Here is a 112,616-nt window from a genome sequence, read left to right on the forward strand (position 1 = left end):
TCGGGTGGCGTGCGCAAGCGCGTGGCGCTGGCGCGGGCACTGGTGGGTCGGCCCGACGTGTTGTTGCTCGACGAGCCGACGAACCACCTGGACATCGATGCAATCGATTGGCTGGCGGAGCAGCTGCTGGCGTTTCGGGGGAGCGTGGTGGTGATCAGCCACGACCGTTATTTTCTGGACCGGGTAGTGACCCGCATCGTGGAGCTGGATCGCGCGCGCTTGCAGTCTTACCCCGGCAACTTCAGCCGTTATGAGGCCCTGAAAACCGAACAGCTGGCCCAAGAAGCCGTGGTGCAGGCCAAGGCCGACCGGCTGCTGGCCCAAGAAGAAGCGTGGATCCGCAAGGGTGTGGAGGCACGCCGCACGCGGGCACAGGCACGCATCGAGCGGTTGCAGCGGCTGCGACGGGCACGCGCCGAGCGGCGCGAGGCGGTCGGCCAGGTGCGGCTGGAGCTGGCGCGCGGACAGGCGAGTGGGCGCCTGGTGGCGGAATTGGAGCGGGTGAGCCTGGCGCTGGGTGAGGGGGCACAGCGCACGACCATCGTGCGTGATTTGTCCTTGACGGTGCTCCGAGGTGACAAGATTGGACTCATCGGCCCCAACGGCGCTGGCAAGACGACACTGTTGCGTCTGTTGCTGGGTGAGTTGGCGCCCGATGCGGGCCAGGTGCGTCTGGGCAGCCAGTTGGCGGTGGCGTATTTCGACCAAATGCGCGACGCGCTGGACCTCGACGCCACGCTGGAAACAGCCATCAGCCCGGGCAGCGACTGGATCGAGTGCGAGGGACGACGCATGCACGTGCGCAGCTACTTGGCCGATTTTTTGTTCTCCCCGGCCCGCGCCCAGAGCCTGGTGCGCTCGTTGTCGGGAGGCGAGCGCAACCGGCTACTGCTGGCGCGGCTGTTCGCGCGACCGGCGAACGTGCTGATGTTGGACGAACCGACCAACGACCTCGACATCGACACGCTGGAGCTGCTCGAGCAGCGATTGGCGGACTATCCCGGCACGGTGTTGCTGGTAAGCCACGACCGGCGCTTTCTGGACGCGGTGGTGACGAGCACGCTGGTGTTCGAGGGCGACGGCTGCTGGCGCGAATACGAAGGCGGAGTGCAAGACTGGATGACGCAGTCGATGCGGCTGCATGGGCGGGTGCCGGTGTGGCCATCGGCCTGGCGGGACGAGGACGCGCCGGGCCGGGCCGAAACGAAGGCGACCGAGACAGCGACCGCACCCCGCGCCGCCTCCACGACGGCGGCTCCCGCCCCGCGCCGCTTGGGTTACAAAGAGCGGCGAGAACTGGAGGCGTTACCGAGACGCATCGATGCACTGGAGGCCGAGCAGCGTGCGATCGAGGCCGAGCTGGCCGACGGCACGCTGTACGGACGTGACCCCCAGCGGGCGCAGACGCTGGCCGAACGGCACGGGGCGATCGAAGCAGCGCTGATGGAGGCGCTGGAGCGCTGGGAAGCCCTGAGTGCGTGCGAGCGCGGTGAGCCCCATCCATGACCTGGAGTGAATTCCTGGCCCTGCTGACGCTGGCCACGGCCACCAGCTTCACACCTGGTCCCAACACCACACTCTCGACCACCCTGGCGGCCAACGGGGGGCTGCGTCGCGCCTTGCCTTTCGTGTGTGCCGTGCCAGTGGGTTGGTCGTTGCTGCTCGCGTTGTGCGCCGCCGGCGTGGGGGCGGTGGTGCTGGCCGTGCCGGCGCTGCGGCTGGGAATCCTCTGGGGCGGGGTCGCTTACCTGCTGTGGCTGGCGTGGCGGCTGGCCGGCGCTTCGACACTGGCACGCGGCGAGTCGGATGCCCTGGCCATCACGTTTTGGCGCGGGGTGAGCCTGCAGTTCTTGAACATCAAGGCCTGGATGCTCGCGCTGTCCATCGTGGCGGGCTGGATCGCGGGACACGCACACGCGTGGCCGCGGTTCTGGCTGGTGCTGCCGGTGATGGTGTTCTATGCTTTTTCAAGCAACCTGACCTATGCGCTGGTGGGCTCGGTACTGCGCGGCTGGCTGGCGGGGCCCGTGGTCGAGGGCCGACCGAGCGGGCGGCGCCTACGGGTTTTCAATCGCGTGATGGCTGCGGCGTTGGTGGTCACGGCGGTGTGGATGGCATCGAGCGGCATGGGTGGCGTCGCTCACGCGACCGGATGACCGGGTGTGGCGACCGACAATGGGCGCATGGGAACGATCCACCTCGTGCGCCACGGGCAGGCTTCTTTCGGCAGCGACGACTACGACCGCCTGAGCGCGTTGGGCTGGCAACAGGGGCGGCGCCTGGGCGAGTATTTTCGCGCGCACGGGATGCGGTTCGACGCGGTGCTGACGGGCACCCTGCGCCGCCACCACGAGACCTGGCAGGCCATTCGAGACGGTGGGCAGATCGAGGGTGAGGCCCAGGTCTGGCCAGGGCTGGACGAGTACGACATCGCCGCGCTGATCGAAGCCCTGAATGCGCCCCCGCCGGGCGACCCGCACACGCCGCAGGGCTACCGAGCGCACTTTCGTCTGCTGCGCGATGCGTTACAGCAATGGATGGCGGGGGTGATCTCGCCGCGCGGCATGCCGACCTACGACACCTTCGTGCGAGAAGCGGTGGCGGTGCTGGCGCATGTGCGCGCCCAGTATGCGGGTGACGTGCTGGTGGTGACCAGCGGCGGCCCCATTGCTACCATCGTCGGGCATTTGGTGGCGGCCTCGCCAGAGGCGACGATCGAGCTCAATCTGCGCATGCGCAACACGAGCGTGACGGAAGTCGCGCACACCCCGAAGCGATGCGCGCTGGTGAGTTTCAACGCACTGCCGCACTTGAGCGAGCCCCAGCATCGCGAGTGGATCACGCACGCGTGAGCGCCGCGCCACTCAGGCGCCGCCTTCCTCCATCGACGGCCCAGCCACCGCCGTGGTGAGAGGCACGGCCATCACTTCCAGCAACAACTGGGCGAGCGACCGACCCGCCGCGGCCACCACCCGCCGACCCCATTCGGCGTCGGCGGCCGTCGCGTTGCCGGCCGCGCCCGCCGGGTGCAGGTCTTGCATTTGCCAAGCGAATTTGGCGCTGCGGCCATTGCCCAGCAGCGGATAGCGCTGGGCACGCTGCTCAGAGGACGAGGCAAAGTCACGCGCCGCCGCCAGCGCCACCCGCTGCGGGGCCATCGCCAGCATGAGTGCCGTCTCCACTTGGCCCGCGTGCACGCCGAAGCGGCGCTCGCGCGCCGACAGATCGGACTGCAGGTCGTGGCCGTCGGCCTCGGTCCATGGCAGGTCGTACCAGTTGACGCCCCACACGAGCACGTCGTGCCGCGCCCGCAGCTCGCGACCGGCCATGTCCATCAACCCCACGTGCCCCCCATGGCCGTTGAAGAAGACGAGCTTGCGCACGCCGGCGCGCGCCACGGACGCGCCGATGTCGCCCAGCAGGGCGAGTGCGGTCGGCGCCGACAGGGTGAGGGTGCCGGGGTAGCGCGCGTGCTCGGGACTCAAGCCCACGGCTTGCGTCGGCAGGGCATAGATCGGCGCGTCGGGTGGCAGGTGGGGGGCAGCGGCCGCCAGCACGGCCTCGGCAATGGCGGTGTCGACCCCGAGCGGTAAATGGGGACCGTGCTGCTCGGTCGCGCCCAGTGGCAACACGGCCACGGTGCGCGCGGGGTCGAGCGCCTGTACCTCCGGCCAGCGCAGGTCGGCCCAGCGCTTCAGGGTCGGGGACGGTGCAGCAGCGGGCGAGACGGACATGGGCCCATCTTAGCCAATCGCGCCGATCAACCGCCCGGCCCGCGCGTTTGGCCCTCGTAGATCCAGCGCCGTGACCACGGCAGCTCCTGCGCGCTGCGGCCCGCGCGCCGGCACAGCACCTGAAAGATCGAGACCTGATCGTGCTCGAACGCCCAGGCGCAGCCCGCCAGATAGACACGCCAGATGCGCCAGGTTTTCTCGGGCACCATCGCGCGCAGGGCATCGCGCTGCGCCTCGAAGGCGCGGCTCCAATGCGTCAGCGTCAGCGCGTAGTGGCGGCGCAGGCTCTCGACGTCGAACGGCTCCAATCCGCCCTCTTGCAGGGTGCGCAGCACCGTGCCGATGTGCGGCAGCTCCCCATGCGGAAAGACGTAGCGATCGATGAAACGGCCACCGCCGTGCGGCGTCTCGCCATCGTGGGGATCGGTGGTAGTGATGCCGTGGTTGAGGCACCAGCCACTGGGCGCCAGTCGGTCGTGGATGATGCGAAAGTACTCCGGCAGATGGCGCAGCCCGACGTGCTCGAACATGCCGACGCTGGTGATGCAGTCGTAGGTACCGTCGACGTCACGATAGTCCTGCAGGCGAATCTCGACCCGGTCGGCAAGCCCGGCAGCGGCCACACGCTCGCGCGCCAGGTCGTACTGCGCCTGCGACAGCGTGATGCCGACACAGCGCGCGCCGAACGCCTGCGCGGCACGCATGACGAGCGCGCCCCAACCGCAACCGATGTCGAGTAAGGTCTGGCCAGGCTGCAACCGCACCTTGGTCAAAATGTGGTCGATCTTTTTGCGCTGCGCGGTGGCCAGGTCCTCGTCGCCCTGCTCGAAATAGGCGCACGAGTAAACCATGGCCGGGTCGAGCCAGCGCGCGTAGAAATCGTTGGAGACGTCGTAGTGGTACTGGATGGCCTCGCGGTCGGAGCGGCGGGTGTGCGTCGTCAACGCCCGCACCCAACGCGAAAGGGCGCCCGGCGTGCGGGACTCTGACTCGGCGCTGGCCGCCACCAGCGTTTGCGCCATGGCGATGACATCCTCGATCGCGCCTTCGACGTCGATACGACCCTCGACATACGCCTCGCCCAGCGTATCCAGGCTGGGGGCCAGCAGCGCGGGCAGTGCCGCGGCATCGCGCACGGTGATGGTCACCCGTGGCTGTTCGAAGTTCCCCAGGTCCCAAAATGGCGCCTCGCCCGCCGCGCCCGCGTCGGTGTGCCAGCGCACACGCAGCGGCAGATCGACGCGCTCGCGCCAGCGGCGCACCCAGCTCTCGATGGTGTGGTCGATGGACAGCATGTCCTCTCCTCGTTCCAACAACACACGTATGGATACGATTTCGCCTGATCATTGTTGAACGAGCGGCCCGAAATGGGAAGCCCCCGGCCGGTATGGGTGGGCGGCGCCTGCAAGCCTGCCGCGACTGCCCGACAATCGGGAACGCTGCACCGACTTTCCGATCATGAGAGGTGACATGACGTCCGCGACCGCCCGCCCCATCGACCCCCTGCGCCCCGTACGCGCGTGGCTGCTGTTTTGGTTGCTGCTGTTTTCGCCTTGGGTGGCCGCACAAGGTGGCTGGTCACTGCCCGGGCGCTCGACCACGCCGACCGCGGTGGCGCAAAGTGAGTATTCGCGCGTCGAGCTGCTGGCGCACGCCCCCGAAGGCGTCGCGCCGGGTCGGCCCTTGTGGTTGGGCCTGCGCATCGAACACGCACCCGAGTGGCACACCTATTGGAAAAACCCGGGTGACTCGGGCCTGCCGATCGAACTCGAGTGGACGTTGCCAGACGGGCTACAGCCGGGTGAGGTGCAGTGGCCCACCCCGCGCAAGTTCCCCATTGGTGAGTTGGCCAATTACGGCTATGACGGCACGCTGCTGCTGCCGGTACCGGTCACCGTGTCGCGCCTCGCGGACGGGCCCACCCTGACCGTGCAAGTGCGCGCCACCTGGCTGATCTGTCGCCGCGAATGCGTGCCGGAGGAGGCGCGGCTGCAGCTGCAAATACCGACGGACCGCCCCCTTACGGAGCACGCGGCCGCCTTCGAGGCGGCGCTCGCGGCCGTGCCGCGCACGATCGAGGGACGCGGCGAGCTGCGCGTGGAGGGCGAGCGGCTGCGGCTGCAGGTGGCGGGATTGCCCCCCGCATGGCGCGGGCAGCGGCTCGAATTTTTTCCGGAGACGGGCAATCTCATCGCACCGGGTGCGCCGTGGGAGCAGCGTTGGGACGGCGATACCTGGCACGCCAGCGTCCCGCTGACGCCCTACCGCAGCGAGGCTCCCGACCGTCTGGCATTCGTGCTGGCGCCACCGGCGCCCCAGCCCCATGGCCTGGCTACAGCGGGTGTGCGGCTCGACTGGCCCGTGGCGGGTCGCTGGCCGCCCGTGGCGCCAGCGCCCGCTGCCACGCCAGCCCTGCCGACGCCCGTGCCCGCCAATCCGCCACCGTCGTCGCTGGGCTTCGCCCTGGCTTTGTTGGGGGCGTTGGTGGGCGGGATGGTGCTCAACCTGATGCCGTGCGTCTTTCCCGTGTTGGCGATCAAGGTCATGGCGTTTCAATCGCACGGCAGCGACGCGCGCGCCCACCGGCTGCGTGGGCTGGCCTACACCGCGGGCGTGGTGTTGTCGTTTCTCGCCCTGGGTGCCGTTTTGCTCGGGCTGCGCACGGCGGGTGAGGCCGTGGGCTGGGGGTTTCAGCTGCAAAACCCCTGGGTCGTCGCTGGCTTGGCCACGCTGTTCACGCTGATCGGCCTCAATCTCGCGGGGGTGTTCCACCTGGGTCAGCTCGCGCCCCCGGGGCTGGCTGGCCTGCAGTTGCGCCATCCGCTGGCCGATGCCTTTTTGACCGGGGTGCTGGCCACCGCGATCGCCTCGCCCTGTACCGCGCCGTTCATGGGGGCGTCGCTGGGGCTGGCGGTGACGCTGCCGGCGGCGCAGGCGCTCAGCGTCTTTGCCGCCCTGGGCCTGGGGATGGCGCTGCCGTATCTGGCGGCCAGCTTCTGGCCTGCGCTGGCACGGCGCCTGCCAAGGCCCGGGCCGTGGATGGAGACGTTCCGGCACGCGATGGCGTTTCCGATGTTCGCCACCGTCGTCTGGCTGCTGTGGGTGCTGGGACAGCAAAGCGGCATCGACGGCGCGGCAGCGCTGCTGGCTCTACTGGTGGCGTTGGCCTTTGCCCTGTGGGCCTGGTCGTTGCGCGGACGCGCGCGCTGGGTACTGGGCAGTGTGGCCGTGGCGCTGCTGGGATGGCTAGGCACCGTCTGGGGCCCGCGCGTCGGGCAGTTGATACCGGCAAATGTGGCCAGCGATGGCACCACCGCGGCCGCCGACGAGGCGCTGGCGGGCGATTTGGTGTGGCAGCCCTGGTCGCCCGAGGCGGTCGAGCGGCTGCTGGCGCGCGGCCAGCCCGTGTTCGTTGACTTTACTGCCGCGTGGTGCGTGACCTGCCAGGTCAACAAAAAAACGACACTGAGCCACCCCGACGTGCTGGCCGACATGCGCGCCAAAGGGGTGCAACTGCTGCGTGCCGACTGGACGCGCTACGACCCCGTCATCACCGCCGAGCTGGCCCGCCTGGGGCGCACCGGGGTGCCGGTCTATGTGCTGCTCGCCCCCGGGCGTGCGCCACGGGTGCTGTCGGAACTGCTGTCGGTACGCGAGGTGCGCGAGGCACTGGCGACGCTGTGACGGCGCCCGCGCCCGGACGCGGAGCCGCGACACGGGATAATGCGGCATCCACCGGCTCCCCATCGCTGCGACCACCCATGCCCTTCGCCCCTTTGCAAAACGACACTTTCCTGCGCGCCTGCCTGGGGCAGGCCACCGAATACACGCCGATTTGGCTGATGCGCCAGGCGGGGCGCTATTTGCCCGAGTACCGGGCCACGCGCGCACGCGCGGGCAGCTTCATGGGGCTAGCGACGAACGTGGACTACGCAACCGAGGTGACGCTGCAGCCCCTGGATCGCTACGCGCTGGATGCGGCGATTTTGTTTTCGGACATTCTGACCGTGCCCGACGCCATGGGCCTGGGGCTGCACTTCGTCAACGGCGAGGGGCCGCGGTTCGAACGTGCCGTGCGCACCGAAGCCGACGTGGCCGCACTGGCCGTGCCCGATATGGAACGCCTGCGGTACGTGTTCGACGCCGTCACCAGCATCCGGCGCGCGCTGGGCGGGCGGGTACCGCTGATCGGATTTTCGGGCAGCCCTTGGACGCTGGCGTGTTATATGGTCGAAGGGGGCGGGTCGGACGATTACCACCACGTCAAGCGCATGCTCTACAGCCGGCCGGATCTGATGCACCGGCTGCTGGCAGTCAACGCCGACGCGGTGGCGCACTATTTGCGCCAGCAGATCGAGGCTGGGGCGCAGGCGGTGATGGTGTTCGACAGCTGGGGTGGGGTGTTGGCCGATGGGGCGTTCCACACCTTCAGCCTCGCCTATACCCGCCGCGTTCTCGAACAACTGCCACGCACGCACGCGGGTCAGGTGATTCCGCGCATCGTCTTCACCAAGGGGGGCGGGCAGTGGCTGGAAGCGATGGCCGAGCTGGACTGTGACGTGCTGGGGCTGGACTGGACGGTCAACCTGGGGGCTGCGCGCCAGCGCGTTGGCGGGGTGCCGGACGGGCCGGGCAAAGCGTTGCAAGGCAATCTGGACCCCGCGGTGCTGCTGGCCACGCCCGAGGCCATCGAGCGCGAGGCCGTGGGCGTGCTGGAATCCTTCGGGCCGCCGCACACCGACCCGAGCCGACGCGGGCCCACCCACATCTTCAACCTGGGACACGGCATCAGCCTGCACACGCCCCCGGAGCACGTGCACGTGCTGGTCGAGACGGTGCATCGCCATTCGCGCCAGATGCGGCAGCGTACTTGACGGCGCGGGTCGCGATTCGTCGGTTGTTATGCACAGATGGCCGCAAGCGGGCCAGCCTGTCCATCGGCAACGGAAACACTTGACAATCCCCCCGAGACCCGACGTAAGTCATTGATATGAAAGCCATTACTGGCCGCCTCTCCGGGGAGTCGAAAAACCGTGGAGTACCGCCACATCAAGGACTTACGCGCAAGATCCGCAGCTTGTCGACAAATTTATCCACACCCTTGACCGCCGATCTGCCCAGTCGCCACAGAGGCACGAGGGGCGCCCCAGAGCCACCATGATCGACCGGGCCGACACTCCCCTGACACCGGTGCGCGTCGATGTGGTCGTCGCAGCGCCCGCCCACAGCGGGTTGGGGCAACGCCTGACCTACGGCTACGAGCGTCCGCTGACGCCGGGCACACTGGTGCGCGTGCCGTTGGGGCGGCGCACCGTGTTGGGCATCGTCTGGGACTGTGCGGACGGCACCGAGGCGGCGCCAGCGGTCACGCCCGATCAGATCCGCCCCATCGGCGAAGTCTGGGACGCCCTGCCCGCGTTGAGCGCCGAGTGGCGCGCCCTGGTGGCGTTTGCGGCCCGCTACTACCAGCGTGCGCTGGGCGAAGTCGCCTTGGCGGCCCTGCCGCCCGCGCTGCGCGACGCGAACAAGGCACAAATCGCGCGGCGCTTGCAGCGGCTGGCGCCCCCCGCAACAGCGCCCGCGCCCGCCGCCGACGGGCCCGCGCTGACCTCGGCGCAGGCCCAGGCGCTGGCGGCCATCGAAAGCAGTGATCGGCCCGTGCTGCTGTTTGGTGCCACCGGCAGCGGCAAAACCGAGGTTTACCTGCAAGCGACGGCGCGTCTGCTGGCGCGCGAGCCGCACGCCCAAGCGCTGGTCTTGGTGCCGGAGATCAACCTGACGCCACAGCTGGAGCAGCGCTTTCGCGCCCGCTTTGGCGACGCGGTGACGACGCTGCACTCACGCTTGACCCCTGCGCAACGCCTGCGGCACTGGTTGGCAGCGCATCTGGGGCACGCACGCATCGTGCTGGGCACGCGCATGGCCATCTTCGCCAGCCTGCCGCGGCTGCGCCTCATCGTGGTGGACGAGGAGCACGACCCCAGCTACAAAAGCCAGGAGGGAGCGCGCTACTCCGCGCGCGATCTGGCCGTGTACCGGGGCCGGCTCGGCGCCGACGCGGGTTGCCGCGTCGTGCTAGGCTCGGCCACCCCCTCGCTAGAGAGCTGGCATGCCGCCGAGCGCGGCCGCTACCGGCGCGTGGACATCAGCGACCGCATGGGCGGGGCCCTGTGGCCCCGGTTGCGGCTGCTCGATCTGCGCCAACAACCGCGCGGCGTGGCGCTGGCGCCGCCCCTGCTGGCCGCCATCGAGGCGCGCCTGGAGCGCGGCGAACAGGCGCTCGTGTTGCTCAACCGGCGGGGCTACGCCCCCGTGATCGCCTGCGCCGACTGCGGCTGGAAGAGCGGCTGCCCGCACTGCAGCGCGCACCTGGTCTACCACAAAGGCGACCGCCACCTGCGCTGCCACCACTGCGGCCACACCGCCCCCGTGCCCCGTGCCTGCCCGGACTGTGGCAACGTGGATTTGGCCCCGCTGGGGCGCGGCACCGAGCAGCTCGAAGAGCAGTTGATCGCCGCGCTGAGCCACCTGCGGCGGCCCGACGGCACACCGGTGCGTGTCGGTCGGCTCGATGCCGACACGGCGCGCGCCGCAGGTGCGCTCGAGCGCACGCTGGCGGCGGTGCACGCGGGTGACGTCGATGTGTTGGTCGGCACGCAAATGATCGCCAAAGGGCATGACTTCCGGCGCATCACCCTGGTGGCCAGCGTCAACACCGACGGCGCCCTGTTTGCCAGCGACTGGCGCGCGCCGGAGCGGCTGTTTTCGCTGCTCATGCAGGCCGCGGGGCGCGCGGGGCGCGACGCCGCGTTCGTGGCGGCCCACAACAGCGCGGTGGAGCTGTGGGTGCAGACCGCCTACCCCGAACACCCCCTGTTTGCGGCACTGGCCCGGCACGACTATGCCGCCTTCGCCGCGCAACAGCTCGAAGAGCGGCGCATCGCCGGCATGCCCCCCTTCAGCCACCAGGCGCTGCTGCGCGCCGAGGCACGGCAGCTCGACGCGGCCCTGGCCTGGCTGCGCCGCGCCGCCGAGGCAGCGCACGACCTGCCTGGACGCGCCCACGTGACCCTCTATGCACCGGTGCCGATGACGCTGACGCGCGTGGCCGGCATCGAACGCGCACAACTGCTGCTCGAGAGCCCCCGGCGCAGCGCCCTGCAGGCCCTGCTGACCGCCTGGATGCCGCGCCTGCAAGGCCTGCGCGGCCATGCCGACACGCGCGGCCTGGTGCGCTGGGCCATCGACGTCGATCCGCTCAGCTTCTGACGGCGCGCCTGCCGCTCAGCGCAAGGCGGCCACCGCCGCCGAAAAGGTCAGAAATGCCAGCGCGGTGGACACGAGGATGATGCGCGCGATGCGGCCATTGTCGGCCCCCATGCGCTCGGCCAGCAGCGAGACATTGCTGGCGCTGGGCAGCGCCGCCACCAGCACCATGACCGTCAGCGCCGTCGGCTGCAGCGGCGCCCCCAGCTGGATGGCCGCCGCGCCCACCAACAACACCAGCAGCGGGTGCAACAGCAGTTTGACCAGCGCCAGCGGCACGTAGTCGCGCCACGGCATCGGGTGATCGGCCTGCATCTGCGAGCGCGCCAGCACCGCCCCGATGGTAAACAGCGCCACCGGGCTGGCCGCGTCCGCCAGCAGCCCCACGGTCTGGTCGAGCGGCCGCGGCAGTGCCACCTGCCACGCCGACGCCAGCGCCCCCAGGCCAATGGCCCACGGCATGGGGTTGCGCGCCACCCCCAGCAGCGCCTGCCGCAACGCCGCGCGCGCACCGCCCTCGCCCGCATCCAGCCGGGACAGCGCAATGCACAGCGAGCTGGTGATGACCATGTCCACCACGATGACCACGATCACCGTGCCCACGGCCGCGGGCCCCAGCAGCGCGGCGATCAGCGGCACCCCCATGAAGCCCGAGTTGGGAAACGCCGCCACCAACGCGCCGAAGGCGGCGTCGTTCCAGCCGATGCGCCCCCCCCACGTCACCGCCACCGCAAAACCCACCACGGCCAGCGCACACAGCAACCACACCCCGGCCACCGCGCCGTCGAGCAGCTGCGCGATCGGCGTCGACGCGCCAAAGCGGTACAACATGGCCGGCAGCGCAAAATACAGCACGAAACCGTTGAGCCCGGGAATCGCCTCCAGCGGCAGCCAGCGCCGCCGCGCGGCCAAGTAGCCAGCGGCGACCAGCGCAAAAAAGGGAAAGGTGACCAGCAAGATGGCGCCCATGAACGGCGATGGTAACGGGCGGCGCGGCCTGGCGCTGTCACCCCGCTATCATTCGCCCCTTCCCATCCCCGCGGCGCCTCTGTCCTGGCGGCCGCGTTTTCGCGTCCAGTGCCGTCGATGCACGACACCCTCAACCCCGCCCAACTCCAAGCCGTGCACCATCTGCACGGCCCCTCGCTCGTGCTGGCGGGCGCTGGCTCGGGCAAAACGCGCGTCATCACGCACAAAATCGCGCGTCTGATCCAAGCCGGACTGGCACCCGAGCGCATCGCCGCCATCACCTTCACCAACAAGGCCGCGGCCGAAATGCGCGAGCGCGCCCGCGCCCTCGTCGGCAAGGCGGCCCAGGGCGTGCTGCTGTGCACCTTCCACGCGCTGGGCGTGCGCATCTTGCGCGAAGACGGTGCCGCCATCGGGCTCAAACCCCAGTTTTCCATTCTGGACACCGACGACATCGTCGGCATCCTGAAAGACTGCGGCGGCACCACCGACAGCACCACCGCGCGCCACTGGCAGTGGCGCATCAGCCAGTGGAAAGGCGCCGGGGTGGACGCCAACGCGGCCCTGGCGCAAGCGCGTGACGAGAGCGAGCGGCATATCGCCCGAGTGATGGCACGCTACCAGGAACGGCTCGCCGCCTATCAGGCGGTCGACTTCGACGACCTGATCGGACTGCCGCTGAAGCTGCTGCAACAGTGCCCCGAGGCGCGGATGCGCTGGCAGCAGCGGCTGGGCCACGTGCTGGTCGATGAGTACCAGGACACCAGCGCGATGCAGTACGAGCTGCTCAAAGTGCTGGTGGGCCACGGCGAGCGGCCCGACCCGCGCCTGACCTGCGTCGGCGACGACGACCAATCCATCTACGGCTGGCGCGGCGCCACGCTGGACAATCTGCGGCGCCTGCCGCAAGACTTTCCCAACCTGGCGATCATCAAGCTGGAGCAAAACTACCGCTCCACCAACGCCATCCTGCGCGCGGCCAATGCGGTCATCGGCCCCAACCCCAAGCTGTTTCCCAAAACGCTGTGGAGCGCGCTGGGTGAGGGTGAACCCGTGCGCGTGCTCGCCTGCGACCACGAAGAGCACGAAGCCGAGCGCGCCGTGGCGCGCATCCAGGGCCTGCGCGCACAAGGCGCGGCGTGGCGCGACTGTGCCATCCTGTACCGCGCCAACCACCAATCGCGCGCGTTCGAAGTCGCACTGCGGCGCGCGGGCGTGCCGTACAAGGTCTCGGGCGGGACGAGCTTTTTCGACCGCGCCGAAATCAAGGATTTGTGCGCCTGGCTGCGCCTGCTGGCCAACGAGGACGACGACCCGGCCTTCCTGCGCGCCATCACCACGCCCCGGCGCGGCATCGGCCACCAAACCCTGGCCCAGCTCGGGCAAGTGGCCAGCGGGCTGCGCCTGAGCCTGTTCGAGACCCTGTCGTCCCCCCTGCTGCAGGCCAGCGTCGGCGCCAAGGCGCTGGCGGCGCTGCACGAATTCGGGCGCTGCGTCAACGAACTGCAATTCCGTGCCCGGCACGCCGTCGGGCACGAGGCGGCGCGCGCGGTGCTGATGCAGTGGCTCACCGACATCGGCTACGAGCGCCACCTGCACGACCACGCCGACAGCCCGCAACAGGCGCAGACGCGCTGGGGCCATGTGCTGGACTTCATCGACTGGATGGTGCAACGCTGCGGCGGGCAGATCGACGACACGGGCAGCGCCAGCGGCGAGGCGCGCGCGCCGCGCCCGCTGCTGGAAGTGGCGCAGACGGTGGCACTCATCAGCACGCTGTCCGAACGCGAGCAAGACCAAGACGTGGTGACGCTGTCGACCCTGCACGCCGCCAAAGGGCTGGAATGGCCCCATGTCATGCTGGCCGGCGTCAACGAAGGGCTGCTGCCTTTCAAGCCCGACGCCGATGACGATGCGCAGCAGCTCGCCGCACGCATCGAGGAAGAGCGCCGCCTGATGTATGTCGGCATCACGCGCGCCCAGCGCACGCTGGTGGTCAGTTGGCTCAAGCAGCGCAAACAAGGGCGCGAGCGCGTCACCGCGCAGCCCAGCCGCTTCATTGCCGAAATGCAGCTCGACCCCGCCACCACGCAAGAGGACCCGCGCGCCAAGCTGCGTGCCCTGCGCGAGGAGTTTGCCGCGCGCGCGGCAGCCCAGGGCTCGGGTGGTACCAGCGCCCCGCCACAAAGCCGCCCCATTGGCGCGCCGCGTGCCTTGTCGTAAGATCCTGACAAATCTGAAAATACCGGGGGCTGCAGTTCGTATGGTTTTTTCTATTTCACGCAGATCTGTGGCGCTCGCGCTGACGGCCGTCGTGTGCGGCATGGCCACCGTCGCGCACGCCCAAGCGTCGTTGCCAGCGCCCAAAGACCGCGTCGTGTTGACCCTGGGGGGGCAGATCGGCGTGCGCAACCACGGCTCGCACGCCGCGTTCGACATGGCCATGTTGGAGGCATTGCCCCAACACACCTTCACCACCCGCACGCCGTGGGACGATCAACCGGTCACCTTCCGCGGCCCGCGCCTGCGCGATGTACTGGCCGCCGTCCGTGCCGAAGGACGGCAGCTGCGCGCCACGGCGCTCAATGACTACCGTGTCGTGATCCCGTTCGAGGACGCCCAGCGCCACGACGTCATCATCGCCACCCGCAAAAACGGGGTGCCGATGGCGGTGCGCGACAAGGGCCCCCTGTTCATCGTCTATCCCTTCGACCGCGACCCTGCGCTCAAGGACCTGCGCTACTACGAGCGCTCGATCTGGCAGCTCAAGGCGATCGACGTGGAATGAATCCGACCCCTGCGGCCCCGACCGCCGCCACTACCGCCAGCGCCGAAGGGCGCCGGTTTTTGTGGTGGGTCGCGCTCACCACCACCGTGTTGGCGGCAGGTTTGGCGGTGCTGCTCGGGGTCTTTTTGCAGCAGTCCCGCTCGGCCGAGGAATCGGCGCAGCTGCAGGCCGATTCGCTCACGGCGCTGGCCTTTCAGCACGAACGGGAGTTTTTGCGCCTGCGCAGCGCCCTCACGCAAGCCCTACGGGGCCGCTCGCCCCCCGACTGGGATGCGGTCGTGTTGCGGCACGAAATCTACGCCAGCCGTGTCGCCCTGCTGGCCGAAAACCCCTCCATCGAGCCCCTGCGCCAGCTGCCTGCGTACCAGCAGCTGATGCCGCGTCTGCACCAACTGGTGCAAACCCTGGACGCCGCGCTGCCGGCAACCGATGGGCCACGCTTGGACGAGGCGCTGCAGCAAATGGACGCGCTGGGCCCGGAGGTGCAAGCCCTGACACTGACCGCCGATCGGCTGGTCAGCGAGCGGGTCGCTGCCAAGCTGCACGAGGTGCGACGCCTGCGCGGCTATGTCATTTGGCTAATGGCGGCCCAGGTACTGGTGCTGCTATTGGCGGCCCTCGCGCTGTGGCAGCGGCAGCGCCGGCAAACCCAAGAGCGCAGAGCGCTCGAAGCCCTCAACACCGCCTTGGCCCGCGCGCGCGACGAGGCGCAAGCCGCCAGCCGTATCAAGAGCCAGTTTCTGGCCAACATGAGCCATGAGCTGCGCACCCCGTTCAACGGCATGCTCGGCATGCTGGACCTGCTGGCCGACAGCCCGCTGACGCCCGCCCAGCGCGATCTTCTGCAGACCGCGCGCGCATCGGCCGGGCATCTGCTGGCGCTGCTCAACGACATCCTGGATCTGTCGGCGCTCGATGCCGGCCAGCTGCGCATCCAGCCCGAACCCGTGGATCTACCAGAGCTGGTTCGCCACGTGCACCGCTGGTTGCAACCCCAAGCCGAGCGCAAGGGGATCGAGCTGGGCCTGTCGATCGACGACGGTGGCACCCCGTGGGTGCTCGCCGATGCGACACGCGTGCGGCAAATCTTGCTCAACCTGCTGGGCAACGCCATCAAATTCACCGACCGTGGCCGGGTCGATCTCACGGTGCGCGCGGAATCGGTACCCGGTCGCGAACCACGGGTGCGCTGGAGGGCCGTGGTGCGCGACACGGGCATCGGCATGGACGCGTCGACCCTGTCGCGGCTGTTTCAACGGTTTCAGCAGGCGGACCCCTCGATCACGCGCCGCTACGGCGGCAGTGGGCTCGGGCTGGACATCTCGCGCACGCTGGCACGCCTGATGGGCGGCGACGTGCAGGTCGAAAGCCAGCCGGGGGCAGGCTCCACCTTCACGGCCACCTGGGTGACGCCGATCGCTGCACCTGAAACCACGCCATCCGACTTTGCCGTCACACAAACGCCCGGCTGGATGGACGGACCGCCGCCTGCCGAGGCGGTGCCCGGGCAGGCCGGCGCCGAACTCCCCGCCCCGCCCCCGACCGCGCCGCACGGCAGCGGCTGGCGCGTGCTGGTGGCCGAAGACCACCCGGTCAATCGCAAGGTCATCGGCCTATTGCTGGACAAAATGGGGCATCGCGTCGACTTCGCCGAGGATGGACAGCAAGCACTGCAGCAGGCGGCCGAACACGACTACGACGTCATCCTGATGGACATTCACATGCCCGGCATGGACGGGCTGCAGGCCTCGCGACAGATCCGTGCCCTGCCGGGGCCGCGCGGTCAGGTCCCCATCATCGCGCTGACGGCCGACGTCATGGACGACGCGCAGCAGCGGGCACAGGCCGCCGGCATGAACGGATTTTTGGCCAAGCCGGTGCAGCGCCCCGCCCTTGAGGCTGCGATGGCGCGCTGCATCGCCGCCCCCCGTGCCGCGCCTACCACCCCAGCCCCAAGTGCAGCGGCAGATACACCGCCATGCCCGTGACGATCGTCCCCAGCACTCCCCGGTGCCAGAAGAACCAACCCGCGCCGGCCACCGCCGCGTACAGGCGAGCATCCTGCCAGGTGTGGATGAGCTGGCCGTTTTGCATCACCACCTCGGGCACGACGACCGCCGCCAACGCCGCGATGGGCGCGTACTGCAGTCCCCGCTCGGCCCAGTGGGGCAGGCGCCACGGACGATCCGACAGGAAGAAAAACCCGCGCGTCACCACCGTGATCGCGCCCAGCGCGACAAACGTCAACAGCCGATAGGGATCGACGTCACCCATGACCGCCCTGCGCAGGAATGGCCGATCCGCGCAGCCAGCGCGGGCCGTGCGCCTCGGCGACCAGACACACGGCGACCGCTGCCGCGATCGCCACCACGATGTGCAGCTTGAGCGGCAACGCCCACGCCGCCACCGCCGCCGAACCCGCTACCACCGCCGACAACACGCGCAGCCGGGTGCTCGCCAGTGAACACGCCACCCCCAACAGCGCCAGAATCCCTGCAAACCCCAACCCCCATTCCAGCGGGATGGCGTGCGCCAGACCGATGCCGATAACGCTGGCCGTCATCCAAAACGCATAGTTGACCGCGCAGCTGCCCGCCAGGTAGGCTTCCTGATCGAGTCGCTCGTCGTCCGTGCGCCCCGGGTGGGGATAGCGGTGGGCAAAGAACACGTAGCTCAAATCCCCCGTGAGGTAGCCGGTCAGCAGCCGCTGCCCGCGCGGCAGATGGGCCAGATACGGGCGCAGATGAGCAGAAAACACCACGAAGCGCAGGTTGACGCAAAACGCCGCCGCCAGAATCACCCACAACGGCGCGTCGGCCACGATCAATGGCACGGCGGTGAGCTGCGCACTGCCGGCATAGACGAGCGCGGTCATCCACAGGGCCTCTGGTGCGCTCAGGCCCGACTGCACCATGGCCACCCCCGTCATCAACCCCCACGCCCCGATACCCGTGGCGGCGCTGAGCAATTCGCGCGCGCCGGTCGCGAAAGCGGCACGCCGCCACAACGCGGGATTGAGAAACCCCGCCCGCCAAAACGCGCTCGCGCCCGACGCGCTCACGCACCCTCCCCCAGCCGCACCCCAGCACGCAGCGGCGCGCCGCGCAAAAAGTCGCGCACCGGCAAGCGCCGGCCACCGGCGCGTTGCACCTCGGTCAGCACCAGCACCCCGTCGCCGGTCTGCACACGGATGCCGTGGTCATCAGCCGCCACCACCGTGCCCGGTGCGGTCGGCGACACGGCGAACGCAATCTCTGCCTGTGCACGCCACACCTTCAGTGGCGTACCGTCGAGCACGGTCACCGCGCCTGGGGTGGGATCGAATGCCCGCACGCGCCGCGCCAGCACCGCTGCCGGCTGCCGCCAGTCGAGCACTGCCTCGGCCTTGTCGATCTTGTGCGCATAGGTCACGCCCTGCGCGGGTTGCGGGCGCCGTGGCAATGGCCCCGCCTCGGCGGCCTGCAGCGCCTGCACCACCAGCTGCGCCCCCAAAGCGGCCAGCCGGTCATGCAGCTGTCCGGCGCTCTCGTGCGCCCCGATGGGCAGCGCCTGCATCGCCACGATGTCGCCGGTATCCAAGCCCTCGTCCATCTGCATCAGCGTGATGCCGGTTTCGGCGTCACCCGCTTCGATGGCGCGCTGGATCGGCGCCGCGCCGCGCCAGCGCGGCAACAGCGAGGCGTGGATATTCAAGCAGCCCAACCGCGGCAAATCCAATACCCAGCGCGGCAGGATCAATCCGTAGGCGGCCACCACCAACACGTCGGGACGCGCGGTCAGCAGCGCGTCGCGCGCCGCGGCGGCGTCTTCGGCCCAACGGCCATCGAGCCGCAACCCGCGCGGCTGCGCGAGCGGCCAACCGTGCTTTAGCGCCAAGGTCTTGACGGGAGAGGGTTGCAGCTTCAGGCCGCGCCCGGCGGGACGGTCCGGCTGCGTCAACACCAGCGCCATGGGGTAGCCCGCTTGGGCGATCGCCGCCAGCGCCACCGCGGCAAAGTCGGGGGTGCCGGCAAAGGCCACGCGCAATGGCCTCGCCCCGGTTCCCCGGTCACCCCCCTGGCCACTGGCGGGATCGGTTACCACGGGCGCGGTCAAAGCCGCGCCTCCGCCGCCTCGCGCCGAGCCCGCGCCGGGGACCGGACGGGTCCGTCGGACCGCGCGGCCTCACGAGCGGCCTTGATCAGCTTGGTTTTGATGCGCTCGCGTTTCAGCGGCGACAAGTATTCGACGAACACCTTGCCCTGCAGGTGATCCATCTCGTGCTGGATGCACACGGCCAGCAGTCCCTCGGCGTCGATGACGCGGCTCACCCCATGCTCGTCGAGCGCGCGCACCCGCACCGCGACCGAGCGCTCGACCCCGTCATAGATACCCGGCACCGACAGACAGCCCTCCTCGCCGCGGCGCTTCTCTTCGCTGGCCCACTCGATTTCGGGGTTGATCAGCACCAGCGGCTGGTTGCGCTCCTCGCTGACATCGATGACGACGATGCGCTCGTGGATGTCCACCTGCGTGGCCGCCAGTCCGATGCCATTGGCCGCATACATGGTGGCAAGCATGCGAGGGATGATGGCGCGCACCCGATCGTCCACGGCCGCCACGGGCCGTGCAACCGTGTGCAAGCGCGGGTCGGGGTACCGCAAAATGGGCAGGAGTTCGACGGTGGTATTCATGTTCATGGGCGAATGTCGGTATTTTCGCCACTTTTGCCGCGAAAGACCAGTCGGTCGGCAGCGATGCCATTGCCAGAAGTGGGGGCAGCCCGCACAATCGCAAGGGAGGAAATGCGATCCATGAAACCCCAGCGCCCCCTAATTTGGTTCCGCGCGCCCGCGACCCATGCCCGTCTGCACCGCAAGGCCCAGTGGCGACCCATGCTCGCCGCGGTCGCGATCGGCCTGGCTGGTAGCGCGGCCGTGGCCGCGCCCCCCTACCCCATCACCCCCCAGCAGCGCAGCACCGCGCAGCAGGTCGCCCAAGCGGGGGTGCCGTTGGCCGAACTGGCGCCCAACGCGCCCGAGCGCTACACCGTCAAGCGCGGTGACACGCTGTGGGACATCTCCGCACTCTATCTCAAACGCCCGTGGCGCTGGCCCGAGCTGTGGGGCATGAACCTGCAGCAGATCCGCAACCCGCACCTGATCTACCCGGGCCAAGTGCTGGTGCTCACGCGCGTGGGCGATCGCGCCGTGCTGCAGCTCGCCTCGGACGAGCCCCCCACGCTCAAACTCTCCCCGCGCGTTCGGGCGGAGCGCATCGACGACGGCAGCATTCCGGCGCTGCCGCCGGGCGCCATCGAACCGTTCCTCACCGACGTCGAAGTGGTGGACGAACAAGCGCACCAGCGCGCCCCGCGCATCGTCGCCGGCCCGGAAGCGCGCGTGCTGCTCGGCCCCGGAGACCGCGCCTATGCGCGCGGCCAGGTCGGGCCCAGCGCGGCGCTGTCGGGCGACGCCCTGGAGGCGTCACGCGAACGCCCACGGTTGCTCGCGATCTACCGCAATGCCACTGCGCTCAAAGACCCGGAGACCGGCGAGGTACTGGGCTACGAGGCGATGGCCGTGGGTCGTGCCCAATTGGTGCGCAGCGAGCGCAACGGCGAAGGCCCGGACGGCCAGCCCGCGCTCGTGCCCGCCACCGTCGACATCCTGACCGCGCGCGAGGAAGTGCGCATCGGTGACCGGCTGCTGCCCCCGACGGCTCGGGAAAGCCGCGCCTACGTGCCCCATGCCCCTGGGCAACCGGTGCAGGGCCAGATCGTCAAAGTGCACGGCGATGCAGTACGGTTCGCAGGCCAGAATCAGGTCGTCGTGCTCAACCGCGGCCGGGAACATGGGCTGGAAGTGGGGCACGTGTTGGCGCTGCTGAAGGCGCGCACGCAGGTCACGGACAAAACCGACGACGCCCGCCCGAGCCTGCTGTTGCCGGGTGAGCGCAACGGCTTGATGATGGTGTTTCGCACCTTCGACCGCGTGGCCTACGCACTCGTGCTGCAGATCACCGACGGCGTCCAGATTGGCGATCGGTTCGTCAACCCCTGATCGACGGCGGAACACGGCATGGCACCCGACGATTGGGAGGACTGGCTGCGCCTGATGGCCACCGACGGCGTCGGCCCAACGACGGCGCGGCGCTTGTTGGCCGCGTTCGGCCCGCCGGCAGCAATCTTCGCCCAACGCGCCAACACGTTGGCGGAGGTCGTGGGCGCGGTGACGGCAGCCCGTTTACTGGGCATGCCGGACGGCTGGCAGGAGCTGCGCACGCGCACCCGCGAGTGGCTGCTGGCCAACCCCAACCACCACCTGCTCGCGCTCGGCGACGAGGCCTATCCCCCCGCGCTGCTGACCACGCCAGATCCCCCGCCCCTGCTGCATGTGGTGGGGGACCCCGTAGCGTTGGCCGCGCCACGCGCGCTCGCCATCGTCGGCAGCCGCAACCCGACGCCGCAGGGCGCGGACAATGCGCGCGCTTTCGCGCGTGCGCTGGCAGGCGAGGGGGTTTGCATCGTCTCGGGCTTGGCCGCTGGCATCGACGCCGCGGCGCACGAGGGGGCGCTGGATGCGGGCGGCCAGACGGTGGCGGTCGTCGGCACCGGGGTCGATCGCGTCTATCCCGCCCGTCACCGGGCGCTGGCGCATCGCATCGCGCACGCCGGCAGCGTGGTCAGCGAATACCTGCTTGGCACGCCCCCGCTGCCCGCGCACTTTCCGCGCCGCAACCGTATCATCGCTGGCCTGTCGCAGGGCTCGCTGGTGGTCGAGGCGGCGCTGGGGTCGGGCTCGCTCATCACCGCTGAACTCGCCACGCAGATGGGGCGCGAGGTGTTTGCCATTCCCGGCTCCATCCACTCGCCGCAGTCGCGCGGCTGCCACGCACTCATCCGCCAAGGTGCCAAGCTGGTCGAGACCGCCGCGCACATCCACGAGGAGCTCGCCGGCGTGTGGGCGCACGCCTCAACGCCCGCCGCCACGCCCCCCACGGCGGCGCCGACGGCGGCTGCGAACACTGGAGACGATCCTGTGCTCGTCGCGCTGGGATACGACCCCACCCCGTTCGACGTGTTGCAGGCGCGCTGCGGGTGGGACACCGCGCGTCTGCAGGCACACCTCCTCACGCTGGAGCTCGACGGCCGGGTGCAGCGCCTGCCCGGCGGGCGCCTACAGCGGCTGGCGAGTGCCTGAGGCCGCGGGGCGGCGCGCCACGGAAAAAACGTCAAACGACGGCGCCCGCGTTCGGGTCGTCGCCTTCGCCCGGCTTCTTGGTCGCCTTGACCAAATCCTCACGTCGGATGCCCAGCCACATCGCCACCCCGGAGGCGACGAACACCGACGAGTAGATGCCGAACAAAATGCCGATGGTCAGCGCGAGCGCAAAGTAATACAACGTCGGCCCGCCGAAGATCAGCATCGACAGCACCATTGCTTCGGTCGAGCCGTGGGTAATGATGGTGCGGCTCATGGTCGACGTGATGGCGACGTCGATCACCTCGCGCGTGCTCATCTTGCGCTGGCGGCGGAAGGTCTCGCGGATGCGGTCGAAGATCACGACCGACTCGTTGACCGAATAGCCCAGCACCGCCAACACCGCCGCCAGCACCGCGAGCGAAAACTCCCACTGGAAGAACGCAAAGAAGCCCAGGATAATGAGGACGTCGTGCAGGTTGGCCACGATCGCGGCGACCGCGTACTTCCACTCGAAGCGCAGCGCCAAGTAGATCATGATGCCGCCGATGACGAACGCGAGCGCCAGCAAACCGCCTTCGACCAGCTCGCGGCCGACCTGCGGTCCGACGAACTCGGTGCGGCGCAGCGTCACCGTCGGATCCTGGGCGCGCAGCGCCGCGAGCAACTCCTCGGTCTGCTGGCTGGAGGACGCCCCCTCGCGCAGCGGCAGGCGCAGCATCACGTCGCGCGCGCTGCCAAAGTGCTGTACCGCCACGTCGCTGTAGCCCAAGCCGGCCACCGCACTGCGCACCTGCGCCAGATCGACCGGCTGCGTGTAGGCCACTTCCACCACGGTGCCGCCGGTGAACTCGATCGACAGGTGCAGGCCGCGCGTGACCAGAAAAAATACCGCCGCCAAAAACGTGACGAACGAGATCAGGTTCAGCACCAACATGTGGCGCGTGAACGGAATGGTGCGGCGCAGGCGAAACAGTTCCATCGTCGCTCTCCCGGCGGATCAGCCCGCCTTGCCCGTCGACGCGGGCTCGACGGTGATGCCAATCGAGACGGCGCGCAGCTTCTTGCGCCGCCCATACCACAGGTTGACCAAGGCGCGCGAGAAAAAGACCGCCGAGAACATGCTGGTCAATATCCCGATGCAGTGCACCACGGCAAACCCGCGCACCGGGCCCGAGCCGAACGTCAACAGCGCCAGCCCCGCCATCAGCGACGTGATGTTGGAATCCAGAATCGTGTCCCAGGCGTGCTCGTAGCCTTTGTGGATGGCCGTCTGCGGTGCGGAGCCGTTGCGCAGCTCCTCGCGCACCCGCTCGTTGATGAGCACGTTGGCATCGATCGCCATGCCCAGCGTGAGCGCGATGGCGGCGATGCCGGGCAGCGTCAGCGTCGCCTGCAGCATGGACAGCACCGCCACCAGCAGCATCAGGTTGACCGCCAGCGCAACGCTGGAAAACACCCCGAACAGCCGGTAGTAGATGCACATGAAGGCGACCACCACCGCAAAGCCCCACACCACGCTGTTGAAGCCCATGCGGATGTTGTCGGCCCCCAGGCTCGGGCCGATGGTACGCTCCTCGACGATCTCCATCGGCGCGGCCAGCGATCCGGCGCGCAACAGCAGCGCGGTGTCGTTGGCCTCTTGCGTCGTCATGCGCCCGGAGATTTGTACGCGCCCACCGCCGATCTCGGTGCGGATGACGGGCGCGGTCACCACTTCGCCACGGCCCTTCTCGAACAGCAAAATGGCCATGCGCTTGCCGACATTCTCACGCGTGACGTCGCGAAACACGCGCGCGCCCTTGGCGTCGAGCGTGAGGTTGACCACCGGCTCTTGCGTCTGGCTGTCGAAGCCCGCTTGCGCGTCGGTCAGGTTCTCGCCGGTCAGGATCACCTCGCGCTTGACGATGACGGGGCGGCCGTTGCGATCCAAATACCGCTCGGAGCCGAACGGCACGGGCGCCGTAGCATCTCGCTCGGCGGCCAGTCCCTCGGGGCTTTCGTCCACCATGCGGATCTCGAGCGTAGCGGTACGGCCCAGGATGTCCTTGGCCTTGGCGGTGTCCTGCACCCCGGGCAGTTGTACCACGATGCGGTCCAGCCCCTGCTGCTGGATCACGGGCTCGGCCACCCCGAGCTCGTTGATGCGATTGCGCAGCGTCAAGATGTTTTGCTTGAGCGCCTGCTCTTGTATACGCCGCGCCGCCTCCGGGCGCAGGGTCAGCGCGATTACCGTCTCTGCCCCCTCCTCGCGCACCGAGGGCTGCAAGTCGGGAAAATCGCGCGCGATCAGATCCTCGGCGCCCCGCACCGCGCCCGCCTCGCGCAAACGCACCGTCACCGCGTTTCCTTCGCGCCGCACCCCGCCGTGGCGAATACCCTTGTCACGCAGCGCTGTGCGCAGATCCGCCACCAGCCCTTCCAGTCGCTTGTCCAGGGCTGCGGCCATGTCCACTTGCAGCAGGAAGTGAACCCCACCGCGCAGGTCCAGCCCCAGATACATGGGCTGCGCCCCCAGCCGCTGCAGCCACTCGGGCGTGCGCGGCAGCAGGTTGAGCGCGACCACGTGCGCGGGGTTGGCCGCATCCGGGTTGAGCGCGCGCTCGATGGCGTCGCGGGCGCGGATTTGCTCATCGGTGCTGGCAAAGCGCGCGCGCACGGTCTGGCCGTCGTACTGGATGGCTTGTGCCCCCAGCCCGGCGGCAGCCAGCGCCTGCTCGATGCGCTGCACCGTCCCCTCGTCGAGCCGATGCCCGGCGCGCGCCGACGACACCTGCACCGCTGGCGCCTCGCCAAAGAAGTTGGGCAGGGTATACAGCGCGGCAATGACGAGCACGACCACCAGGGTCGCGTACTTCCACCAGGCGTAACGGTTCATACAGGCCACCCTTGCGGCGCACGGCGCGCTGCGGTTGGGCAGGACGTCGCCCCGCGCGGCGCCGCCCCGATCACTTCAATGTGCCTTTGGGCAAGACTTGCACCACGGCGGTGCGCTGCAGCTGCACCTCGACGCCGTCGGCCAGCTCCAGCCCGATGGTGCTGTCAGCGACCTTGGTCACCTTCCCCAGCAGGCCACCGGCGGTCACGACCTCGTCGCCCTTGGCCAGCGCGTCGATCATGGCCTTGTGCTCTTTTTGGCGCTTCATCTGCGGCCGAATCATGACGAAGTACAGCACCACGAACATGAGCAGCAGCGGCAGCAGGCTCATGAGCGTGGAGGGCGCGTCGCCGCCAGCGGCGGCTTGGGCATAAGCGGGAGAGATGAACACGTCGATATCCTCAGGCGTGCAAAAGGGTGAAAAACGGGCCTGCGATGACGGCACAACGCGTCACGCCGCCCCGAAGGCAAGCGGGCATTGTAGCGGGCGCGCCGCTCAGTCGGGGTGGGCGTGGGCGACGACCGGCTGCGGCCGGACATTCACGCCCCACAGCACCCCCGCCACCAGCGCGCCAATCCCCAACAGCGACAGCGGCGCTGGCCATTGACCACGCCACAGGTAAGCGTACAGCAGCGCCGCCAGCGTCTCGAAGACGATCAGCTGCCCTGCCAGCGCCGTGGGCAGGCGCTGGCTGGCCGCATTCCAACACAGCGTGCCCAACCACGAAGCCAACAGCCCGACCGAGACCATCAACCCCAGAAACACCTCGGGCCGCGGCCCGAAGGGCATGGGAAACGGCTCGCCACGCACCGCATCCAGCCCCCACACCAGCGCGTAACCCAGCGCGGCCAGCGGCAAGGTCGCCAACCCCTGCGCAGTGGACCAGGCGCGCGCGCTGCGCCCGGGGTGGGCGCGCAGCCAGTCGGCATTGTGCAGCGGATACCAGGTCCAGCACGCCACCGCGCCCACCGCCAGCAGTGCACCCAGCCCATACACGGCGACGTCGCGCGCCGGATCCGCCACGACGGCTTGCAGCTCGGTGTGGTTGACGAGCGCGATGCCAACGGCGATCAGCGCCAACGCTGGCCACAAACGCCGCCAGGGCAGGCGGCCGTCGCGTGCCGCGTCGCGCCGGTTGGCCACGATGGTAATCACCACGGGCAGCGTGCCGATGATGACGGTCGACAGCGGCCCACCGGTGCGCTGGATCGAACCGGCCAGCAGCAGGTAATACAGCAGATTGCCGACGAACGCGAGCTGCAGCGCCTGCCACCAGTCGGCGCGCGAGAGTGCGCGCAGCTCGGCACGGTCGAACCAGGCCAGCGGCACGCACAGCAGCCCGAATGCCAGATAGCGCCCCACGGACAGCAGCGCCGCCGGGTACTCGGGCAGCATCAGCGGCGCGACGAACACCAACCCCCACAGCGCCCCGGCGGCCAGCGCCCACAACACCCCGCTGCCCAAGCCTCCCGTCATTGGGGGCACCACCGCCCCATCGCCACTTGCGGCCATCGCCATCCTCTGTGTGACCCGAAAAGGGGCACAGTGTACGCGCGGCGGCCAGCAGCCCGCAGCAGTGGTGCGCTCGGCGTCAGGCCACCGCGCGGGCCGCGGGCACAGCGCCCGATTCACCCGCTCGCCAGCGCCGCCGCAGCTCATCCCACAGCGGACGGGCCGCTTGCAGGTGGCGCGCCTTGACGTGACCAAAGCCCTTGACGCGCGCCGGCCAGCGCGCGATCTCCAGCGCCAGCGGCAGGCGTTCCGGCCGCAAATCGCGCAACACCTCGTCGATCGCTGCCTCGTACTCGCGGATCAGCGCGCGTTCGGTGCGCCGCTCTTCGGTGTAGCCAAAGGGGTCGAGGGCCGTGCCACGCAACCCTTTGAGCCGCGCCAACACGCGAAATGCGCCCATCATCCACGGGCCGAATTCACGCTTGACCAGCTCGCCGCGCTCGTTGCGCTTGGCCAGCAACGGGGGCGCTAGGTGGAAGCGCAGCGTGAAGTCACCCTCGAACTGCGCGCGCAAGCGCTGCAAGAAGGCGCCGTCCGCGTAGAGCCGCGCGACTTCGTACTCGTCCTTGTAGGCCATGAGCTGCGCCAGATGCACCGCTACCGCTTCGGCCAGCGCGGTCGAACCCGTTCCCAGCGCCGCTTCGGCCTGCTGCACGCGGCGCACCAGCGCTTCATAACGCTGGGCGTAGGCGGCGTTTTGGTAGCCCGTCAGGTGCTCGACGCGCGTGCGAATCAGGTGATCGAGCGTGCGGCGCGGGCGCAGCTCGATCACTTGCGCCGGACTCACCCAACGCTGCACCGCAGCCGGGTCGTGTGCGGCCCGCCGGCCCCACTCGAAAGCCGCCAGGTTGGCCGCCACCGCCACACCATTGAGTTCGATGGCGCGCTGCAGCGACGCCAGCCCCAGCGGAATCCACCCCTTTTGCCACGCGTAGCCCAACACCATGGGGTTGACGTACAGCGTGTCACCCAGCAGTCGCTGCGCGAGCGCCTCGGCGTCGAACGCCGACACGCTCGCGGCGCCAGCGGCCTCGGTGATCGCCGCGATGCACCGCGCCGAGGGGTTTTGCCAAGCGCCGTCTTTGACGAACGCGGCGGTGGGCGTCGCCTGCGCATTGAGCGCCACGTGGGTGCGCCCCTCGCGCATGCGCGCCAGCGTCTCGGCGCTGGCGGTGACGATGGGGTCGCAGCCCAAGATCAGGTCCGCGGCCGCCGTGCCCACGCGCGTGGTCAGGATATCCTCCTGGCGCGCGCCGATGAGCACATGGCTCCAGGTGGCGCCGCCCTTTTGCGCCAGGCCCGCCGCATCCTGCGTCACCACGCCTTTGCCTTCGATGTGCGCAGCCACCCCCAGCAACTGGCCGATGGTGATGACCCCGGTACCGCCGACGCCCGCCACCACGATGCCCCAGGCCGACGCGCCCGGGCGCAGCTCCGGCAGCGATGGCTCGGGCAGCGGCGGCAGGGCCGTCGGATCCGGCACGCCCGCATCGCGCCCGGGCTTGCGCAGCTTGCCGCCTCGTACGGTGACGAAGCTGGGGCAAAAGCCCTTGACGCAGGAAAAGTCCTTGTTGCACGTGCTCTGGTTGATGGTGCGCTTGCGGCCGAACTCGGTCTCCAGCGGCTCCACGCTCAAGCAGTTGCTTTGCACGCCGCAATCGCCACAGCCCTCGCAGACGCGCTCGTTGATCACGGCACGCTGGTCGGGGTCGGCCATCAGGCCGCGCTTGCGGCGGCGGCGTTTCTCGGTGGCGCAGGTCTGGTCATAGATGATCGCGGTCACGCCCTCGGTGTCGCGGCATTCGCGTTGCACGCGATCAAGCTCGTCGCGGTGCAGCACCGGCACGTCGGGCGGCAGCGTCAGCGTCACGCCGCCGAGCGTGGTGTGGTGCGCGCCCGCGTACTTGGCGGGCTCATCCGTCACGATGAAGAGCTTGCGCACCCCCTCGCTGCGCAGGCTGTGCACGATCTGCAGCACCGAGTGCCCCTCGGGCCGCTCGCCCACGGGCTGGCCGCCGGTCATGGCCACCGCGTCGTTGTACAGGATCTTGTACGTGATGTTGACCCCGGCGGCAATCGCCTGCCGGATAGCCAACAGCCCGCTGTGGAAGTATGTGCCATCGCCCAGGTTCGCGAAGATGTGCTTTTCGTTCGAGAACGGCTGCTGCCCCACCCACGGCACGCCCTCGCCCCCCATCTGCGTGAACGCAACCGTGTGGCGGTCCATCCAGATCGCCATGTAATGGCAGCCAATGCCCGCCATCGCGCGCGAGCCCTCGGGCACCCGCGTCGAGGTGTTGTGCGGGCAGCCCGAGCAAAACCAGGGCACGCGCTGCACGTCGCGCAGCTGCGCCTGCAACGTCTGCAGCGAGCGCTCACGCGCCTCGATGATGGCCAACTGCGCCTGCACCCGGGCAGCGATATCGCTGCCTTCCGGCAGCAGACCGCGCCGACGCAGCCGCTTGACCAGCGCGCGCGCGATGATGGCAGGCGTCAAGTCGGCGTTGGCGCGCAGCAACTGGTTGGCACTGGGGTTGGGCATGGACCATTCGCCCCCCGAGTGGTCGCCCTCGATCTCGTCGAACTTACCCAGCACGTCAGGGCGCACGTCGGGACGCCAGTTGTAGAGCTCTTCCTTGAGCTGGTATTCGATGACCTGGCGTTTTTCTTCTACCACCAGGATCTCGCGCAAGCCTTGGGCGAACGCGCGCGTGATCTGCGCCTCCAGCGGCCACACCACCGCCACCTTGTGCACGCGAATGCCGAGCTGGCGGCAGGTATCGTCGTCCAGCCCCAAGTCATGCAGGGCTTGACGCAAGTCGTTGTAGGCCTTGCCGCTGGCGATGATGCCGTAGCGGTCGTTCGGGCCTTCGATGACGTTGTGGTTGAGCCGGTTGGCACGCACATAGGCCAGCGCGGCGTACCACTTGTAGTCCATCAGCCGCTCTTCCTGCTCCAGCGGCATGTCCGGCCAGCGGATGTGCACCCCCCCGGCGGGCAGCTCGAAGTCGTCGGGCAGGGCGATGCGCACGCGCTCGGGGTCGATCTCGACCGTGGCACTGGACTCGACGATCTCCTGGATCGTCTTCATCCCTACCCACACGCCGGCATAGCGGCTCATGGCCCAGGCGTGCAGGCCCAGGTCTAGGATCTCCTGCACGCTGGCCGGAAAGAACACCGGCAGCCCACAGGCCTTGAAAATATGGTCGCTCTGGTGCGCGGCCGTCGAGCTCTTGGCCACGTGGTCGTCGCCCGCCACGGCGATCACGCCCCCCCAGGGCGTCGTGCCCGCCATGTTGGCGTGCTTGAAGACATCGGCGCACCGGTCCACACCCGGCCCCTTACCGTACCACAGGCCAAACACGCCGTCGTACTTGGCGCTGCCCGGCGGCGCAAAGCCCAACTGCTGCGTGCCCCAGACGGCGGTGGCCGCCAGCTCCTCATTGACCCCGGGCTGAAACACCACGTGGTGCGTTTGCAGGTGCTGGCGCGCTTTCCACAGCGCTTGGTCGTAGCCCCCCAACGGAGAGCCGCGGTAGCCGCTGATAAAGCCGGCGGTGTGCTTGCCTTGCAGCCGGTCGCGCTGGTGTTGCAACATAGGCAGGCGCACCAGCGCATGGATGCCGCTCATGAAGGCGCGGCCCCGCTCCAGGGTGTATTTATCGTCCAACGAAACGCTTTCGAGCGCGCGCCGGACGTGCTCGGGCAACGGTGCGGTCATGGCAGGATCTCCTCTCATCGCAGTGGCCGGTAAGCCACGAAAACCGGGCGGCGGGCCTGCCAGCGCCCGCGAGAGCGCGAGCAGGATCTCTGCCGCGCGCACCGCTGCGCCCGGGACGACAGGCTGCAGTGTAGAACCAAGGCGGCGTGCGTGCACCCAAGGGGTTTCCCGATGGCGTCAAGCGCCAGTGCTACAGTGCGGCCGCGTATGTCACACACTCCGGTTTTCGTCCCCCCCCAGCGGCGCCGCGCGTGGCAAAGCCTGCAAGCCTTGGCCGACCAACCGCGGCCCCACCTGCGTACCCTGTTGGCAGCCGCCGACCCCGAACGCACGGCCGCGCTGCAATTCCACGCCGCCGGCCTGACATTGGACGCCACCCGCCAGGCCATCACACTGCCCATCTGGCACACGCTGCTGGCGCTGGCGCAGGAAAGTGACGTACAGGCACATATCGAGGCGATGTGGCGAGGCGAGCCCGTCAACCCCACCGAAGGGCGCGCCGCCCTGCACGTGGCATTGCGCGGCGGCCCCTTGGCCGATCCCCCGTGGGGTCAGACCATCCAGTTCGAGGTGCGCGCAGAGCTCGCCCGCTTTCTCGACACCGCCGAACGCATCCGCGACGGCCAGTGGCGGGGCAGCGACGGTCAGCCCGTGCGACACGTCGTCAACCTCGGCATCGGTGGCTCTGATCTGGGCCCACGCATGGCCGTGCGGGCGCTCGCCCCTGAACGCCCGGGGCCCGTGCGCGTGCATTTCGTCTCCAACGTCGACGCCCACGCGCTGCACGACGTGCTGCAGCCGCTCGATCCACGGCAAACGCTCTTCATCGTTCAGAGCAAGACCTTCACCACCCAAGAGACCCTGACGCTGGCGGCGAGCGCGCGCCGCTGGCTGGCCAACGCCGGCATTGCCGAGGCGGCGCAGCAGCCCCACTGGATCGCCGTCACCGCGCACCCCGAGCGCGCGCAGGCCTGGGGCGTGCCAGCTGCGCAAATCCACCGCTTTTGGGATTGGGTTGGAGGGCGCTACTCGCTGTGGAGCGCCATCGGGCTGCCGCTAGCCATCGCAATTGGCCGCACCGGGTTCGAGCAGCTGCTCGCCGGCGGCCATGCCGTGGATGAACACGTCCGTCATGCGCCGCCCGCGCGCAACCTGCCCCTTGCGCTGGCGCTGTTGGGCGTGTGGAACCGCAATTTTCTGCGCTGCCCGACCTTGGCGGTCGCCGTCTACAGCGCGCGGCTGGACGGATGGGTGCCCTTTCAGCAGCAGCTGGAGATGGAGTCGAACGGCAAGTCGGTCCACGTCGACGGCAGTGCCGTCGCGGTGGACACCTGCCCCATCGTCTGGGGTGGACTGGGCAACGACGGCCAACACGCCTATTTTCAGCTGCTGCATCAAGGCACCCACCGCATCGCGGTGGACTTCATCGGCGTGCAGGATCTCGGTGAACCGCTGCCGCTGGGATCGGCCCATGCGCGCGTGGTGCGCAACAACCTGCTGGCGCAAGCGCAGGCGCTGGCCGAAGGCCGGGACGAAGCCGCCACGGCCGCCGCCCTGCGCGCCGAGGGTCTGGACGAGGTCAGCGTCGCCCGGATGACCCCGCACCGCACCTACCGCGGCAACGTGCCGAGCAACCTGATCTGGTTGCCTCGGCTCGATCCGTACCACCTGGGCGCCCTGATCGCTGCCCACGAACACAAAGTGTTTTATCAGGCGGTTCTGTGGGGTATTCACCCGTTCGACCAATGGGGGGTCGAACTGGGCAAGACGCTGGCTCAACAGCAACCCGGCGGCAACGCACATAGGCACTGAGGACGCCACTCGGGGTGCTACAGTGCGTCTGACGCGCGCATTGCCCATGGACCTCAAGCCCCTCATCACCCTGCTGGCCATCGTCAACCCCTTGGCCATCGTGCCCTTCTTCATCCACTACACGCTGGGCTTCTCGCCTCGCCAGCGGCGGCGCACGGTGGCCATCTCGGCGCTGACGGCCTTCGCGGTCATCGCCGTGTGCGCCCTCGCGGGCTTGCAGATCCTGGAGTTCTTTGGCATCTCGCTGGCCAGCTTCCAGGTCGGCGGCGGCATGCTGCTGTTGATGTCGGCGCTGTCGATGCTCAATGCGCAGCCCGCCGAGGCCAAAGCCACGCGCGACGAGGTCGACGACGCCGCCAGCCGCGCCTCGATCGCCGTCGTACCGTTGACCATTCCGCTGCTCACCGGCCCGGCCACCATGTCTACCGTCGTCATCTACGCCGACCAGGCCAAGACCTTCTGGCAACACGCGGCTTTGGTCGGCTACGGTGTCGTCATCGCCGCGGCGACCGCGCTGTGCTTTACCCTGGCCGAGCCGATCTCACGTGTACTCGGGAAGACAGGCATCAATGTCATGACCCGCTTGATGGGCCTGATTCTTGCGGCATTGGCGGTGGAGGTGATGGCCAGTGGCCTGGTGCGGCTATTTCCGGCACTGGCGGGGGGATAGTGCGGGCGGAGGTGCCAGCGCAGCGATCGCGGCACAATGCGTCCCATGGACGATGTCTTCGAGTACCGGGTGCTGTTTTTTTGCATGGGCAACATCTGCCGCAGCCCCACCGCCCACGGCGTCTTGCGCGAGCGGCTGCTGGCCCGTGGCCTGCACCAACGCGTGGCGGTCGATTCGGCAGGCACCCACGCCTACCATGTGGGCGAGCCCCCGGATCCGCGCAGCCAGTACCACGCCCAACGGCGCGGGTACGACCTGTCGGATCTGCGTGCGCGGCAACTGGCGCCTGCCGATTTCGAGCGCGCCCACCTGCTGCTGGCCATGGACTGGGACAACCTGGCGCTGGCCGAGGCCATGTGTCCGCCCGCGCATCGGCGCAAGCTGCGACGCCTCACAGAGTTCTGCCGCCGCCATGACAGTCCGGTCGTGCCCGACCCCTACTACGGGGGCACCGACGGTTTCGAGCACGTGCTCGACCTGATCGAGGACGCCTGCGACGGACTCATCGACCACATCGAACGCGTGCTCGCCGCGCGCCAGCCGACTCGTCACTGACCCCATGCAAACCCCTGAACGCGACGCCTTGCCCGCTGCCGGCCCCCTGGCTGGCATCCGTGTGCTCGAACTCGGCCAGTTGATCGCGGGGCCGTTTGCGGCCAAAACGCTTGCCGACTTCGGTGCCGACGTCATCAAAATCGAGCCGCCCTCGGGCGACCCACTGCGCAAATGGCGCCTGTTGCGCGACGGCACATCGGTGTGGTGGGAGGTGCAATCGCGCAACAAGCGCTCTGTGTGTGCCGATCTGCGCACGCCTGAGGGACAGGCGCTGGTGCGGCGGCTGGCTGCCGAAGCCGACGTGTTGATCGAAAACTTCAAGCCCGGCACCCTCGAAGACTGGGGCCTGGGCTGGGACGAGCTGCACGCCCTCAACCCGCGGCTGGTGATGCTGCGGCTATCCGGCTATGGACAGACGGGGCCCTACGCACACAAACCCGGCTTTGGCATCCTGGGTGAGGCCATGGGCGGGCTGCGCTACCTGACCGGCGAGCCCGGACGTACCCCCGTGCGCTGCGGCGTTTCTATCGGCGACTCGATCGCCGCCCTGCACGGCGTCATTGGCGTGCTGATGGCGCTCTACCACCGCGATGCGCGCGGCGGCACGGGGCAGATGGTCGACGTCGCCCTGTACGAGAGCGTGTTCAACCTGATGGAGAGCTTGCTACCCGAATACGACGCTTTTGGTGTCGTGCGCGAGCGCGCGGGCAGCGCGTTGCCAGGCATCGCTCCGTCCAATGCCTACCGCTGTCGCTCGGGCCCCGACGGGCGGGAAACCTATGTGCTGATCGGTGGCAACGGTGATGGCATCTTTCGGCGCTTGATGACCGCGATCGGCCGCGACGACTTGGCGCAAGACCCCGAGCTGGCCCACAACGACGGCCGCGCCCGCCGCGCACACGAGCTCGACGCCGCCATCGAAGCCTGGACCCAGCAGCGCAGCGTGGATGAGGTGATCCAGACCCTTGACGCCGCCGACGTCCCCGTCGGCAAAATCTACAGCGTGGCCGACATCGCGCGCGACCCGCAATACCACGCGCGCGCCATGATCGTGCAAACCACCGACCGCGAGGGCCGCCCGCTCAAAGTGCCGGGCGTCGTGCCCAAGCTGAGCGCCACCCCGGGGTCGTTACGCCACCGGGCACCGCGGCTGGGGGAGCATGACGATGACGTGCGCCACGCCGCGGGCTGGCCCTGCCGGGGCGGCTGAACCGTTGCATTCGGCCCAGGCCAATCGAGATAGGGGCGGTCAGGATACCTGACCGGGCCCCTCCCACACCACCCGGCATGCGGGTCCGCACCGGGCGGTTCGAGAAGTTGAGGTCATGAGAGACGGGGAACGCCAAGTTTGTCGAAGTAGGCAATGGTCAGCACCCGGTTGAGCTCGCCCGCGCTATTCCGCCACCAGCAGCGGGAATTGCCTGCCACCCGCTTTGCCACGTGTTCGGACGCGCCTAGGTTGAGCAGTTCCCGGTAGATCGTGCTACCCCGCTTCCAGTGCTTGAGGTGGATCGCCCGTAGTCGGTGGCGCAGCCATTCGTCCAGCGATCGCCAGACGCCCGGTGTTTGCGCCAGCCCAAAGTAGGCTTTCCATCCCAACAGATAAGGTTTCAGTCGCTCAATGACCTCCGCCATGCTGCGTCCGCCTGAGCGCCGGGTCAGTTGCCTCACCCGCTGCTTGAACGTCGCCATCGGCTTGTCGGCCACCCTGCGCTTGACGCCCTCCTTGCCAAACCAGAAGCTGTAGCCCAAGAACTTCCTTCCCTTGACGCTGGCCACCGCACTCTTGGCTTCATTGATCTTGAGCCTCAGCTTGCCGTAACACTTGCGCAGCAGCGCCATGACCCGTTCGCCAGCTTTCCGACTACGGACATAGACGTTGCAGTCGTCGGCATAGCGCGCAAAGCAGTGGCCGTGCTTCTCCAGTACCTTATCCACTTCGTCCAGCATCACATTCGCCAGCAGCGGCGACAGCGGCCCACCTTGCGGCGTGCCTTGATACCGCTCAAACACTACGCCATCGCTCATGATGCCGCTGTTCAGGTACGCCCGTATCAGCCGAATGATTCCAGCATCGTCGATGCGTTTCCGTAGGCGGTCGATGAGGATGTCGTGGTTGACTCGATCAAAGAATTTCTCCAGATCGACATCAACCACGATCTTCCGTCCGGACTGGATGTAGCCCTGCGCCGCCAGTATCGCGTCGTGGGCTCGTCGGCCCGGCCGGAAGCCGTAGCTGCACTCGCTGAATGTCGGGTCAAGTAGCGGTTGCAGCACTTGCAGCAGTGCTTGCTGGATCAGCCGATCCGTGACCGTCGGAATGCCGAGCTCGCGCTCGCCACCGTCCGGCTTCGGGATCGTTACCCGTCGTACCGGACTGGGCCGGTACCTCCCCTGCAGCAGTTGTTCCCGAATCAATGGCCACGCCGTCACCAGATGGCGGGCGGTCTGGTCAATGTCCAGCCCATCCACGCCGGCTGCGCCTTTGTTGGCTTTGACTCTCTTCCATGCTCGCCGCAGGTTCTCTCTCGCCAGAACCGCTTGCAGCAGTCCCGGCCCTGTGCTCTCGGTGTCCCGTCGCGGGCCGGCCGCTTCGTCGCTGACAGGTTCCCGCCCGGCTTCACCGTGCGCTACCCCCGCCCGCTCTGCTTGCGCAGACTTCTGACGCCTTGCTTCCAGCATCGACATGGTCTCAAGCACTCCTTCTCGTTCGGCCCTTCGCCCACGACTGGCAGCTACTATGGCCTCTGCTGACTTCTCGCTCCGTGTCACCACGTCGCCCTTTCAGGCATAAGGCGAGATCTCCCCGGGTAAGAACGCACTCCTTCACTGCACAACCGCCGGATTTACGCCGCTTCGCCTTGATCACGAGAGCTTCGCGGATTCATGCCCGCTCGCCCTGCTCGGCAGCGCCTTCTATCCGGTTCTTGTCCATCGGCTCGCAGTTTCGCTCCACGCTTCCTCCCCACACTCGGTCGCCCTCATGCAGTTGCGCTTCGCTTCGTTCGCTGTGATCAACTTACGGTGGGACTTTCACCCACAAGAGTGCGCCCGTGCCGGGCGCACATAAAAAACCCGCTGGAGCACGCCAGCGGGTTCGGAAAGTGGTTGCGCGGGATGGATTTGAACCACCGACCTTTGGGTTATGAGCCCAACGAGCTACCAGACTGCTCCACCGCGCGTCAGAAGCTGGAATTATAGCACGATTATTCGGCCTTGTCACCGGCGGGCTCGGCAGCCGCGGCCGGCTCGGCGCGATCGACGAGCTCCATGTACGCCATCGGCGCGTTATCGCCGACGCGGAAGCCCATCTTCAGGATGCGCGTGTAGCCACCCGGCCGGTTGGCAAAACGCGGGCCCAGCTCGTTGAACAGCTTGACCACGGTGTCGCGGTCGCGCAGCCGGTCGAACGCCAGGCGACGGTTGGCCAACGTGGGCTTCTTGGCCAGCGTGATCAGCGGCTCGACCACGCGGCGCAGTTCCTTCGCCTTGGGAAGGGTGGTTTTGATCGCTTCGTGCTTGAGCAGCGAGTTGGCCATGTTGCGCAGCATCGCCTGGCGGTGGGCGCTGGTGCGGTTGAGTTTGCGCAGTCCGTGTCCGTGACGCATGGGAGTTTCCTTTCTGTCTTGTCACCGGCGGCCGGATCAGGTACCGCCGGGGGTCACTGGGGGAGAGAAAAGACGGCGGTCAGTGCTTTTCCAGACCGGCCGGCGGCCAATTTTCGAGCTTCATGCCCAGCGTCAGGCCACGCGACGCCAAGACTTCCTTGATCTCGTTGAGCGACTTGCGCCCCAGGTTGGGCGTCTTGAGCAGCTCGTTTTCGGTGCGCTGGATCAGGTCACCGATGTAGTAGATGTTCTCGGCCTTGAGACAGTTGGCCGAACGCACGGTCAGTTCGAGCTCGTCGACGGGACGCAGCAAGATCGGGTCGAACGCCGGCGCGCCACCCTTGGCGGACGCGCCCGACTCGAACGCCGCGCCGCCTTCGAGTTGCGCAAACACCGACAGTTGCTCGACCAGAATCTTGGCCGCCGCCCGCACCGCTTCCTCGGGGCCGATGGCGCCGTTGGTCTCGATATCGAGCACCAGTTTGTCGAGATCGGTGCGCTGCTCCACGCGGGCGTTTTCGACCGCATAGCTCACGCGCTTGATGGGCGAGAACGAGGCGTCGAGCACGATGCGCCCGATGCTGTTGCGATGATCGTCACCCTTGCGTAGGTTGCCCGGCACATAGCCACGGCCTTTTTCGACCTTGATCTGCATGTCGAGCTTGGCACCCGGCGCGAGCGTGGCGATCGGGTGCTCGGGGTTGAGGATCTCCACATCGTGCGGCGTCTGGATGTCGCCCGCCTTGACGACCCCTTCGCCCTCCTTGCGCAGGCTCAGCGTCACCTCGTCACGGTTGTGCAGCTTGAACACCACGCCCTTGAGGTTGAGCAGGATGTGCACCACGTCCTCTTGCACGCCGTCGATGGTGGAAAACTCGTGCACCACCCCGGCGATCGTGACCTCCGTCGGCGCGTGCCCGACCATCGACGACAACAGGACTCGCCGCAGCGCATTGCCCAGCGTGTGGCCATAGCCCCGCTCGAAGGGCTCGAGCGTGACTTCGGCGCGGTTGTCCGCCAAGCGCTCGACTTGGATGGTCTTGGGTTTGAGCAGGTTATTCAGCATTCGGACTTCCTTCAATACCCTCGGCTCGTTACACCGATAAGGCCGATGGAGCACAAAATCCCGGACCCCACACGCAGCGGGATCCGGGCTCTAATGGGGCTCGCCCGACGATCAACGCGAGTACAGTTCGACGATGAGCGATTCGTTGATGTCGGCGCCGAACTCATCACGATCCGGCACCTTCTTGAAGACACCCTCGCACTTTTCTGCCGCCACCTCGACCCAGCCAGGGAAGCCGATCTGCTTGGCCAGCTCCAGCGCTTCTTTGACGCGGGCTTGGTTGCGCGCCTTTTCCCGCACGGCGATCACGTCACCGGGGCTGACCAGGTACGACGGGATATTGACCGTCTGCCCATTGACGCTGATCGCCTTGTGCGACACTAGCTGGCGCGCTTCGGCGCGCGTGGACGCGAAACCCATGCGGTAGACGACATTGTCCAGGCGCGATTCGAGGATCGACAGCAGGTTTTGACCGGTATTGCCGCGACGGCGGTCGGCTTCGGCAAAGTAGCGACGGAACTGACGCTCCAGCACGCCGTACATGCGCTTGACCTTTTGCTTCTCGCGCAGCTGCAAGCCAAAGTCCGATGTACGCGAACCCGAGGTACGACCGTGTTGGCCGGGCTTGGTGTCGAACTTGGCCTTGTCGCTGATCGAGCGGCGCGCGCTCTTGAGGAACAAGTCGGTGCCTTCACGGCGGGAGAGTTTGGCCTTGGGGCCCAGATAACGTGCCACTGGTTTTCCTTTCCGTACTGCCGCAACCCACCCCTTCCGGGGTCATTGCGGGAGCCCGTGCGTGGGGCGATGGGTCGGCTAACGCTGACACTCATCACCCGGCCGCACTGGCGGTGGTCTCATTTACGCTCGGCCGGGCGACGCCCGACCGCCTTCTTCGAAAAGCTTTCGATTCTAGCGCGCGCCCTGCTTTTCTGCCACGGCGCGCCAACCGCATCAGATGCGGCGCCGCTTCGGCGGCCGACAGCCGTTGTGCGGCACCGGGGTCACGTCCGAAATCGACGTGATCTTGATGCCCAACGCACCCAGGGCGCGCACCGACGACTCGCGACCCGGGCCTGGGCCCTTGATCTCGACGTCCAGGTTCTTGATGCCCTGCTCCATGGCCGCGCGGCCAGCGGCCTCGGAGGCCACCTGGGCTGCAAACGGCGTGGACTTGCGCGAGCCTTTGAAGCCCTGACCACCTGCGGACGCCCATGCCAGCGCATTGCCCTGGCGGTCGGTGATGGTGATGATGGTGTTGTTGAACGACGCGTGCACGTGCGCGATGCCATCCGAAATGTTCTTGCGGACCTTTTTACGCACGCGCGCCGCAGCATTGGCGGAGGGAGACTTGGCCATGACTGTCCTTTATGCGGCAAATTATTTCTTCAGCGGCTGGGCGGCCTTGCGTGGACCCTTGCGCGTGCGCGCATTGGTCTTGGTGCGCTGACCACGCACCGGCAGGCCACGGCGGTGACGGAACCCGCGGTAGCAGCCGATGTCCATCAGGCGCTTGATGTTCATGGTCACTTCACGGCGCAGGTCGCCCTCGATCGTGAATCGACCCACTTGCTCACGCACCTTTTCCAGCTCAGTGTCGGTGAGGTCTTTGATCTTCTTGGAATACGGAATGCCGCAAGCGTCGCAGATCTGGCGCGCGCGGGTGCGGCCGATGCCGAAGATCGCCGTCAGGCCGATCTCCGCGTGCTTGTGCGGCGGAATGTTGATACCAGCGATACGTGCCATGGTGGTCCTCTACTCGAATCAGCCTTGACGCTGCTTGTGTCGCGGGTCGGTGCAAATCACGCGCACGACGCCATGGCGACGGATGATCTTACAGTTGCGGCACATTTTCTTGACCGAAGCCGAAACTCGCATGTTGCTCTCCTAAAAACGAAAACCGGTCGCTCACTTGGCGCGGAACACGATGCGCGCGCGGGTCAGGTCATAGGGCGTGAGCTCCACTTTGACCTTGTCTCCGGGCAGGATGCGGATGTAGTGCATGCGCATCTTGCCGGAGATGTGCCCCAGCACGACGTGACCGTTCTCCAGCTTGACCCGGAAGGTGGCATTGGGGAGGTTTTCGATCACCTCGCCCTGCATCTCGATGACATCGTCCTTCGCCATGTTCTCACGCACCCGAGGCCTTGAACGAGGCCTTCTTCAGCAGTGACTCGTACTGCTGCGACATCAGGTAGTTTTGCACCTGCGCCATGAAGTCCATGGTCACCACCACGATGATCAGCAGCGAAGTGCCGCCGAAGTAGAACGGCACGTTGTACTTCAGGATCAGGAACTCCGGCAGCAGGCACACCAGTGTGATGTAGACCGCACCAACCAGCGTCAGACGCAGCAAGATCTTGTCGATATAGCGCGCGGTTTGCTCGCCGGGACGGATCCCGGGGATGAACGCCCCGCTCTTCTTCAGGTTGTCGGCGGTCTCGCGGCTGTTGAAGACGAGCGCCGTGTAGAAGAAGCAGAAGAAAACGATCGCCGTCGCATACAACGCCACGTAGATCGGCTGCCCCGGCGACAGGGCGGAGGCCAAGTCGCGCAACCAACGCGTGCCGTCACCCGTGCTCATCCAGCTCACCAGCGTGGTCGGCAGAAGAATGATCGACGAGGCGAAGATCGGCGGAATGACGCCGGCCATGTTGAGCTTGAGCGGCAGGTGCGACGACTGGCCGCCATAGACCTTGTTGCCGACCTGACGCCGGGCGTAGTTCACCAGAATGCGGCGCTGACCGCGTTCGACAAACACCACCGCATAGGTCACCAGCACCACCAACGTGACGATGAAGATCGCCGCCAGGATGCTCATTGCACCGGTGCGCACCAGCTCCAGCAGCCCGCCGATGGCGTTGGGCAGACCCGCGGCGATCCCGGCGAAGATCAGGATCGAGATGCCGTTGCCCAGCCCCCGCTCGGTGATCTGCTCGCCCAGCCACATCAGGAACATCGTGCCGGCCACCAGGCTGACCACCGCCGTGAAGCGGAACGTCAGGCCCGGATCGATCACCAGACCCGGCGAGCCCTCCAGCGCCAGCGCAATACCGAGCGCCTGGAAGACCGCCAGCAGCAACGTGCCGTAGCGCGTGTACTGGGTGATCTTGCGACGGCCGGCCTCGCCTTCCTTCTTGAGCTGCTCGAACGTCGGCACGACGTAGGTCATCAATTGCATGATGATCGACGCCGAGATGTACGGCATGATTCCGAGCGCGAACACGGTGAAGCGCGACAGCGCCCCGCCCGAGAACATGTTGAACAAGCTCAGGATGCCGCCCTGCTGACCCTTGAACAGCTGTTCGAGCTGAACGGGGTCGATGCCCGGCACGGGGATGTGTGCCCCGATGCGGTACACGACGAGTGCGAGCAGCAAGAACACCAGCCGCCGGCGCAGGTCGCCGAACTTGCCGGTCTTGGCGAGAGTCGTTGCGTTGGTGGCCACGAGCGATCCCGGGTGCGTGGTACGACCGATCAGACCACCGAGCCGCCCGCCGCCTCGATGGCAGCCTTGGCGCCGGCCGTGGCCGCGACGTTGGTCAGCTTGACGGCGATGCTGAGCTCACCGGTCTTGATGACCTTGACCTTCTTGGCCAGCTGGGGCACGAGCCCGGCCTGCTTGAGCGTGAGCAGGTCGACTTCGGCCTGGCCCAGCGCCTGCAGATCGGCCAGGGTCACCTCGGCGTTGAACTTCAGCGCTTGCGACTTGAAACCGCGCTTGGGCAGGCGGCGCTGCAGCGGCATCTGGCCGCCTTCGAAACCGACCTTGTGGAAGCCGCCCGAGCGGGACTTCTGGCCCTTGTGGCCGCGGCCGGCCGTCTTGCCCAGACCGGAACCGATGCCACGGCCGACGCGGCGGCGGGGCTTCTTCGAGCCCGCTGCGGGCTTGAGGGTGTTGAGTTCCATCACGAGACTCCGATCAGAGCACCTGAACCAGGTAGCTCACCTTGTTGATCATGCCGCGCACGGCAGGGGTGTCCTGCAGTTCGCGCACGCTGCCCAGCTTGCGCAGACCCAGGCCGCGCACCGTGGCGCGGTGGGATTCCTTGCAGCCGATGGGGCTGCGCACCAGCTTGACTTTGACGGTGTTGGGGGTCGTCATCGTGTTCTCCCGATCAGGCCACGAGCTCTTCGACCGACATGCCGCGCTTGGCGGCGATCTCGGCGGGCGTGGTCGACTTGCGCAGGGCGTCCAGCGTCGCGCGCACCAGGTTGTACGGGTTGGTCGAGCCGTGGCTCTTGGCCACGACGTCGGTGATGCCCATGACCTCGAAGACGGCGCGCATCGGGCCGCCGGCGATGATGCCGGTCCCCTTGGGCGCAGGCATCATGATGACGCTCGACGCGCCGTGGCGGCCGACGACCTCGTGGTGCAGCGTGCCGCCCCGCAAGGAGACCTTGAACATGCTGCGACGGGCCTCGTCCATGGCCTTCTGGACGGCCACCGGCACTTCGCGGGCCTTGCCCTTGCCCATGCCGATGCGACCGTCGCCGTCACCCACCACGGTCAGCGCCGCGAAACCCATGATGCGGCCACCCTTGACCACCTTGGTCACGCGGTTGACCGAGATCATCTTCTCGCGCAGGCCGTCGTCGTTGGCCTCGGTCTTCACGTTAGCTTGCATTTTTGCCATTTGCGTCACCTGCTCCGTCAGAATTGCAGGCCGGCTTCACGCGCGGCCTCGGCCAGGGCCTTGACACGGCCGTGGTAGGCAAAGCCCGAGCGGTCGAACGCCACCTTTTCGATTCCAGCCGCCTTGGCCTTCTCGGCGATGCGCTTGCCGATCAGGGCTGCCGCCGCCGTGTTGCCGCCCTTGCCGGCGCCGCCGAGCTGCGCACGCACCTCGGGTTCCAGCGTGGAGGCCGACGCCAACACCCGCCCGCCGTCGGGGGAGATGATGTTGGCGTAGATGTGCAGGTTGGTGCGGTGCACCGCGAGGCGCACGGCACCCTGCTGCGCGATGCGGATGCGGGTCTGACGGGCGCGACGCAAACGCTGTTCTTTTTTGGTCAACATGTTCGCAGTCCTTACTTCTTCTTGGTCTCTTTGATGACGACCTTCTCATCCGTGTAACGGATGCCCTTGCCCTTGTAGGGCTCGGGGGGACGCACCGCACGGACTTCGGCAGCCACCTGACCCACGCGCTGGCGATCGGCACCCTTGATGAGGATTTCGGTCGGCGTCGGCGTCTCGGCCTTGATGCCGGCCGGCATCTCGATTTCGACCGGGTGCGAGTAGCCCACGTTGATGTTGAGTTTGTTGCCCTGGGCCGCGGCCTTGTAACCCACCCCCACCAGCGTCAACTTGCGCTCGAAGCCTTTGCTGACCCCGATGACCATGTTGTTGACGAGCTGGCGCACCGTGCCGCTGAGGGCATCGGATTCGCGCGTCGCATCCGCCGGCGCAAACGTCAGTTTGCCGGCGTCTTGCTTGACGGTGACGCGCGGGTTCAACGGCAGGGTCAGCGTGCCGAGCGCACCCTTGACAGAAATGCTGTCCTGACCAATGGCCACCTCGACGCCCTGCGGAATGGCAATGGCGGCTTTCGCTACACGAGACATGTTCGTTGCTCCTTCCTGCCTCGCATCAGGCGACGACGCACAAGACTTCGCCGCCGACACCGGCCGCGCGCGCCTTGCGATCGGTCATGACGCCCTTGGGTGTGGTGACGATGGCCACACCCAACCCGTTCATGACCTGGGGGATCGACTTGGCACCGCGATACACGCGCAGCCCGGGGCGGCTGACGCGCTCGATGCGCTCGATGACGGGACGGCCCGCGTAATACTTGAGGGCAATCTCGAGTTCTTTCTTGCCGCCCTCTTCCTTGACCTGGAAGCCGTCGATGTAACCCTCGTCCTTCAACACTTGCGCGATAGCGGTCTTCAGTTTCGAAGCCGGCATCGTCACGACGGCCTTGTCCACCATCTGCGCGTTGCGGATGCGGGTCAGCATGTCGGCGATCGGATCACTCATGCTCATTTGGGGTTCTCCTTCGCGCCTTACCAGCTGGCCTTGGTCACACCGGGGATCTCACCGGCGAAGGCCAGCTCGCGAATCTTGGTGCGGGCCAGACCGAATTGCTTGAACGTGCCACGCGGGCGACCGGTGATTTCGCAGCGGTTGCGCTGGCGGGTCGGGTTCGCGTTGCGGGGCAGCTTCTGCAGCGCGGCACGGGCCGCGTCACGCTCCTCGTCCGAACGCTTGGCGTCCTTGGCGATAGCCTTCAACTCATTGTATTTGTTGGCGAACTTGGCGACCAGCCGGTCGCGCTTGAGTTCACGCTGGAGCAAAGCTTGCTTAGCCACGGGCCACCTCAGTTCTTGAACGGGAAACGGAAACCGGCGAGCAGCGCCTTGCACTCTTCGTCGGTCTTGGCCGTCGTCGTGATGCTGATGTTCAGCCCACGCACCGCATCGACCTTGTCGTACTCGATCTCGGGGAAGATGATCTGCTCTTTGACGCCGATGTTGTAGTTGCCACGGCCATCGAACGCCCGGCCCGAGATGCCGCGGAAGTCACGCACGCGCGGCAGCGCGATGGTAACGAAGCGATCGAGAAACTCGTACATGCGCGCACCGCGCAGCGTGACCATGCAACCGATGGGCTGACCCTCGCGGATCTTGAAGCCCGCGATGGCTTTGCGCGCCCGGGTGACGACAGGCTTTTGGCCCGCGATCTTGGTCAGGTCGGCGACGGCGTTTTCCAGCACTTTCTTGTCGGCCACGGCCTCGCCCACACCCATGTTGAGCGTGATCTTGGTGATGCGCGGCACCTCCATGACGGACTGGTAGCCAAACTGCGCCTTGAGCGCCGGCGCGATCTTGTCGCGATAGAGTTGTTGGAAACGTGCCATGGTCATGCCACCTTGATTTCTTCGCCGCTGGACTTGTAGACGCGCACCTTCTTGCCGTCGGCCAGCACCTTCACACCCACGCGGTCGGCCTTGCCGGTGGCCGGGTTGAAGATCGCGACGTTGGACTGGTGGATCGGCATGGTCTTCTCGACGATGCCACCCGACACGCCCTTGAGCGGGTTGGGGCGCACGTGCTTCTTGACTACGTTGACACCCTCGACGACCACGCGCTCCTCGTCGGCACGGCGCAGCACGCGGCCACGCTTGCCTTTGTCGCGCCCCGCAATGACGATGACTTCGTCGCCTGTACGGATCTTGTTCATGACGGTTCCTCAGAGAACTTCGGGCGCCAGGGACACGATCTTCATGAAGCGCTCGGTACGCAGCTCGCGCGTGACCGGGCCGAAGATGCGGGTGCCGATCGGCTCCAGCTTGTTGTTGAGCAGAACGGCGGCGTTGCCGTCGAACTTGATGAGCGCGCCATCGGGCCGGCGGATACCCTTGGCCGTGCGCACCACGACCGCGTTGTAGACCTCGCCCTTCTTGACGCGGCCACGCGGCGCGGCTTCCTTGATGCTGACCTTGATGATGTCGCCCACGCTGGCGTAGCGGCGCTTGGAGCCGCCGAGCACCTTGATGCACATCACGGATTTGGCACCCGTGTTGTCAGCAACATCGAGTCGAGTTTGCGTTTGGATCATGATGAAAGTCCCAACTTGAATCCTTCGGCCACCGCGGCCGAAGCGATCAGTCTTGGGCCCGTCGTTGCGAGGGGAGGGATTGACACCAGAGGCTCAACAGCGGCGCACAATGGTGCACCTGGCTTGCTTGGCAACCCCGCCGCCCTGCTTCGGTGGGCAGATGGTCTTCACCCAACTGGGCGAAGCTGTGTATTGTTGCAGGCTTTCCGTCGCGTGTCAACACCCCCGGCGAGGCCGCCATCACCCCACCCCCGCCACCACACTTTGCCCCACAATGGTGGCATGAACGCACCTGCCCTCGACGTCACAACCCCCTCCTCCTCCCCCCTGATCGGCCAGCGCATCGCCTTCATTGGCGGCGGTAACATGGCCAGTGCGATCGTGGGCGCGCTGCTACAGGCCGGCTGCCACGCGACCGACATCACCGTCGTGGATCCAGGAGAGGACGCGCGCGCTCGGCTGCAAGAGCGATTTGGCGTGCCCACCCTGGCGGCGGCCGATGCGCGGCTGGGTGGCAGCCGGCTCGTGGTTTGGGCGATCAAGCCGCAGACGTTTCGCGAAGCCGCCCGTGCGGCAGCCCCGTTTCTGGATGGAGCGCTGCACGTGAGCGTGGCGGCGGGCATCCGTTGCACCAGCATGCAAGCGTGGCTGGACAGCGAGCGCATCGTGCGCACCATGCCCAACACGGCGGCACTGGTGGGGCTGGGCATGACAGGCGTGTACGCGCTGCCGGGCGTGACGACCGAAGACCGCGCACTGGCCGAAGCGCTGCTCGCGGGCACGGGCCGCTGGGTCTGGGTGGATGAAGAAGCGGCGCTGGACGCGGTGACGGCGCTGTCGGGCTCCGGCCCCGCGTATGTGTTTTATTTTCTGGAGGCCATGCGGGAGTCGGGCGCCGCGATGGGGCTCCCCCCCGCCGTGGCGCTGGAGTTGGCCATCGGTACCTTCATCGGCGCCGCGCAACTGGCGCGGCAAGCGGGCGAACCACCCGAGGTGCTGCGCGAGCGCGTCACCTCCAAAGGCGGCACGACGGCCGCGGCCCTGGCGGTATTGGAGGAAGCGGGTGTCAAGCGCGCTTTTGGCGCCGCGATGCAGGCGGCGTGGCGGCGCGCACAGGAGCTGGGCGACGCCTACGGCGCTTGAGCGAGCCGCGCGGCGATCAGCGCAGCGCCAACGGCAACACCACCCCCGCAAACAGCGTGGCGCCCAGCCAGTGGTTGAGGCGAAAGGCCCGGAAGCACCCCTCGCGGCTGCGGTCGCGAATCAGCCAGGCGTGCCACACCACCTGCGCCGCCGCGACGGCCAGCGCCAGCGCCAACCACGGGCCGCCTGCCAGCGGCCAGACCAACGCTCCCCACAACACCAGGTGCAGGGCGTAAAACGCGAGCACCGCCGCCACGTCCCAACGCCCCAGGGTGATGGCCGACGTCTGGATGCCGATGCGCAGGTCGTCGTCGCGGTCGACCATCGCATACTCGGTGTCATATGCCAGCACCCAAAAGGCGTTGGCCAGCAACAGGCCCCAGGCCAGTGGCGGCACCTCGCCGCGCACGGCGGCAAACGCCATCGGAATGCCAAAGCTGAAGGCGACCCCCAGCACCGCCTGCGGCATGGAGAAAAAGCGTTTGGTGTAGGGATAGACGACGGCCACCGCCAGCGCCGCGAACGACCAGGCCACCGCCACCGGATTCGTGGTCAGCACGAGGGCAAAGGCCACCAGCGCCAATGCCGCACCGACCGCCAGCGCTTCGCGCGCGCTGATGCGCCCGCTGGTGACCGGGCGTTGCGCGGTGCGCTTGACGTGCCGGTCGAACTCGCGGTCGGCCACGTCGTTGACGCAGCAGCCGGCGCTGCGCATCAGGATGGTGCCCGCCACGAACACCACCAGCAGGTGCCAGCCCGGCCAACCGCCCGCCGCCAGCCACAGCGCCGACAGCGTCGGCCACAGCAGCAACAGCCAGCCAGCCGGGCGGTCCCAGCGGATCAAGTCCAGGTACAAGGCCAGGCGTGCGCGCCAGGCCGGCGGTGGGGGCGGGGACATCAGGTCAGACGCTTGCATCCGGGCAACTCACAGGCATAGACGGCGTTGCGCAAGGCGGCGATGGCTTCGTAGCGCGTAAAGCTGCGCCGCCACGCCAGCACGACGCGCCGCGTCGGCGGCTCGCCGGCAAACGGGATGTAGCGCACGTAGCCCGCGTCGCCGGGAGCGCTGGCGGCCAGCGTCTCGCGCGTGGCGGGGTCGAGCGCGCCCTTGGGTACCGACAACTGGGGCACCAGCGTGACCCCCATGCCGGCGGCCACCATGTGCTTGATCGTCTCCAGCGACGAGCCCTCGAAGCTCTTCTGGATGCCCTCGGCCTGGTCGGAAAAGCGCGCAAACTCCGGGCAGACCTGCAGCACGTGATCGCGAAAACAATGCCCGTTGCCCAGCAGCAACATGGTCTCGCGCTTGAGCTCCTCGGCCGTGATGGACGCGCGCGCCGCCAGCGGATGGTCCCGCGGCACGACGGCGACGAACGGCTCGTCGTACAACGGCGCCACCGCCAAGTTGGCTTCCGGAAACGGCTCGGCCAGGATGGCCGCGTCCAGCTCGCCCAGACGCAGCTGCTCCAGCAGCCGGGCGGTGAAGTTTTCCTGCAGGATGAGGGGCATCTGGCGCGCGCGCTCGATGACTTGGCGCACCAAATCGGGCAGTAGGTACGGGGCGATGGTGTAGATCAGGCCCAGCCGCAGCGGCCCCGCCAGCGGGTCTTTGCCGCGCTTGGCGATTTCCCTGATGGCGGCGGCCTGCTCCAGCACCACCTGCGCCTGGCGCACGATTTCCTCGCCCAACGGCGTGACCGTGACCTCGCTCGCGCTGCGCTCGAAGATTTTGACTTCCAGCTCTTCTTCCAACTTTTTGATGGCCACCGACAGCGTCGGCTGCGAGACGAAGCAAGCCTCGGCCGCCCGGCCGAAGTGGCGTTCTCGCGCCACCGCGACGACGTATTTGAGTTCGGTCAGGGTCATGCGCCACACACTCCAGCAGACTGCCCCCGTCAGCGACTCTCGGCGAGAACCGAAGGGCAAAGCCGAATTATCGGCTCATGCCTTCAGATAGTCTATCTTGCCGCCCAACCAACGCTGCAGGTGGCGCTGCGCCCGCGCCGGGTCGCTAGCCCACAGCCGTGGCGCCCAGCGGCGCGCCCACTCGATGAGCGGCTCGTCGGTCTGCAAGTCGGCAAAGCGCAGCAGCGGCGCCCCGGACTGGCGCGCACCCAAAAACTCGCCCGGCCCACGGATGGCCAGGTCGCGGCGCGCGATCTCGAAGCCGTCTTGCGTCTCGGCCATCGCGCGCAGGCGCTCGCGCGCGGCCTCGCTCACGCGCCCCCCCTCGCCCGCGCTGTAGAGCAGCAGGCAGACGGAGGCGACCGATCCGCGTCCGACCCGCCCGCGCAACTGGTGCAACTGGCTCAGCCCGAAGCGCTCGGCGTGCTCGATCACCATCAACGACGCATTCGGCACGTCCACCCCCACCTCGATGACGGTGGTGCTGACCAGTACCGCCAGCTCGCCCGCGGCGAACGCTGCCATGATGGCCTTTTTCTCCGCCACGGGCAAGCGCGCGTGCAGCAGGCCCACGCGTACCGGCTCACCGTGCGGCCCGCGCACGCCCGCCAGCGCGCTCGTCAGCTCGGCGTGGGTCGCGGTGGCCGCGCGCAGGTCGAGCGCCTCGCTGTCCTCGATCAGCGGGCACACCCAATAGACCTGGCGCCCCTGCGCCACCTGGGCACGGATGCGCTCGATCACTTCGGGGCGTCGGCGCTCGGCCAGCACCTTGGTCACGATCGGGCTGCGACCCGGAGGCAGCTCGTCGATGGTCGAGACATCCAGATCGGCGTACACGCTCATGGCCAGCGTGCGCGGGATCGGGGTGGCGCTCATCATCAACAGATGCGGCTCGACGCCACTGGCGCCTGCCGACTTTTGCCGCAGCGCCAGCCGCTGCGCGACACCGAAGCGGTGCTGCTCGTCGATGACGGCCAGCCCCAGCCGAGCGAAGGTGACCTGCGCCTGGATGACGGCGTGCGTGCCCACGACCAGCGCCGCCTCGCCCGCGGCGATGCGCTCGAGCATCGCCTGCCGCTGCGCCCGCGGCTGGCTGCCGGTCAGCCACGCCACGCTGCGCCCTAGCGGCGCCAGCAGCGGCTCCAGCCACTGCACCATCTTGCCGAAGTGCTGCTCGGCCAAGATTTCGGTGGGCGCCATCAGGGCGCACTGCCAGCCGGCGTCGATGGCGATGGCGGCGGCCAGCGCGGCCACCACGGTCTTGCCGCTGCCGACGTCGCCCTGCAACAAGCGGTGCATCGGCGTGGGGCGGGCCAGGTCGGCGGCGATCTCGGCCACCACCCGCTGCTGTGCCCCGGTCAGGGCAAAGGGCAGCGCAGACTGCAGGCGCCACGGCAGGCCGTCGTCCGCCGCGCGCAGCACGGGGGCGCGCAGGGCGTCGCGCTCGCGGCGCGCGCGCACCTGGGCCAACTGCTGGGCCAGCAGCTCCTCGGCCTTCAAGCGCTGCCAGGCGGGGTGGGTGCGATCGTCCAGCGCCGTGCGCGGCGCGCGGGGGTCGGGGTGATGCAAAAACGCCAGCGCCGCCTGCAGCGTCCACGGCTCGCCGCCGACCCCCGGCAGGTCGGCCAGGGCTTCGGGGGGAACGGTCTCGGACAGATCGGCCTGCTGCAGCGCGCGCGCGACCGCGGTCCGCAGATAGGGCTGCGGCAGGCCGGCCGTGGTCGGGTAGACCGGAGTCAGGCCGGCGGGCAAGGGGGCATCCGGCGACAGCAGGCGGGGATGCACCAGCGTCCAGCCCGCCCAGCCCCCGCGCAGCTCGCCATGCGCCCGCACGCGGGCACCGACGGCCAGTGCCCGCTGGTGACTGGGGTAGAAGGTGAAAAACCGCAGCGTGCAGCGCCCCCCGCCGACCACGGCCAGGGTGGCGACGAGCTGGCGGCGCGGGCGCAGCAGCACCTCGCAGGCCAACACCTCGCCCTCAATCAGCGCCTCGTCCCCGTCGCGCGCGTCGGCCAGCGGGCGCACGCGCGTCCAGTCCTCGTAGCGCAAGGGCACATGCAGCGCCAGATCGATGGGCCGCACCAAGCCCAGCCGCCGCAGCGCGCGCTGCGGGCCGCTGAGCCGCTCGCGCCCCGCGCCGGCCGGCGCGGCGTCGGGCGCGGCCGGGGCCTGCGGGGGCGGGAACGGGTGGCGGACGTGGCGCGGGCCATGGACCGATCCTAGCAGCGCCATCGCCGACGATGGGAGAAAGCGACAGTCGCCCGCCCGCCGCATCGACAGCGCCGGGCGCTTGCCCTACGATGACTTGCACCATCCCCAATCCTTGCGAGCCGCCCCCCTGCACTGCCATGACCCAGCGCCGCCTCAACCCGGTTCCGCCCCCGTATCTGCAGGCCGATGCCGATTTCGAAGCGATCTTCGAGCTGGCGCCGGTGTCGCTGTGGCTGGAGGATTTTTCGGCGCTGCGCGCGCTGTTCGAGCGCTGGCGCGCCGAGGGCGTGACGGATCTGGCCGCGCATCTGGCGGCGCACCCGCCCGCGCGGCGGCGCAGCGACCGCGTGCCGCCGGCCTGAGTCGGACGGGGTCGGCCCGAGCGCCTCAGGTGCGGCTGGACGCGCCCTCGCCCGGCGACGTCCACACCACGCGGTCGCGCCCCTCGCGCTTGGCGCGATACAGGGCCGTATCGGCCCGGGCCAGACAGGCCTGCCAGGACTCCGGCGCCGTGTGCACGGCCACGCCCGCCGAGAACGTGACGGCCCGGTCGGCGATACGCACCCGCTCGCGCACCACCTGGCGGATACGCTCCAACACCGCCGCGGCGGCCGCGGCATCGCCCTGCCCCAGCCAGACGACGAACTCCTCGCCGCCAAAGCGATAGAGGCGGTCCGTCTTGCGCTGCGCCGACTGCACCACCGTCGCCAGATCGCGCAGCACGGCGTCCCCGGCGTCGTGGCCGTGGCCATCGTTGATGGCCTTGAAGTGATCGATATCCAGGACGGCCAGCGCGCCCACGGAGGCCCCGCACCGGAACGCCTGCGCAAACTCCACCTCCATCAGGCGGCGGTTGCCAACGCCGGTCAGTGGATCGAGCAGGCTCAGGGCCTGCCAGCGCTCGATGCGCTGGTGCGCCTGCTGCGACACCAGGTAGCCGAACACGCCGGTGAGGACGTTGGTGATGACGAAGAACGGCAGCCCCTCGGTGCCCCCGAGCTCCTGCCACGACAGCGCCGCGGCACCGAGCACCGCGGCCGCGCCCAGGACGGCGGCCGCCGGCGCAGGCACGAGAAAGAAGTTCATGAGCACGCCGGGATAGGCCCAGAACAGCGCCGCGAACTGGGCGGCGACCCCGATGGCCCAGATGCCGCCGACGATCGCGACGGCCATCACCCAGCCGGGCCAGCGCGTGTCGCGCGTGCGCCAGGCGTGCCAGGCGGCGCCGCCGATGGCCAGGGCCAGGACGGCGTCCGAGACCGCCGCCAACCAATTGGCGGTCAGCGCCCGGTAGACTGCGAATGGCGCGAGCCACAGCACAGCCACCAGTCCCCCGAGCGTGAGGACGGCAAGGGCGTAGTCGTTGAGCAGGGCTTCGCGCCACGCGGCGCGGTGGGGCACGTCGCGAAACAGGGGCGGAACGGCAGACATGGCCGGCGAGTCTCCTCGATGGCGGTCCGGACGCTTCGAACGTCGTCCGTGAACGGCTGCCGACATTGTGCCGCAGGCGCCCCGGGGGCGCGCAGCCGGCCGTCAGCGCTCCGGGGGCGTGCCCGGCGCGCGCAGCACGCTCGTCACCAGCGCCACGATGGTCAACGGCACGACGAAGCCGAGCATGACGGAGGAGTAAGCGGGCAGCGCATCGTGCGCCTGGGCGGCCAGGATCAGGTACGCCGTGTAGGCGGCGTAGTAGCCGAGGAAGACCGCCCCCTCCCAGCGGGCGATCTCCCGTCCGGTCAGAAACACCGGCAGGCAGGCCAGCGCCACCGCCAGCATGACCCAGATGTCGAACGCGAGCAGCGAGGGGGCCAGCGTGAGCCCCAGTCCACCGGAGGCCAGGCCGCTGACGCCCAGGCACCCAAGGATGTTGAAGGTGTTGCTGCCCACCACGTTGCCCACCGCGATGTCACGCTCGCCCTTGAGCGCGGCGGTGATGGAGGTGGCCACCTCCGGCATCGACGTGCCCGCAGCCACGATGGTGAGGCCGATGACGAGGTCGCTCACCCCCAGCGCCTTGGCAAACGCCACCGACGCGCCCACCAGCCAGTCGGACCCGAACACCAGCAGCGCCAGACCGAGCGCGATCAGCACCAGCTGCACCGGCCACTTGCCGTCCCACGCATCGGGGGCGGCGGGCTGCAGCTCCGCGTCGAACTCCGCCGTGTCGGCGGCCGACTCGCGCCGCGACTGCACGACCAGGAAGGCCGTGTAGACGATCAGCAGCCCCGTCAGCGCGGCGCCCTCCAGCCATGTGATGCGTCCGTCCAGCCCGAACGCCAGCAGCAGCAGCGAGGCGCCGATCATGATCGGCACCTCCTGCCGGATGAGCTGCACGTGTACCACCAGCGGCGTGATCAGCGCGCTGGCGCCCAGAATGAACAGCACGTTGAAGATGTTGCTGCCGACGACGTTGCCGACCGCGATGTCGGTCTGGCCATTGAGCACCGCGCCGGTGGACACCGCCATCTCGGGCGCGCTGGTGCCGAAGGCCACGATGGTCAGACCGACCACGAGCGGCGAGATCCCCAGCGACAACGCCAGCTTGGACGCCCCGCGCACGAGCGCGCTGGCCCCCGCCACCAACGCCGCCAACCCCGCCACGAACCACACCACTTGCATCCACATGTTTCAACCCCATTCGGTGACACGGCGTGACTGTAGTCGATCACAGGCGCGGCGGCCGGCGGCGACGGCCCCGGCCACGTCGCTCAGCCCAGGCGCTCGTACAGCGCCACGAAGGCCTGCGTCAGGCGGTGCCGCGGGTCCAGGTGGATGAGGGGTCGGGCGGCCTCGTGGGACTCGCGCACCTTGACCGACGCAGGCAGATACGGCTCCAGCACCGGCAGCCCCTCGTCGCGCAACGCCTGCACGAGCCGCTGCGGCAGCGCGGCGCGCGCCTGAAACTGGTTGACCACGATGCCGCGCACCGCCAGCGCCGGGTTGTGGTCGGCGCGGATTTCGGCCACATGGTCGAGCAGCGTGTAGAGCGCCTGGCGCGAAAACGCATCGCAATCGAAGGGGATCAGGCAGCCGCTGGCGCCCATGAGTGCGCTGCGCGTGTAAAAGTTGAGCGCCGGCGGCGTGTCGATCACGATGGCATCGTAGTCCGCCCGCAAGGCGGCCAGCGCCTCGCGCAGCTTGTAGATCTTGTGGCGCGCTTCCAGCTTGGCCTGCAACTCCTCCAGCACGGGGCTGGCCACCAGCACGTCCAGCCCGTCGAACGGGGTGCGGCGCACGAAGGCCTGCGGCGGCTCGCTGCGCAGGCTGTACGACAGCGTCTGCTCGAAAAAGTCCGCCACCGTCGGGCCGGGCTGCGCCACGGCATCGCCCAGCAGATAACGCGAGGCATTGCCCTGCGCATCCAAATCCACGACCAGCGTGCGCCGACCGCGCGCGGCCCCGATCGCGGCCAGGTTGCAAGCAATGGTGGACTTGCCCACCCCACCCTTTTGATTGAAGACGACCAACGGCATGACCATACCCCCGCACCACCGACCGGCCCCGCGCCGGCCTACCCCCGCATGTTATGGGGCAAGCAAGACACGGGCCTGACACGGCCGCGCGCCGTGGGACAATCCGCGTCCCTTGGACTTGGCACGGGCCCGTCCGGCCCTCGAGCGACATGACGACCCTTCCCCCCGCCGCCGCACCGGCGCGCGCCTGGACCACCAGCGACTTCGACTTCGACCTCCCGCCCGAGCTGATCGCCCAGCACCCGGCGCCGGAGCGCAGCGCCTCGCGCCTGCTGGATGGGCGCGGCTGGCCGCCGGCGGACCGCATCTTCCGCGAGCTGCCGGCGCTGCTGGCGCCGGGCGACCTGCTGGTCTTCAACGACACGCAGGTGATCAAGGCGCGCCTGTACGGCGAAAAGCCCACCGGCGGGCGGCTGGAGCTGCTGGTGGAGCGGGTGCTGGCCGACGGCGAGGTGGTGGCGCACATGAAGGTCAGCAAGAAGCCCGCCCCCGGCACCGTGCTGCGCATGGCGCCGCAGGCCGACGGGCAGCCAGCCTTCACCGCCACGCTGCTGGGCCGCTGGCCCGACGCCGACGGGCCGCTGTTCCGCCTGCGCTTCTCCGACGACCCCTACGCGGTGATGGAGCGCCACGGGCACGTGCCGCTGCCGCCGTACATCGAGCACCCCGACACCGCCGAGGACGAGCAGCGCTACCAGACCGTCTTCGCCAAAAACCCCGGCGCGGTGGCCGCGCCGACCGCGGCGCTGCACTTCGACGAGGCGGTGCTGGCGGCGCTGGCCGCGCGCGGCGTGCAGCGCGCCAGCGTCACGCTGCACGTGGGGGCCGGCACCTTCCAGCCGGTCAAGGGCGAGGACATCCGCGCCCACCGCATGCACAGCGAGTGGTACCGCATTCCGCCGCAGACGCTGGCGGCGCTGGAGCGCACGCGCCGCGCCGGCGGGCGCGTGCTGGCGGTGGGCACCACCACCGTGCGCACGCTGGAGAGCTGGGCGCGCAGCGGCGCCACCGAGGGCGACACCGACATCTTCATCACGCCGGGCTTCGACTTCCGCGTGGTCGACCTGCTGATCACCAACTTCCACCTGCCGCGCAGCACGCTGATGATGCTGGTGTCGGCGTTCGCCGGCTACGAGCACGTCATGGCGCTGTACCGCCACGCGATCGGGCGGCGCTACCGCTTCTTCAGCTACGGCGACGCGATGCTGCTGGCGCGCGCGGGCTCGGCCGCCGCGGCGGCGGACTGAGGCGGCTTCAGGGCGCTGCCGCGCCCGGCTTCGGCACGTAGCGCACGCCGGGCAGGCCGGCGTAGTCGGCGTCCTGCGTCCACAGCGTCGCGCCGAACTCCTGCGCCATGGCCAGCATGATGGCGTCGGCCATCGCCAGCCGGTGCCGCTGCGCCACGCCCGCGGCGGCCACCGCGCGCGCGTCGGTCAGGTCCAGCACGCGGCCCAGCCGCATCACGTCCAGGCAGCGCGTCACCACCTCCTCCGGCAGGCTGCGGGCCAGCACCCGGTGCACCTCGTACAGCGCGATGCAGGGCACCAGCAGATGACGGCGGTCTTCGATGACCGGCTTGAACACCGGCCCGTTGGGGCCGGCGCGAAAGAATTCGATCCAGCCGGAGGAGTCGACAACGTTCATTCAGTCGAACTCCCGGTCCGGCTCCTTCGGCGGTTCGAGGTCGTCGCCGAGGTCGTAGCCCTTGAGCATGCCGTAGTAGGCGCTCATCGGCGTCTCGGGCCGGATGACGAGCTCCTGGCCGCGCAGCTCGAACTGGATGTAGGAGCCGGGCCGGATGCCGAGCTTGGCGCGCATCGCGGCGGGCAGCGTGACTTGCCCCTTGCTGGACACGACGGCTTCGACGGTTTCCACGGCGATTCCTTTACTTACCCAAAAGTCAAGCAAATTCTATGGTAAAGCAGACGCAGCCGTACAATGCCGGCCATGCTGACCTTCGAACTGCTGGCCACCGACCCGACCAGCCATGCCCGCCGCGGCCGCCTGACGCTGACGCACGGCGTGGTGGAGACGCCGATCTTCATGCCCGTGGGCACCTACGGCACTGTCAAGGGCGTCATGCCGCGCAGCCTGCACGAGATGGGCGCCCAAATCATTCTGGGCAACACGTTTCACCTGTGGATGCGTCCGGGGCTGGACGTGATCCGCACCTTCGGCGGCCTGCACCGCTTCGAGCAGTGGCACCGCCCCATCCTGACCGATTCAGGGGGCTTTCAAGTTTGGTCGCTGGGCGCGATGCGCAAGATCACCGAAGAGGGCGTGCACTTCGCCTCGCCCGTCAACGGCGACCGGCTGTTCCTGTCGCCGGAGGTGAGCATGCAAATCCAGACCGTGCTCGACAGCGACATCGTGATGCAGCTCGACGAGTGCACGCCCTACTGGCAGGGCGACAAGGCCAGCGGCCACGTCACCACCGAGGCCGAGGCGCGCCAGAGCATGGAGATGAGCCTGCGCTGGGCGCGGCGCTCCAAGGCCGAATTCGAACGCCTAGGCAACCGCAACGCCCTGTTTGGCATCGTGCAAGGCGGTATGTACGAACACCTGCGCCAGGAGTCGCTCGAGGCACTGGTCGAGATGGACTTGCCCGGTTACGCCATCGGTGGGGTGAGCGTGGGCGAACCCAAGGAGGAGATGCGCCGCATCATGGCGCACACGCCGCACCGCCTGCCCGCGCACAAACCGCGCTACCTGATGGGCGTGGGCACGCCCGAGGACTTGGTCGAGGGCGTGGCCTGTGGCGTGGACATGTTCGACTGCGTCATGCCCACACGCAACGCGCGCAACGGCACGCTCTTTACCCGCCACGGCGACCTGAAAATTCGCAACGCGCGCCACAAGGCCGACCCGCTGCCGATCGACCCCAGTTGCACCTGCTACGCGTGTGCGGGCACGAGCGGCGTGTCGTGGAACGACGGCGGGCGCGAGGGGTTTTCGCGCGCCTACCTGCACCACCTGGACCGCTGCGGCGAGATGCTGGGGCCGATGCTCACCACCATTCACAACCTGCACTACTACCTGCAGCTGATGCGCGAGGTGCGCGCGGCGCTGGAGGTGGGCACGTTTGCCGACTTTCGCGCCCGCTTTGCCCACGACCGCGCGCGCGGGGTGTGAGGAGCACCGTGCCCGTCAAGCGGCTGGCGCCTGCGCCGCCGGGCGCAGCTCGGCCGTGAGCGCACGCAGCTGCGCTTCGTCCAGGGTTTCACGCTGCAGCAGCTCGCGCGCGCAGCGCTCCAGCAGCGCGCGGTGTTGCTGCAAAATCGCGCAGGCACGCTCGAACGCGTCCATGACAATGCGGCGCACCGCTTCGTCAATGCGGGCTTGCGTCTCGGGGCTGCGCGGACAGCCCCCGCTGGCCAGGCCCGGCACGTCCAAAAACTGCGGCCGCTGCGCCTCATAGGCGATGTAGCCCAGGGACTCGTCCATACCGTAGCGCATCACCATGTCGCGCGCGATGTCGGTCACCTTGGCGATGTCATCTGCCGCCCCGGTGGACAAGTGACCGAAGACCAGCTTTTCCGCCGCCCGGCCGCCCAGCAGCACCATGATCTTGCGCTCCAGCTCCTCGCGCGTCATCAAATAGCGGTCTTCGGTGGGGCGCTGGATGGTGTAGCCCAACGCGCCGATGCCGCGGGGGATGATGGAAACCTTATGCACCGGGTCGGTTCCGGGCAGTGCCAGCGCCACCAGGGCGTGCCCCATCTCGTGATACGCCACGATTTCGCGCTCGCGTGGGTTGAGCAGACGATTTTTCTTCTCCAGCCCGGCGACGATGCGCTCGATGGCGGCGGTAAAGTCGGCCAGCGCCACGGCCTCGGCACCGCGGCGCGTAGCGGCCAGCGCCGCTTCGTTGCACAGGTTGGCCAAATCAGCCCCGGAAAACCCGGGCGTCAGCGCCGCGATCTGCTCCAGATCGACGTCGCTTGCCAAGCGAATCTTGCGCGCGTGCACGCGCAAGATTTGCACGCGCCCGGCCTTATCGGGCCGGTCCACCAGCACTTGGCGGTCGAAGCGGCCCGCGCGCAGCAGTGCTGGATCCAGAATCTCCGGCCGGTTGGTGGCCGCCAGCAGCACCAGGCCCGAGGTGCTGTCGAAGCCGTCGAGCTCCACCAGCAGCTGGTTGAGGGTCTGCTCGCGCTCGTCGTGCCCACCGATGGGGCCGCCCGCCGACCGCGCGCGCCCCAGCGCATCGAGCTCGTCGATAAAGATGATGGCCGGCGCCTTGGCGCGCGCCTGCTCGAACAGGTCGCGCACGCGCGCCGCACCCACCCCCACGAACATCTCGACGAATTCGCTGCCGCTGATGCTAAAAAACGGCACGCCCGCTTCGCCCGCCACCGCCTTGGCCAGCAGGGTCTTGCCGGTCCCCGGCGGCCCCACCAACAGCACGCCCTTGGGCGCGCGCGCGCCCAGCCGACCATAGCCCTGCGGGTCTTTCAAAAAGGCCACGATCTCCTGCAGCTCGGCCTTGGCCTCGTCGACCCCGGCCACGTCGTCGAAGGTCACGCCGGTGTCTTTTTCGACATAGACCTTGGCGCGGCTTTTGCCGATGCTCATAAAGCCGCCCATGCCTTGGCGCTCCAACACCCGGCGCACGACGAAAAACCACAGCGCAAAAAACACCAGTGCCGGCACCACCCACGACAGCAGGTCGCGCAGCCAAGTGCTCTCCACCACGCGCGTGTAGGGCACGTCGTAGCGGCTCAGGCGTTCGGCCAACTGGGGCTCGACGCGGTTGGCGACGATGACGGTCTTGCCGCTGGCGTCGGGGGTCTTGAGGCGACCGGTGATGGTGGTCTCGCCGACGATGACCTCGGCCACCCGGCCCTCGGCCAGCGCCTGCTCGAACGCGCTGTAGGGCACGGGCTCGACCGTGCGCGCGGTATGCCACACGTTTTGGAACCACAACAGCAACACGAACGCCAGCACCCAGTAGCCGACGTTCCAGGAGGTCTTCGGATCGGGATTCATCGGTGTCCTCCCGCCTCACACCGCCTGGCCCAGGCGCCGCAACTGGGCGCGCAGGCGCGCGATTTCTTCTTCCAAATCCACCACCAGCGCGGCCAACTCGGGGTCGGCGTCGAAGTGGCGCTGCAACCACGCCAGGCGGCGCACCCGGCGCAGCGTGGCGGCGTCGTAGGTCCCTGCCGCCTCCGCCGACGCGGCCGCGCCGATCCACCCGGCCTGTACCGCGGCGTGCCACCAGGCCAGCGATACCCCGGCGGCGCGACACAGCGCCTCGGCGTCCAGGCCCGGGGCGTCCTGGGCGATGTCGATGCGCAACACGTTCAGCTCCATGGTCAGTGGCTCCTCTCGGCTTCGGCGGCAGCCACCTTGCGGGCGTCGAAATCGCTCAGCTCGGCCGCCATCTTTTCGTACAGGGCCCGGGCCCGGGGGTCATAGGCGCTGGGCAGGATCACCCGCAACTGCAGCTCCAGGTCGCCCGGCTCGCGCGCGGGCAGTCCCTTGCCGCGCACGGTCAGGGTCTGTCCGGCCTGACTATTGGCAGGCACGCGCACTTTCAGCGTGCTGCCGTCGGGCAGGGTCACGGGCACGACCGCGCCCAAGGCTGCCTCCCACGGCGCCAGCGGCAGATCCGCGATAAGGGTCTTGCCGTCGAGCCGGTAGCGCGGGTGCGGGCGTACCACCACCTCCAGGTACAGGTCGCCCGCCGGCTGCCCCGGCCCGCCCTGCCCGGCCAAGCGGATCAGCTGTCCCGGTCGCACGCCGGCCGGAATCTTGACTTCCAGCGTGCGGTTGCGCAGCGCCACGCGGCCCTGGGCATCCAGCTCGGGCACTTGCAGCGTCAGCATCCGCGTGCCCCCACGCCATGCCTCTTCCAGATCCAGCACCACTTTGGCGTGGTGGTCTTCGCCCCGCCCGGGGGCGGCATGGGCACGCCGGCGGTTGGCGCCCGCGCGGGCGGCCCCCATGCGGCCAAAGAGCTCGCTGAAAAAATCGCTGAACGCCTCGGCGTCCATGCCCTCGGGCGCGCCATGAAACTCGAAGCCCGCGTCCCAGTCCGGCGGCGGCGTGAACGACTGTCCCGCCCGGTGGCCTTGCGCCAGCCGGTCGTAGGCCGCGCGCTTTTCCGGGTCGGACAGCACCGCGTATGCCTCGTTGACCTCGCTCATGCGTTGCGCCGCGTCGGGCTCGGTGCTTACGTCCGGATGGTATTTGCGCGCCAGCTTGCGATAGGCTTTCTTGATGTCGTCGGCGCTGGCGTCGCGCGCCACCCCCAGCACCGCGTAGTAATCCTTGAAATCCACGCGCGTACCCCTTTCCTGGTTGATTCGATCGGTTGCAAATGAGGGGCGGTGGCCGCGATTTCAACCACCACCCTCAACCAGCCGCGCCCGAGGGATCCGCCGCATCGGCCACGAACACGGTCAACACGCCGGTATAGCCATACAAACGGTGATGGGCGATCTCGCCAGCGGCGAAAAAGCCCGCCAGCGGCACATCTCCCAAGGCTTGACGCACGATCTGCAACTCCGCGCTGGGGCCACCGAAGTGGGCACCGCCGCGCCCGTTGCAACTGACGTAGATGGCCCCGGCGATGCGCTGGGTGGGGTCGGTCGTGTCGTCCCCCTCGGGGCTGAGTTCGTCGCGGATTTCGGCGCAGATGCGCACCAAGTCGGCCCGCGCCGCCTGCACGTGGCGCTCGCACAGGGTCAACAGAGCGCCGGTGGGCACTTCGTCGGCAACCACGACCGCGCGTCGCAGCGGATCGATGCCGACCAGGTGGCGCACCAGCACGTCGTCGCCCAGGCGCAGCGGCACGCGACCGGTCAGCGGCGCGGCGGCCGACGCGGGGCGTGCGACCGGCGCCTGCAGGCCCACCAGCGTCTGGCGCAGGCGGCCGATGACGGCCGTCAGATCGTCCAGTGACAAACCCAGGTCTTGCAACACCACATCCAGCGCTGGCTGGCCGTCGAGCGACTCGACCCGATTGGCGTGGGCGGCGCTCACCCGGTGTGCGGGGCCGACCGCGCGCACGCCTTGTGTGACGCGCGAGACGATCCCCACGTCCGGGCCGAAGGCCACGCCGCTGAAGCCGCCACGAAACAAGCCGACCGCAGCCTCGCGCCCGTGCCCGGCCAGGCCGCCCTGGCTCGCACACGCCATCTGCACCGAACCCGCCCGGCTGGCGACCAAGCCACCAAACAGGTAGTGGCCCAGCGTACGCTCGGCCAGCTCCTGCAGCAGCTCGGCCAAGTCGGGCGCCGTGGGGTCGGCGTGCACCAGCGCGGTTTGCGGAATGAAGCCCTCCGGCCCCTGCGTCGCGCCCAGGGGGGCGACACCGCTGAACACCCGGTAGCGGCCCGGTGCCAGGTCGCACAGCATCACCACCAGCGCCGGCTCGTCCCAGTATTCGACCCCCGTGGCGCCAATGCCCACGCCGACCGCCCCCACCCAATCGGTCACCTGGGGCAGCTCGGCGCCCAGATACGCCAGGATCTCGGCGGCCGCGCCCGCGTAGTGGTCGGTCAGGTACACCAACGCCAGCGGCGTGGTGGTGTGACCCGCGTCGCCGCCGTGGGTAGCGCCACCTCCGGCCGCGGGTGCCGCCGACGCCCGCGCCGCCAACTGGGCCCGCAGCTGCGTGACCACCAGCGCCGCCGCCACCGGCCACTGGGGGTGGGTGGCGTGCGCACAGACGAATCGCTTCACGAGCGGGACCTCCGTGAAGAAGCCCGTGCAGAAGCCGGGCGCAAGGCCGCTGGCGCCGAGGCGCTGGCCGGGGGGCGGGCACGCTTGGGGCGCGCCGCAGGTGGTGGGGCTGGCGGCGGCTCGGGCGGACTCGGGTCGGGGGCAGCCTGCTGGGCCATGTCCTGCATGGCCTGCGCGGCGATGCCCTGAAACTGCTCGGTCAACGCGCGCCACCAGCGCACGGGATCGACGCCGGGCGCGGCGGGCTCGGGCGCCCCTGCCGCGGCGGTGGAAGGCTCGCCGCAGGGTGCGTCGGGGGTCTGCGCGGCGCCGGAGGCCCTGGCGGCCGACGCCACTGCAGCGCCGCCCGCCAGGGCCTGCGCCATTTCGGCCAGACTGACATTCATGCCCTTGAGCGTCGCCAGGGTCATGCGCTGCACTTCCAGCGCCTGGATCGTGGCCTGCAGCGCGCGGGCGTTTTGCTCGAGCCAAAAGTGCACGGCCTTCAAATCGCGAATACGGCGCTCGAGCTCGTCGGGGTCGAACACGGGCGCGACCCATTGGGCCACGGGCGGGGCCTCGGGCGCGGCGTCACGCCCGGCCAAGCCTTGCAAAAAGGCAAACCCGGGAACGTAGCGGGCATAGGGAGCGAACGCGGCGTGCAAGGCGCTGAAATCGGGCGAGGTCATGACGGGCTCCCAGGCGCGGCGGGCGCCAACTGGCGTGAAGACTACCGTAGCATGCCACAGGGCGCCCATCCGCGATACCCCACCCGAGCACCGCAGCGGCTTGATCGGCATCAAACCCTGCACCAACCCCACTGGTGCGGCGCGCGGAATGTGGCCACAATTCCAGCATCGGCCCGCGGGGCCACACATCAGACACCAGGATCCCATGAGCCAACCCATCTCGGACACCTTCGCCCAGCAACTGCAGCAGATGCGCACCGAGCTGATCGCCCAGATTCGGGCCCAGCGTGGCGGCAAGATCGGCCGCGCCGAGGCGGCCCCGGATCCCCACGACATCCAAAGCGGGGACTGGTCGCAGGTCGACGGCGAGCGCGATCTGGCCCAAGCGCTGGACGAACGCGAAACCGCCGAGCTGCGCGCCATCGACGACGCGCTGGAGCGCATCCGGCAGGGGACGTATGGCCAGTGCGTGGACTGTGGGGTGGACATCCCGACGGCGCGACTGCATGCCAACCCCACCGCCTTGCGCTGCATCGATTGCCAAAGTCGCTACGAGCGCGCCCACCCGATGGAGGCGCCGTCGCTCTGATTGGCAGTGGGCCACGTCACGTCGATCGCGCCGAAGGGCTCACGCCCGTCGGGCAGGCGGGCTTCGATCTGGACACGGTCGCCCGCCGTCAACCAGGGCGTGCTGATGTGGCCCAGGGCGCGCGCCTCGGCAGCCCGGCGCATCGCCAGCGAGGCGTAACCACGCGGCCACGTGGGCGGATCGCCCTCGATACACGGGGTGGGCAGTACCCCACCCGCGACCACGACCCCCGCTGCCAGCCCCCGCCAGCGCGCTGCGTTGGCCAACAACGACCCAAATGAGTTGGGCTGGTCGGCGCCGTCCGCGATGCCGAGCTTGCGCCCTTGACAGACCGTGGTCACGCTCAGCGCCAGCCGCCCGTCGCGCCACGCCGACCCCAGCTCGTCGGGCGTGACCACGCACGGCGCGACGCTGACGCCCCAGGGCCGCTCGGGGGCATCGTAGCCGTGGCGCCACAGGCAGGCCAGCGCCAGCAGCCGCACCCCCTCTAGCGCCGCCGACGCCTCGACCCCTGCCCCCACATCGCCGCAAATGGCCGCCAGCGTCGGGGCGACGTCGGCCACCCCTGCTACCGCCGGCAGCGGCTGCACCGGCCCCCAGAGGGCATCGCTGCGCCACGGCAGCGGCTCGTCGCCGTCGGGCTCGGGCACCCACCAGCCCACGGCGCGCGGCAAGGGAGCCGCACACTGGCGCGGGTCGAACGCGAACGCGTGCCGCGCTTTGCCGTGATCGAGCGTGACCGCCAGATCGTGCAACTGCGGCGCGATGAAATTCCAGTCGTCGAGCGCCTGCTGCAGCGTATCGGCGATGCCGGTGGCGTAGTGCGCCAGCGCGCCGTCGCGCGAGACGACGACCAACTGTCCGTCGCGGCTGCCGTCGCGATAGGTGGCGAGCTTCATGGGTGGCTTCTCCCGAATGTGCGATGCAGGCGCTAGTATCGCGTCCATGAAGGTCGGCGTCTTGCTCGCGCCGCGTCTGCGCATCGCCGCTGCCGTGGCCGGTGTCGTCGCGTTGCATGCGGCGGCGCTGGCGCTGCTGTGGCCGCCCGCGTCCCCCGCGGGCCGCGGCCCCGATGGCGCACGCGCGGCCGTGGTGGCCGCCGCGCTGCTGGCGCCGTCGGCTCGCCCCGCCCCGTTGGAGTCAAAGCCCCAGTCAAAGCCCCCTGCACCGAGGCCCCCCGACGCCCGTCCACGCACCCCACCGGCCGCTGCCCAAACGCCCCCACAGCCCCGCGACGATGGCTTGCCGTCGCGCACAGCGGACGCCAGCCCGGCGCTAGGCGAGGCGGCCCCGTCCCCCGCCGAGCCAGCCGGCGTCACCGATGCCGCTGGTGCACAACCGCAGCCGCCCGAATCACTGCCCGTGGCGGAGGCCGCACCTCTACGCCCAGCAAGCCCCGGCAACACGGTCGCGGCGTGGCAACCGCCCCCCTCTGCCCAACTGCACTACGACGTGCTCGGCGAAGCGCGCGGCTTGAACTACCGCGCGCAAGCCACGCTGGACTGGCAGTGGGACGGTGAGCGCTACCGCGCCGAACTCACGTTACGGGCGTTTCTGGTCGGCACGCGCACGCAATCCAGCGTGGGCACCCTCTCGCACCAAGGCCTGCAGCCGCGGCGCTTCGAGGACCGCGCCCGCCGCACGCGCGGACTGACGTTCGAGTGGGCGGCCAGCGGTGCCATGGCGAGCGCCTTGTCGGATGACGGCGCACGGCTCGACGGGCTGCCCGCCGGTACCCAGGATCGGCTATCGGTATTCATCCAACTCGGGCCCTGGGTGGACGGTGCCCAGCCCGGCGAGCGCTGGTCCCTTCCCGTCGTGGGCTCGAACCAGGTCGAGACATGGACGTTCGAAGTCGTCGAGCACGAGCGCCTCGCGCTGCCTGCGGGCGAGTTCGACACCCTGCGGCTGCGTCGCAGCGCCACGGGCACCGCCGAGCGGGGCTTGGGCGTCGAGCTGTGGTTCAGCCCAGCGCTGCCCGGCCTGCCAGTGCGCATCGTGCTGCAGCAGGCCAATGGCGACCGGGTCGATCAACAGTTGCGTGCATGGCGCCACACGGCATCCCCTTGAAAAACGCCGGCCGCGACCCGATATCCGGTACGTCAGCGGACACCACCCACCCCAGTGGACCCGCTGCTTGCAGGGATTCCGTCATTCGAGGATAGTGTGGCCATGCACATGCTCTACAACTCCGACAGTTTCGCGGTGGTCCACATCCTGGCCAACGCCCAGGAGGTGGCGAGCGCGGCCGACAGCGACACCCCGCGGCCGGTGCTGCCGCGCCACGGGTTCGAGATCGTGGACAAGCGCTCCGGCAAGGAGGTGTACCTGGATGGCTCCTGGGCCGAGCTGTTTCAGCAGCAGATCGAGGCCTGGCAACAAAACACGCCCACCCAGGAAGAAGTCGAGGACACGCTGGAGCGCTACGCGTCGCTGGCGCAAACGCCGGTCGTGGTGCACTAAAAACAGGGGCGGGATGCCCCTGCTGCCATCCGCAGGCAGCCGCTGGCGAGCGGCAACGGTTGGCGCTTACTCCTCCAGCAAACTGCGCAGCATCCAGGCGGTTTGCTCGTGCACCGCCAGCCGTTGCGTCAGCAAATCGGCCGTGGGTTCATCATGGGCTTTGTCCACCAGCGGAAACAGGCTGCGTGCCGTGCGGGCCACCGCTTCGTGCCCTTGCACCAGCAGGCGCACCATCTCCAGCGCCTTGGGCGGCTGCGCCGGCGCGTCCGGCACGGAACTCAGGCGCGCGAATTCGGCGTACGAGCCCGGCGCGATGTGCCCCAGCGCGCGAATACGCTCGGCAATCGGGTCGACCGCGTTCCACAGTTCGGTGTACTGCTGCATGAACATGGCATGCAACGTATTGAACATGGGCCCCGTGACGTTCCAGTGAAAATTGTGCGTGGTCAGGTACAGCGTGTAGGTATCGGCCAATAGGCGGCTGAGGCCTTCGGCAATGGCTGCGCGGTCAGCCGCGTCGATGCCGATGTCGAGGGCGCGGCTGGGATTCGGGGTACGGGCGGTTTTTTTGGCCATAGGTGTTTGCTCCGGTCGAAAACCACAAAGGCGATGCGCCGCGGGGGCGGCGTGGCTGCATCATATCGGCATCCCGGACTATGATGGGGTATGAATGCTCCCGCTCTGACGCGCCGATCCTGGCTGATGGCAGCCGCCGCGTGTTGCGCAGTGGGCGCCGTCGCGCCGACGATGGCCGCGCCCGAGCCGTTCGCGGTGCTCGACCCCGAGCAGCCGCAACGCTGGCTGCGAGCCCGGCTCGAGGCACTGGGCACGCCGCGCTGGCTGCTGTTGGGCGAGCAGCACGATGCCGACCTGCACCAGCGTCTGCATGCGTGGGTGGTGCAGGCGCTGGCCGAGCAAGGGCGGCTGCACGCGCTCGTCATCGAGATGGCCGAGCGCGGCCATGGCACGGAGGGGCTGGCGGCCGACAGCACGGAAGAGGCCGTCCGGCAAACCCTGCGCTGGAACGAAAGTGGATGGCCCTGGCAGCGCTACGGGCCGATGGTGATGGCCGCGGTGCGCGCCGGCATACCGGTGTGGGGCGGCAACCTGCCCCGCACCGAGCACGCACGGGTGATGCGCGAGGCATACTGGGACCAAATGCTGCCCACACCGGCGCAAGAGGCGCTGCTGCGCGCCATCGACGAGGGCCACTGCGGGCAGCTGCCGCCGACGCAATGGGTGCCGATGGCGCGCATCCAGCTCGCGCGCGACGACGCCATGGCCACCACCTTGGGCGAGCGCTCGCGCGTCGGCCAGACGACGGTGCTGGTGGCGGGACAGCAGCACGTGCGACGCGACCGGGGCGTGCCGGTTCACCTGCAGCGCCTCGGCGCGGCGGCCGACGCACCGGGTGTGCTCGTGACCGTCGCCATGGTCAGCGCCAACCATCGCCAAAGCGCGCACGAAGCCAGCGTGGATGCCATCTGGCTCACCCCGGCCACGCCGTCGGTCGATCATTGCACCGTGTTACGGGGAAGCGGCAACTGAATGCTCATTTCGCCATCAGGTCGACGACCGGGTGCGCAGACGCGCCCTTGTCGGCGATCGGTAGCGTTTGGGCCACCACGCGCAGCACCTCGCGGCCGTACGCCTCGCGCTTCTTGTCGCCCAGGCCGGGGATATCGAGCAGCTCGTGCGCGTGACGCGGCAGCCGCTCGGCGATCGCGCGCAGGGTGGCATCGTGAAAGATCACGTAGGCCGGCAGGTCGTGCTCGCGCGCGACCGCCGCGCGCCACGCCTTGAGGGCGGCCAGCACCTCGCGGCTTTGCAGCGGCAGCCGGGCGTCGCTGGCCACGGCGCGCAGGCGTCGCTCATCGCGGTCGCGCGCGCGGCGCTCGCCGGCACTCGCCGTCGACACCCGCAGGCGTACCCTTTGCTCGCCGCGCAGGATCGGGCGCGCCGCCGGCGTCAGGTGCAGGGTGTGAAACTCGCCTGCCACCTGCACCGCGCCCACGGCGATGAGCTGGCGCAACAGCGCGCGCCACTGGGTCTCGTCCAGCTCGCGCCCGATGCCGAACGTGGACAGCGCGGTATGGCCGTGCTGGCGCGCTTTGTCGGTGGCTTGGCCGCGCAGCACGTCGATGAGGTGTCCGGCGCCGAACGCCGCACCCGCCTGCTGCAGCCGGTAGATGCACGACAGCAGCTTGCGTGCGGGCTCGGTCGCATCCCAGGTCTGTGGGGGTTGCAGGCAGTTGTCGCAGTTGCCGCATGGGGCGCTCGACTCGCCAAAGTAGGCCAGCAGCTGCTGGCGGCGGCAGTCGGTGGACTCGGCCAGCGCCAGCAGCGCGTCGAGCTTGGCGCGTAGTACGCGTTTGAACGCCTCGTCAGCAGGGCTGTCGTCGATCAAGCGGCGCTGCTGTACCACGTCCTGCAGACCGTAGGCCATCCAGGCGTTGGCGGGTTCGCCGTCGCGGCCAGCGCGGCCCGTCTCCTGGTAGTAGCCCTCGATGTTTTTGGGAAGGTCCAGGTGCGCGACGAAGCGCACGTCCGGCTTGTCGATACCCATGCCAAAGGCGATCGTGGCCACCATGATGAGGCCGTCCTCGCGCAAAAAGCGGTCTTGGTGGCGCTGGCGCGTGGCGTTGTCCAAGCCCGCGTGGTAGGGCAAGGCGCGCAGGCCCGCGGCCTGCAGGCGCGCGGCCACGTCTTCCACCTTGCGCCGCGACGCGCAGTAGACGATGCCGCTGTCGTGGCCGTGCGCGCCGCCGTGCTCGCGTTCGATGAAGCGCAGCAGCTGGCGCAGGCTGTCGCGCTTTTCCACGATGGTGTAACGGATGTTGGGCCGGTCGAAGCTGGCCACGAAGGTGGCTGCCCCCTCCAACCGCAAGTGGGTGGCGATGTCGGCGCGCGTGATGGCGTCGGCGGTGGCCGTTAGCGCCACCCGCGGCACGCCGGGAAAGCGCTCGGGCAGCAGCGCCAGCTCGCGGTATTCCGGCCGAAAATCGTGCCCCCACTGGCTGACGCAGTGCGCCTCGTCGATGGCAAACAGCGCCAGCCGTCCGGCATCGTGCAGCGCCTGCAGTCGGGCCAAAAAGCGCGGGGTGACGATGCGCTCCGGCGCAGCATAGAGCAGCGTGAGCTCGCCACGCATCAGGCGCTGCTCCACCGCCGCTGCTTGCTCGGGCGTGAGGCTGGAGTTGAGGTAAGCGGCCTCCACCCCGGCTTCGATGAGCGCGCCGACCTGGTCGTGCATCAGGGCGATGAGCGGCGAGACGACGACCGTCACCCCGAGACCGGCGCGCTGGCGCAGAATGGCCGGAATCTGGTAACACAGCGACTTGCCGCCACCGGTGGGCATGAGCACGAGCGCATCGCCGCCTCCCGCCACGTGCGCCACGATGTCGGCTTGCTGGCCGCGAAAGGCGTGGTAACCGAACACCTCGGCCAGCACCGCGTGCGCCTGCGCCCGTAGGTCGGCCACTGACGGAGCCATGCTCACATCTGTTCCCAGGGCAGCCCTTCGAAGCGCCAGCCGTTGACGCTGGAGCGGTGGAAATGCTCGTCGAGCTCGCCCTCGAAGCCGTGCACCACGTGCGCCACGTCGGTAAAGCCCGCCGCTTCCAACGCGGCGCCCGCGTCCAGCGTGCGCTTGCCGCTGCGGCAGATCAGCAGGATGGGCCGGGTTTTGTCCCCCGCCTCTTGCTCCACACGGCGCGCAAAGTCCTGCGGGTCGGGTCGCAAGTCGGGGTATTCGTACCACGGGATGTTGACCACGCCCGGCGGCCGCCCGACGTAGAGCGACTCGATCTCCATGCGCACGTCCACGAACAGCGGACGGCGCTCGGGTGGCTGATCGGCCTGCGCTTGCAGCCAGCGCCAGGCCTCGGTGGGTTGCAGGTGTTTCATCGATCGGTACATCAACGCCGCGCCTGGGCACGCAGCAGGCGCGCGGCATCGCGCGCGAAGTAGGTCAGCACCCCGTCGGCACCCGCGCGCTTGAACGCCAGCAGCGCCTCCATCATCACCGCGTCGTGGTCGAGCCAGCCGTTGGCGGCTGCCGCCTTGATCATCGCGTACTCACCGCTGACCTGGTAGGCGAAGGTGGGCACCTTGAACGCCTCCTTCACCCGCCGCACCACGTCCAGGTAGGGCATGCCGGGCTTGACCATGACCATGTCGGCGCCTTCGGCGAGGTCGAGCGCCACTTCGCGCAGGGCCTCGTCGGTGTTGGCCGGGTCCATCTGGTAGACCTTTTTGTCGGCCTTGCCCAAGTTGGCGGCGCTGCCCACGGCGTCGCGAAACGGGCCGTAGAAGGCGCTGGCGTATTTGGCGCTGTAGGCCATGATGCGCGTGTGCACGTACCCGCGCGCCTCCAGCGCCTGGCGGATGGCGCCCACGCGCCCGTCCATCATGTCGCTGGGCGCCACGATGTCCACGCCGGCGGCCGCCTGCACCAGCGCCTGCTTGACCAGCACCTCGACGGTGGCGTCGTTGACGATGTAGCCGCTGTCGTCCAGCAGGCCGTCTTGACCGTGGCTGGTGTAGGGGTCGAGCGCCACGTCGGTCATGACGCCCAGGTTGGGCACGCGCGCCTTGAGCTCGGCGACCACGCGCGGAATCAGCCCGTCGGGGTTCCAGGCCTCGCGCCCGTCCGGGGTTTTGAGCGCGGGGTCGATGACCGGAAACAGCGCCATAACGGGAATGCCCAGCTCCACGCACTCCTCGGCCACCGGCAGCAACTGGTCCAGGCTCAGGCGCTCCACCCCGGGCATGGACGCCACCGGTTCGCGGCGGCCCCGGCCGTCGAGCACGAACACGGGGTAGATCAGGTCGTGTACGGTCAGGTGGTGCTCCCGCACCAGGTTGCGGGTAAACACGTCCCGGCGCAGACGGCGCGGGCGCGACAGCGGGTACGGAGCGGGTGGATAGCAGGAGGTGTCGGATGCGTTCATGACCGTTATTGTGACGGGTTGGCGCCTGGGCTACACTGCTTTGGCTTGTCTTTTGCCCCTTTGCTCTGCACGCCCCGATCATTGCCCGTGTTGTCCACCACCCTGCCCCCGCCTTCGCCGACGCCTAGCCGGGTCGAGCCAGCCGACTGGCGCCTGGCACCCCACTGGCCAGATCTGGCTGTGGCGGTCACCACCCAGGCCGTCGATTCGGTCGATCATCTGCTGCGCGGGCTGGCGCTGCTGGTGCAGCGCGGTCGCCTCAGCGAGGCGGAGTACCACATCCTGGCACAGCCGGCATTGCGCCTGAAGCGCTGCAGCATCCAGGCGCAGCAAATCGTGCGGCTGCACAGCGGCCAGGTGCGCCAGACGCACGAAAAGATCGACCTCGCGCAGATCGTCGAATCGGTGTTGCAAGAACGGCGCGACGAGCTGGCACTGGCTGGCGTGACGGTGGTCCGGCAACTGCACCCGGTGGAGCTGCTGATCGATCCCACGCTGGCCTACAGCCTAGTGCAGACGCTGCTGGAGTGGGGGCTGCAGCACGGCAACCGCCTGGATTGGCGCGTCGAGCCGCGGGCCGTGGACAGCGTGGTCGGCGCTGGCGCTGCGCTCGGCGGCCTCTCGGGTTGGCTCGAGCTGTCGGTCGCGTCCAGCGATGCCGACACGGCCGATGCCGCTCGAGAGGACGGCGTGGTGTGGCTGTTGGCGCAGCAGCTCGCGCACACCGACGGCGGCATCGTGCTGCAGCGGGACCGTCAGCCCGACGGATGGCACCTGCGCGCCCAATTTCGCCGGGCCGTCGGCCGCTGACCGCAGTCCTCAGGCCCCCGCGCGCGCCGCTTTGACCTTCAGACGCCAAGCGTGCAGCAGCGGCTCGGTGTAGCCGTTGGGTTGCTCCTTGCCCTTGAAGACCAGATCCAGCGCAGCCTGGAACGCCATGCTCTGCTCGAAGTGCGGCGCCATGGGGCGGTAGTTGGGGTCACCCGCGTTTTGCTGGTCCACTTTCGCCGCCATGCGCTCGAAGGTCGCGCGCACCTGCTCGGGTGTGACGACACCGTGGTGTAGCCAGTTGGCCACGTGCTGGCTGCTGATACGCAGCGTGGCGCGGTCTTCCATCAGGCCGACGTCGTTGATGTCGGGCACCTTGGAACACCCCACCCCTTGGTCCACCCAGCGCACCACGTAGCCCAGGATGCCCTGGATATTGTTGTCCAGCTCCTGCTGCTTGTCGGCCTCGCTCCAGTGCGGGTTGGGGCTGACGGGCACGGTCAGCAGCCCGGCCAGCAGGGTGTCGCGCTCGGCGTCGGCGTCGATTTGTTCCAGCGCTTGCTGGATGGCGGCGACATCGACCTGGTGGTAGTGCAGCGCGTGCAACGTGGCCGCCGTCGGGCTGGGCACCCAGGCGGTGTTGGCACCGGCCTTGGGATGGGCGACTTTTTGCTCCAGCATCGCCTTCATCAGGTCGGGCATGGCCCACATGCCCTTGCCGATCTGGGCGCGCCCGCGCAAGCCGCACTTCAGGCCCACCAGCACGTTGTTGCGCTCGTAGGCGGCAATCCAGGCGCTGGTCTTCATGTCGTTCTTGCGGATCATGGGGCCGGCGAGCATCGCGGTATGGATCTCGTCGCCCGTGCGGTCCAAAAAGCCGGTATTGATGAACGCCACACGGCTGCTGGCCGCGGCGATGCACGCCTTGAGGTTGACGCTGGTGCGGCGCTCCTCGTCCATGATGCCGAGTTTGACCGTGCTGTCCGGCAGGCCCAGCAACTGCTCTACGCGCGCGAACAGCTCGTTGGCGAACGCCACCTCGCGCGGCCCGTGCATCTTGGGCTTGACGATGTAGATGCTGCCCGCGCGGCTGTTGCGGATCGCCTCACCGCTGGGCAAGCGCCCGTGCCCTTGCAGGTCGTGCAGCGCGATGGTGGTGGTCACCACGGCGTCCATGATGCCTTCCGGGATCTCGCGCACCTGGCCGTCCGCGTCGGTGTACAGGATGGCCGGGTTGGTCATCAGGTGCCCCACGTTGCGCACGAACAGCAGCGAACGCCCGGGCAGCACCAGTTCACCTTGGCCGTCCGGCGTGCGGTAGCGGCGGTCCGGGTTCAGACCGCGCGTGAGCATGCGGCCGCCCTTGTCGAAGCTTTCCGTCAACCAACCCTGCAAAATGCCCAGCCAGTTGCGGTAGCCCAACACCTTGTCCTCGGCATCGACCGCCGCCACCGAATCTTCCAGATCCAGGATGGTGGACAACGCCGCTTCCAGCACCACGTCGCACACGCCGGCAGGGTCGGTCGCCCCGATGGGGTGTTGACGGTCGATGCGAATGTCCAGGTGCAGCCCATGGTGGCGCAACAGCACCGACGACGGCGCCTCGCCCGCGCCCTGGTAGCCCACGAATTGGGCCGGCTCGCGCAAGCCAGTGACGCTGCCGTCGCGCAGGCGCACACGCAGCGCACCGCCGTCGACGGTGTAGGCCACCGAATCGGCGTGCGCCCCCTGCGCCAGCGGCGCGGCCTCGTCCAGCACACGGCGCGCGTAGGCAATCACCTCGGCACCGCGTTTTTCGTTGTAACCCGGCCCTTTGGCGCGGCCGTCGTCTTCGGGGATGACGTCGGTGCCGTAGAGCGCGTCATACAGGCTGCCCCAGCGCGCATTGGCGGCGTTGAGCGCATAGCGCGCGTTCAGAATCGGCACCACCAGCTGAGGGCCAGCCTGCGTGGCCAGCTCCGCGTCGACGTTGGCCGTGGTCACGCGCACGTCGCCGGGCGGCGGCACCAGGTAGCCGATCGTCTCCAGAAACTGGCGGTACGCCTGCGGGTTTTGGATGGGTCCGGGGTGCGCGCTGTGCCACTTGTCCAGCTCGGCCTGCAGGCGGTCGCGCTCGGCCAGCAAGGCGCGGTTCTTGGGGGCCAGATCGGCCACGATGGCGTCGAACCCTTGCCAAAAGCGCGCGCTGTCGATGCCGGTGCCGGGCAGCACTTGGTCTTCGATGAAGCGATACAGCACTTCGGCCACCTGCAAGCGGCCCACGGGGATACGAGAAGTCGTCATTCGGTTGCTCTCCATGGTGTCAATACTTCACCCGGCGCGCCCGGGAGGGACGTGTCGGGGCAGATACGGATGCTGCAACTGTAGGGCATTGCCGGGGCGAAATCGAGCCCATGCCGCCCTCGTCAGCCATGACTTTTTGTTGAATAATCAGCGCCATGGACCGCGTCAAGGCCATGGAAACCTTCGTCTCGGTGGCGCAGCGCGGCAGCCTCGCCGCCGCCGCGCGTGCCGAGGGCGTGGTGCCCGCCATCATCGGTCGGCGGCTGGACGCACTAGAGGAGCATTTGGGCGTCAAGCTGCTGGTGCGCACCACGCGGCGGCTGACCCTGACGCCGGAAGGCAGCGCCTTTTTGGAGGATTGTCAGCGCCTGCTCGCCGAGCTCGCGCAGGCCGAGGCCAACGTCAGCGCCGGCGGCCAAACCGTGCGCGGCCACTTGCGCATCACCGCCCCTGCAGGGTTTGGGCGCCAGCGTGTGGCGCCGCTGGTGCCGCTCTTTCGCGCGCGCCACCCGGAGGTCACCGTTTCGCTCAACCTGAGCGACCGCCTGGTCGATTTGGTGGCCGAAGGCTACGACTGCGCCGTGCGCGTGGGTGACCTGCCCGACTCCACGCTCATCAGCACCCGTTTGGCCGACAACCGGCGTCTCGTGGTGGCCGCACCCAGCTACCTCCGTCGGCACGGGATCCCGCGCACGCCGCACGACGTGCTACAGCACGACTGCCTGGTGCTGTCCTCGGACGCTTCGCAAACGCGCGGCTGGGCGTTTACCATGACGGAAGCCGACGGGCGGCGCAAGGTCATCCACATCCGCCCCCGCGGCCCACTGGACTGCACCGACGGCCAAGTGCTCTACGAATGGTGCATCGCTGGCCTAGGGCTGGCCTGGCGCAGCACCTGGGAAGTGCAGGCCGACATCGACGCCGGCCGGTTGGTCAGCGTGCTGGACGACTACGCCGCCCCGCCCAACGGCATCTACGCGGTTTACCCCAGCGCGCGCCACCTGCCTCGGCGGGTTCGCGCGTGGATCGATTTCCTCAAGGAGCACTACGGGCGGGAGGGGTTTTGGGGGTGAGCAGGGGAGGCGTCGCCTCAACGCAACACCTCGGCCACCAACAACGCCTCCCCCCTTCCCGCCCGGGCCCGCACCTCGCCCCGCGGCCCGGCCAGTGTGCTCAAGCCGCCGTAGTGGGTGCGGCCCTCCGCGCCACAGGCGTTGGCATAGGCGATGGCAACATGGTGCTCGGCCGCTAGCCGGGGCACGGTCAGCAGCGGCGCGTCGTCGTAGGGCAGCATGTTGGCCGTGGGCACCAAAATCACGCGCGCCCCCTGAGCCGCTAGGGCGCGAACGGTGGCACGCTGCTCGACGTCGTAGCAGATCAACAGGCCGATGCGCCAGCCTTCCCAGTCAAACGGGGTACCCACTTCCTCGCCCGGCGAGAATCGCTCGGCGTCTGCCGCGCCGAACAGGTGCACTTTACGGTGCAGGGCCAGCCGCTGCCCGTCGGGGCCGATGGCTTGCGCTGCGTTGTAGGGTCGAGCGCCCGCGGGGTGCGACTCGGGCCAGCCATAGACGATGCCCACACGGTGCCGCTGTGCGATGGCCGCGACCGCCTGCGCCCAGAGGCCGTCAGCCGGTTGCGCAAGCGCAGCCAACTGCGCGGGATCGATCAAGTAGCCCGACAGCAACATTTCGGGCGTGACCAACCAGTGCGCACCCTGTTGCGCGGCTTGTGCTGCTGCGGCATCCAGGCACGCCAGTGCATGGCCGGCGTTCCCAGGCGCGGGGTGGGGCGTTTGCCAGAGGGCAATGCGCAGCGATTGCGCTGGCCACGCGCGGTCGTTCTCCGTTTGCATCCGTGCGTCCATGTCTGCAAGCGTAGCGCAACCTGTGTCCGGCAGATTCCCTCCGTGCACGGTGTCAATCCGGCAGCGCCACGGGCCCGATGTGCGGATACCAATCCCCGGGGCCGGGGTTGTCCGGATGGCTGGCACCACCCAGGTGACGCACGATGCCCCACACCGCGTTGAGGGCCGTTTGCACCGCGCCTTCCACCCACGCCGGCGTGAAGGAAATGTCGTCGCCCGCCAAGAAAATACCGCGCTCGCGCTCGGGCAGCGCGTCCTGCATGAAATGCCCGTACATCCGGTGGTTGTAGCGGTAGTGGCCGGGTAGCGCCCCTTTGAAGGCGCCCAAAAAGTAGGGGTCGGCTTCCCACGAAATGGTGATCGGGTCACCGATGATATGGCTGGCGATGTCGACGTCGGGGTAGATCTTGCGCAGCGCGTCGAGCGCGAGTTGCACGCGCTTCGTGCTGTCGTAGGGCAGCATCTTGAGCGCGTCGCTCATCCACGCGTACGACAGGCAGATGACGCCGGGCTTATCGGGCCCGTTGTCGAACAGATAGGTGCCGCGCGTGAGGCGGTCGGTGAGCGTCATGCCCATCACCGGCCAGCCGTTGGCGCGCAGGTCGTTCCAAAACGGGCGATCGACCATCACGAAGGTCTTGGACGACTGCATGTAGCGCGTGCGGTCGAGCGCCATCCAGAGTTTGTGCGAAAACAGCGATTCCTCGCACGCGATCTGCGTCGTGAGCAGCCAGCTCTGGCACGTGACCAACACCGCTTCGTAGCGGCGCGTCGTGCCCCAGGTGTCGGTCACTTCCAGCTGGCCGTTGCCCCCACGCTGGATGGCGCGCACTCCCGGGCGCGGTGCCCCGTGGTGCAGGCGGGCCAGCGTGGTGCCCTGCGGCCAGTGCTCGATGCGCGCCGGCGCGTGCTGCCAAAGGCCCATGGGCACCTGTTGCACACCGCCGACGATGTAGTGTTGGTTTTCGTCGCAACCGGTGAGCACGACGCGCAGGATTTCGAGCATGGAGTTGGGAAAGTCCGAATCCCACCCCTCAGTGCCAAAGCCCACCTGCCCAAACACCTCGCGGTGGTGAAAGCTCAAGCGACGAAATGCACTCGATTGCGCGACGAAGTCGTAGAACGTGCGGTCGTCCCAGCGCGGCACCAGCGCATCCCACAGCGCCTTGACCCGCTCCACGTCACGCTCGCGCATGGCGGTTTGCAGCGCGGTAAAACCCGCGCCCTCCTCCAGCGCGTCGGCCCAGGCTTGCGCCACCTCCTGGAACAGCGGTGGCAGATCCTGCAGCGTGCGCGCCCAGTGGGTTTGGCCCTCCAGATCGATGACGGTGCAGTTGGCTGCAGGCGTCAACGGGTTGGGGAACGGCCGGCTGCCCAACCCCAACAGATGGACGTAGTGGTAAAAACCCGTGGAAGACAGCGGGAAACGCATGCCGCCCAGCTCGGCAATCGCGCCCTGCCCGCCCTCGAAGGGCTGCGAGCGCAACCGCCCGCCCATGCGCGAGGCCTCGTACACCACGGGCTTGAGGCCCAGCTTCATCAGCTCATACGCCGCGGTCAGCCCCGCCATGCCGGCGCCGACGACGGCCACCTCGGTGCCGTAACGGCTAACCGGGACGCGGCCCAAACCGGCGTGGTGAGTGAGCCATTCGTCATAGGCGAAGGGAAAATCCGGGCCGAAGATCGTGATCGGTGCGTCGGGCGCGCGGCGCTGGGGCACGCGCAGGGTCATCGTGGACATGGGTCGTCTCCTCCTCAGATTCCATCATTCGAACAGGCTGATGAACAGGGCCGCTGCCGTGCCCCACATCATCAGGGCCACCAGGCCGTCGAGTGCGCGCCAGACCTTGAGCGAATTCAGCCGCCGCCCGAGCCAAAACGCCGCGCCGCCCAACAGCAAGAACCACACCACCGAGCCGGTCGCTGCCCCCAGGCCGAAGATGGGCTGCTGCGCGCCCCACGCCAACGACGCGGTACCGATGAGGACGGCCGTGTCCAGCCAGGCGTGCGGGTTGAGCCAGGAAAACGCCAGCGCGGCCCCGACGGCCTGCAGCGCACTGGTCGGCTGCGCGGCCGGCGTACCGATGGCGGGCACCTGGGGTGCCGCCGGCCCATACCAGAAGCGCCGCGCCGCTTGGTAACCATAGACGAGCAGGAACAAGATCCCCGCCCCGATCAACGCGCCGTGCAGCTTGTCCGACAAGCCGCCCAACTGCGCCAGGCCGGCCACGCCCAGGGCGATGAGCACGATGTCGGCCACCGCGCACGTGGCCACGGTCAGCCACAGGTGGCGCCGCTGCAAGCCGGTACGGATGACATGCGCATTTTGCGGGCCGATGGCCATGATGAGCGACAGGCTCATCACCAGGCCGGCGGTGAAGCTGGGGGCAGTCAAGATCATCGGCAGCACTCCTCTCGTTACACGCGAGTGTGCTCCCGATGCGCTACGGCATTAAGTATTTCAAAATGAACTTGAACTCATCAAGTTATTTTTTATTTGACCTCAAGCCACCCCGCCCGGGTTTGGGAGGGCGTCTCGCCGAAGAGCGTCTTGTACTCCCGTCCGAAGTGGCCCATGTGCCAAAAGCCCCAGCGAGCAGCGATCTCGGTGATGGTGTGCTGCGCCTCCAGCGGGCTTTGCAGGGCACGGCGGACAGCGTTGAGGCGGACCTCGCGCAGGTATGCAGCAGGGCTGATACCCATGACCTCGTGAAAACAGTTCTGCAACGTGCGCCGCGTCACGTGAAGAGCAGCGCACAGTGCTGTCAAATGGCAGAAGTCCTGCGGTCGCTCCAATATCAGCTCGCGCGCGCGCCGCACGAGAGTAAGGCGACGATGATGTCGCCCCACCATCACGGGCTGGACCTCTCGGGGCACCGCCAAGTCGCAGACAACAGTGAGCACCGCATGGTGTAACGCCTGGCGGCTGGCGTCGTGGCTCAAAACCTCTGGCGTACGTTCGACATTACTGAGCACCTCGCGCAACAAACCGGTCAATCGCTGGCGCTGGGCAATGGTGAGGTGCTGCAACTGCATGCCAGACCATCCCGTGCTCGCAAACGACTGGCCGGTGCCGCACTCACCTCTCCCATCTCGCCAGTGCAGATGGCGCATCATGTCGCGGCCGTCCAAGACCACTCCGTAAAGGCCAACCCCTGCCGGCACGAAAAGGTCGAAAACCTGGTCATCGTTCGCCCACATCCACTGTTGGCTATCAACACTGCGGCCCATGTAGCGCAGACCCTGGGTATCCTCTGGCACGGGCATGCCAATCCACACCCCGCCCGACCAGGGGCGGCAATGCTGGGCCGTCGCGCAAGAAGCCCATTCTTCGAACACCTGCAGCCCAGGGGCGGCGACCTCCCGCACGACACCGCTGAAAACCCCGCGCGACACTTGCTCGTACTGCTGCTCCCAGGCGGACAGGTGGCTTGCATGCACATGCACGTCACTTGTGCGCTTGACACAAAACTGTGCAACCGAACTCGGCCCGGCCTCTTGGCTCACCCTGGCGTGCTCCATAGTGGTGCGATCTTTGGCAGATGAGCTCAAAGTATCAAGAACCATGCCAGACCCTGCGTAAGGGATAACCCTTAGCAACACTATCCCGTTTCGGAAAATTTTCGGCCACATCGTGTTTTTGCTCAAACGGGATACCGTCGTCGCGACTCCCTAGACCATGATCTGTCTCGGACGTCGTCGGGGACACTAGCAGATGCCCCCGCCCCCTTATTATCAATGTGAGGTTTGTCATGGCATCACCACATACACCGTCTGTCCATGTCTCGCGCGAGCTCAAACCCGTACTCGGCGTGTTTTCACTTTGGGGTATCGCCGTTGGCTTGGTTATATCGGGTGAGTACTTCGGGTGGAGTTACGGTTGGGCTACCGCGGGCACGCTGGGATTCTTGGTCGCCACCGCCTTCGTAGCCCTGATGTACACCACCTTCATTTTCAGTTTTACCGAGCTATCGACGGCCATCCCGCACGCGGGTGGTCCGTTTGCCTACGCCCGACGGGCATTTGGCCCCGCTGGTGGCTACATCGCTGGGTTTGCCACTCTGGTGGAGTTCGTATTCGCGCCGCCCGCGATCTCACTGGCTATCGGCGCCTATCTCAACGTGCAGTTTCCCGCGCTTGACCCCAAAATCGCTGCGGTAGCCGCTTACGTCGTCTTTATTACGCTCAATGCCATTGGCGTGGGCATCGCCGCCACCTTTGAGCTATTTGTTACCCTACTTGCGGTCATCGAGCTGCTGGTTTTTGCGGGCGTCGTGGCCCCTGGATGGTCGCTCACCAATTTTGTCGCCAACGGCTGGGCTGGCAGCGATAGATTCACCTGGGCGACAGTCGGCGGCATATTTGCAGCGATTCCTTTTGCGATTTGGTTTTTCCTTGCAATCGAAGGCGCGGCGATGGCAGCCGAGGAGGCTCGCGACCCCCAACGGACCATCCCGATTGCTTATATCGCGGGCATCCTGACGTTGGTGGCACTCGCCTTTCTGGTCATGATCATGGCCGGCGGCATTGGTGATTGGCAAACCCTATCAAACATCAACGATCCGTTGCCGCAAGCCATGAAAATCGTGGTTGGCGACAACAGCGCATGGCTGCACATGCTGGTTTGGATCGGCTTGTTCGGATTGATCGCTTCCTTTCACGGCATCATACTGGGATACTCGCGGCAAATATATGCCCTCGCGCGCGCTGGTTTTCTGCCGCCGTTTTTCGCCAAGGTGCACCCTCGTTTTCGCACACCCGTTCGAGCCTTGATCGGTGGGGGTGTCGTGGGCATCTTAGCGGTATTCAGCGATGAATGGATCACGTTTGGTGGGCAGCCTCTTACTGCGAACATCGTAACGATGGCGGTTTTGGGCGCCTTGGTTATGTATATCGTTTCTATGGCGAGCCTGTTCAAGTTGCGTTCGACCGAGCCCGGATTGCATCGACCCTTTCGGGCACCATTTTATCCGATTTTCCCAGCGCTCGCCCTCGGCAGCGGAATCATTTGCCTAATCGCAGTGATTTATTACAACCCGGCCCTTTCACTGCTTTTTACTGCACTGGCGGCGGCTGGATATGTTTATTTCCGTTTTACTCAGAACCAACGCCTCAACGCCGCTTATGATGAAATGCTGGTCGGGGCCAACGAACGTCTCGACACCGACAGCGCTGCCACCGACATTGGCGACATCGCTTTACCCAACGCCCAAAAGGTTCGGTGATCGTCATGCACTACCAGGTCGATCTTGCGGGTGTTCGCTATCGCTTCGCGTCCTTGCGCGAGGTCATGGCGAAGGCGAGCCCACCGAGATCTGGAGATCAACTGGCCGGCGTGGCAGCGACGAGCGAACAGGAGCGTATGGCGGCGCGCTGGGTGCTGTCTGAGGTGCCGCTGCGGCAATTTCTCGAAGAACCACTGATCCCCTATGAGTCGGATGAGGTCACCCGGCTGATCATCGATACACACGATGAATCAGCGTTCGAGCCCGTCTCGACACAAACGGTTGGTGAATTTCGGGACTGGCTGCTCAGCGAGGCGGCGACACCAGTAGCGCTAAAAAGGCTTGCGCCTGGTCTTACGCCCGAGATGGTTGCCGCAGTTAGTAAGCTGATGCGCAATCAGGATTTAATGATCGTCGCGAAGCGCTGCTCCGTCGTCACCCGCTTCCGAAACACATTAGGGTTACCCGGACACCTGGCAGTGCGACTGCAGCCGAATCATCCGACCGATGATCCCGCGGGCATTTTGGCCAGCATCATCGACGGGTTGCTGCTTGGCGCCGGCGACGCCGTCATTGGCGTCAATCCCGTATCGGACAGCATCGCCGATTTGGTACGGTTGCAACACATGTTGGCAGAAGTCATCGAACGTGGCAACATTCCCACCCAGAGTTGCGTATTGACCCACGTCACCAACACCATGCAAGCAATACAGATGGGCGCTCCCGTGGACTTGGTGTTTCAGTCGATTGGCGGCACAGAGCAGACGAACCGCTCCTTTGGAATCGATCTGGCTCTGCTCGACGAGGCGCATTCCATGGCGCTGGCGCTGCGGCGCGGAACGGTGGGAGATAACGTCATGTATTTTGAGACCGGGCAAGGCAGCGCACTCTCTGCCAACGCCCATCATGGCGTCGATCAGCAAACGTGCGAAGCACGGGCGTATGCAGTAGCGCGGCGCTATCACCCACTACTCGTCAACACAGTTGTTGGATTCATCGGGCCCGAATACCTCTTCGACGGCAAGCAAATCATTCGTGCCGGACTCGAGGATCATTTTTGTGGGAAAGTACTCGGCCTCCCTATGGGCTGCGATATCTGTTACACCAACCACGCAGAGGCGGATCAAAACGACATGGACAACCTGCTCGTGTTGTTGGCTTGCGCTGGGGTCCATTTTATTATTGGCGTACCCGGGGCTGATGACGTGATGCTGAACTACCAAAGCACATCGTTCCACGATGCTCTGGCCGTGAGAGATTTACTGCAACTACGGCGTGCCCCGGAATTCGACGAATGGCTACGCAACATGGGCGTCGTCGACGAGACGGGGCGCCTTTTGCCCGCGCGCGTCGCGCCTGCGCTTGCACAAACGTTGTGGACCTTGCCTCAACCCGACCGATGACACCCCCCCCATCACGTCCCGAGCTCTCTTCGAGCATCGTCGCTACGGACACGCCGTGGGAGGTGCTCACGCGTTTCACCCCTGCGCGTATCGCATTGGGGAGGTGCGGATCCAGCCTACCCAGTCGGCAGGTGTTGGCATTTGGGTTGGCGCATGCTCAAGCTCGGGATGCCATCCACTTGCCCTTGGACGTCAAGGCACTGGCGGCTGCGCTCACCACAGACGGCTGGCCCGCGCCGCTGTGCGTGCACACCCGCGCGCCCGATCGCCAAAGCTACCTTTTGCGTCCCGATTGGGGACGCCGACTTGACGACGCGAGCGTGGGAGTCTTACAAGACGCTCGCCGCAGTACCGAGGCCCCGGACTTGGTGCTCGTGATCGGGGATGGGTTATCGGCGCTGGGCATACAACGGCACACGCCCGCGCTCTTGAGGGCCGTGCGCCAAGCGCTGGACCGCACTTGGCGAATCGCACCTTTGGTCATCGTCCGACAAGCCCGCGTTGCGGCAGGCGATGAGGTTGGTGAACTGCTGGGCGCGAGGATGGTGGCGATGATCATCGGTGAACGTCCTGGTCTGAGCTCGCCCGACAGCGTTGGAATCTACCTCACCCTTCGGCCACGCGTGGGCTGCACCGATGCGCAGCGCAACTGTATTTCGAACATACGCCCCGGCGGCCAAGATGTCGTCACCGCAGCGCGTCGTCTCGTTTGGCTGGCGCGGGAGGCTTTGCGGCTGCAGACCACGGGCGTCGGACTGAAAGACCACAGTGGGCTGCCGTTGATCGGTAGCCCCGTGCACGACGAGTCGCCCGGGTAAGGGTTAGGGCAAAATCGCCTCGGTCGCCCTAGCCCATCGCTGACGATTCAACTCCGCTACGGCAAATGAATTCACCCCGCAGTTCGTCTCGCATCTGATTCATGTTAGGGAAGGTCTGCAAAACCTTCCTGCCAGACTGCCGGGATGGGACAATAGCGACATGAAGCAGATGAGTCTGGAGGCGCCGATGTATACGGGCTTTGAGCTGCGCGCCAAGCGCACCCGCAAGCGTGCGTTTTTGGAGCAGATGGACCGTGTGGTGCCGTGGGCAGAGTTGGTCGCACTCATCGAGCCGTATGCGCCGAAGGCGGGTCCCAAGGGTGGGCGGCCACCCTTTGCGGTAGAGAAGCTGCTGAGGATTCATTTTTTGCAGCAGTGGTTTGGTCTGTCGGACCCGGCGGTGGAGGAAGCCTTGTACGACACGCCGCTGCTGGCGAGCTTTGTTGGTCTGGACCTGGGGGTGGATGTCGTGCCGGATGAGAGCACCATCCTGCGCTTTCGCCACCTGCTGGAGCAACACGGCCTGAGCCAGCGTATCCTCGAGACGGTCAATCGCATCCTGACCGAGCGTGGCCTCATGCTCAAGAGCGGCACCATCGTGGATGCCACGCTCATTGCTGCTCCCAGCTCGACCAAGAACGCCCGCCGTGAGCGCGACCCTGAGATGCACCAGACGAAGAAGGGCAACCAGTGGTACTTCGGCATGAAAGCGCACGTTGGGGTCGACGCCGAGACAGGGCTGGTACACACGGTGGTGGCCACCGCTGCCAACGTCTCGGATGTGACGCAGGCGCATCGGCTCTTGCACGGGCAAGAGACCGACGTCTTTGCCGATGCGGGCTATCAGGGAGTGGACAAGCGAGCGGAAAACCAGGGCAAGCAAGTCGCTTGGCACGTGGCCATGCGGCCGGGCAAGCGCCGGGCATTGGACAAGCGCACTTTTCTTGGCCAGGTGATGGATGCCTTGGAACGCACCAAGGCGCGCATTCGTGCCAAGGGTGAGCATCCGTTTCGGGTACTCAAATGCCAGTTTGGCTACCGCAAGACGCCCTATCGAGGCTTGGCCAAGAACGGCGCGCAGCTCAACGTCCTGTTTGCGCTGGTCAATCTGTGGCTGGCGCGCAAAGCCTTGCTGGCTGCGACGGGATAAGTGCGCCCGCAGTGGGCTCACTGGGGCCGGATGAGGCTGCAGAGGGCCCACGAAGGGGCTTGCTGGAGCCCAAGAACCGTTCAGCATCTGTTTCGATCCCATCCTACGAAACGATATTGACCCTGAACTCGTCGCCACGAACGAGTGGGCGGGGTAGTGCAGAGGTTCCTTAGCCTTCCCCCAGCTGTTGTGCCACGGGCCACACCAGTGTCTTTCTCCATAGCGTGGAAAAGATGCTCGACGCCCGCCAACTGCAAGCCCTATCCGCCGTGGTCGAACACGGCAGTTTTTCCGCAGCGGCCAAGGCCCTGGCCCTGACGGTGGCGGCGGTGTCGCTGCGCGTGCGCGCGCTGGAGACGCAGCTGGGCCAGCGGTTGGTGGTGCGCGGCAAACAAGTGCGCGCCACCCCGGCTGGCCAGGCGTTGCTGGCGCACGTCAAGCAGGTGCAGCTGATGGAGGCCGACTTGCTGGAGCGGCTGCGCGGCAGCGACGACCAGCGCTGGCAAAGCGTGCCGGTGGCGATCAACGCCGACTCGGCGGCTGCGTGGTTCCTGCCCGGCGTGGCCGATCTACTGGCGCGCCAGCGTCTGTTGCTCGATCTGACCATCGACGACCAGGACCACACGCACGAGCTGCTCAAAAACGGCACCGTCATCGGCTGCGTGACCACACGCGCCGACCCCATGCGCGGCTGCGTCGCCGAACCGCTGGGCATCATGCGCTACCGCTGTGTCGCCGCACCGGCGGTAGTCGCGCGCGCCCGCACGCCGCAAGGGCGGTTGACGCCGCACCGGCTGCTGGCGCTGCCCGCCGTCATCTTCAACCGCAAAGACGCGCTGCAGGACGTGTGGCTGGAGCGCCACTTCGGGCTGCGGCAGGCACGCTACCCCCGCCACTTCACGCCAGCGGTGGACGCCTTCGAGCGCGCCATCGAGCTGGGCCTGGGCTGGGGCATGGTGCCCGAACTGCACTTGGCCCAACGCACGGGTAAACCCCCGCTGGAGGAGGTCATCCCCGACGCGGTGGTGGACGTGGCGCTTTACTGGCAGCACTGGGAGCGCGAGCCCCCCACCGCGCAGCGGCTCACCCGTGCAATCCGTGACGCGGCGCGCGCGGCGCTGCTGCCACTGCCCGCGCCCCATGAGACACAAGGTTGATGCCACCGCGCTACAGTGCAGGCTTGTCTCATCGACGACGCACCGACCATGGAACCGACCGCTCGCAATGTGCTGGGAGGGCCGCTGCGCGCCTGCTCCTACGACCCGCTGACCGGCTATTTCCGCGACGGCTGTTACCACACCGCCGCCCACGACGTCGGCTCGCACGTCATCTGCGCCAAGGTGACCGCGGAGTTCCTGGCGTTTTCGCTACAGCGCGGCAACGACCTCGTCACGCCGAGGCCCGAGTGGCGCTTCCCTGGCCTCAAACCGGGAGACCGCTGGTGCCTGTGCGCGCTGCGCTGGAAAGAGGCGCTGGACGCCGGCGTGGCACCGCCAGTGATCCTGGAGAGCTGCCATGAGCGGGCGCTGGCCTTCGTGTCACTGGACGACCTGCGCGCGCACGCCTGGACGCCGTCACCCACCTGACGACATCACGCGTCACCACCGGTCGGCCCTGCCACAATCGCGCCATGAGCCCCCCGATCCCCGAGGCGCCGCCCGCTGGCGACGGCGCCATCCGCCGCCCCACGCTGCACGGCAGCTGGCCCGAGATGACCTACGCCGGCGTGCTGAGCTTCATGCGCCGCACGTACACGCGCGACCTGACGGGCGCAGACGTCGTCGTCAGCGGCGTGCCGCTGGACATCGCCACCACTTATCGGCCTGGCGCACGCCTGGGGCCCGCCGCCATCCGCGCCGCCAGCGTGCAATTGGCCGAACTCAAGCCGTTTCCCTGGGGGTTCGACCCCTTCGAGACATTGGCGGTGGTGGACGCTGGCGACTGCTGGCTCGACCCCCACAACCCGCTCACGATACCAGGCGCGATCCGCGACCATGCGCGTCGCATCCTGGCCAGCGGCGCGCGCATGCTCACCTTCGGCGGTGACCACTACATCACCTACCCGCTGCTGCAGGCGCACGCCGAGCGGTTCGGTGCACCGCTGGCGCTCATCCACTTCGACGCGCACTGCGACACCTGGCCGGACGACAGCCCCGAGTCGCTCAACCACGGCACGATGTTTTTCAAGGCCGTGCGCGAGGGCCTGATCGACCCCGCGCACTCGGTTCAGGTCGGCATTCGTACCTGGAACGACGACTTCATGGGCGTGCACGTGCTCGATGCGCCCACGGTGCACGCGCGCGGTGCCGACTGGGCGCTGCAGCAGGTGCTGCGCATCGTCGGGGATCGCCCGGCGTACCTGACATTCGACATCGACTGCCTGGATCCGGCGCACGCGCCCGGCACCGGCACGCCGGTCGCGGGCGGCTTGAGCAGCGCGCAGGCGCTGCACATCGTACGCGGGCTGGTGCCGCTGCACCTGATCGGCATGGACGTGGTGGAGGTGGCACCACCCTACGACCACGCCGACATCACGGCGCTGGCCGCGGCCCACGTGGCCTGCGACCTGCTGTGCGTGCTGGCCGCGCAGCGCCGCGCGCGGCGCTGAAGGGGCGACTGCGCCGTTGCGCGACCGCCCGCCGGCGTCGCGCACGCGCACACCGGCCCGAGTGCGCACCGACACGGCCGGCGTGGCCGGGGTGGCGGCGACCGCCGCCTACAATTGCCGCCATGCAATCCGTCAAACATGATTTGCTGGAGGCGCTGGCCACCGAGCTGCAAGCGCTGCACCCCGGCGCGGGGGCGCGCGCCGCCTTCGAGCAACCCAAGGTAGCGGCGCACGGCGACCTGGCCATCACCGCCGCGCTGCAACTGGCCAAGCCGCTGGGCAAGCCACCGCGCGACGTGGCACAGACGCTGCTGCAGCGGCTGCAGGCCCAACCGGCGTTTCAGCGCTGGGTGGCGGCGCTGGAGATCGCCGGGCCCGGCTTCATCAACCTGCGCCTGCACCCGCGCGCCAAGCAGCAGGTGGTGCGCGAGGTGCTGGCCGCGGGCGACCGCTACGGCCACCAGCCGCCCCACGGGCAGCGCGTGCTGGTCGAATTCGTCAGCGCCAACCCGACCGGCCCCCTGCACGTCGGCCACGGCCGCCAGGCCGCGCTGGGCGACGCGATCTGCAACCTGTTCGAGACCCAAGGCTGGCAGGTGCACCGCGAGTTCTACTACAACGACGCCGGCGTGCAGATCGAGACACTGGCGCGCTCGGTGCAGCTGCGCGCGCGCGGCCTCAAACCCGGCGATGCGGGCTGGCCCGAGGCCGCCTACAACGGTGACTACATCCAGGACATCGCGGACGACTTTCTGGCGCGCAAAACCGTCGAAGCCGATGACCGCACCGTGACCGCCAGCGGCGACGTCGAAGACCTGGACGGCATCCGCCAGTTTGCCGTGGCTTATTTGCGCCGCGAGCAGGACTTGGACCTGCGCGCATTCGACGTGCGCTTCGACCAGTTCTACCTCGAGTCGAGCCTGTACAGCTCGGGGCGCGTCGCCCAAACCGTGCAACGCCTGATCGACGCCGGCAAAACCTACGAAAAAGACGGCGCGCTGTGGCTGCGCACGACCGAGTACGGCGACGACAAAGACCGCGTGATGCGCAAGTCCGACGGCACCTACACCTACTTCGTGCCGGACGTGGCCTACCACATCACCAAGTGGGAACGCGGCTTTACCAAGGTCATCAACATCCAGGGCACGGACCACCACGGCACCATCGCGCGCGTGCGCGCCGGACTGCAGGCGGTGGGGTTGGGTATCCCGAAGGGCTACCCCGACTACGTGCTGCACACCATGGTGCGCGTGGTGCGCGGCGGGCAAGAGGTCAAGATCTCCAAGCGCGCGGGCAGCTACGTCACGCTGCGCGACCTGATCGAGTGGACGAGCAAGGACGCGGTGCGGTTCTTTTTGCTGTCGCGCAAGCCCGACACCGAGTACACCTTCGATGTGGATCTGGCGATCCAGCAAAACAACGACAACCCCGTGTACTACGTGCAGTACGCGCACGCGCGCATCTGCTCGGTGCTGGCGCAATGGGGCGGCGACCCGGCGCGGCTGCGCGACGCCGATCTAACGCCGCTCGATACCCCGGCCGCGCAGGCGCTGATGCTGCAACTGGCTCGCTTCCCGGACGTGCTGCGCGCGGCGGCTGCCGATTTCGCGCCGCACGACGTCACGTTCTACCTGCGTGAGCTGGCGTCGGCCTATCACAGCTATTACGATGCGGAGCGTATCCTGGTCGACGATGAAGCGGTGCGGCTGGCGCGGCTGGCGCTGGTGGCCGCCACGGCCCAGGTGCTGCGCAGCGGGCTGCGCGTGCTCGGCGTGAGCGCGCCGACCTCGATGTGAGCGGCGTGCGTCTTTCGGAGTGCCCATCCATGGCGACGACCCGTATCCGATCTCGTTCTCTCGCCGCAGCCCCGCAGTCTGGGGGCACGTTACTTGGCTTCGTGCTGGGGCTGCTGGTCGGCATCGGTGCGGCGCTGGCCGTGGCGGTGTACGTCACCAAAGTGCCTATCCCGCTGGTGGATCGCGGGGTGCAGCGCAAACCGATGCAGCCCGAGACCGAAGCCGAGCGGCTGCGCCATTGGAACCCGAACGCCGGGCTGTCGCGCACGGCACCCCCTGCCGCTGCCCCCGCGGCCGAGGCACCCGCGGCCGCACCCGACACCGCCGCGAGCGCGCCCGCACCTGCCGGGGAGGGCAAAGCCCCGGCAGGCGACCCCATCGCCGAGCTGATCCGCCAGCGTGCCACGCCCACCGCCCCCGCCAGCCCAGGCAGCGAGAACCAGCCCGCCGCAGCCGACCCGTTCCAGTACTACGTGCAAGTGGGCGCGTTTCGCCAGGCCGAAGAGGCCGAAGCCCAACGCGCGCGGCTGGCGCTGCAGGGGTTTAGCGCCAAGGTCAGCGAACGCGAGCAGGCCGGGCAACGCGTGTACCGCGTGCGGCTGGGGCCGTTCGACAACAAGGTCGACGCCGAGCTGATGCAAGAACGCCTGCGCGGCCAGCAGATCGAAACGGCGCTCGTGCGCGTGCAGCGCTGACCTCCGTTGGGAACCTGCGCACCCCACGCCGCATCGGAGTCGTTGGTCGTCACTTTCGTTCGTCACCCTACGGGCCACTCACCATGCACCGCCGTCAGTTTCACGCTTGCCTCGTCGGCCTAGCCGCCACCACTACCCTGCCCGCCGCGTTGGCACAGGCCAACCTGCGCGAGGGCACGGACTATCGCCGCCTGTCCAAACCGGCACCGGTGGACACCGGCCCCGGCCAGGTCGAGGTGCTCGAATTCTTCGCCTACAGCTGCATCCACTGTTACCGCTTCGAGCCGCTGATGACCGAGTGGATGCGCAAGCTGCCCAAGGAAGTCGTGGTGCGGCGCGTGCCTGTCGGGTTCAACGCGGCGTTCGAGCCCATGCAGCGGCTGTATTACACGCTGGAGGCCATGGGCCGCCTGGGCGACCTGCACGAAAAAGCCTTCAAGGCCGTGCACGAGGAGCGCGAGCGTTTCAACTCGCTCGACGCGGTCGCGGCCTGGGCCGCCAAGCAGGGGCTGGATCGTCAGACCTTTACGCAGACGTATCAGTCGTTTGGCGTCAGCGGCAAGGTCAAGCGCGCGCTGCAGCTGCAAGACGCCTACGAGGTCGACGCCACGCCGTCGCTGGGGATCGCCGGGCGCTTCCTCGTCCCCGGGCAGGCGGCGCGCACGCTGGTGGTGGCCGACGCCCTGATCGCGCGCGTGCGTCAGGCCTGACGCCACTCGCCCCCCGGGGTGGCGGCCGCGGGCAATCGTGGCACAATCGGCGCACCGCAAGGAGCAAAATCCGTGCCCGCTGCCATTCGACCCCTGCGGTTGACCGCCGCTTTGTTCACCGCCGCCGTCATGGGCCTGCCTCTATGGGCCCACGCCGAGCGCGCCGATCGCGACGCGCCGATGAACGTCGAAGCCGACGCCCTGCGCTACGACGAAGGCCGGCAGACCAGTGTGTTCACCGGACGCGTGGTCGTGACCAAAGGCACGATCCGCATCCGCGGCCAGCGGCTGGAGGTGCGGCAGGACGCGCAAGGCCACCAGTTCGGCACCGTCACCGGTGACGCAACACAGCGTGCGTTTTATCGACAAAAGCGCGACGGACTCGACGAGTACATCGAGGGCGAGGCCGAGCGCATCGACTACGATGGGCAGGCCGATCGGGTGACGTTGCGCGGCCAGGCCGAGCTGCGCCGCTACCGTGGCACGGTGCTGACCGACCGCGCGAGCGGCGCCGTCATCGTCTATGACAATCGGGCGCAGACCTTCTCGGTCGATGGCGATCGCGCGGGTGCCAGCGCAGGCGCTCGAGTGCGGGCGCTGCTCACCCCGTCCAAGGCCGACCCGGCCGCCACGCAGCCCGCGCCGGACCTGCCCCCCCCGGCGCTGGCCCCCAGCGACCGCCTGGAGCGCCGCCCGTGAGCGAATCGGCGCCAAACGCGCGCTGCCTGCGCGCGCAAGGGCTGCACAAGCGCTACGGCCGCCGCACCGTGGTGCACGATGTGTCGCTGCAGGTGCGCGGGGGCGAGGTGGTGGGATTGCTGGGCCCCAACGGGGCGGGCAAAACCACGTCGTTTTACATGATCGTCGGCCTGGTGCGTGCCGATGCCGGGCGGCTGTGGATCGACGACCAACCGGCAGAAAACTTGCCCATCCACCGGCGCGCGCGCCTGGGGTTGGGCTACCTGCCGCAGGAGGCATCGATCTTTCGCAAACTCACGGTCGAGCAAAACGTGCGCGCGGTGCTGGAGCTGCAACACGACGAAGCCGGCCGTCCCCTGGCCGAACCGGTGCTGCGCGAGCGACTCGATCGCCTGCTGCAAGAGCTGCACGTCGACCACCTACGCGATGCGCCGGCGCCCGCGCTGTCGGGCGGCGAGCGGCGCCGCGTCGAGATCGCGCGCACGCTGGCCACCAACCCGCGCTTCATCCTGCTCGATGAGCCGTTCGCGGGTGTCGATCCGATCGCCGTCATCGAGATCCAGCGCATCATCGGGTTTCTTAAGGCACGCGGCATCGGGGTGCTGATCACCGACCACAATGTGCGCGAGACGCTGGGCATCTGCGACCACGCCTACATCATCAGCGAGGGTCGGGTGCTCGCACACGGCACGCCCGCCGACATCGTGGATGACGCCGAGGTACGCCGCGTCTACCTCGGCGAGCATTTCCGCCTGTAGCGTGCCATGAAAGCGGGCCTGACGCTGCGCACCGCGCAGCACCTGAACCTGACACCGCAACTGCAGCAATCGATCCGGCTGCTGCAGCTGTCGACGCTGGAGCTGGCGCAGGAGATCGAACAGGCGCTGGCCGACAACCCTTTTCTCGAACGTGCGGAAGAAGACACCGACCCCAGCCCCGAGGCGGTGACGGACACGGCGACGTCGCCCCCCGAGATCGACGATGCAGAGCCGCCCGATACCATGGCCGTCTTCGACGGCGAGGCGGCGCTGGCGCAGACCGAGTGGGGGGCTCGACTGGACGAAGACGCCGGGGGCTGGGCGGCCGACGATGGGCCCACTGCCGACGAGTCACCGGCGGAGTGGTGTTGGGAAGGTCCCGGCGTCGAGCGCGGCGCAGACGGCGACGACGACGAGCGGCAGCTCACCCGTCAACTGGCCCATCCGCCCGAGCGGCTGGCCGACCACCTGCACCGGCAAGCCCTGGCACTGCACCTCAGCGACGACGAACGCGCCGCGCTGTTTTTTTTGATCGAGTCGCTCGACGACGACGGCTATTTGCCCGATTCGCTCGAGCAGCTGACGGACGCTTTGTGCCAGCAGTGCCAGGCCGCCGGCGAGTCGGTCGATGCCGAGCGGCGCGACGAGATCGCCTCGCTGCTGCGCCGCGCCCTCGGCTGGCTGCAGCACATGGAGCCCGCGGGCGTGGGCGCGCGCGACCTGGCCGAGTGCCTACGCTTGCAAATCGGCGAACTGCCCAACACCCCCACGGCCCGCGCGGCCGACGCGCTGTGCGGGCAGCCGCTGGAGTGGATCGCGCGCCGCGACGTGCGGCGGCTGGGCCAGGCAACCGGGCTGGACGAGGAAACCGTGCGCGCGGCGCTTGCGCTGCTGTCGCGCCTTGAACCCAAGCCCGGGCGCCGCTTCGCCGACGCCGAACGGCAAGTGATCGTCCCCGATGTGATCGTCACCGTGCGCGGCACGCAGTTCGACGTCCAACTCAACCCCGCGGTGCTTCCGCGCCTGCGCGTGACCGATATCTATGCCCAGGCCCTGCGCCAGCACCGCAGTGGCGATCTGCAACAACGGTTGCAAGAAGCGCGCTGGTTCATCAAAAACCTGCAGCAGCGCTTCGACACCATCCTGCGCGTGGCGCGCGCCATCGTCGAGCGACAGCGCAACTTTTTTCTGCACGGGGAGGTCGGCATGCGACCATTGGTGCTGCGTGACATCGCCGACGAGCTGGGCCTGCACGAATCGACCATCAGCCGCGTCACCAACGCCAAGTACATGGCCACCCCTTTCGGCACTTACGAGCTGAAATATTTTTTTGGCTCCAGCTTGGCCACGGACGCCGGCGGCAACGCCTCCAGCACCGCCGTGCGCGCCCTCATCAAACAACTCATCGCCGCCGAAGATCCCCGCCAGCCGCTCAGCGACGGCCAGATCGCCGACTTGCTGCGCGAACAGGGCATCGAGTGCGCGCGCCGCACCGTCGCCAAATACCGCGAGGCGCTGCGCATCCCCACGGCCACCCTGCGCAAGACCCGCCACGCCTGACCATGTCCACCGTCGACCTCTTTCTGCCCTGCGCGGGCGGCTGTCCCCCGTTTTTGGCCACCGAAGTGCAGCGCCTGTGCGCCGTGCCCGACCACGCCTTGACCTTGGGCCGCGCGGGTGTCGGCCTGCGCGGCGACTGGGATACCGTGCTGCGCCTGAACCTGCACAGCCGCATCGCCCAGCGCGTGCTGCTGCGCCTATGGGAGGGCCCGTACCGCAGCGAAGACGACCTCTACGGCGCGGCTGCCGAAATCGCCTGGGAAGACTGGTTCACGCCACGGCATACGATCAAGGTCGAAGTCACAGCCCAGCGCAGTCCGCTGCGCAGCCTGCACTTTGCGGGGCTGCGCATCAAGGACGCCGTCTGCGACCGCCTGCGCGCACGCCGCGGCGCGCGCCCCAGCGTCGACACGGCCCAACCCGATGTGCGCGTGTATGCCCACCTGAGCGCCGACACGTTGACGCTGTCGCTCGACACCAGCGGCGAGCCATTGTTCAAGCGCGGCTGGCGCACCGACAAGGGCGACGCGCCGCTGAAAGAGACGCTGGCGGCCGCGATGATTGCCGCCACCGGGTGGACCGGCACCGACGCCGACGGCGCGCCGGTGCCGCTGTTCGACCCCTGCTGCGGCAGCGGCACGCTGGTCATCGAGGCCGCGCAGATCGCGCTGCGGCAGGCACCGGGGCGTCAGCGGCGCTTCGCCTTCGAGCGGCTGCTGCCACACGACGCGGCGCGCTGGGCCGCGCTGCGCGAGCAGGCGCGCGCCGCCGAGCGGCGCTGGCCCACCGGCGGACCGGCCATCGCCTACGGCAGCGACGTCTCCTTCCGCATGGTCGATTTCGCCCGCCGCAATGCCGAACGTGCCGGTGTCGGCGCAGCGGTCGAGTTCCGCGGCGGCGACGCCCTGCAACGCCTGCCCCCTAGCCCGTGGCCTGGCGTGCTGTTGCTCAATCCCCCGTATGGAGAACGCATAGAAGCCGCCGGCGTGGTCGGCGGCTTGGGAGCGGACGTCTTCTACGAGCGGCTGGCCGCGCACTGGAAGACCCACTTCGGCGGCTGGACCGCCTGGGTGCTCACGCCCGACCGCGAACTGCCACGCCGGCTGCGCCTGCAGGCCAGCCGGCGCGTGCCGCTGTTCAACGGGCCGATCGAGTGCCGGTTGCTGCGCTTCGACCTGCAGCCCAGAAACCGCAAAACTGCTCAAAACGACGAGACCTGAGAGGCGCTGTCACTTTTTTGCGACTTTCCGAACACCCAGCTCGTCAGTTTGTGGTAAAGTTTCGCTTGAGCCGTTTGCGGCTCCCCGCTTTTCCTCCCTGAGCGGGTGCCTTTGTGTGTGACAGCATAAGGCTTGCAACCCCGGCCCTTTAGGTCGGGGTTCTTTTTTTGCGCAAGCGTGCTATGCCAGGGCTTGGCCTTTCTCGGATAGGCAGGATTGGGCGGTCGGCAAGCCACGCAACACGTCGCCCACAATGATCACGGCCGGGCTGCCCAGGCACTCGCGCTCGATCGCCAGGGCCAGGGCGTCGAGTGTGGTCACGACGTGGCGCTGCTGGGGCAACGAGGCGTGTTGTATCACGCCAACCGGTGTGTCGGCGGGCAAGCCCCCGGCCAACAGCTCCTCTTGTAAGCAGCGCGCCAACGCCACTCCCATGTAAATCACCAACGTCAAGCGGGCTGACACGCAGGTTTTCGCCAACGAACGCCAATCCGGCCCCGAACTGCCTGGGTGCGCATGTCCCGTGACCAACACCACACCGTGCGCATGGGCGCGATGCGTCCAGGGCACGCCAAGGCTGGTCGTCGCAGCCAAGCCCGCCGTGATGCCACTGACGACCTCGACCTGCAGCCCTGCAGCACGCAAGCGCTCCGCCTCCTCGCCGCCGCGGCCGAAGATAAACGGATCGCCTCCCTTGAGGCGAACGACGCGCTCTCCGCGGCGCGCCTCACGGATCATCAGCTGCTCGATGAAGTGCTGCGGCGTGGACGCACATCCGCCACGCTTGCCGACATAAATCTGGCGCGCTCCGGGTTGAGCGTATGCCAGCACACCCCGGCCCACCAAGTCATCGACCAACAACACCGTGGCCTGTGCGATCGCCTTGACCGCTTTGACCGTGAGCAACTCCGGGTCGCCCGGACCCGCCCCCACCAGAAAGACTGTCGGCTTCTCATGGACTGTGTGTGGCTGCATGGCCTGACTCCTCGGGTTGACAAAACGACTGCACCGCCCGTTGCAGCGCCCACACCTGCTGCCTCAGCGGATCCGGTGCGGGCATACGCCCATCGAGGACGTCTTGGATATACGCCGCCGTGGCACGCGCATCGCGGCTTGCGGGCAAAGGGGGAATACTGTCCAGCACCCCGTCTTTCGCCGGCACCGACCATGCACTGAGACGCCGCCCGGACAGAAAGACGTCCATGCGCGGTGTGCGGCGCGGGTCGGCGAAGGGCTCGCCTTCGGTGCCCCGCAGCAGCATCGCGTGGGCGGCGGTGGCCTGCAGGAACTGCGTCAGCAAGGCCCCGTACTCGGGGTGGGTGTAGTTCACGACACGCAGGCCTTCGCCCGGGTCGAGCAGCTTGGCCACGGTGTGACCGGGATTGCGCAGGCCGATGACCCAGCGCACGTCGAGCAATCGCGCCAGCGGCGGGCACAGATGCCCGGTGCGGATGTAGGCAGGCTCGCCACGGGCCCAGCGTTGCTGCAGATCGCCGGGGGTTTCGGCCGGCGCCAGGCCGAGGTGGCTGAAGATCTCGGCGGTGGTGACGCGGCCCGGGTCGTCGGGCATGCCATGCACCAGCACGGCCACACCCGCGCGCGACAGCATCAGTGCCAGCAGCGCGGTGAGGTTGGGCAGCTTGCGCGCGCCGTTGTAGGACGGCAGCACGACCAGGGGGCGGCCGGGGGCGATGGGCAGGCAGCGGTCTCGTGTGGCCTGCAAGAAGCCGGCCAGCTCCTCGACCGATTCGCCCTTGATGCGCATCGCGATGGCAAAGGCGCCGAGCTCGAGGTCGCTGACCCGGCCGTCGAGGACCTGGCACATCAGATCGTGGGCCTGCTCGCGGTTCAGCGAGCGGGCGCCTTCCTTGCCGCGGCCGATCTCCTTGATGTAGGGGGCGATGCTCATGAGGTCGTGCGTCGGGTGTCCGATCCAGGCAGGGGCCCCATTGTCACGCGGCCTGCAGGCTGGTGCGCACCAGCCGGCGCAGTTCGGGCACGCAGGAGCCGCACTGGGTGCCGCAGCGCCGTTCGGCCTGCAGACGGGCCAGGCGGTCTTCGGCGCTGCCCTGGCATTGCGCCAGGGTGGCGAGGATCTCGCCTTCCGTGACGTTCAGGCAGGTGCAGACCTGGCGGCTGCGCGGGGCCAGCGTTGCCGGCGGCTTGGCGCCGGGCGCGAGCAGGGCGCGGCCATAGGCCTGGGCGGGCCCTTCGTCTTGCAGCAGGGCGCGTACCCAGGATTCGGCGCGGGTGTCGCCGGCCAGCACGAAGGCTTCGAGCCGGGCGTCCTGGCGGCCGTCCCCGCGGGGCACCAGGCGCATCGCACGGCGCTGGCCCCGGCGGCGGTCGGCGTAGCGCAGCACCTCGGCGCCGGCCAGGCCGAGCTCCTCCTCGATGTGCGCGAGCCACTCGTCGCCGGGGGGCTCGACGGCGGCCGCCCGAAAGAGCACCCCCAGCACGCCGCGCTCGCTGGGCTCGCGCCCGAAAGGCACGCAACTGGCGTAGGCGAAGCGTGGCATCAGCTCGCGCAGGGCCGCGATGGCGCGATGGGCCTGGCCCACCGGCAGCCAGGCGGCCGCGAGCAGGGTCCACGGCAGTTCGGCCTTGAGCACCTTGACGGCCGCGTGCTTGAGTTCGGGCTGCTTGGATGTCGGGCAGAAGGCGGGGGTGGTCAGGGCATTGACGCCGGCCAGGCGCTCGCCGGTGCTGCTGGCACCGGAGAGGAACTCCTCGCCCCAGTGCATGGCCAGGAAGGCCTGGGACAGGCCCACCTGCTCGCTGCCTTGGACCGGCAGCACGATGGAGCCGCGCCGGGACGTGAGATGGACGAGGTCGCCGTCCTTCAGGCCACGCCGCGCCATGTCCTGCGGGTGCAGTTGCACGGCGGGCTCGCTCACATGACCGAACAGCCGCCCGAGCAGGCCGGTGCGGCTCATGCCGTGCCAGTGGTCGCGCAGCCGGCCGGTGGTCAGGCTGAAAGGGTAGCGGGCATCGCGCGGCTCGGCCAGGGGGGTGTAGGGCACGTCGGCAAAGCGCGCACGCCCATCGGGCGTGGGGAAACGCCCGTCCTCGTACAGCCGCGCGCGCGGGGCCTGGCCCTCGGGGCAGGGCCAGTGCTGCGGGCCCTCGTGCTCCAGCCGCGCATAGCTCAGGCCGGTGATGTCCAGGTCGCGCCCGCGGGTGGATTCGCGGTGCTCGTTCCAGATGGCTTCGGGAGTGTCGTAGGGAAAGAGCGTGGCCTGGCCGTTGCGGCGCGCGCTCCAGCGGGCTTCGAGCCGGTGTGCGAACTCGACCGCGATGCGCCAGTCGGCACGGGCCTCGCCGGGCGGCGCCACGGCGGAGCGCACGCGGCTGATGCGGCGCTCGCTGTTGGTGACGGTGCCTTCTTTTTCGCCCCAGGTGCTGGCAGGCAGCAGCAGATCCGCGTAGGCGCAGGTGGCCGTGGTGGCAAAGGCTTCCTGCACCACGACGAACTCGCAGCGCTTCAGTGCCGCACGCACGGTGGCCTGGTCGGGCAGGGACTGCGCCGGATTGGTGCAAGCGATCCACAGCGCCTTGATCTCGCCGCGGGCGGCGGCCTCGAACATTTCGACGGCTGTCTTGCCCGGCGTGGCCGGCACGTCGGCCACTCCCCACAGGCGGGCGACTTCGGCACGGTGCTGCGGGTTGGACAGGTCGCGGTGCGCCGACAGCAGATTGGCCAGGCCGCCGACCTCGCGGCCGCCCATGGCGTTGGGCTGGCCGGTGAGCGAGAAGGGCCCGGCCCCGGGGCGGCCGATCTGGCCAGTGGCCAGGTGAAGGTTGATGAGGGCGGCGTTCTTGGCGGTGCCGCTGCTGCTCTGGTTCAGGCCCTGGCAGTAGAGGGACAACGTCGCTCGCGATTGACCAAACCAGCGCGCCGCCTGCACGATCGCCTCGGCCGGCAGCCCACACAGCGTGGCCACCGCCCCCGGCGTGAACTCGGCCACGCGCTTCTTCAATGCCTCGAAGCCGTCGGTGTGGGCGGCGATGAAGGCAGGGTCGATCAGACCCTCCCAGATGAGCACATGCAACATCGCGTGAAACAGCGCCACGTCGGTGCCGGGTTGCAGCGGCAAATGCAGATCAGCGACTTCGGCCGTTTCCGTGCGGCGCGGGTCGGCGACGATCAGTTTGAGATGGGGGTTGGCGCGCTTGGCGTCCTCGATGCGCCGGAACAGGATGGGGTGGGCGTAGGCGGTGTTGGAGCCCGCGATGAAGATCACCTCGGCATGGTCGACGTCTTCGTAGCAGTTGGGCGGCGCATCGGCGCCCAGTGTGAGCTTGTAGGCCGCCACCGCACTGCTCATGCACAGACGCGAGTTGGTGTCGATGTTGTTGGTGCCGATCAGGCCCTTGGCCAGCTTGTTGAAGACGTAGTAGTCCTCGGTGAGGAGCTGCCCCGAGATGTAGAAGCCCACGGCATCGGGGCCGTGGCGATCGACGATGTCGCCAAAGCGGGTGGCCGCTTCGTCCAGCGCTGTCTCCCAGTCAATGCGCTGCGGCGGCTGACCCCGCACCGCGCGGCGCATCGGGTAGAGCAGCCGCGTGGCGGCGGCCACCGCCGGATCGGCCGTCAGGTGCAGCGTGCTGCCCTTGGTACACAGGCGGCCATGGTTGGCCGGATGCTCAGGGTCGCCGCGCACGCCGGTGATGCGACCGCCGTCGGACTCGATGATCACGCCGCAGCCAACCCCGCAATAGGGACAGGTCGAGCGGGTTTGCGTCATGGCTGCAACGCCTCTGGGCAATCGCATCGGGAACTGGCCGCCGCCGCCGACGGTTCGAGCCCCAGTGAGGCCAGTTCGCCGGCGTCCAGAAAAACCCGCCCATCTTCCACACGCACTTGGAACACAGGGGTCGATCCCTCGTCGGGCGCAACCGCACAGCCATCAGCCAAACCGATCGTCCAGTTGTGCAGCGGGCAGGCCACATGGGTACCGAAAACGATTCCCTGGCTCAGCGGCCCACCCCGGTGCGGGCAGCGATCGAGCAACGCAAACACTTGATCATCGGCGGTGCGAAAGACCGCCACCGCACCGCCCACGGCCCTTTGCACACGGCGCGCCCCCAGGCGCGGGATGTCCTCGATACGACAGACAGGTTTCCATTCGGTCATGGAAGCGCTCCTTTTCGGCATCACGCGCTCAACGGCTCAAACTGCCGCAGATCGACTCGCGCCTTTTCGAACTCGAACCAGGGATCGGGTTCGCCGTCCAGCGCATATTGCAGCTGCGCCCAAAGCTCTTTGCGGCCTGTGGCATCGTCCACGATGCGACGCTTGACGTAATCCACGCCGACGCGCTGCACGAAGTGCACCGTGCGCTCCAGATACCAGCCTTCGAGCCGGTAGAGCTGCAAGAACGCCCCGGCGTACTCCAGCACCTCACTGGGCGTGCGCACCTTGACCAAGAACTGCGCCACCTCCGTCTTGATGCCGCCGTTTCCGGCGATGTAGATCTCCCAGCCCGAGTCAACGCCAATCACGCCCACGTCCTTGATGCCCGCCTCGGCGCAGTTGCGCGGGCAGCCGCTGACGGCGAGCTTGACCTTGTGCGGGGCGTACATGCGCCACAGCGCGCGCTCCAGGTCCTTGCCCATTTGGGTACTGTCCTGGGTGCCGAAGCGGCACCATTCGCTGCCCACGCAGGTCTTGACCGTGCGCAGCGCCTTGGCATATGCATGGCCCGAGGGCATACCGAGATCGCGCCAAACGTGGACGAGGTCTTCCTTTTTCACGCCCAGCAGGTCGATGCGCTGGCCGCCCGTGACCTTGACGGTGGGGATCTGGTATTTGTCCACCACGTCGGCGATGCGGCGCAGCTCGTCGGCCGAGGTCTCGCCGCCCCACATGCGCGGCACCACTGAGTAGGTGCCGTCCTTTTGGATGTTGGCGTGGCTGCGCTCGTTGATGAAGCGCGACTGCGGGTCGTCCTGCGCCTCCTTCGGCCAGGTGGAGATCAGGTAGTAGTTCAACGCCGGTCGGCAGGTGGCGCAGCCGTTGGGCGTGCGCCAGTTCAGGTGGCGCATCACCGCGTCGATGGTGAGCAACTTGCGGCCGTCGGCCAGCGGCGTGCGGATGGCTTGGCGCACCTCCTCATGGCTGTAGTCGGTGCAGCCGCACATCGCCTTCTGCTTGGGCGTCGCCGAATAGTCACCGCCGGCAACGAACATCAGCAGCTGCTCCACCAGCCCGGTGCACGAGCCGCAGGAGGCGCTGGCCTTGGTGTGCTTGCGCACCTCCTCTAGCGTGAACAGGCCCTTGTCCTTGATGGCCTTGCAGATAGTGCCCTTGGTCACACCGTTGCAGCCGCAGACCTCGTCGCTGTCGGCCATGGCTGCGGCCTTGTTGTGGCCTTCGTGGCCGGTGTCGCCGATGTTCGATTCGCCGAACATCAGCCGGTCGCGGATGTCGTGGACGGGCCGCCCCTCGCGCAGCAGCTTGAAGTACCAGGCGCCATCCACCGTGTCCCCATACAAGCAGGCACCCACGAGCCGGTCATCCTTGAGCACGAGCTTTTTATAGACCCCGCCATAGGGGTCGTGCAGCACGATCTCTTCCGTGCCCTCGCCGCCCATGAAGTCGCCGGCCGAAAACAGATCGATACCGGTAACCTTGAGCTTGGTCGAGACCTGCGAGCCAAGGTAGCGTCCGATACCGAACTGCGCCAAATGGGTGGCGCACACCTTGGCCTGCTCGAACAGCGGGGCCACCAGACCATAGGCGACGCCGCGATGCGAGGCGCACTCGCCCACTGCGTAGATACGCGGATCCGTGACCGTCTGCATCGTGTCGGTCACAACGATGCCGCGCTGGCACCACAACCCCGCACGCTCGGCCAGATCGGTGTTGGGGCGGATGCCGGCAGCCACGACGACGAGTTGCGCCGGTATCTGACTGCCGTCTTTGAGCTGCACGGCCATGACCCGCCCGTCGGGGCCGCCGAGCAAGGCCTCGGTTTGGGCCGACAAAAAGAAGCGCAAGCCACGTTGTTCCAGGCTTTTCTGCAGCATGCGCCCCGCCACCTCGTCGAGCTGGCGCTCCATCAACCACGGGGCGATGTGCACCACGCTGACCTGCATACCGCGCAGCATCAAGCCATTGGCAGCCTCCAACCCGAGCAGGCCGCCGCCGATGACCACGGCGTCACGGTAGGTGCGGGCCGCTTCGACCATCGCGAGTGTGTCGGCGATATCGCGGTAAGCCATCACGCCATCGAGCTCGCGGCCCGGCAGCGGCGGGATGAATGGGTGTGACCCCGTGGCCAACAACAGCCGATCGTACGCGGCTTCGGTGCCATCCTCGGCACGCACGATGCGGCGGCTGCGATCGACGTCCACCACCCTCTTGCCCAGATGCAAGGTGATACCGTTGTTCTCGTACCACGACAGCGGGTTGAGGATGATGTCGTCGATGGTCTGCTCGCCCGCGAGCACGGGCGACAGCAGAATGCGGTTGTAATTGGGGTGGGGTTCCGCCCCAAACACGGTGATGTCATAAAGGTCGGGCGCGAGCTTGAGCAGCTCCTCGATCGTGCGCACACCCGCCATGCCGTTGCCCACCATCACCAGACGCAGTCTGCGGGCACTTCGGACTCGCATATCCATGGTTCCACTCCCATGCGGCTCACACGAGCGCTTCTGCGGGATGCGCGTGGCGCGCGTACAGAAAATCGAGCACGGCCTTGCGGCACCGCTGGTACGTGCTGTCGTCGGCCAACGCCAGCCGGTCACGCGGCCTGGGCAAGGGCACCGGCAACACCTCGCCAATCGTGGCCGCCGGGCCATTGGTCATCATGACGATTCGGTCGGCCAACAACACGGCCTCATCCACATCGTGCGTCACCATGACCACCGTACTGTGCGTCTGGGCCACGATTTGCATCAGCTCGTCCTGCAGACGGGCACGGGTCAGCGCGTCCAGCGCCCCAAACGGCTCGTCCATCAGCAGCACCTTGGGCTCCATCGACAACGCGCGCGCAATCCCCACGCGCTGCTTCATGCCCCCGCTGATTTCAGCAGGGTACTTTGACGCGGCATGAGCCAACCCCACCAAATCCAGTGCGGCCTGGGTTCGCTCCTGAAGCCGACGCTTGGGCTCCTGCTGGCCAAAGACCCGCTCGACCGCCAAATAAACGTTACCCCAGCACGTCAACCACGGCAGCAGAGAGTGGTTTTGGAACACCATCGCCCGCTCGGGTCCCGGGCCAACGACTTCACGGTTGTCGCACAACAAGACGCCTTGGGTCGGCCGCGTCAAACCGGCGATCAGATTCAGCAAGGTCGATTTGCCACAGCCCGAGTGCCCAATTAGGGCCACGAACTCCCCTCGCGCAATCGTCAAATCGATATCCCGTAAGGCGGTGAAAGGTCCACGTGGCGTGTTGAACGTTTGCTCAACACCCTGGATTTGGATATAGCGAGTCTCGTTCATGTCCGCACCTCCTCGTGCGTCAGCAGTCGTGCCAGACGGATCAGCAAGGCCTCCAACACCAACCCGACGAATCCGATCACGACGATGGCGATGATAATGTGTTCGACGTTGAGGTTGTTCCACTCGTCCCACACCCAAAATCCGATGCCGACGCCACCCGTCAACATCTCAGCGGCAACGATGACCAGCCACGCGGTTCCGACCGACAGGCGCACACCGGTCAACACATAGGGCAGCGTGGCCGGCAAGAGGATTCGCGTCACCACCTTCCATTCGGACAGGTTGAGCACGCGTGCCACGTTCAAATAGTCCTGGGGCACACGCTGCACGCCCGTCGCCGTATTGATGATCATTGGCCAGATGGAACAGATAAAAATCGTCCAGATCGCCGCCGGGTTGGCCGATTTGAAAACGAGCAGACCGATCGGCAACCAAGCCAGCGGGCTGACGGGCCGCAACAAGGCGATCAGCGGGTTGAGCATTGCGCTGAGCACCGCATAACGCCCGATCATGAATCCCAAAGGAATACCCACCAATGCTGCCAGCCCGAACCCCGTCCCAACGCGCTGCAAGCTGCTCAAGACATTCCATCCAATCCCCTGGTCATTGGGACCATTGCGGTAAAACGGGTCGGAAAATAACTTCGCGGCGGCATCGAAGGTCGAAGCGGGCGAGGGAAAGGGGCCTTGATCCCCTTTGGTCAACAAAGCCCAGATACCGACCACCAATGCGAGGCCGGCCAGGCCAGCGAACCCACGCCCCCAAAACCCAGCCAGCCGCGGCCGCAGAGGCGCACGACCCATGGCCGGGCCTTTCGGCAGCGTGTGCGATGGGACCGTCTGGCGAACCTCGCTGCGGTCTTCTGTGGGCGCCTCATCCAGAGGCAAATGAAAAATGGCGGCAACCATGACGTGCTCCCGGTGAAATCAGGCTTTGATGGCGAAGCTATCGGCGTACTTGGCAGGGTCTTTGCCATCCCATACCCTGCCGTCGATGAATTTGCTGCTGCGCAATGTGTCTTTGGGTACGCTGATACCCATGGCGGAAGCCACCGAACGATAGAGCTCGATTTGGTTGACCTGCTTGGCCACCGCGAGGTAATCGGGATGGCTGGTGAGCAAGCCCCAGCGCTTGTGTTGCGTCAAGAACCACATGCCATCCGACAAATACGGATAATTGACCTTGCCATCGTTGAAGAACTTCATGTGGTTCGGGTCGTCCCAGGTTTTTCCCAACCCATTTTGATAACGCCCAAGTATGCGCTGGTTGATCGTGTCGACACTGGTATTGACATACGCTTTTTGGGCAATCGTTTCCGCCATCTTCAGCTTGTTCGACAGGCTAGCGTCGATCCAGCGGCTGGCCTCGAGCACCGCCATCATCACTGCGCGTGTCGTGTTCGGGTATTTTTTTACGAACTCCGCCGTCGTTCCCAACACCTTCTCGGGATGATCGGGCCAAACATCCTGGGTGGTGTTGGCGGTGATACCAATGCCATCCATGATGGCGCGATGATTCCATGGCTCGCCGACACAAAAGCCATCCATATTGCCCACGCGCATGTTGGCAACCATTTGCGGCGGGGGCACGGTGATCGTCTTGACATCCCGAAACGGATGGATGCCATACGTCGCCAACCAGTAATAGATCCACATGGCGTGGGTACCGGTCGGAAAGGTTTGCGCAAAGGTATATTCACGTTTATTGGTGGCCATGTATTTGGCCAAGGACGGACCATCGATCGCGCCTTTGTCGGCCAACGCCTTGGATAGCGTGATCGCCTGGCCGTTGTGATTGAGCCCCATCAAAACGGCCATGTCCTTTTTGGGGCCGCCGACGCCCAGGTGGACGCCATAGACCAATCCATAGAGGACGTGGGCCATGTCCAGGTCACCGTTGACCAGCTTGTCACGCACGCCTGCCCAGCTTGCCTCTTTGGTGGGAACGATGGTGACACCGTACTTCTTGTCAAAGCCCAGCACGTTGGCCATGACGACACTGGCGCAGTCGGTGAGCGGGATGAAACCGATCTTGACTTCGGTTTTTTCCGGCGCATCCGAGCCGGCAGCCCACACCGGCAGATGGCCCAAAGCGGTAAATAGAGGGGCGCTGGTCAACGCTGCGCCTTGGCCGAGCCAGCGGCGCCGGGTGACACCCTGGGTTTGCGTGGCACCGTCGGCGACCTCGCGACAGGTGACGGACGACAACGCTGAAGACGAGTCGCGGGAAGGGGATGTCATGGTTACGGCTCCTGATCACTGATCAAAAAATTGGCACCCAAAACACGAACGGCGTCCGTCCCCTCAGGCAGGGGCCACTGCCAGGGCGAGGGACGCCGTTGTCCTCTCGATCGAACGCCACACTCGCAAAGCGTCCGTCGGCATTGACGGGTTTTGCGTTCGTTTGAGAATTAGCACAAAGCGTGCCAACCGATGCATGCCCCCCCGCTCAGAGGACAGACTGCGCGGCGGTTTTGTCGTGCGCTCGTCCGTCGCCGCCGGCGGCACTGCTGCGGTGCAACATAAGCACCAACGCAGTGCAGCGGGCCCCCCTAGTTGTCAGGTCCCGGACGATTACGTGGTTTGAAGATGAAAAGATCGGGGCGTTGAGCGTACCACTTTTTCAAGGCCTCCAGAGGTGTTATGTGTCCGATTGCCTTCTGGGGTAAATGATGGTTGTACAGCCAAACATAACGGGTCAAGGTAGTCTCGAGGTCCTCGGCGCTGTTGAAGTGATGGGTGGCAAGGACCTCGGCAATACGGCCGTTGAAGCGTTCGACCATGCCATTGGTCTGAGGGTGTCTGGGCTTGGTGAGGCGATGCTCGATGCCAAGGGCCTGGCAGAGCTGATCGAACTCGTGCTTCCCGGACGGTGCGCGCGCGCCTGAGGCGAAGAGGCGATCCGTGAACTCCTTGCCGTTGTCGGTGAGGATGTGCGTGATTCTGACCGGGCAGGTCTTGTGCAAGGCCTTCAGGAAGCTTCTGGCCGCGGCTGCGGTCTTGTTTGGCTTAATCTGGATGAAGACCCAACGGGTGGCGCGGTCAATGGCGACGAAGAGATAACGCCTCTGATGTTCGTCGGGCATCTGCGGCAGGTACTTGACGTCGATGTGCAGGTAGCCCGGCATGTAGGTCTTGAATGGCTTGGAAGCAGGCGCATCCTTGGCTTCACTGGGCAGTTGGGATAGGCCATGGCGCTTGAGCAGACGATACAGCCCAGAACGTGAGGCCCGGGGGTTGATGAACTCCCGTGTGACCACCAGCAGATCGTCAAGGGGTAGCTGGAGGGTCTTGCGCAGCTCCACCACCAAAAGCTCCTGCGCCGGGGTGAGCGTCGTCTGCAAACGATGCGCGGTATGCGGGCGATCTTCCACAAAGTCCCGACGCTTCCAGCGGCGGATGGTGTCTTCGGATACGCCCAACTCGGCTGCCAAGGCCGCAACCGACAAGGACGAGGACTGGATGTAGGCGCGGGTGGCGGGGGTTGTGGTGGCGTTTTTGTGTAGGCGAATAATCATGGTTGAGCGCTCCGGAGGTTGTCGATCAGCTCTCGCATCACTGCGCGACTAACGAAGAGTGCACGACGCGAAGGATCTATGCAATCGTCCGGAACCCTACACCTAGTTAGGCACCACCCGACGCCGAAATCCAGCGCGCGGCCGCGGCCAGCGAAATGCGTCGGTCCATGGCCAAGCGTCGTAGCGCTTGGTGCGCCTGCGCTTCGGTGGCCCCTTGATCGATCAAAACCGCCTTTGCATGATCGATCCAATGTTGGTCTGCCAAACGCTGGCGAAGGGTCCGCAGGTCCTCGATGGGGGCCGAGGGCGCAGCCGGTCGCCGCGCTTGAGGCGCTGACGCGGGCACGGAGCGCGGCGCCGCCTTCTCCGTCGGCTCCTCTGCGTTGCCCCAAGCGGCATGCCAACGCAACTCTTCTTCGTGAAGCGCATCGATGCGCTGCGTACACGCCTCGAACCACGACTGAATGGCGCGCGCGGGCTCGCGCGGGCAGCCGCCGACGCTGAGCAGTAACGCACGCCAACGTTGCAAGTCGGCCGTCCACGGGCCGTCTTCCCTGGCGGGCAGCGCTTGTGTGCGCACCAGTGCAGCGCGCAGCTCGTCCTGGCGCTCGATCAGCGCCGCTAGCCACTGACGCTGGCTGTCATCAACGGGACACTCCCCCAACAATGCGCTGCCCACCGCGCGCTCTTGGCCGCACAGCTCCTTGTACCGGATGAGGGTCAACCAAATCGCGACGCGTGCGGCATCGGCCGTCTCACCCAGCACCCAGCCCAGCTCGGCCTGGACGTGCAGCATGGACGCAATGGCGCTGGTCCAACGCGACGTCGCGGCTGGCCAACCCAGCGCACGGTCGTCAATCTGCAAGCGAAGCCCTTGCAGGGCCGCTTGCGCGCGCGCGATATCGGCCACCGCCCCCCAAAGGGCCGGCCACGCCGCCGCCACTGGCTGCTCGGCCAGCGCGTCGATCGCCTGTTGCCACTCCCGCCAACGGGCATCGGCATCGATGCGGGCACGGCGGACGCCCGCTCGTGCCTCCGGGTCAGCCACGGTGAGCCAGCGATTGCTCCAGCCCCGCTCGCGCTGCGCATGATGGACCCATTGCGCCGAGACGCCGATGGCCTGCAGCACGTGGCCGATCCAGTGCAAATGGGCCCGCTGCGCTGCGTGCATCCGCTCGCAGCAACGCAAGAAAAACGGTTCGTGATCGGGTGATGGCACACCGGTGAGTAAGCAACCGGCGTGCCATTCGGCATTTAGACCCGCTCCAGCACCAGCGCGATGCCCTGCCCCACGCCGATGCACATGGTGCACAGGGCGTAGCGGCCGCCGATACGGTGCAGTTGGTTGACCGCCGTCGTCGCCAGCCGCGCACCGCTGGCCCCCAGCGGATGGCCGAGCGCGATCGCGCCGCCGTTGGGGTTGACGCGCGGGTCGTCGTCGGCCAGGCCCAATTGGCGCAGCACGGCCAGCCCTTGCGCGGCAAACGCCTCGTTGAGCTCGATGACGTCCATTTGATCGAGCGTGAGACCGGTGAGGGCCAGGACCTTGCGCGTCGCCGGGGCGGGTCCGATACCCATGATGCGCGGCGGCACACCGGCTACCGCCATGCCCACCACGCGCGCGCGCGGCGTCAAGCCGTGGCGTACCGCGGCCGCTTCGCTGGCCAGGATGAGCGCACAAGCGCCGTCGTTGACGCCCGAGGCGTTGCCGGCGGTCACCGTGCCGTCCGGTCGCACCACGCCCTTGAGCTGGGCCAACGCCTCCAGCGTCGTCTCGCGCGGATGCTCGTCGCGGTCGACGACGATCGGCTCGCCTTTTTTCTGTGGGATCGTGACGGGCACGATCTCCTGTGCAAAGAAACCCGCGCGCTGCGCGGCGAGTGCCTTGTGCTGCGACGCCAGTGCCATGCGGTCCTGATCTGCGCGGCTGATGCCGAATTCGGCGGCGACGTTTTCGGCCGTCTCGGGCATCGAGTCGACACCGTAGCGTGCCTTCATGAGCGGGTTGATGAAGCGCCAGCCGATCGTTGTGTCGTAGATCGCGTTCTGGCGCGAAAAAGCGGTCTCTGCTTTGGGCATGACGAACGGCGCGCGACTCATGCTCTCGACGCCGCCGGCGATCATCAGCTCGGCTTCTGCGGTCTTGATGGCACGCGCGGCGGTACCCACGGCGTCCAGGCCGGAACCACACAAGCGGTTGACCGTCGCCCCCGGCACGTCGAGCGGCAGGCCAGCCAGCAGCGCCGCCATACGCGCAACGTTGCGGTTGTCCTCACCGGCTTGGTTGGCGCAGCCCAGGATCACGTCACCGACGGCACCCCAATCGACCCGAGGGTTGCGCGCCATGAGCGCCGCGATGGGGATGGCGGCCAGGTCGTCGGTGCGCACGCTGGACAAGGCACCGCCGTAGCGGCCGATGGGGGTGCGAACGGCGTCGCAAATAAAGGCATGGGTCATGCGGGACTCCCGAAGGCAGAAAAACGCCCGAACGGCGGTCAGGCAAGGGGACCGAGGCCAGCGCGCATCACGCGCGCTTGGCCACCAGCGTCAGGATGTCGTAGCTGGCCACCAGCTCGCCGCGCTGGTTGGTCACTTCGACGTCCCAGGCCACCACGCCTTGGCCGCGCCCTTGCGCGTCGGTTTTCTGGCGGTCGATCTTGCGCTTGCAGGTCAGGCGCGCCTGGATCGTGTCGCCGATCGCCACCGGCTTGACGAAGCGCAGCGTGTCCAGCCCGTAGTTGGCCAGCACCGGCCCTGGCGCGGGGGAGACGAACAGGCCCGCCGCCGCCGACAGCACGAAATAACCGTGCGCGATGCGCTGGCCGAACGGCGAATCCTTGGCGGCGATGTCGTCGAAGTGCATGTAGAAGTAGTCGCCCGACAGGCCGCCGAAGGCGACGATGTCGGCCTCGGTGACGGTGCGCCGGTGGGTCAGCAGGCTCTCGCCCACGCGCAGGTCCTCGAAATGGCGGCGGAACGGGTGCACATCGGTCTCGATGCGCGCCGCGCCGCGCACGTACTCGCCGCTGATGGCGGCCAGCATGGTGGGCGAACCCTGCACCGCGGCGCGCTGCAGATAGTGCTTGACGGCACGCAGGCCACCCAGCTCCTCGCCGCCGCCGGCACGCCCGGGGCCACCGTGCTTGAGGTGCGGCAGCGGCGAGCCGTGGCCGGTGGACTCCGGCGCAGCCTCGCGATCCAGCACCAGCAAGCGGCCGTGCCAGGCGGCCGCCACGGGAATCGCCCGGGCGGCGATCTGGGGGTCGCGCGTGACCAGCGTGCCGACGAGGCTGCCGCGCCCGCGGGCGGCCAGCGCCAACGCTTCGTCGAGGTCATCGTAGGGCAGCAACGTGCTCACGGGCCCGAAGGCCTCCACGTCGTGCACCGCGTCGTGGCGGTGCGGGTCGCGGCTGCACAGCAGCGTGGGCGGAAAAAACGCCCCCTGCTCGGTGCCCTCGCCCACGGGCGCAAAGTTCGGCCCACCGTCCCACACCACCTCGGCACCTTGGCGCAACAGCGCCACGCGTTCGGCCACGTCGCGCTGCTGCGCGTGTGACGCCAGCGCACCCATGCGCACCGCCTCCAACGCCGGGTCGCCAACGACCACCTTGGCCAAGCGCGCGCACAGGCGTTCGGCCACCGCATCCAAATACCGCCGCGGCACCAGCGCACGGCGGATGGCGGTGCACTTCTGCCCCGCTTTGACCGTCATCTCGCGCACCACTTCCTTGACATAGAGGTCGAACTCCTCGTCGTCCGGCGTCACGTCGGGCGCCAGGATGGCGCAGTTGAGCGAATCGGCCTCGGCGTTGAAGGGAACGGCATGCTGCACCAAGTGGGGGTTGGCGCGCAGCCGCGCTGCCGTATCGGCCGAGCCGGTAAACGTCACCACGTCGCAGCCTTGCAGGCGGTCGAGCAGATCACCCGTGGCGCCGATGACGAGCTGCAGCGCACCCGCGGGCAGTAGGCCGCTGTCCATGATCAGGCGCACCAGCGCTTCCGCCAGGTAGCTGGTCGCGGTGGCCGGTTTGGCGATGCAAGGCATACCGGCCAAAAACGTTGGCGCAAACTTCTCGAGCAACCCCCAGACGGGGAAGTTGAACGCGTTGATGTGAACCGCCACACCACCGCGCGGCACCAGAATGTGGGTACCGGCAAAATGCCCCTGCTTGCCCAGTGGCACCACCGGCCCCTCGTGCCAAAGATTGCCGCTGGGCAGTTCGTTGCTGCCCAGGCTGGCGTAGGCAAACAGCGTGCCGATCCCGCCCTCGATATCGATCCAGCCGTCGGCGCGCGTGGCACCCGTGTGGGCGGACCAGGCATAGAGCTGCTCCTTGCGCTCGGTCAGAAACTTCGCCAGCGCCTTCAGACACGCCGCGCGCTGCTGGAAGTCAAGCCGAAGCAGCGCGGGCACGGCGCGGCGGCCGTGCTCGAGCGCTTCGGCAAAATCGATCGCCTCGGCATGGGTGGCGGCCACAGGCGCGCCGTTGACGGCACTGCGCAGCACTTGGCTGGGAGACTGGCCGATCCAGCGGCCGGCGATGTGGCTTTGCAAAACGGGAGGGTTCATGGACAGCGGCAACGAAAGGTTCAGGAAGCGGCGGGCGCGGCGGCGCGCTGGCCACCGAGTCCGAGATAGGTTTCGATGATGCGGCGGTCGTGCAACAGGTCCTCCGCGTCGCCTTGTAGCGCCACGGCGCCCATCTCGAGCACGTAGCCCCGGTCGGCGATCTGCAGCGCCGCGCGCGCGTTTTGCTCGATCAGCAGCACCGACACACCCACCTCGCGCAGACGCGCGACGGTGCTGAGCACCTCGCGCACGATCAACGGCGCCAGCCCCAGCGAGGGCTCGTCGAGCATCAGCAGCCGCGGCTTGGCCATCAACGCACGGCCGATGGCCAGCATCTGGCGCTCCCCACCCGACAACGTGGCTGCCATCTGGGCACGGCGCTCGCGCAGGCGCGGGAAGATGGCAAACACCTCTTCCATGCGCTCGCGCTGGGTGCGGTCGCCACGGCGCCAGCGCGCGAATCCGCCCAGCAGTAGGTTGTCCTCGACCGACATCTCGCCAAACAACTCGCGCTTTTCGGGCACCAGCGCCACTTGGCGCGCGACCATGCGCTCGACGCTGGGGCGGGACACCACCGTACCCTCGACGGCCAGCGTGCCGCGCGAAGGCAGCAGCCCCATCGCGGCATTGAGCAGCGTGGTCTTGCCCGCACCGTTGGGGCCAATGACGGTAACGATCTCGCCCTCGTGCACATCCAGGTCCACCTGGTGCAGCGCCTCTACCGGGCCGTAGGACACGCAAAAGCCGCGCAGCTGCAACAGTGGGGTCCTGAGCGCGGTCATGCGGCATCTCCCGCGGGCAGATCGTCACCCAGATAGGCCGCCAATACGCGCGGGTCGCGCTGCACCTCGGCCGGGGTGCCACGCGCGATCACGGTACCAAAGTCCAGCACCGTGATGCGGTCGGCCAGGTTCATGACGAATTCCATATCGTGCTCCACGATCAGGATGCCGAGGCCCTCACGGCGCAACTGGTCGAGCAGGCGCGCCAGCGCCTGCTTCTCCAAATGGCGCAGGCCGGCTGCCGGCTCGTCGAGCAACAGCAGCGCAGGCTGCCCCGCCAGCGCGCGCGCAATCTCGACGATGCGCTGCTGCCCCAGCGGCAGCGAGCCGGCCGGTGTCTCCGCATGCTCGGCCAAGCCGCAGCGCTCGATCTGGCGCATCGCCTCGGCCAGCAACGCGGCCTCCTCACGCCGATCCAGACGCAGCATGCTCGCCAGCCAACCGCTTCGGCCCCGCAGATGGGCACCCAGCGCCACGTTGTCGAGCACGCTGCGCTGACCCAACAGCCGCACGTGTTGAAACGTGCGGCCCAGCCCGCGCGCGGCGAAGGCCCGCGAGGGCTGCCCCGTCATCGGCTCGCCCAACAGTCGCACCTCGCCCTCGGTCGGATCGTCCACGCCCGAGATCATGTTGAAAAACGTACTCTTGCCCGCGCCGTTGGGGCCGATCAACGCGTGCACCTCGCCGGCGCGCACATCGAGCGAGACCTGCGCGTTGGCCACCAGGCCACCGAAGCGCTTGGTTACCTCGCGCGCCTCGATGAGCACGGTGCCGGGCGGCGGCAGTGCCCGGCTCGGCAAGGCCGTGGGCGCAGGAAGCCGCCGCGGTGTCGGCCGCACCCCCAGGCGCTGCGCCCAACCGGCGAGCGTCGGCCACAGCCCGTCGGCGTAGCGCTGCAGCACCAGCATCATCAGCAGGCCAAAGACGATGATTTCGAAATTGCCGCTCATGCCAAACAACTTGGGCAGCCAGTCCTGCAACTGCTCTTTGAGCAGCGCAATCAGGGTCGCGCCCAGCACCGCGCCCCACAGGTGGCCCGATCCGCCGACCACGGCCATGAACAGGTATTCGATGCCGATGTTGAGGTTGAACGGCGTCGGGTTGACGAAGCGCTGCAGGTGCGCGTAGAGCCAGCCCGACAGGGCGGCGAGCAGCGCCGCCAGCACGAACACCCGGATGCGCTGGCATGCGGTATCCACGCCCATCGACTCGGCCATCAGGCGCCCGCCCTTGAGGGCACGGATGGCGCGCCCCTGACGCGAGTCGAGCAGGTTGTGCGCCGCCCAAATCGCCAGCAACAGCACCGCCCAAATGACGATC

106 protein-coding genes, 1 tRNA gene and 1 pseudogene (2 of these 108 only partly in view) are annotated in these 112,616 nt (G+C 67.8%); 39 read left to right on the top strand and 69 right to left on the bottom strand.

Annotated features, from left to right (window positions below):
* The 3 genes in view from ACPYIS_RS03075 to ACPYIS_RS03085 are tightly spaced (at most 27 nt apart) and all read left to right on the top strand, a layout consistent with a single transcriptional unit that may run on beyond the window.
* Positions 1-1,506, top strand: partial view of an ABC-F family ATP-binding cassette domain-containing protein gene (locus tag ACPYIS_RS03075; protein ID WP_424860113.1) — the 3' portion only. The gene continues 441 nt to the left of window position 1, outside the view; only the last 1,506 of its 1,947 coding nucleotides appear in the window; the start codon falls outside the window, past its left edge; it ends in the stop codon at positions 1,504-1,506.
* Positions 1,503-2,156: a LysE family translocator gene (locus tag ACPYIS_RS03080; RefSeq protein ID WP_424860112.1), complete on the top strand. Its 654-nt coding sequence runs from the start codon at positions 1,503-1,505 to the stop codon at positions 2,154-2,156. Before ACPYIS_RS03075 ends, ACPYIS_RS03080 begins: the two co-directional genes overlap by 4 nt.
* Positions 2,157-2,183: 27 nt before the next feature.
* Positions 2,184-2,852, top strand: a complete 669-nt coding sequence (locus ACPYIS_RS03085) for a histidine phosphatase family protein (RefSeq protein WP_424895106.1) — start codon at positions 2,184-2,186, stop codon at positions 2,850-2,852.
* A gap of 12 nt (positions 2,853-2,864) precedes the next feature.
* Here the strand turns inward: ACPYIS_RS03085 and ACPYIS_RS03090 are convergent, their stop codons facing one another.
* Positions 2,865-3,734: a creatininase family protein gene (locus ACPYIS_RS03090; RefSeq protein WP_299022277.1), complete on the bottom strand. Its 870-nt coding sequence runs from the start codon at positions 3,732-3,734 to the stop codon at positions 2,865-2,867.
* Between the two features lie 26 nt (positions 3,735-3,760).
* Entirely contained in the window at positions 3,761-5,029 is a 1,269-nt protein-coding gene (locus tag ACPYIS_RS03095) for an SAM-dependent methyltransferase (RefSeq protein ID WP_299022275.1), read from the bottom strand.
* 175 nt (positions 5,030-5,204) lie between these two features.
* On the opposite strand from ACPYIS_RS03095, the gene ACPYIS_RS03100 reads away from it, so the two are divergent.
* The 3 genes from ACPYIS_RS03100 to priA all read left to right on the top strand — a co-directional run bounded on the left by ACPYIS_RS03100 (position 5,205) and on the right by priA (position 11,003).
* Positions 5,205-7,418 (top strand): protein-disulfide reductase DsbD family protein, encoded by a 2,214-nt coding sequence (locus tag ACPYIS_RS03100; RefSeq protein WP_424895105.1) that lies wholly within the window; start codon positions 5,205-5,207, stop codon positions 7,416-7,418.
* A 77-nt stretch (positions 7,419-7,495) separates the two neighbouring features.
* On the top strand, positions 7,496-8,608 hold the full coding sequence (gene hemE, locus ACPYIS_RS03105) for a uroporphyrinogen decarboxylase (RefSeq protein ID WP_424895104.1): 1,113 nt from the start codon (positions 7,496-7,498) through the stop codon (positions 8,606-8,608).
* 283 nt (positions 8,609-8,891) lie between these two features.
* On the top strand, positions 8,892-11,003 hold the full coding sequence (gene priA / locus ACPYIS_RS03110) for a replication restart helicase PriA (RefSeq protein WP_424895103.1): 2,112 nt from the start codon (positions 8,892-8,894) through the stop codon (positions 11,001-11,003).
* Positions 11,004-11,018: 15 nt separating this feature from the next.
* On the opposite strand, the gene ACPYIS_RS03115 is transcribed toward priA, so the two are convergent.
* Positions 11,019-11,969, bottom strand: a complete 951-nt coding sequence (locus ACPYIS_RS03115; RefSeq protein WP_299022259.1) for an AEC family transporter — start codon at positions 11,967-11,969, stop codon at positions 11,019-11,021.
* Positions 11,970-12,086: 117 nt separating this feature from the next.
* Between ACPYIS_RS03115 and ACPYIS_RS03120 the strand changes: the two genes are divergently transcribed.
* The 3 genes from ACPYIS_RS03120 (at position 12,087) to ACPYIS_RS03130 (ending at position 16,745) form a co-directional block, all read left to right on the top strand.
* The gene (locus ACPYIS_RS03120) at positions 12,087-14,192 is read left to right on the top strand and encodes an ATP-dependent helicase (protein ID WP_424895102.1); all 2,106 of its coding nucleotides are present in this window, start codon (positions 12,087-12,089) and stop codon (positions 14,190-14,192) included.
* Positions 14,193-14,292: 100 nt separating this feature from the next.
* Positions 14,293-14,757 carry a molybdopterin-dependent oxidoreductase gene (locus ACPYIS_RS03125; protein ID WP_299023091.1) on the top strand — a complete coding sequence of 155 codons (465 nt, stop codon included), beginning with the start codon at positions 14,293-14,295 and terminating at the stop codon, positions 14,755-14,757.
* Positions 14,754-16,745, top strand: coding sequence for a response regulator (locus ACPYIS_RS03130; RefSeq protein ID WP_424860106.1), 1,992 nt, complete (start codon positions 14,754-14,756; stop codon positions 16,743-16,745). Before ACPYIS_RS03125 ends, ACPYIS_RS03130 begins: the two co-directional genes overlap by 4 nt.
* Here ACPYIS_RS03130 and ACPYIS_RS03135 read toward each other — a convergent pair.
* The 4 genes from ACPYIS_RS03135 to def all read right to left on the bottom strand — a co-directional run bounded on the left by ACPYIS_RS03135 (position 16,696) and on the right by def (position 19,430).
* Positions 16,696-17,031: an AzlD domain-containing protein gene (locus tag ACPYIS_RS03135; protein WP_424860105.1), complete on the bottom strand. Its 336-nt coding sequence runs from the start codon at positions 17,029-17,031 to the stop codon at positions 16,696-16,698. The genes ACPYIS_RS03130 and ACPYIS_RS03135 overlap by 50 nt on opposite strands.
* Positions 17,024-17,818, bottom strand: coding sequence for an AzlC family ABC transporter permease (locus ACPYIS_RS03140; protein ID WP_424895101.1), 795 nt, complete (start codon positions 17,816-17,818; stop codon positions 17,024-17,026). Before ACPYIS_RS03140 ends, ACPYIS_RS03135 begins: the two co-directional genes overlap by 8 nt.
* Positions 17,815-18,783: a methionyl-tRNA formyltransferase gene (gene fmt, locus ACPYIS_RS03145; RefSeq protein ID WP_424860158.1), complete on the bottom strand. Its 969-nt coding sequence runs from the start codon at positions 18,781-18,783 to the stop codon at positions 17,815-17,817. Before fmt ends, ACPYIS_RS03140 begins: the two co-directional genes overlap by 4 nt.
* A 65-nt stretch (positions 18,784-18,848) precedes the next feature.
* On the bottom strand, positions 18,849-19,430 hold the full coding sequence (def, locus tag ACPYIS_RS03150) for a peptide deformylase (protein ID WP_299023095.1): 582 nt from the start codon (positions 19,428-19,430) through the stop codon (positions 18,849-18,851).
* Positions 19,431-19,631: 201 nt separating this feature from the next.
* On the opposite strand from def, the gene ACPYIS_RS03155 reads away from it, so the two are divergent.
* Positions 19,632-20,798: a LysM peptidoglycan-binding domain-containing protein gene (locus ACPYIS_RS03155; RefSeq protein WP_424860157.1), complete on the top strand. Its 1,167-nt coding sequence runs from the start codon at positions 19,632-19,634 to the stop codon at positions 20,796-20,798.
* Between the two features lie 18 nt (positions 20,799-20,816).
* Entirely contained in the window at positions 20,817-21,938 is a 1,122-nt protein-coding gene (gene dprA / locus ACPYIS_RS03160; protein WP_299023098.1) for a DNA-processing protein DprA, read from the top strand.
* Positions 21,939-21,969: 31 nt separating this feature from the next.
* Here dprA and secF read toward each other — a convergent pair whose 3' ends face one another.
* The 5 genes from secF to ACPYIS_RS03185 all read right to left on the bottom strand — a co-directional run bounded on the left by secF (position 21,970) and on the right by ACPYIS_RS03185 (position 30,050).
* Positions 21,970-22,920, bottom strand: a complete 951-nt coding sequence (gene secF, locus ACPYIS_RS03165) for a protein translocase subunit SecF (protein ID WP_424895100.1) — start codon at positions 22,918-22,920, stop codon at positions 21,970-21,972.
* Positions 22,921-22,938: 18 nt separating this feature from the next.
* The gene (gene secD, locus ACPYIS_RS03170) at positions 22,939-24,816 is read right to left on the bottom strand and encodes a protein translocase subunit SecD (protein WP_299023102.1); all 1,878 of its coding nucleotides are present in this window, start codon (positions 24,814-24,816) and stop codon (positions 22,939-22,941) included.
* A gap of 70 nt (positions 24,817-24,886) precedes the next feature.
* Positions 24,887-25,207, bottom strand: coding sequence for a preprotein translocase subunit YajC (yajC, locus tag ACPYIS_RS03175; protein ID WP_299023104.1), 321 nt, complete (start codon positions 25,205-25,207; stop codon positions 24,887-24,889).
* Positions 25,208-25,312: 105 nt separating this feature from the next.
* Entirely contained in the window at positions 25,313-26,329 is a 1,017-nt protein-coding gene (locus ACPYIS_RS03180) for a DMT family transporter (RefSeq protein WP_425973861.1), read from the bottom strand.
* Between the two features lie 79 nt (positions 26,330-26,408).
* Positions 26,409-30,050: an indolepyruvate ferredoxin oxidoreductase family protein gene (locus ACPYIS_RS03185; protein ID WP_424860100.1), complete on the bottom strand. Its 3,642-nt coding sequence runs from the start codon at positions 30,048-30,050 to the stop codon at positions 26,409-26,411.
* A gap of 207 nt (positions 30,051-30,257) precedes the next feature.
* Here ACPYIS_RS03185 and pgi point away from each other — a divergent pair, with 207 nt between their 5' ends.
* The 4 genes from pgi to ACPYIS_RS03205 are packed head-to-tail and all read left to right on the top strand — an operon-like array spanning position 30,258 to position 34,297.
* Entirely contained in the window at positions 30,258-31,862 is a 1,605-nt protein-coding gene (gene pgi / locus ACPYIS_RS03190; RefSeq protein ID WP_299019160.1) for a glucose-6-phosphate isomerase, read from the top strand.
* A 46-nt stretch (positions 31,863-31,908) separates the two neighbouring features.
* Positions 31,909-32,532, top strand: a complete 624-nt coding sequence (locus ACPYIS_RS03195) for a MarC family protein (protein ID WP_299019157.1) — start codon at positions 31,909-31,911, stop codon at positions 32,530-32,532.
* Positions 32,533-32,577: 45 nt separating this feature from the next.
* Positions 32,578-33,087 (top strand): low molecular weight protein-tyrosine-phosphatase, encoded by a 510-nt coding sequence (locus ACPYIS_RS03200; RefSeq protein WP_299019153.1) that lies wholly within the window; start codon positions 32,578-32,580, stop codon positions 33,085-33,087.
* Positions 33,088-33,091: 4 nt separating this feature from the next.
* The gene (locus tag ACPYIS_RS03205; RefSeq protein WP_424860099.1) at positions 33,092-34,297 is read left to right on the top strand and encodes a CaiB/BaiF CoA transferase family protein; all 1,206 of its coding nucleotides are present in this window, start codon (positions 33,092-33,094) and stop codon (positions 34,295-34,297) included.
* Positions 34,298-34,410: 113 nt separating this feature from the next.
* On the opposite strand, the gene ltrA is transcribed toward ACPYIS_RS03205, so the two are convergent.
* From ltrA to rplN, 20 genes are all read right to left on the bottom strand, one after another.
* On the bottom strand, positions 34,411-35,775 hold the full coding sequence (gene ltrA, locus ACPYIS_RS03210; RefSeq protein ID WP_424859842.1) for a group II intron reverse transcriptase/maturase: 1,365 nt from the start codon (positions 35,773-35,775) through the stop codon (positions 34,411-34,413).
* A gap of 417 nt (positions 35,776-36,192) precedes the next feature.
* Positions 36,193-36,269, bottom strand: a tRNA-Met gene (locus ACPYIS_RS03215).
* Between the two features lie 24 nt (positions 36,270-36,293).
* A complete protein-coding gene (rplQ, locus tag ACPYIS_RS03220) occupies positions 36,294-36,695 on the bottom strand; it encodes a 50S ribosomal protein L17 (protein WP_314226340.1) in 402 nt (133 codons plus the stop codon).
* Positions 36,696-36,774: 79 nt separating this feature from the next.
* Positions 36,775-37,761, bottom strand: coding sequence for a DNA-directed RNA polymerase subunit alpha (locus tag ACPYIS_RS03225; RefSeq protein WP_424860097.1), 987 nt, complete (start codon positions 37,759-37,761; stop codon positions 36,775-36,777).
* A gap of 111 nt (positions 37,762-37,872) precedes the next feature.
* Entirely contained in the window at positions 37,873-38,496 is a 624-nt protein-coding gene (gene rpsD, locus ACPYIS_RS03230) for a 30S ribosomal protein S4 (protein ID WP_424895098.1), read from the bottom strand.
* A gap of 216 nt (positions 38,497-38,712) precedes the next feature.
* Entirely contained in the window at positions 38,713-39,117 is a 405-nt protein-coding gene (gene rpsK, locus ACPYIS_RS03235) for a 30S ribosomal protein S11 (protein WP_144328861.1), read from the bottom strand.
* 21 nt (positions 39,118-39,138) lie between these two features.
* Entirely contained in the window at positions 39,139-39,504 is a 366-nt protein-coding gene (gene rpsM / locus ACPYIS_RS03240) for a 30S ribosomal protein S13 (RefSeq protein ID WP_424860095.1), read from the bottom strand.
* Between the two features lie 18 nt (positions 39,505-39,522).
* Entirely contained in the window at positions 39,523-39,636 is a 114-nt protein-coding gene (gene rpmJ, locus ACPYIS_RS03245; protein ID WP_072242940.1) for a 50S ribosomal protein L36, read from the bottom strand.
* A 30-nt stretch (positions 39,637-39,666) separates the two neighbouring features.
* The gene (gene infA / locus ACPYIS_RS03250; protein WP_043700245.1) at positions 39,667-39,885 is read right to left on the bottom strand and encodes a translation initiation factor IF-1; all 219 of its coding nucleotides are present in this window, start codon (positions 39,883-39,885) and stop codon (positions 39,667-39,669) included.
* 4 nt (positions 39,886-39,889) lie between these two features.
* Positions 39,890-41,206, bottom strand: a complete 1,317-nt coding sequence (gene secY / locus ACPYIS_RS03255) for a preprotein translocase subunit SecY (protein ID WP_424895097.1) — start codon at positions 41,204-41,206, stop codon at positions 39,890-39,892.
* Between the two features lie 29 nt (positions 41,207-41,235).
* Complete coding sequence (gene rplO / locus ACPYIS_RS03260; RefSeq protein WP_424895096.1) at positions 41,236-41,667, bottom strand: 50S ribosomal protein L15; 432 nt, start codon at positions 41,665-41,667, stop codon at positions 41,236-41,238.
* Between the two features lie 13 nt (positions 41,668-41,680).
* On the bottom strand, positions 41,681-41,863 hold the full coding sequence (gene rpmD, locus ACPYIS_RS03265; RefSeq protein ID WP_068608188.1) for a 50S ribosomal protein L30: 183 nt from the start codon (positions 41,861-41,863) through the stop codon (positions 41,681-41,683).
* 13 nt (positions 41,864-41,876) lie between these two features.
* Entirely contained in the window at positions 41,877-42,395 is a 519-nt protein-coding gene (gene rpsE / locus ACPYIS_RS03270) for a 30S ribosomal protein S5 (protein WP_424895095.1), read from the bottom strand.
* Positions 42,396-42,412: 17 nt separating this feature from the next.
* A complete protein-coding gene (gene rplR / locus ACPYIS_RS03275) occupies positions 42,413-42,778 on the bottom strand; it encodes a 50S ribosomal protein L18 (RefSeq protein WP_424895094.1) in 366 nt (121 codons plus the stop codon).
* A gap of 11 nt (positions 42,779-42,789) precedes the next feature.
* Positions 42,790-43,323, bottom strand: a complete 534-nt coding sequence (gene rplF / locus ACPYIS_RS03280) for a 50S ribosomal protein L6 (protein WP_424895093.1) — start codon at positions 43,321-43,323, stop codon at positions 42,790-42,792.
* 25 nt (positions 43,324-43,348) lie between these two features.
* A complete protein-coding gene (rpsH, locus tag ACPYIS_RS03285; protein ID WP_299022568.1) occupies positions 43,349-43,744 on the bottom strand; it encodes a 30S ribosomal protein S8 in 396 nt (131 codons plus the stop codon).
* A gap of 20 nt (positions 43,745-43,764) precedes the next feature.
* Positions 43,765-44,070, bottom strand: coding sequence for a 30S ribosomal protein S14 (gene rpsN / locus ACPYIS_RS03290; RefSeq protein ID WP_299022565.1), 306 nt, complete (start codon positions 44,068-44,070; stop codon positions 43,765-43,767).
* 8 nt (positions 44,071-44,078) lie between these two features.
* Positions 44,079-44,618 carry a 50S ribosomal protein L5 gene (rplE, locus tag ACPYIS_RS03295; protein WP_299022563.1) on the bottom strand — a complete coding sequence of 180 codons (540 nt, stop codon included), beginning with the start codon at positions 44,616-44,618 and terminating at the stop codon, positions 44,079-44,081.
* 2 nt (positions 44,619-44,620) lie between these two features.
* Positions 44,621-44,941 (bottom strand): 50S ribosomal protein L24, encoded by a 321-nt coding sequence (gene rplX, locus ACPYIS_RS03300; RefSeq protein WP_299022561.1) that lies wholly within the window; start codon positions 44,939-44,941, stop codon positions 44,621-44,623.
* 9 nt (positions 44,942-44,950) lie between these two features.
* Positions 44,951-45,319, bottom strand: coding sequence for a 50S ribosomal protein L14 (rplN, locus tag ACPYIS_RS03305; RefSeq protein WP_043700216.1), 369 nt, complete (start codon positions 45,317-45,319; stop codon positions 44,951-44,953).
* Between the two features lie 282 nt (positions 45,320-45,601).
* Between rplN and proC the strand changes: the two genes are divergently transcribed.
* The gene (gene proC, locus ACPYIS_RS03310; protein WP_299022542.1) at positions 45,602-46,462 is read left to right on the top strand and encodes a pyrroline-5-carboxylate reductase; all 861 of its coding nucleotides are present in this window, start codon (positions 45,602-45,604) and stop codon (positions 46,460-46,462) included.
* Between the two features lie 16 nt (positions 46,463-46,478).
* Here proC and ubiA read toward each other — a convergent pair whose 3' ends face one another.
* The 3 genes from ubiA to recG form a co-directional block, all read right to left on the bottom strand.
* Positions 46,479-47,360 carry a 4-hydroxybenzoate octaprenyltransferase gene (ubiA, locus tag ACPYIS_RS03315; protein ID WP_424860092.1) on the bottom strand — a complete coding sequence of 294 codons (882 nt, stop codon included), beginning with the start codon at positions 47,358-47,360 and terminating at the stop codon, positions 46,479-46,481.
* Positions 47,360-48,328, bottom strand: a complete 969-nt coding sequence (locus ACPYIS_RS03320; RefSeq protein WP_424895092.1) for a hydrogen peroxide-inducible genes activator — start codon at positions 48,326-48,328, stop codon at positions 47,360-47,362. Before ACPYIS_RS03320 ends, ubiA begins: the two co-directional genes overlap by 1 nt.
* A gap of 75 nt (positions 48,329-48,403) precedes the next feature.
* Complete coding sequence (gene recG / locus ACPYIS_RS03325) at positions 48,404-50,599, bottom strand: ATP-dependent DNA helicase RecG (protein WP_425973866.1); 2,196 nt, start codon at positions 50,597-50,599, stop codon at positions 48,404-48,406.
* Positions 50,600-50,715: 116 nt separating this feature from the next.
* Between recG and ACPYIS_RS03330 the strand changes: the two are divergent.
* Positions 50,716-50,907: pseudogene (locus tag ACPYIS_RS03330) on the top strand (hypothetical protein); the annotation flags it as partial.
* Between the two features lie 58 nt (positions 50,908-50,965).
* On the opposite strand, the gene ACPYIS_RS03335 reads toward ACPYIS_RS03330, so the two are convergent.
* From ACPYIS_RS03335 to ACPYIS_RS03345, 3 genes are all read right to left on the bottom strand, one after another.
* Positions 50,966-52,009, bottom strand: a complete 1,044-nt coding sequence (locus ACPYIS_RS03335; RefSeq protein WP_424860088.1) for a diguanylate cyclase — start codon at positions 52,007-52,009, stop codon at positions 50,966-50,968.
* A 102-nt stretch (positions 52,010-52,111) separates the two neighbouring features.
* Positions 52,112-53,197, bottom strand: a complete 1,086-nt coding sequence (locus tag ACPYIS_RS03340) for a calcium/sodium antiporter (RefSeq protein WP_424860156.1) — start codon at positions 53,195-53,197, stop codon at positions 52,112-52,114.
* A gap of 89 nt (positions 53,198-53,286) precedes the next feature.
* Positions 53,287-54,051: a ParA family protein gene (locus tag ACPYIS_RS03345; RefSeq protein WP_143969355.1), complete on the bottom strand. Its 765-nt coding sequence runs from the start codon at positions 54,049-54,051 to the stop codon at positions 53,287-53,289.
* Between the two features lie 149 nt (positions 54,052-54,200).
* On the opposite strand from ACPYIS_RS03345, the gene queA reads away from it, so the two are divergent.
* Positions 54,201-55,298: a tRNA preQ1(34) S-adenosylmethionine ribosyltransferase-isomerase QueA gene (gene queA, locus ACPYIS_RS03350; protein ID WP_424895090.1), complete on the top strand. Its 1,098-nt coding sequence runs from the start codon at positions 54,201-54,203 to the stop codon at positions 55,296-55,298.
* A gap of 7 nt (positions 55,299-55,305) precedes the next feature.
* Here queA and ACPYIS_RS03355 read toward each other — a convergent pair whose 3' ends face one another.
* Positions 55,306-55,695 (bottom strand): type II toxin-antitoxin system VapC family toxin, encoded by a 390-nt coding sequence (locus ACPYIS_RS03355; protein ID WP_068608162.1) that lies wholly within the window; start codon positions 55,693-55,695, stop codon positions 55,306-55,308.
* On the bottom strand, positions 55,696-55,926 hold the full coding sequence (locus tag ACPYIS_RS03360; protein WP_143969338.1) for an AbrB/MazE/SpoVT family DNA-binding domain-containing protein: 231 nt from the start codon (positions 55,924-55,926) through the stop codon (positions 55,696-55,698).
* Between the two features lie 72 nt (positions 55,927-55,998).
* Here ACPYIS_RS03360 and tgt point away from each other — a divergent pair, with 72 nt between their 5' ends.
* A complete protein-coding gene (gene tgt / locus ACPYIS_RS03365; protein ID WP_424895089.1) occupies positions 55,999-57,183 on the top strand; it encodes a tRNA guanosine(34) transglycosylase Tgt in 1,185 nt (394 codons plus the stop codon).
* 15 nt (positions 57,184-57,198) lie between these two features.
* Here tgt and ftsH read toward each other — a convergent pair whose 3' ends face one another.
* From ftsH to ACPYIS_RS03390, 5 genes are all read right to left on the bottom strand, one after another.
* Entirely contained in the window at positions 57,199-59,040 is a 1,842-nt protein-coding gene (gene ftsH, locus ACPYIS_RS03370; RefSeq protein ID WP_424895088.1) for an ATP-dependent zinc metalloprotease FtsH, read from the bottom strand.
* A gap of 15 nt (positions 59,041-59,055) precedes the next feature.
* Complete coding sequence (locus ACPYIS_RS03375; RefSeq protein ID WP_424895087.1) at positions 59,056-59,367, bottom strand: MerR family transcriptional regulator; 312 nt, start codon at positions 59,365-59,367, stop codon at positions 59,056-59,058.
* A gap of 2 nt (positions 59,368-59,369) precedes the next feature.
* Positions 59,370-60,338 (bottom strand): DnaJ C-terminal domain-containing protein, encoded by a 969-nt coding sequence (locus tag ACPYIS_RS03380; protein WP_299022519.1) that lies wholly within the window; start codon positions 60,336-60,338, stop codon positions 59,370-59,372.
* Between the two features lie 73 nt (positions 60,339-60,411).
* A complete protein-coding gene (locus ACPYIS_RS03385) occupies positions 60,412-61,743 on the bottom strand; it encodes an FIST signal transduction protein (protein ID WP_424895086.1) in 1,332 nt (443 codons plus the stop codon).
* The gene (locus ACPYIS_RS03390) at positions 61,740-62,411 is read right to left on the bottom strand and encodes a PhaM family polyhydroxyalkanoate granule multifunctional regulatory protein (protein ID WP_424895085.1); all 672 of its coding nucleotides are present in this window, start codon (positions 62,409-62,411) and stop codon (positions 61,740-61,742) included. The genes ACPYIS_RS03385 and ACPYIS_RS03390 overlap by 4 nt, the downstream gene beginning before the upstream one ends.
* Positions 62,412-62,616: 205 nt before the next feature.
* Here ACPYIS_RS03390 and ACPYIS_RS03395 point away from each other — a divergent pair, with 205 nt between their 5' ends.
* Entirely contained in the window at positions 62,617-63,000 is a 384-nt protein-coding gene (locus ACPYIS_RS03395) for a TraR/DksA family transcriptional regulator (protein WP_424895084.1), read from the top strand.
* Here ACPYIS_RS03395 and ACPYIS_RS03400 read toward each other — a convergent pair.
* Positions 62,961-63,899: a fumarylacetoacetate hydrolase family protein gene (locus ACPYIS_RS03400; protein WP_424895083.1), complete on the bottom strand. Its 939-nt coding sequence runs from the start codon at positions 63,897-63,899 to the stop codon at positions 62,961-62,963. The genes ACPYIS_RS03395 and ACPYIS_RS03400 overlap by 40 nt on opposite strands.
* Before the next feature lie 46 nt (positions 63,900-63,945).
* Here ACPYIS_RS03400 and ACPYIS_RS03405 point away from each other — a divergent pair, with 46 nt between their 5' ends.
* Together ACPYIS_RS03405 and ACPYIS_RS03410 are read left to right on the top strand one after the other, a co-directional pair.
* On the top strand, positions 63,946-65,070 hold the full coding sequence (locus ACPYIS_RS03405; protein ID WP_424895082.1) for a DUF3108 domain-containing protein: 1,125 nt from the start codon (positions 63,946-63,948) through the stop codon (positions 65,068-65,070).
* A gap of 102 nt (positions 65,071-65,172) precedes the next feature.
* The gene (locus ACPYIS_RS03410) at positions 65,173-65,463 is read left to right on the top strand and encodes a BTH_I0359 family protein (protein WP_299020136.1); all 291 of its coding nucleotides are present in this window, start codon (positions 65,173-65,175) and stop codon (positions 65,461-65,463) included.
* Positions 65,464-65,529: 66 nt separating this feature from the next.
* Here ACPYIS_RS03410 and ACPYIS_RS03415 read toward each other — a convergent pair whose 3' ends face one another.
* Entirely contained in the window at positions 65,530-66,039 is a 510-nt protein-coding gene (locus ACPYIS_RS03415) for a Dps family protein (protein ID WP_299020134.1), read from the bottom strand.
* Positions 66,040-66,129: 90 nt separating this feature from the next.
* On the opposite strand from ACPYIS_RS03415, the gene ACPYIS_RS03420 reads away from it, so the two are divergent.
* Positions 66,130-67,011: a ChaN family lipoprotein gene (locus ACPYIS_RS03420; protein ID WP_424895081.1), complete on the top strand. Its 882-nt coding sequence runs from the start codon at positions 66,130-66,132 to the stop codon at positions 67,009-67,011.
* 4 nt (positions 67,012-67,015) lie between these two features.
* Here ACPYIS_RS03420 and recQ read toward each other — a convergent pair whose 3' ends face one another.
* Genes recQ through hemB form a run of 3 tightly spaced genes read right to left on the bottom strand, consistent with a single transcriptional unit; the run spans position 67,016 to position 70,415 of the window.
* Positions 67,016-68,956 carry a DNA helicase RecQ gene (gene recQ, locus ACPYIS_RS03425; RefSeq protein ID WP_424895080.1) on the bottom strand — a complete coding sequence of 647 codons (1,941 nt, stop codon included), beginning with the start codon at positions 68,954-68,956 and terminating at the stop codon, positions 67,016-67,018.
* 2 nt (positions 68,957-68,958) lie between these two features.
* Positions 68,959-69,369 carry a rhodanese-like domain-containing protein gene (locus tag ACPYIS_RS03430; RefSeq protein ID WP_299020127.1) on the bottom strand — a complete coding sequence of 137 codons (411 nt, stop codon included), beginning with the start codon at positions 69,367-69,369 and terminating at the stop codon, positions 68,959-68,961.
* 11 nt (positions 69,370-69,380) lie between these two features.
* A complete protein-coding gene (hemB, locus tag ACPYIS_RS03435; RefSeq protein WP_299020125.1) occupies positions 69,381-70,415 on the bottom strand; it encodes a porphobilinogen synthase in 1,035 nt (344 codons plus the stop codon).
* Between the two features lie 87 nt (positions 70,416-70,502).
* Between hemB and ACPYIS_RS03440 the strand changes: the two genes are divergently transcribed.
* Positions 70,503-71,225 carry a hypothetical protein gene (locus ACPYIS_RS03440; RefSeq protein ID WP_424860077.1) on the top strand — a complete coding sequence of 241 codons (723 nt, stop codon included), beginning with the start codon at positions 70,503-70,505 and terminating at the stop codon, positions 71,223-71,225.
* Positions 71,226-71,234: 9 nt separating this feature from the next.
* Here ACPYIS_RS03440 and ACPYIS_RS03445 read toward each other — a convergent pair whose 3' ends face one another.
* Complete coding sequence (locus ACPYIS_RS03445; RefSeq protein WP_424895079.1) at positions 71,235-73,466, bottom strand: malate synthase G; 2,232 nt, start codon at positions 73,464-73,466, stop codon at positions 71,235-71,237.
* Positions 73,467-73,621: 155 nt separating this feature from the next.
* On the opposite strand from ACPYIS_RS03445, the gene ACPYIS_RS03450 reads away from it, so the two are divergent.
* Entirely contained in the window at positions 73,622-74,539 is a 918-nt protein-coding gene (locus ACPYIS_RS03450) for a LysR family transcriptional regulator (protein ID WP_299020119.1), read from the top strand.
* 17 nt (positions 74,540-74,556) lie between these two features.
* Here the strand turns inward: ACPYIS_RS03450 and ACPYIS_RS03455 are convergent, their stop codons facing one another.
* The 4 genes from ACPYIS_RS03455 to ACPYIS_RS03470 form a co-directional block, all read right to left on the bottom strand.
* The gene (locus ACPYIS_RS03455) at positions 74,557-75,321 is read right to left on the bottom strand and encodes a nitrilase-related carbon-nitrogen hydrolase (protein ID WP_424895078.1); all 765 of its coding nucleotides are present in this window, start codon (positions 75,319-75,321) and stop codon (positions 74,557-74,559) included.
* Positions 75,322-75,385: 64 nt separating this feature from the next.
* Positions 75,386-77,074 carry a flavin monoamine oxidase family protein gene (locus tag ACPYIS_RS03460; protein ID WP_424895077.1) on the bottom strand — a complete coding sequence of 563 codons (1,689 nt, stop codon included), beginning with the start codon at positions 77,072-77,074 and terminating at the stop codon, positions 75,386-75,388.
* Positions 77,075-77,098: 24 nt separating this feature from the next.
* Entirely contained in the window at positions 77,099-77,734 is a 636-nt protein-coding gene (locus ACPYIS_RS03465) for a LysE/ArgO family amino acid transporter (RefSeq protein WP_144324878.1), read from the bottom strand.
* Positions 77,735-77,826: 92 nt separating this feature from the next.
* Positions 77,827-78,840 (bottom strand): helix-turn-helix domain-containing protein, encoded by a 1,014-nt coding sequence (locus ACPYIS_RS03470; protein WP_424895076.1) that lies wholly within the window; start codon positions 78,838-78,840, stop codon positions 77,827-77,829.
* A gap of 245 nt (positions 78,841-79,085) precedes the next feature.
* Between ACPYIS_RS03470 and eat the strand changes: the two genes are divergently transcribed.
* The 14 genes from eat to ACPYIS_RS03540 all read left to right on the top strand — a co-directional run bounded on the left by eat (position 79,086) and on the right by ACPYIS_RS03540 (position 93,975).
* On the top strand, positions 79,086-80,558 hold the full coding sequence (eat, locus tag ACPYIS_RS03475) for an ethanolamine permease (protein ID WP_424860070.1): 1,473 nt from the start codon (positions 79,086-79,088) through the stop codon (positions 80,556-80,558).
* Positions 80,559-80,563: 5 nt separating this feature from the next.
* Complete coding sequence (locus ACPYIS_RS03480) at positions 80,564-81,961, top strand: ethanolamine ammonia-lyase subunit EutB (protein ID WP_424860069.1); 1,398 nt, start codon at positions 80,564-80,566, stop codon at positions 81,959-81,961.
* Complete coding sequence (gene eutC / locus ACPYIS_RS03485; protein ID WP_424860068.1) at positions 81,958-82,779, top strand: ethanolamine ammonia-lyase subunit EutC; 822 nt, start codon at positions 81,958-81,960, stop codon at positions 82,777-82,779. Before ACPYIS_RS03480 ends, eutC begins: the two co-directional genes overlap by 4 nt.
* A gap of 160 nt (positions 82,780-82,939) precedes the next feature.
* Complete coding sequence (locus ACPYIS_RS03490; protein ID WP_066708478.1) at positions 82,940-83,929, top strand: IS5 family transposase; 990 nt, start codon at positions 82,940-82,942, stop codon at positions 83,927-83,929.
* Between the two features lie 233 nt (positions 83,930-84,162).
* Positions 84,163-85,086 carry an HTH-type transcriptional regulator ArgP gene (gene argP / locus ACPYIS_RS03495; protein ID WP_424860067.1) on the top strand — a complete coding sequence of 308 codons (924 nt, stop codon included), beginning with the start codon at positions 84,163-84,165 and terminating at the stop codon, positions 85,084-85,086.
* A 48-nt stretch (positions 85,087-85,134) separates the two neighbouring features.
* On the top strand, positions 85,135-85,515 hold the full coding sequence (locus ACPYIS_RS03500) for a DUF2237 family protein (RefSeq protein WP_424895075.1): 381 nt from the start codon (positions 85,135-85,137) through the stop codon (positions 85,513-85,515).
* A gap of 44 nt (positions 85,516-85,559) precedes the next feature.
* Positions 85,560-86,537, top strand: a complete 978-nt coding sequence (speB, locus tag ACPYIS_RS03505) for an agmatinase (RefSeq protein WP_424895074.1) — start codon at positions 85,560-85,562, stop codon at positions 86,535-86,537.
* A gap of 122 nt (positions 86,538-86,659) precedes the next feature.
* Complete coding sequence (gene argS / locus ACPYIS_RS03510; protein WP_424895073.1) at positions 86,660-88,333, top strand: arginine--tRNA ligase; 1,674 nt, start codon at positions 86,660-86,662, stop codon at positions 88,331-88,333.
* A 29-nt stretch (positions 88,334-88,362) separates the two neighbouring features.
* Positions 88,363-89,028, top strand: a complete 666-nt coding sequence (locus ACPYIS_RS03515) for an SPOR domain-containing protein (RefSeq protein WP_299020102.1) — start codon at positions 88,363-88,365, stop codon at positions 89,026-89,028.
* Between the two features lie 83 nt (positions 89,029-89,111).
* Entirely contained in the window at positions 89,112-89,738 is a 627-nt protein-coding gene (locus tag ACPYIS_RS03520; RefSeq protein ID WP_424860064.1) for a thiol:disulfide interchange protein DsbA/DsbL, read from the top strand.
* A 129-nt stretch (positions 89,739-89,867) separates the two neighbouring features.
* The gene (gene lptA / locus ACPYIS_RS03525) at positions 89,868-90,437 is read left to right on the top strand and encodes a lipopolysaccharide transport periplasmic protein LptA (protein WP_424895235.1); all 570 of its coding nucleotides are present in this window, start codon (positions 89,868-89,870) and stop codon (positions 90,435-90,437) included.
* Positions 90,434-91,195: an LPS export ABC transporter ATP-binding protein gene (gene lptB / locus ACPYIS_RS03530; protein WP_424895072.1), complete on the top strand. Its 762-nt coding sequence runs from the start codon at positions 90,434-90,436 to the stop codon at positions 91,193-91,195. The genes lptA and lptB overlap by 4 nt, the downstream gene beginning before the upstream one ends.
* Before the next feature lie 6 nt (positions 91,196-91,201).
* Entirely contained in the window at positions 91,202-92,755 is a 1,554-nt protein-coding gene (gene rpoN, locus ACPYIS_RS03535) for an RNA polymerase factor sigma-54 (RefSeq protein ID WP_424860061.1), read from the top strand.
* 2 nt (positions 92,756-92,757) lie between these two features.
* Positions 92,758-93,975, top strand: a complete 1,218-nt coding sequence (locus tag ACPYIS_RS03540; protein WP_424860060.1) for a THUMP domain-containing class I SAM-dependent RNA methyltransferase — start codon at positions 92,758-92,760, stop codon at positions 93,973-93,975.
* Positions 93,976-94,155: 180 nt separating this feature from the next.
* Here the strand turns inward: ACPYIS_RS03540 and cobA are convergent, their stop codons facing one another.
* From cobA to ACPYIS_RS03610, 14 genes are all read right to left on the bottom strand, one after another.
* Positions 94,156-94,950, bottom strand: coding sequence for a uroporphyrinogen-III C-methyltransferase (gene cobA / locus ACPYIS_RS03545; protein ID WP_424860059.1), 795 nt, complete (start codon positions 94,948-94,950; stop codon positions 94,156-94,158).
* Complete coding sequence (ybiB, locus tag ACPYIS_RS03550) at positions 94,928-95,884, bottom strand: DNA-binding protein YbiB (RefSeq protein WP_424860058.1); 957 nt, start codon at positions 95,882-95,884, stop codon at positions 94,928-94,930. The genes cobA and ybiB overlap by 23 nt, the downstream gene beginning before the upstream one ends.
* A gap of 43 nt (positions 95,885-95,927) precedes the next feature.
* Entirely contained in the window at positions 95,928-98,723 is a 2,796-nt protein-coding gene (locus ACPYIS_RS03555; RefSeq protein WP_424860057.1) for a molybdopterin-dependent oxidoreductase, read from the bottom strand.
* The gene (nirD, locus tag ACPYIS_RS03560; RefSeq protein WP_299018897.1) at positions 98,720-99,112 is read right to left on the bottom strand and encodes a nitrite reductase small subunit NirD; all 393 of its coding nucleotides are present in this window, start codon (positions 99,110-99,112) and stop codon (positions 98,720-98,722) included. The genes ACPYIS_RS03555 and nirD overlap by 4 nt, the downstream gene beginning before the upstream one ends.
* 20 nt (positions 99,113-99,132) lie before the next feature.
* The gene (nirB, locus tag ACPYIS_RS03565; protein WP_424895071.1) at positions 99,133-101,595 is read right to left on the bottom strand and encodes a nitrite reductase large subunit NirB; all 2,463 of its coding nucleotides are present in this window, start codon (positions 101,593-101,595) and stop codon (positions 99,133-99,135) included.
* Positions 101,596-101,620: 25 nt separating this feature from the next.
* Complete coding sequence (locus ACPYIS_RS03570) at positions 101,621-102,427, bottom strand: ABC transporter ATP-binding protein (RefSeq protein WP_299018893.1); 807 nt, start codon at positions 102,425-102,427, stop codon at positions 101,621-101,623.
* The gene (gene ntrB, locus ACPYIS_RS03575; RefSeq protein ID WP_299018891.1) at positions 102,424-103,335 is read right to left on the bottom strand and encodes a nitrate ABC transporter permease; all 912 of its coding nucleotides are present in this window, start codon (positions 103,333-103,335) and stop codon (positions 102,424-102,426) included. The genes ACPYIS_RS03570 and ntrB overlap by 4 nt, the downstream gene beginning before the upstream one ends.
* Positions 103,336-103,353: 18 nt before the next feature.
* The gene (locus ACPYIS_RS03580; protein WP_299018889.1) at positions 103,354-104,667 is read right to left on the bottom strand and encodes a CmpA/NrtA family ABC transporter substrate-binding protein; all 1,314 of its coding nucleotides are present in this window, start codon (positions 104,665-104,667) and stop codon (positions 103,354-103,356) included.
* 311 nt (positions 104,668-104,978) lie between these two features.
* Complete coding sequence (locus tag ACPYIS_RS03585) at positions 104,979-105,944, bottom strand: IS481 family transposase (protein WP_424859349.1); 966 nt, start codon at positions 105,942-105,944, stop codon at positions 104,979-104,981.
* Between the two features lie 106 nt (positions 105,945-106,050).
* Entirely contained in the window at positions 106,051-107,073 is a 1,023-nt protein-coding gene (locus tag ACPYIS_RS03590) for a nitrate- and nitrite sensing domain-containing protein (RefSeq protein WP_424895069.1), read from the bottom strand.
* A 125-nt stretch (positions 107,074-107,198) separates the two neighbouring features.
* The gene (gene pcaF, locus ACPYIS_RS03595; RefSeq protein ID WP_299021719.1) at positions 107,199-108,401 is read right to left on the bottom strand and encodes a 3-oxoadipyl-CoA thiolase; all 1,203 of its coding nucleotides are present in this window, start codon (positions 108,399-108,401) and stop codon (positions 107,199-107,201) included.
* A 67-nt stretch (positions 108,402-108,468) separates the two neighbouring features.
* Positions 108,469-110,514 (bottom strand): phenylacetic acid degradation bifunctional protein PaaZ, encoded by a 2,046-nt coding sequence (paaZ, locus tag ACPYIS_RS03600; RefSeq protein ID WP_424860053.1) that lies wholly within the window; start codon positions 110,512-110,514, stop codon positions 108,469-108,471.
* A 20-nt stretch (positions 110,515-110,534) separates the two neighbouring features.
* A complete protein-coding gene (locus ACPYIS_RS03605; RefSeq protein ID WP_299021716.1) occupies positions 110,535-111,296 on the bottom strand; it encodes an ABC transporter ATP-binding protein in 762 nt (253 codons plus the stop codon).
* Positions 111,293-112,616, bottom strand: the 3' portion of a protein-coding gene (locus ACPYIS_RS03610) for an ABC transporter permease subunit (RefSeq protein WP_424895068.1). The gene runs 560 nt beyond the window's last position; only the last 1,324 of its 1,884 coding nucleotides appear in the window; the start codon falls outside the window, past its right edge; the stop codon is at positions 111,293-111,295. Before ACPYIS_RS03610 ends, ACPYIS_RS03605 begins: the two co-directional genes overlap by 4 nt.

Source organism: Tepidimonas sp. HKU78, assembly GCF_049860815.1.
Lineage (GTDB): Bacteria > Pseudomonadota > Gammaproteobacteria > Burkholderiales > Burkholderiaceae_C > Tepidimonas.

Bases quoted from the DNA above. Each gene is read 5' to 3' on its own strand.
- ACPYIS_RS03195 (WP_299019157.1), top strand. From the start codon at position 31,909: ATGGACCTCAAGCCCCTCATCACCCTGCTGGCCATCGTCAACCCCTTG.
- def (WP_299023095.1), bottom strand. From the start codon at position 19,430: ATGAATACCACCGTCGAACTCCTGCCCATTTTGCGGTACCCCGACCCG.
- recG (WP_425973866.1), bottom strand. From the start codon at position 50,599: ATGGCGCTGCTAGGATCGGTCCATGGCCCGCGCCACGTCCGCCACCCG.
- ACPYIS_RS03400 (WP_424895083.1), bottom strand. From the start codon at position 63,899: ATGAAGCTCGCCACCTATCGCGACGGCAGCCGCGACGGACAGTTGGTC.
- ACPYIS_RS03115 (WP_299022259.1), bottom strand. From the start codon at position 11,969: ATGGGCGCCATCTTGCTGGTCACCTTTCCCTTTTTTGCGCTGGTCGCC.
- rplR (WP_424895094.1), bottom strand. From the start codon at position 42,778: ATGTTGACCAAAAAAGAACAGCGTTTGCGTCGCGCCCGTCAGACCCGC.
- ACPYIS_RS03570 (WP_299018893.1), bottom strand. From the start codon at position 102,427: ATGAACGAGACTCGCTATATCCAAATCCAGGGTGTTGAGCAAACGTTC.
- eat (WP_424860070.1), top strand. From the start codon at position 79,086: ATGGCATCACCACATACACCGTCTGTCCATGTCTCGCGCGAGCTCAAA.
- rpsM (WP_424860095.1), bottom strand. From the start codon at position 39,504: ATGGCACGTATCGCTGGTATCAACATTCCGCCGCACAAGCACGCGGAG.
- hemB (WP_299020125.1), bottom strand. From the start codon at position 70,415: ATGAACGCATCCGACACCTCCTGCTATCCACCCGCTCCGTACCCGCTG.
- argP (WP_424860067.1), top strand. From the start codon at position 84,163: ATGCTCGACGCCCGCCAACTGCAAGCCCTATCCGCCGTGGTCGAACAC.
- ACPYIS_RS03345 (WP_143969355.1), bottom strand. From the start codon at position 54,051: ATGCCGTTGGTCGTCTTCAATCAAAAGGGTGGGGTGGGCAAGTCCACC.
- argS (WP_424895073.1), top strand. From the start codon at position 86,660: ATGCAATCCGTCAAACATGATTTGCTGGAGGCGCTGGCCACCGAGCTG.
- pcaF (WP_299021719.1), bottom strand. From the start codon at position 108,401: ATGACCCATGCCTTTATTTGCGACGCCGTTCGCACCCCCATCGGCCGC.
- ACPYIS_RS03415 (WP_299020134.1), bottom strand. From the start codon at position 66,039: ATGGCCAAAAAAACCGCCCGTACCCCGAATCCCAGCCGCGCCCTCGAC.
- lptA (WP_424895235.1), top strand. From the start codon at position 89,868: ATGGGCCTGCCTCTATGGGCCCACGCCGAGCGCGCCGATCGCGACGCG.
- ACPYIS_RS03185 (WP_424860100.1), bottom strand. From the start codon at position 30,050: ATGACCGCACCGTTGCCCGAGCACGTCCGGCGCGCGCTCGAAAGCGTT.
- ACPYIS_RS03430 (WP_299020127.1), bottom strand. From the start codon at position 69,369: ATGAAACACCTGCAACCCACCGAGGCCTGGCGCTGGCTGCAAGCGCAG.
- ACPYIS_RS03120 (WP_424895102.1), top strand. From the start codon at position 12,087: ATGCACGACACCCTCAACCCCGCCCAACTCCAAGCCGTGCACCATCTG.
- priA (WP_424895103.1), top strand. From the start codon at position 8,892: ATGATCGACCGGGCCGACACTCCCCTGACACCGGTGCGCGTCGATGTG.
- ACPYIS_RS03515 (WP_299020102.1), top strand. From the start codon at position 88,363: ATGGCGACGACCCGTATCCGATCTCGTTCTCTCGCCGCAGCCCCGCAG.
- ACPYIS_RS03125 (WP_299023091.1), top strand. From the start codon at position 14,293: ATGGCCACCGTCGCGCACGCCCAAGCGTCGTTGCCAGCGCCCAAAGAC.
- recQ (WP_424895080.1), bottom strand. From the start codon at position 68,956: ATGGCTCCGTCAGTGGCCGACCTACGGGCGCAGGCGCACGCGGTGCTG.
- ACPYIS_RS03445 (WP_424895079.1), bottom strand. From the start codon at position 73,466: ATGACGACTTCTCGTATCCCCGTGGGCCGCTTGCAGGTGGCCGAAGTG.
- rplX (WP_299022561.1), bottom strand. From the start codon at position 44,941: ATGAACAAGATCCGTACAGGCGACGAAGTCATCGTCATTGCGGGGCGC.
- ACPYIS_RS03205 (WP_424860099.1), top strand. From the start codon at position 33,092: ATGCAAACCCCTGAACGCGACGCCTTGCCCGCTGCCGGCCCCCTGGCT.
- rpsH (WP_299022568.1), bottom strand. From the start codon at position 43,744: ATGAGCATGAGTGATCCGATCGCCGACATGCTGACCCGCATCCGCAAC.
- ACPYIS_RS03085 (WP_424895106.1), top strand. From the start codon at position 2,184: ATGGGAACGATCCACCTCGTGCGCCACGGGCAGGCTTCTTTCGGCAGC.
- ACPYIS_RS03200 (WP_299019153.1), top strand. From the start codon at position 32,578: ATGGACGATGTCTTCGAGTACCGGGTGCTGTTTTTTTGCATGGGCAAC.
- ACPYIS_RS03375 (WP_424895087.1), bottom strand. From the start codon at position 59,367: ATGGAGCTGAACGTGTTGCGCATCGACATCGCCCAGGACGCCCCGGGC.
- ACPYIS_RS03355 (WP_068608162.1), bottom strand. From the start codon at position 55,695: ATGAACGTTGTCGACTCCTCCGGCTGGATCGAATTCTTTCGCGCCGGC.
- ACPYIS_RS03320 (WP_424895092.1), bottom strand. From the start codon at position 48,328: ATGACCCTGACCGAACTCAAATACGTCGTCGCGGTGGCGCGAGAACGC.
- ACPYIS_RS03500 (WP_424895075.1), top strand. From the start codon at position 85,135: ATGGAACCGACCGCTCGCAATGTGCTGGGAGGGCCGCTGCGCGCCTGC.
- ACPYIS_RS03080 (WP_424860112.1), top strand. From the start codon at position 1,503: ATGACCTGGAGTGAATTCCTGGCCCTGCTGACGCTGGCCACGGCCACC.
- proC (WP_299022542.1), top strand. From the start codon at position 45,602: ATGAACGCACCTGCCCTCGACGTCACAACCCCCTCCTCCTCCCCCCTG.
- infA (WP_043700245.1), bottom strand. From the start codon at position 39,885: ATGGCGAAGGACGATGTCATCGAGATGCAGGGCGAGGTGATCGAAAAC.
- ACPYIS_RS03480 (WP_424860069.1), top strand. From the start codon at position 80,564: ATGCACTACCAGGTCGATCTTGCGGGTGTTCGCTATCGCTTCGCGTCC.
- rpsK (WP_144328861.1), bottom strand. From the start codon at position 39,117: ATGGCCAAGTCTCCCTCCGCCAATGCTGCGGCGCGCGTGCGTAAAAAG.
- tgt (WP_424895089.1), top strand. From the start codon at position 55,999: ATGCTGACCTTCGAACTGCTGGCCACCGACCCGACCAGCCATGCCCGC.
- ACPYIS_RS03540 (WP_424860060.1), top strand. From the start codon at position 92,758: ATGTCCACCGTCGACCTCTTTCTGCCCTGCGCGGGCGGCTGTCCCCCG.
- ACPYIS_RS03490 (WP_066708478.1), top strand. From the start codon at position 82,940: ATGAAGCAGATGAGTCTGGAGGCGCCGATGTATACGGGCTTTGAGCTG.
- cobA (WP_424860059.1), bottom strand. From the start codon at position 94,950: ATGCAGCCACACACAGTCCATGAGAAGCCGACAGTCTTTCTGGTGGGG.
- ACPYIS_RS03460 (WP_424895077.1), bottom strand. From the start codon at position 77,074: ATGTCCACGATGACCCTGCGCGTGCCCCAGCGCCGCGCGCCCGACGCA.
- ACPYIS_RS03605 (WP_299021716.1), bottom strand. From the start codon at position 111,296: ATGACCGCGCTCAGGACCCCACTGTTGCAGCTGCGCGGCTTTTGCGTG.
- rpsE (WP_424895095.1), bottom strand. From the start codon at position 42,395: ATGGCAAAAATGCAAGCTAACGTGAAGACCGAGGCCAACGACGACGGC.
- queA (WP_424895090.1), top strand. From the start codon at position 54,201: ATGACGACCCTTCCCCCCGCCGCCGCACCGGCGCGCGCCTGGACCACC.
- pgi (WP_299019160.1), top strand. From the start codon at position 30,258: ATGTCACACACTCCGGTTTTCGTCCCCCCCCAGCGGCGCCGCGCGTGG.
- ACPYIS_RS03155 (WP_424860157.1), top strand. From the start codon at position 19,632: ATGCTCGCCGCGGTCGCGATCGGCCTGGCTGGTAGCGCGGCCGTGGCC.
- ftsH (WP_424895088.1), bottom strand. From the start codon at position 59,040: ATGAATCCCGATCCGAAGACCTCCTGGAACGTCGGCTACTGGGTGCTG.
- ACPYIS_RS03090 (WP_299022277.1), bottom strand. From the start codon at position 3,734: ATGTCCGTCTCGCCCGCTGCTGCACCGTCCCCGACCCTGAAGCGCTGG.
- ACPYIS_RS03100 (WP_424895105.1), top strand. From the start codon at position 5,205: ATGACGTCCGCGACCGCCCGCCCCATCGACCCCCTGCGCCCCGTACGC.
- ACPYIS_RS03130 (WP_424860106.1), top strand. From the start codon at position 14,754: ATGAATCCGACCCCTGCGGCCCCGACCGCCGCCACTACCGCCAGCGCC.
- ntrB (WP_299018891.1), bottom strand. From the start codon at position 103,335: ATGGTTGCCGCCATTTTTCATTTGCCTCTGGATGAGGCGCCCACAGAA.
- ACPYIS_RS03095 (WP_299022275.1), bottom strand. From the start codon at position 5,029: ATGCTGTCCATCGACCACACCATCGAGAGCTGGGTGCGCCGCTGGCGC.
- secF (WP_424895100.1), bottom strand. From the start codon at position 22,920: ATGGAACTGTTTCGCCTGCGCCGCACCATTCCGTTCACGCGCCACATG.
- rplF (WP_424895093.1), bottom strand. From the start codon at position 43,323: ATGTCTCGTGTAGCGAAAGCCGCCATTGCCATTCCGCAGGGCGTCGAG.
- paaZ (WP_424860053.1), bottom strand. From the start codon at position 110,514: ATGAACCCTCCCGTTTTGCAAAGCCACATCGCCGGCCGCTGGATCGGC.
- ACPYIS_RS03450 (WP_299020119.1), top strand. From the start codon at position 73,622: ATGGACCGCGTCAAGGCCATGGAAACCTTCGTCTCGGTGGCGCAGCGC.
- eutC (WP_424860068.1), top strand. From the start codon at position 81,958: ATGACACCCCCCCCATCACGTCCCGAGCTCTCTTCGAGCATCGTCGCT.
- ACPYIS_RS03405 (WP_424895082.1), top strand. From the start codon at position 63,946: ATGAAGGTCGGCGTCTTGCTCGCGCCGCGTCTGCGCATCGCCGCTGCC.
- rpmD (WP_068608188.1), bottom strand. From the start codon at position 41,863: ATGACGACCCCCAACACCGTCAAAGTCAAGCTGGTGCGCAGCCCCATC.
- hemE (WP_424895104.1), top strand. From the start codon at position 7,496: ATGCCCTTCGCCCCTTTGCAAAACGACACTTTCCTGCGCGCCTGCCTG.
- speB (WP_424895074.1), top strand. From the start codon at position 85,560: ATGAGCCCCCCGATCCCCGAGGCGCCGCCCGCTGGCGACGGCGCCATC.
- ACPYIS_RS03465 (WP_144324878.1), bottom strand. From the start codon at position 77,734: ATGATCTTGACTGCCCCCAGCTTCACCGCCGGCCTGGTGATGAGCCTG.
- rpoN (WP_424860061.1), top strand. From the start codon at position 91,202: ATGAAAGCGGGCCTGACGCTGCGCACCGCGCAGCACCTGAACCTGACA.
- ACPYIS_RS03580 (WP_299018889.1), bottom strand. From the start codon at position 104,667: ATGACATCCCCTTCCCGCGACTCGTCTTCAGCGTTGTCGTCCGTCACC.
- ACPYIS_RS03585 (WP_424859349.1), bottom strand. From the start codon at position 105,944: ATGATTATTCGCCTACACAAAAACGCCACCACAACCCCCGCCACCCGC.
- ACPYIS_RS03180 (WP_425973861.1), bottom strand. From the start codon at position 26,329: ATGGCCGCAAGTGGCGATGGGGCGGTGGTGCCCCCAATGACGGGAGGC.
- ACPYIS_RS03335 (WP_424860088.1), bottom strand. From the start codon at position 52,009: ATGTCTGCCGTTCCGCCCCTGTTTCGCGACGTGCCCCACCGCGCCGCG.
- ltrA (WP_424859842.1), bottom strand. From the start codon at position 35,775: ATGTCGATGCTGGAAGCAAGGCGTCAGAAGTCTGCGCAAGCAGAGCGG.
- nirD (WP_299018897.1), bottom strand. From the start codon at position 99,112: ATGACCGAATGGAAACCTGTCTGTCGTATCGAGGACATCCCGCGCCTG.
- ACPYIS_RS03455 (WP_424895078.1), bottom strand. From the start codon at position 75,321: ATGCAAACGGAGAACGACCGCGCGTGGCCAGCGCAATCGCTGCGCATT.
- rplQ (WP_314226340.1), bottom strand. From the start codon at position 36,695: ATGCGTCACGGACACGGACTGCGCAAACTCAACCGCACCAGCGCCCAC.
- dprA (WP_299023098.1), top strand. From the start codon at position 20,817: ATGGCACCCGACGATTGGGAGGACTGGCTGCGCCTGATGGCCACCGAC.
- ACPYIS_RS03225 (WP_424860097.1), bottom strand. From the start codon at position 37,761: ATGCTGAATAACCTGCTCAAACCCAAGACCATCCAAGTCGAGCGCTTG.
- ACPYIS_RS03340 (WP_424860156.1), bottom strand. From the start codon at position 53,197: ATGCAAGTGGTGTGGTTCGTGGCGGGGTTGGCGGCGTTGGTGGCGGGG.
- nirB (WP_424895071.1), bottom strand. From the start codon at position 101,595: ATGCGAGTCCGAAGTGCCCGCAGACTGCGTCTGGTGATGGTGGGCAAC.
- rplO (WP_424895096.1), bottom strand. From the start codon at position 41,667: ATGGAACTCAACACCCTCAAGCCCGCAGCGGGCTCGAAGAAGCCCCGC.
- ACPYIS_RS03395 (WP_424895084.1), top strand. From the start codon at position 62,617: ATGAGCCAACCCATCTCGGACACCTTCGCCCAGCAACTGCAGCAGATG.
- ACPYIS_RS03520 (WP_424860064.1), top strand. From the start codon at position 89,112: ATGCACCGCCGTCAGTTTCACGCTTGCCTCGTCGGCCTAGCCGCCACC.
- ACPYIS_RS03390 (WP_424895085.1), bottom strand. From the start codon at position 62,411: ATGACCTCGCCCGATTTCAGCGCCTTGCACGCCGCGTTCGCTCCCTAT.
- ybiB (WP_424860058.1), bottom strand. From the start codon at position 95,884: ATGAGCATCGCCCCCTACATCAAGGAGATCGGCCGCGGCAAGGAAGGC.
- rplE (WP_299022563.1), bottom strand. From the start codon at position 44,618: ATGGCACGTTTCCAACAACTCTATCGCGACAAGATCGCGCCGGCGCTC.
- ACPYIS_RS03555 (WP_424860057.1), bottom strand. From the start codon at position 98,723: ATGACGCAAACCCGCTCGACCTGTCCCTATTGCGGGGTTGGCTGCGGC.
- ACPYIS_RS03135 (WP_424860105.1), bottom strand. From the start codon at position 17,031: ATGGGTGACGTCGATCCCTATCGGCTGTTGACGTTTGTCGCGCTGGGC.
- rpmJ (WP_072242940.1), bottom strand. From the start codon at position 39,636: ATGCGAGTTTCGGCTTCGGTCAAGAAAATGTGCCGCAACTGTAAGATC.
- ubiA (WP_424860092.1), bottom strand. From the start codon at position 47,360: ATGTCCCCGCCCCCACCGCCGGCCTGGCGCGCACGCCTGGCCTTGTAC.
- ACPYIS_RS03410 (WP_299020136.1), top strand. From the start codon at position 65,173: ATGCACATGCTCTACAACTCCGACAGTTTCGCGGTGGTCCACATCCTG.
- secD (WP_299023102.1), bottom strand. From the start codon at position 24,816: ATGAACCGTTACGCCTGGTGGAAGTACGCGACCCTGGTGGTCGTGCTC.
- rplN (WP_043700216.1), bottom strand. From the start codon at position 45,319: ATGATCCAAACGCAAACTCGACTCGATGTTGCTGACAACACGGGTGCC.
- ACPYIS_RS03420 (WP_424895081.1), top strand. From the start codon at position 66,130: ATGAATGCTCCCGCTCTGACGCGCCGATCCTGGCTGATGGCAGCCGCC.